Origin of the sequence: Collinsella sp. AM42-18AC, from assembly GCF_003467965.1 — a bacterium.
Classification (GTDB): Bacteria; Actinomycetota; Coriobacteriia; order Coriobacteriales; family Coriobacteriaceae; genus Collinsella.
The window spans coordinates 1-81,192 of the sequence record NZ_QSFY01000008.1 but is presented as its reverse complement, the minus strand read 5'-3'; the positions used below and the strand labels follow the sequence as shown (position 1 = coordinate 81,192).

Genomic DNA, 81,192 nt, shown 5'->3' with positions numbered 1-81,192 from the left:
CGTAGACCTCGTCGGTGGAGACGTGGTGGTAGCGGATACCGTACTTCCTCACGGCCTCCAGCAGGCGGAAGGTGCCCTCGACGTTGGTGCGCAGGAAGGGCTCCGGGTCGGCGATGGAGTTGTCGTTGTGGCTCTCGGCGACGTAGTGCACGATCGCGTCGTGGCCCGGCACGATCTTATCCAGCAGCTCGGAGTCGCAGATGTCGCCCACCACGAGCTCGACGCGGTCGGCGGGAAGGCCCGCGATGTTCTCGGGGTTGCCGGCGTAGGTCAGCTTGTCCAGGACGGTGACGTGCACGTCGGGGTGGTTGTTCACGACGTGGTGCACGAAGTTGCTGCCGATGAAGCCGCAGCCGCCCGTGACGATGATGTTCCTGGGCTCGAAGAGCTCTTCAGACATATCTGTATCTCCCATTGAATCATTTAGTACTCGCGCGGGCTGTTGACGATCTCGCCGGCGGCGACCTTCTTCAGGTGCTGGCCGTAGACCGACTTGCCGTAGGCCGCGGCCGCCTCCTCCAGCCGCGCCGTGTCGATCCAGCCGTTCTCCCAGGCGATCTCCTCGGGCACCGAGACCGGTAGGTCCTGGGAGTGCTCGACGGCGCGGACGAACTCCGCCGCCTCGTGGAGCGACTCCATGGTGCCGGTGTCCAGCCACGCGTAGCCGCGGCCGAGGGTCACCACGGAGAGCGTCCCCTCCTCCAGATACATCTGGTTGAGCGTGGTGATCTCCAGCTCGCCGCGTGCGGAGGGCTTCACCTCGGCGGCGCGGGAGGACACGTCGCCCGGGTAGAAGTACAGGCCGGTGACGGCGTAGGAGCTCTTGGGCTCGGCGGGCTTCTCCTCGATGGAGACGGCCCTACCCTCACCGTCGAACTCCACGACGCCGAAGCGCTCGGGGTCGTCCACGTGGTAGCCGAAGACCGTGGCGCGGCCCGACTCGGCGTTCTGGACGGCGCGCGTCAGGTGGCGCGACAGGCCGTTGCCGTAGAAGATGTTGTCGCCCAGCACGAGCGCGCAGGGCTCGCCGCCGATGAACTCCTCGCCGATGGTGAAGGCCTGCGCCAGGCCGTCCGGCGAGGGCTGCTCGGCGTAGGAGAGGTTCACGCCGAAGCGCGAGCCGTCGCCCAGCAGGCGCTGGAAGTTGGGCAGGTCGGTCGGCGTGGAGATGACCAGGATGTCCTTGATGCCCGCCAGCATGAGCGTGGACAGCGGGTAGTAGATCATGGGCTTGTCGTAGACCGGCAGCAGCTGCTTGGAGGTCACGAGAGTGAGCGGGTACAGTCGCGTGCCGGACCCGCCCGCGAGGATGATGCCTTTCATTTAATCTGTCCTCTACAATCGAAATGCGCTTTAGATCGAGTGATAAATAAGACTTGGGTATCCTATTTTGCTAAACCCCCTCATTCTTAACGAAATAGGCAAGGTAATGACTGCGGAATATGGCTACCTGAATTGCCCCTTCCATTTTTCAATGCTCGACCAAGGGAGATTGATTCCGGTTATTTCAGGTTGGTTAATCCAATCAGCCATTTTGAGTAAAAAGTCATCTTCTCGTTCGAAAACAGGAAGTCCGGTATCTTCACCGATGATCGCGTGCCAAATGTTGGTAATGGACTCACTTTGCTTCAACGCTATGAAAAGCGCCAGTATCGAAAATCAATTTATAATCCCACAATGATGTGAATTCGTTCGGGCAAATAACGACCGCAAAGTGATACAAGCGAATAAGATCCGGCAAGAGTTAGCGCCCAAACAGCAAATGTCGAAACACCAAGTGGAATGACGAATAATCCAAGCAGTTTCCAAACGGCCTTGAGAACAAGTATATGGCAGAGGTAGATTCCAAAAGAGGCGTTCCCAAGGTCAACAAGCAAAGTAGAAGATAATCGCGACTTGAATGATCCCGGAACCGCCATAAGAAGCGCGATCACAGCTAAAGAGGTCGCGGCAGAACCGAGCTTAAGCTGAGTTGTGGCCATATTGAAATCGCCAGTCAAATACCACCAGAAGCCTGCGACCTCCTGAATTATTAAAAATATAAAGAGCACTGCAACAAGCTGAGTGGTTCGTCCTTCAATGAGCGCAGCCCAACGCCTCCAGTCGAGACCGAAAACATAAAAGATGAGCCACATGGGGCAGAAAACCTGTATAAGAGGCAATGCGATACCGGCAACGGCAGCGAGCTCCCTTAGAAGCAAGCAAGCCGGTGTCACACAATAGACAAAGAACCTATACCGTGAAAGGAGCCTGAACAGTACCGGAGTAAGCAGCACAAGCTGTGAATGGACCAATAGATAGTACATCTGAGCCGATACGGAGCCCACGGCGAACGCCAGAAACCCAGACGCCCATGAAGGGCGGGAAACGCCGCAAGATAGATAACGCTCCAGAACGCATAAGGTCCGGCAACCTTGCTAATGCGGCGTCGAAGACCCCCCCCCCGCATTAAATTTGCGCTCGTCGGTAAGAACACCGGATAAAAACAAGAACAACGCAACAGAAAAGTTGAGGAATGGGCGAATGGCGACCGACGCGGCACATTGAGGAAGACAGTGGATAAGCACCACTGCGGAAATCGCAAGCCCACGAAGAGCTTGAAGGTAGCGATCCTTGGCCATCTAGGCTCTCCTTCCAACGAGTCTCTTTAGTCGTCGTTTAATACCACCAAGCTTGCCGCGGACACGCTGCCAGAGAGTGGGACGGAAATCCCACTTGTCCATGAGATCTGGGATGGAAAGCCCGGCAGACACGTCGTTCAAGAACTCGTCGCGCTTTTGATAAGGCGTGACAGAATGGACGAGGCTAGGGTTGCCCGCGATTACCCCATCAAGCGTCGCCGGACCGTTTGCAGTAAGCCCAGAAATAGCCTCGAATGCCCGCACGCCCTTCTCGGTATTGCATAGGACGGCAGATACGCCCTTGGAGTTGTCGACCTCGGGATGGGTATTCTGGAACCCCCAGAAATCACCGAGCGTGATATCGGCGCCGCTGGAGCGCTTTGCTGGACATGCCAGACAGGACGAACGAAGGCTCGCATTGGCCAGAAACGCTTTCATGTACCAGTCTTTGCCGAATATCTGGGACTCGGTGTCCCCGGTGTTGTCTTTCTCCGCTATGTGCTTGTACATAGCGGAGTAAGACAACCATCCGGTTGTCTTACTCCGCATATTGACGTCGCAGACGTCCGACCCGAAGGCCTCACCACGGTAGTCGACCCAGCGCGACCAGAGCTCTGGAGACGGAACACCGTGGCAGATGACGTCGACGCCGAGGAAGAGGTCAGAGTCGGCGAGTTTCCCCAGGTATGAGCGCATGCCAGCCACCTGGCATGCAGTACCGGCAAAGAGCGCCGGCCTGCCTTCACGCAGGGCAGCGCGGACGCCCTCGAAGACGCCGCGGCCAACCGCGCTCTGAACGTATTTCGAGCGCATAACGGCGCCGAGCGCCGGCCTGTCCTCCACGAGCACGTGACGAAGCTCGCGGCAACCGTCCGTCCACGCGGCGCCCGCCACAACACCGCCGCGCGAGAGAGCGTCACCGGCGAGTAGACCGAACACGCCGCCCGACGACGATCTATCGAGCAAGCCGACGTCATGAGCCTTCGCCCAGAGGGCGAACTCGCACCCGTCCTCCCCAGGGGCGTTGAGCGCCGGGCATACGGCGTCGCACGACCCGCAGCCTACGCACCCGGAGGCGTCGACGGTGGGGTGTAGGAAGCCACAATCATCGGGTTCCATGGAGATGCATGACTTGGGGCAGCGGGCAGCGCACGCGCCGCAGCCGCAGCAACGGTCGCCAAGCGAGACGACCCTCGGGGATTTCTCGGAATCATTCATGATGGACCCTATCTAAGGAACGGGAGACGAGAGACGACCGCGATACGTTCGTCCTTCGTTAGGACGGCGAGCCAAAGGGCTATGGCGAAAAGCGCGCTGTAAACGGCGCCCCACTCGAGGAACGCGGGCCATCCGTTGACGGGCAGGACCGCCGTGCCAGCGAGGCAGGCGACGGTGACGGCAGCCCAGGCGAGCAGCACCGGCAGGTTCCGCTTCCAGAAAAAGAGCATGTCGAGACCGACCCGCTTCTGGTAGTACCAGTTCATCCACAGTCCGTTGCCGAGCACGATGCTGACGACATAGGCGATCGCGGGGGCCCACGGCCCCCGCGCCGGGGCGGCCGCGGCGGTGAAGGCAACGTTCCCGACCGCCATCGCAAGGTAGACGAGACTCCTGGCGTGGTGCATGTTCTTGGCCCTCTGGATCTCGATGCCGACGTTCTGACAGAGGGGCACCATGACGGGTAGCGTCATGGCGAGCACGAGCCAGTAGGCCTCGGCGAAGCCCGGGCCCGCCCACCTCGTCACGAAAAACTTCCCGAGAATAGCGAAACCTCCGTACACCCAGCAAAACAGTACCATCTGGTAGCGGCCCACGCGCGTCATAAGGCGAGTGAGCTCGGCGTTGTCGTCCGAGGTGGCGACGATGCGGTTGACCTTCGGAATGAAGACGTTCGACATCGTGGTGGAGAGCGAGTAGAAGACCTGGCGGATGTTCACGGCCACCGCGAACAGAGATACCGCAGTCGCGCCCGAGATGGCCCCCAGCATGATGTTGGGCACGCTCTGATTGACCATCTCGCAGACCTGGTTACCGAAGATCCAGGCACTGAAGGCGGCGATGCCGCGCATGACGCCCCAGTCGGCACCCCTGAGCTCGAAGCGCATGCCCAGCACGACGATGGCGTAGCGCGCGTTGAGGGCGAGCAGGACGAGGTTCACCGCGAGCTGTGCTAGGGCAACGCCCACGGGCCCCATACCGGCGGCCAGCAGGGCCCAGGCGCACAGCGGCGTCGCAAGCGTGGTGACGAGCTGCCTGGTCTGCTGGTAGACGAAGCGCTCGTGCGCCGTGATGTAGGAATTGAACACGACGGTGAACAACGTCGAGGCGACGTTGAGCGTCATGATGGCGAGCAGCTCCCGGGCGAGCGAGACCTGCGCCTCGGTGAACCCGGCCGAGAACACCGCGCCGGCGTTTGCGGAGAAGCCCATGCCGAGGGCGACCGCCGCGGCTGTGACGGCGACGTAAAGCGTGAGGTACATGCCGTTCAGGTGCCGGATGTCGCGCTCGCCGCCGTGCGCCACCGTCTGCGTGTAGAAGCGCACGTAGGCCTCGGAGAAGCCGAAGGACAGGAGCGTCAGCGAGAAGACAAAGGAGTTCGAGCTCTGGAAGACGCCGTAGTCCGCCTGCCCCACGTAGGACAGTAGCATCGGCGTGTAGACGAGGTTGACGAGGTTCTTTGCGAGGATGTTGGCGTAGCCGAGGAGGGCGCCCGCCTTACGCTGGCTAGCCACGGGCGGCCTCCGAGGGAATGCTCAATCCACATCTATCGAGGAATTCAACAACGATCTTCCTCTGAGCTGCCAACCTGTCATACGCCTTTGAATAGTCACTCTCGAGCAGTTCCGAATTACATACGGAAAGAATTGACCGCTCAACGAAAGAAACACCCAGCTCGCTGGCTAGCGTGTCGAATCGGCTGCTCATGTCTGGACCAGTGGACTCACGAGGGCAATAAATCAGCGGCTTCCCGAACAAGATCGAGAAAATTGATCCGTGATATGAATCTGTCGCTACAAGCTTTGCGTGACGGACGGCATAGAGGAACTCTGAAGGCCCGAGGGCGTAGTAGCGCGCATCCCCTAGTAAATCGACCCTCTTGCAGCTAAGTGAATCACAGATTTCGGCAACCCTCTCTTCGTAAGCTGCACTCCCGAGGAAGTACGTCAATACATAATCATTTGGAAGCCCGCAGTGCGGCTCTTTTTCATACCTTTCCCACCAGGAGCCGTCAAACATCAGTGTTGGGTCAATCAACACCTCGGCCTTTAAGCCGTACAGACTGTTTATAAGCTCGGCGCTCTTCTGCTCACGAACGGACAGCCTATCAAACCCGTCGAAATAGCCGTGGAACAGCTCACGCTTCTCCTCGGGAATCGTCGGAGCTGCCAAGCTTGGCGAAAAAGCAACGCGCTTTTCTCTTGGCGAAAACGTGAGAAACATAGTGGAGTTAGCGTCAGGGGAATACGGAGACCAAACTTGGTCGCTCCCAGCAACGAAAAAGTCATAGGATTTAATGTCACGTGGAGGGTTGGAATCAGATATAACCTCCCGGCTAAAGGAAATGTTACGGGAATTGAAATCCTCAAACGAACGATGCCTCTGGATGTGGGCAACGGCAAGCCCCTTTGGAATGAGCGAAGCCAAAGACTTGAGCTTGTATTTGGCAGATCTCGAGTCCTTCTGTCTGAACGTAAGGACATCTGCACCCGAGAGTTTGAGAGTTTCTTGGACAGCAAGGTTCTGGAGCCTCTGCCCATAGTTGTCCCCATGCGTAAATGTGGAAATGCCTATTTTCATGTTCAAACCTGTTCTTCGTCTCTATCAATAATCAAATAGTCTGCAGCCGAGGAATTCCACGACCAAGCCAGCGCTCCACAGAGCAGCAGTAGGCACAAGCAGCAGTTCACCCTTGTAAAGCACTGCGTATACAGAAAGGTAATAAGAATTGTTAGCAAAAGGAGCAAACGAACAATCCGGCCATTAGATCCTTTTTCCTGCTCCATAAACTCACTAACCACGGAGTGGAAAAACGCTACATACGCTGCCGTCTCCCAAAACCCCATGAGAATCAAGAAAGACCCCATATCCGCTTGACCAAAGTGGTTAAACGACATGAACCCGGACGCGTAGAAGCTTGAGGCTCCAAGACCCTCTCCGAGACTCCATGTAGCCGGTCTCAAGAGAGCGAAGCCGATGATAGCAATCCTCTCGTTACTGCCGTCGGCAGCAGTACCGACGGAAGCTGAACTGCCAACCATATCGAACAGACCAAACACTTGCGTATCCACGAGGATCTGGAACGCAGGCACCAAGGCGTATGCAATTGTCAGGATAAAATACAAGGCGACAAGCCAAAAGAAGGGACCCGAAACATCCGCTTCTCCTCTCATGACTGAAATAAGCCAGAACATCACTAAAACGAGAGGAAGGATTATGAAGAGCGCCTTATTATCGTTGAGTGTCGCAAGATAGAAGGACAGGACGATAAGGCAGACGTTGTAAGCGATGGCAAGGGATGGCCAGAGAGGACCCCGAAGCCTCCTAATCCAGACGAAGTTGTAGAGCACGACGAATGAAGTGTAAAGGGCCACCGCATGGACGGACGCATAAGAGAACAGGCCGGAGATATTGTCCTCGAAGTAACTGATGTCGTTCGTTGTCGCAGCGATCATCCCATGGGTAGAGTACTGGATAAACATGATCGCCATATTGAGAAGCAATATGGCGTTGAAGACCGGAAAACCTGCATCAAAGAGTCCAAGAAGAAAATCCCTCTTGTTAGTGACCAAAAGAAAGAAGTAAAGCGTATAGACAAACGGGTAGAGGAGCAGCAAAATATTCGCCCTAAACGTTTCCATATTGCCACCCAAGAGGGCACCAGACAGCCACCCTGCAACGGTAATCAGCCCAAGTAGTAGCGCTCTACCGCTATATTTCCATCCGGAGAAGAGCGCCCTCACGCAAATCATGCCGGTAATTACCCAGTTGAGGTATCGCCCCAGACCATAGTACTCAAGGAAGAAAACCTGCGCCAAGATACCTATAACGATCGTCGCATCCGCCAGGTCACCCATGCAAACGGTTAGAACGCCTTGCTTATTAGGGAGATACCAACGACCTCTTCGACCAGCCCGCTCCTCCGCTTTATTTATAACGAGCCTCGCATGCCTATGATCTTGCATTGAGTACCTCCAGCAGCACACGTTCAATCAGCCTCGTGTGCATGTGAACTCCCGTGTTGAGACCTACCGAGGAGCATGGAAGCAGGTCTACGATCTCATCTGAATCGACAAGATCGAGCGGACCAGGCTTTCCGCTCCTGAAACGATTGACCTCCCTGATAAGCCGGCTCTTATCCCTAAACAGCCCGATTAGCTCCTCCTCGTTATTCAGCACCAAACCGGACCCATGCTCAACGACAAAGTCGGCGACATTGCCTGCACATGCACTCGAAATCGTATAAGCGTTTGCGGAGTAAGATTCCATACAGGTGTAGCTATAGGTCTCTGGACAAGATGGCCACATGACAACGATGGCAATCTCGCACTCCCTGAGAGAGTCGGTCATGGCATTTGGGTGCTTCTCATCAAATTCGACAAACCGCTTGTTCATCCCTGGATACATATCGTTCGAGCTGTTGAAGACGAAGAACTCGTACTCTTGTTCATCGACCGCAGATACGAGGCGAAGCCAGGTCTCCCAGCCCTTTGTCTTCCTCGGCATCCCCAGAAAGGCAACCCTGATGCGCTCCCCTGCGTTCAGAGGACGTCTGTTGCCCAGATACTCTCCAAGCAGCTTTTGGTGCGGTATTACATCAACAAGGCCCTCGTATTGGGGCCTGAATGAGAGAAACCGATTCTTCGTATAGGTCGAAGGTGCAACAAAACGGAGATTTTTGATGGAGTCAAACAGCCCTTGGATCTTCGACTCCACACGAAGGCTGTTACTGAAGTGGGGGCATTTCTCGCAGGGAGCGTCGCCGAGCCTTGAGCTGTCACAAAAGCCGCTCCTATTTTGGAGGTTATAGCTTGTACAACACAGGTAATAGTCGTGGAGAAAGGCCCTGACCGGTGTTTTGCCTGTAACTTTTAGCAGCTCGGAGACTTTCTCAAGGCTCACGTACAGAAGGTGGTGGATATGAAGCTCAAGAAGGCTGAAGCCGCTTTTTTGCCAGCTGCAAAGGGCCTCGCACACCTGGGCAATACTGAAAACACCAGCCTCCACCCCGTCGACCGTAACCCCGAATTCGCAAAATAGCATCTGGTCGTCCCTGAACAGGGTCTTCTTAACCGAGTGGAGATAGACGTAACTTATGCCGTGCGACGCCATGGCCTGCTGACTCGCCATAATAGCCTTTGGGGTGCCGGTCTTGTCCTTGAGATAGTCGCAAAAGGCAAGCGCTAGGACGTACCCACTATTGTGCGGTTTGGGGATGCTTTTACTCATATCATCGCTTCCCAAACAAGAGGAGAGATCTATTGAAAAGGCCCTCTTGTAGACTGCCGAAATTCAGCCTCGAAGAGAAAGAAACCCTGCACCTAGCCATGAAAGAAGCGTCCATTTTCGATACCAACTCTCCAAGAGCACGCTCTGGAGGAAGAATGCAGTCGGAATAAGTTGAAAGAAGTCCAGTAACTTGCTTTGCAAGAGTAATCTCTCGCGGATGACAAAAACTATTGATTTTCTCAATCACTTTAGATGGTAAATCAGTACTCACACCGACCACATTACGACCATGCTGGCGATATCCCATATGAGGAGAAGCATCGAAAACAATCCGATAACCCAGCAGCACGCATAGATTAGCTATCAGCTTATCATGCATGATGACGGGATGGGGCAGCTCATGCAAGCAAACAACTTCCCAAATACGCCTATCAAATACTTGCGTACATCCCATAGGTGACCCAATGCAAAGCTGGTTGAGAGGGTCGTTATCTCGATAAGATATGCACCTTTGTTGCCCATAGGTTAACCGGCCCATCTCCTTACCAGCTGAATCTACAAGTCTTGAATTGCAATGATAAAGAGCCAAATTCTCCTGCTTCTTAAGCTGTTTAATCGCAGTTATCAGTTTATCGCTATCCCAAATATCATCTTGGTCGGAAAACGCATAGTAATCAGCTTCGGGAGCATTCCGCAACAACGTCAAAAACCCTAAAGCAGGTCCTAGGTTTTCTCCTGTTAACAAAGTCAGACTGCCCTCATCTGCATAGCGCTGCAGAAGATCACGAGTACCATCAGATGACCCGTCATCACGGACAAAAAGACGTACGTCAACTTCAGCCTGCGAGAGAATGCTGTCAATTTGTTCTGAAATAAATGGGATGCCGTTGTATGACGCCATTAATACGACGCACTTTGGCACCTTGGAATTACTCAACATATGGATTACCTTATCATTAATGCCTAAAGCAAACGCTCTCGATGTGTTAACCCCTGAGCAAACCCAGTGCAAGCAGTATATCCTTGACCAAGTACTTGGCGCAGTCTTTTGGCCTCGCCCTGAGAACGAGTCGGTTAACCCGTACCCCGTTACGAAAGCCGTCCATAAAGGTATTTCTTTCTATAGGCTTCGTCGAAGGACGTTGAAGCTGTTCATTGTTGGCCACAGCTAGACCAGGATCAACCGGCAAAAGCTCAAGGTCCGTCATTTCTAACAGTTCTCGACCCTTGTCTGTCTGCACAAGTGCGAGGGATATCCCGTTCGCGACCTCATCAGAAAGCTCGCTACCCCATGAATCGCCAAGCGTAATATCGGAGACACGATCACCCTTGGCGTAGCGGCAGGAGTAGCAGCCTTCCGTATACGGTAAACCCGAGAGGAAAGCAATCGAGTAGCGATCGCGGACACCCGTCCTACCCACAGTTTCAGCTCCGCGATAGCGGAGCTGAAACTGGACTTTCTTTCGAAAGTCCAGTATCAGCTCATTAGACAGGTTGTTACCTGTCTCTTCCAAGAATCGGCTCAGGACCTTGGGGGACGGTGAACCATGACAGATAAGGTCGATGGTGTAAAGGGAATCGGCTAAACGGCTTCCAACGAAGTTACGCATCGCAGCAACCTGACAAGGAAGACCGATAAAGAGAACCCTTTGACCACCTTGCAGGGCCTCCCTAACCTCGCGGTACGCACCAAGCGGATTGCTTTTGACGTATTTGGAGCCTTGGGCCCTCCTCAAGTAATCCGCATCAGAAGTGAGGTGGAACCGGAACTCACCGCCCTCCTGTGCACATGAACACACTAATCCATTTGACGCCACAAACGCCTCCGAGATGGCCGTAGCCAGACCCCCGGACGAAGATGACATTCTGAGCGATGTATCTTTCGCCCACCCCTGTAGCCACTCGAGAGGACGCAACGAAGATGGGGATACCATCTGGGGACACGTTTTCTCGCACAGTCCACATCCCACGCACCTTGTAGGATCAATACGGGCGTTATACGCCTCAATCGTATCCTCAATGGCAATCGCTCCATGTCGACATGAATCGACGCAGGCCATACAGCCAGCGCACATATCCTTCTTGCATACCGTCCTAGTGCCAACGTTTGACAATGCCCTACTCCTCAATCATGCTCTTGAGCTGCGCTAGGGACTTCTCCCTCTCCGCACCCATCACATCGTTGACCCGACCAAAGTCAATCTGCTTGGATGCTAACTCGACATCATCTAGATTCTGAAGCACTCTGTCCGTGAGGTCCGTGAGTCGCAGAATACTCACGTTCCTGCTCGAGGTTCCGTTCTTGGGCAGCACTTCTACCAGCGGCGTATTGAGATTTATGGCAAAAGCCGTACCGTGGAACGAGTCCGTGACTAGGCATGCTGCGTTGTCGACATACGAGAGAAACTCAGCAAGCGTCGGCAGCCACTTGAACTTGCCCTCGCGTGAGGCCTGGTGCAGGCTTGCGGAGATCCGTATCAGGGGCAAGCCAAGCTTTTTGGCAACCTTCACGGCGTACTGCCCCACCGTCGGGTCGCTGTGAATCTGGTAGACGAGGATGTATTCGCCCTTCGGGGCAGGTGCCGCCATCCTTCTCCACGCCTCGCCATCAAGCAGCAGCGTGGGATCGACAACCTGTCCGGCCTCTATGCCCCACGAGGCAAGCTGCTCGCGCGCGGCATCCTCGCGTACGAACACGGCCTCATATGCTCGAAGGTCCTCGAGAAACCTGGGGCGCACGCTATCCGGGATATTCTTCTTACCAAAGCTTGCCGCATATGAGATGCGCCTTGCGCCCTCGGGAGCAAACTCAAGCGCGTATGACAGGTCGTATGCGCCCGAGCTGATGGGACCCCACACCTGATCGCTTCCAGTCATATAGACATCGGCCTTGGGCGGATTAGCCTTCAGCTCCTCCAGGGATGCATAGTGAGGGCTCATCTTAAGCAGCTGGGAACGCTCACGCGCAAACCGCTTGCCCGCCACCCTTGTCTCAGGCTCCATCAGAAGTCTGTAGACAGACTTCTTCAACGGGTTCCCGTTCCAGGACGGCTTTGTCGAAAGAAGCGTCCTCACCTGCTGGGATACGTCCTCACAAGCAGGTACATAGTCCATAATCTCGAACTCATGCCCCAAGCTCTCTACCGCTCGTTGTGTCGCATATGCCTGGAGCAGGGAGCCATAATTAGAGATTGCGTGCCTGGTTATGCAGGATACTTTCACGTGTTTCCTCCGATTGATATCGAGCAACCGTTATTTCTGAATTTTTGCATTCGATTTTTCCACCCGGCTGCACTACAGCGCCTCCTCAGTCTCGTACACGTGCGCGTCGGCTCGGCTTGCGTCGGAAAGGCCGTCGTTGATCGCGGCGTGCATGTCGCAGGTGGAAAGAGCGTCCAGCTCCTCCTTCGTCACCTTGCCCGACTCGTAGTCGCGCACGATGGGGAGCTCGTGCATGTCGAACTTCTTGCCGGGCTTGAGCTTGTGCGCCAGCACCCACGACGCGGGTTTCCAGATGTACTTGTGCATGGCAGGAGACACGGAGCCGATCATCCAGCAGTTGCGGTCGCAGTGGCGCACGCAGCCGCGCACTTTCTCGGCCTGGGCGCTCTCCCACAGCTCATCCCAAGACTCGTCGTTAAGGTTGCCCATAACGAGCTTCTCCTTGGTGCCGTTGCAGGGCATGACGTCGCCGTAGGGGTCGATGAAGAACGTGTCGAACGCCATATCGCACGGGAGCAGGCGCTTCTGCCCATAGATGTAGTTGATGAGGCCCATGTTGAAGTACGCGCGGAACCACTTCTTGGGCTCGTTGGACTTGAGGAGCTCGTTTACCAGGTCCTCGAAGTTCTGGGCCACCATGGGACGGTCCTTGATGATGTTCTTCGCCTCGACAAAGTAGAAGCTGTTGTGCAGGCTGGCGGTGGCGAACTCCATGCCGAGCTCGTCGGAAAGCTTGTACAGCGGCACCAAGTCCGCAGCGTTGCGATCCTGCACCGTCATGCCAAAGCCCACGTCCGGGTGCTTCATTTCCACGAGCTTCTTGAGCGTCTCGTAGCCGCGGTTGAAGCCGTTCTGGAGACCGCGGATCTCATCGTTGGTCTGCTGCAGACCCTCGATGGAGATGCGGATTCCCACCTGGGGGAATTCCTCGGCAAGGGCGATGATGCGGTCGGTGAAGAAGCCGTTGGTGGAGATGACGATGCGGTCGGACTTCTTGTACAGCTCGCGCACGATATCCGCAAGGTCGGTCCTGATGAAGGGCTCGCCACCGGTGATGTTGGTGAAGTACATGCGCGGGAGCTTCTTGATCACGTCGAGGGAGAGCTCCTCCTCCGGACGGCTGGGAGCCTTGTAGCGGTTGCACATGGTGCAGCGCGCGTTGCAGCGGTACGTTACGATTACGGTTCCGTTGAGTTTCTTCTCGGCCATGGGTTAGGCCACCACCTTCCGGTCAATTAGTTCTTGATACAGGGAGACGAGATTCCGGATGTATTTCTCTTGATTACAGTTCTCTGCCACGAATGAACGGCAATGCGCGCTCATCGCGGCGTAAGCCGCAGGATCGGCGGCCACCGCCGCACCCCTACGGATTGCATCTGCGAGTCCTGCCTCATCGTGGGCTTCAGCCAGGAAGCCCGTTTCACCCTCACGTACCAGCTCGGGTATTCCGCCCATGTTCGTACCGATAACGGGCTTGCCCGCGGCGAGTGCCTCGAGAACCGCATATGGCGCGTTCTCGAGCCACTCTGACGGCGCAGCCGCCAGAGTGGCTCGATTCACAAGTCCGCGCAGGGCGTCACCGGTTTTATATCCAACCAGCTCAATCCTCGAGCTTATTTCGTTTGGCATTGCGGAAACTTTGACCTTCACAGCATCACATTCAGGGCCATCGCCTGCAATAACAAGACGCCAATCAGGGATCACCGGTGCCGCCTTCTCAAAAGCATGCACGAGCGTTAACACGCCTTTCTCGCGAGAAAGGCGTCCCAGATACAGCATGTAGGGATCTTCATTATTTTGGTTGGCAACTTCCCGTGACATCGAATCGGGATTCAGGAAATTCCGCATGAGGACAAGCTGACGCTCGGGAAGCCCCGCTTCAATAAACTTGTTCCGCATGAACTCACTCGGGCAGATGATGCGATCGAGACGTGAATAGGTTTTGTGCCGTTTAAGCCACTCCGCCTCAGCCACCGCTAACGCGCTTTTTGCGATCGAACCCTTTACGCACTTCTTCTTAAGGCAATTGCCAAAATGACCCCCGAGACACGAATCGCAAACGTTGCCCTCGGAATCAAGCATAAGATAGCTCGGGCAAGCAAGAATCAAGTCGTGCGAGGTATACACAACCGGCGTTGGATGCTGCTTTAGCCAAGGAGCGTCCAAGATGGAAAACGTAATCTGCCTATGAGTGAGATTGAGATGGATTACATCGGGCTGGAATTCACGGCACAGCGCATCGAACTTCTCGCGCGCCTCTTTGGAATACACAAGTGCCTGCGCGGCCTTCGCCTTATCGACAATAGAGCTCGGTCCGTTATAGTCGCGATTCGTTACAAAGTAACGCGACCACTCAGTCGGCTCATTACGCTCATCCTCCATGCTGAAGAAGGCAACTTCATGCCCAAGAGCGCGAAGACCATCGGCAAGAGCAAAGTAGTACGTCTCGCTTCCACCCTTGCGCCAATGAAACTTATTTACAAGAAGGATCTTCATTACGCAACACCCTCATACAAAGCAAGCGTCCTTTGGACGACGCTGTTCCAGTCATAGCCATTAATCGCGCGGTCACGTGCCATGGCGCCCAGCCTCTCCGCTTGGGCAGAATCCGCTATCAGGCCTTCAAGCACGTCGCGCAGCGCCCCCGCGTCTCCGTGTGGGAACGTGAGCCCGCAACCCTGCAGAACATCCGCGCACTCGGGAATATCCGAGGTAACGCATGCCGCACCGTGAGACATGGCCTCCAGCAAGCTCATGGGCAGGCCCTCAACGTCGGAGGGGAGCGCGTAGCAATACGCGTTGGAGTACAGCTCGGAGAGCAGGTTGCCCTCAACGTGGCCGGTAAAGAGCGCGCGGGGGTCGGACGCGGCAGCCTCTTTGAGCGCCACGGCGTAGTCGTCCGTATCGGAGGAGTCGCCCGCGATAACCAGGCGCTTATCCGTCTTTACCTGCTTGTACGCCTCCACCAACAGTTCCGGTCGCTTCTCGGGCACAATGCGACCGAGGTAGAGGACATAGGAGCCCTGGGTGAGCCCCAAGCGCTCGGAGATCTCCTTCGCGGGAAGATCCGCCTCGGGAGTGATGCCGTTGGGAATGAGCGTAGCCTCGCGGCCGTAAGCCTCCTTGAAGTACTCCTGATTGTCCCGGGAAAGCACGATGAGCGCATCCGCGCACTTGGCCGCCGTCGCCTCGCCGAACTTGATGTACTTGGAAGCCAAGCCGCCCCATTTTGCACGCTGCCAGTCCAGGCCGTGGATCGTTGCCACGGTCCTGATGTCCGCGGAACGCGCAAAACGAAGGGGGACACACGGCCCCTCTGCGTGATAGTGAATTACGTCTGCCCCGTCTTTGATGGCGGCCCTTGTTGCGGCAAAGCTGCTCGTGAGCGCAGAGAGCCCCTTGATGTCCAGAGCCTTTACGGGAACGATGCGGTAGCCATCCTTCTCGTAGGGCTCGGAAGGAGCTCCTTCGCCCATACGGTCGTAGCAGGTTACTTGGTGACCAAGGTCTGCCATACGGCGAGCAAGCTCGCCTACCACCACTTCTACGCCGCCCTCGCGCGAACCCGTTCTCTTTTGGCCTATCATGGCGATGCGCATGCTACACGGCACCTTCCCCAGAGAACATCGTCTTCAGCGTGCCGAATATCAACCGCAGGTCCTGGCGCAGGCTGCGATTCTCTATATAGCGAAGATCCAGCTCAACCATTTCTTTGAAGCCCAGGTAGCTGCGGCCCATTACTTGCCAAGGACCGCTGCAGCCAGGCTTTACGGCAAGGCGCTTCATGTCGTGTTCGCTGTACAGGGCAACCTCGCGCGGCAGGCCGGGACGCGGGCCAATGAGGTTCATTTGGCCCAAAAACACGTTGATGAGCTGGGGCAGCTCGTCGATGCTGTGCTTGCGAATGAAGTTACCCACGCCGGGAATAATGCGCGGGTCGTGCTTCATTTTAAACATGGGGCCGGTGGCCTCGTTTTGAGCCTGCAAGTCCTTGAGCATTTGGTCTGCATTGGGCACCATGCTGCGGAACTTGTAGATCTTAAACAGGTAGAACGTGCCGTCTTTGTGCACGCGGCCCACGCGCCACTGCGAATATAGGGGGCTTGCGCCCGGGCTCTTTATGCAAATGACCACGCTCAGAATTAACCCGGGAATAAAGAGCAACACCAAGGCTCCGCCTGCGGCGACAATGTCCACCGTACGCTTAATAACGCGGTAGAACCTGTGCCCAAGCTCGGGCATAACCCCGGAGTTGGCACCGCGCAGCATTTCGGTGGCTTCTTCGTTTGTAAGGTAATCCCCCGTAGCACCCGCTGCGGCAGGGACGGAATTCGCCGTGGCGGCTGTGCACGCCTCTCGCGCACCCTGCTCCACGGTCATTATCGTAGGCTCCAAGAGCCCCCCCCCGATACTTTTTTGCCTTCGTTCGTCCGCTTGCGAGCTTGCAGCTAGGCGATCGATCTTCTGTGATTGCGCATGACGCGTTGCTCGTTTGAAAGCACCGCGAGGCCAACGCGGGTGGTTACGCGTCGGCCGCACAGGTCGAGCTCCAAATAAGCAGTGCTCTTGCGTCTGTTAATGGATTTGATAAGGCCTTCGTGGCCCAGCAGCGGGCCTGCCGTCACTACGACCTGGTCGCCGTCTTTTAAGGCCTCGCTCATGGGCACAACGCGGTCTCCCCTATGCGTAAAGCCGCCAATAAGCTGGACCTCTTCTTTTGCCAGCGGCACAAACTGGCCGTCCTGGGAAAGCACCCGGGCAAAGTCGTCCATGCGCAGAAGATACTGTTGCACGGTGCGGGGATCTGCCGTATCGCAGATCAGATAACCGGGAAAGAGCGGCTTGGTCGTGTTGACCCATTCGCCGTGTACTTTGATCTCGGTTTGAAATTGGGGATAAAAGAGCTCCTGCATGGCACCAGCCGGCACCACGTGCTCGATGCGCTCGCGCATTACGTCTTCGCGACCGTTAATGACCTGGATCACATACCACACGAGCACCACCCCCTTGCTGTCTTACGTGTGGCTCACGGGGTTTGGGTATGGCTTCGCCAGGGCGCTTGTGCGCGAAGGCGCTCCATATTCAAACCCTGAGCCCAATTAGACAAGCACGTGGCTCTGCCCCACCGTGAACGGTATGTATAAGTGCAGTGACTAGAGACGCGGACGTGTATCGCAAAAAGACCGCGTCCCCAGCTAGCTGCGTGCAATCCAGTCAAGCGGGAACAAAACTGGACCGCACGCAATCAGCTGTAGGACTGCTGCGATTTGTCATAAAATGTCGAATCGAATGATGAACCCGCACATAGATAAGAACAAAATCATTCGATGCGATACGCATGACGACGCTATTGGAGCTCGTGGTCTTTCTGGCACCGCCGTTACGGCCGGATGCTGATCGACCCTGTGCTTTGTGGCTTGCTGGAGCCGCGAGCACAGTTGAACCCATGTAAAGATAGGTATCCTAGCACAGCAGGTGGCCCATACGTTTTAGGGCGTGTTGAGCAACATATTGTTTATTTGCCGTGGTTATGGGGGATATTGAGCCGTCTTGCATACATTGCCGCAGGTTTATGGGGGTGCGTGGGTTTGCGAGCACTGCCTGAGTTGTATTGCTGGCGGCGTGAATTGCGCAAACTATTAAGTTTGGCTAACAAACTTTGTACAAAACCGGGAAGGTAATTGCGCAACTTTTTGCGGGGTGGTCGCGGGTGCACGCGTCACTTTCGTTTGTGGGGTTGATAAGTATGAAAAAAGTCCATCGGATAACCGATGGACTTTTGGATTCACGATGGTGGAGACGAGGGGGATCGAACCCCTGACCTCTTGACTGCCAGTCAAGCGCTCTCCCAGCTGAGCTACGCCCCCGTGACGAGGTAGTACTATAGGGGAAGATCTTCGGGGATGCAAGAGGGTTTTTGTTGAAACTTTTTCTTACGGGTTTTCCTGGGACGGTGGGTGAATTGACTGATTTTGACTTCGGCAAAATCAGTCAATTCACCCACCGTCCCGATAAAACCCTGATGCGGTAGACCTTACTTGTAGAGGTAAGCGATGGCGGTGCCGGTGTGGACTTGGATCTTGGTGGTTGATCTTACGACGTTACTGATGCCGGTGTCGGCTAGCAGGCCTAAGGGGCTATGGTCTAGCTCCCATTCTAGGCCGTGTTCGCTAATCTCTGTGTTGGGGGCTATGGAGATGATGGAGAAGGTTTTGCCCTCGGCGTTTTCGATGGTCCAGGTCTCGTCCTGGTGCAGGATTCTGGCCGTCATTTCGTCTTCTTCGATCCAGACGGGGGCGTCCGCATAGCCTGCCAGTAGCCCTAGCACAGACAGGGCCATGTCCGGGCGGCCGCCGGTGGCGCAGGTCGCAACCACTTCGGCACCCGGCCAGCGACGGCGGACGGAATCGAGTGCCAGAGCCAGGTCGGTGTAGTCCTTGTAGGGGTTGTGGCGTTCTACTTCAAAATCGGCAGCGGCATCGACCAGGGCACGTCCCTCGTCGCTTACGGTATCGGCGTCGCCCACGTAGACGTCGCAGCCAAGCCCCGCGCCCAGTAGCGCGTCGAGCCCGCGGTCCACGGCGACAACGTGGTCGCACTCCCCCGCCAGCTGGCGAAGCAGATCCGCGCTCGCCACCACCAGCGAGCCGCAAACCACTAACACTTTGCAAGCCACGGCCCTCGCCTAACCCTCAAACGAAAGCACGCGGGCCAGGTCCAGGTCCTCATAGCCATCGATAAAGATGTCGCAGTTGGCACGCACCTCGTCGCGCTCCATACGGCCGTGCGGGTCATAGACGCCCACGCGCTTAAAGCCTGCAGCGCCAGAGCTCTTAAGTCCAAAGACGGCATCCTCAAACACCCATGCGCGCTCAAACTTGTGCCCGTTGCGCTCTTCCAGGCGACGCAGTGCCAGCTCGTACACGTCGGGGAACTGCTTGGAGCGCCCCGCCTCGCCCGTTGTGGTAATAAACTCCATATAGCGATCAAGGCCAGCAGCCGCAAGGGCGGACTGAACCAGCTCGGCCGGCGTGGAAGTAGCCACGCACATGGCAATACCGGCCTCCTTCGCCTGCTCCAAAAATGCAAGCAGGCCCTCGCGCGGCGGCACCTTGGAATACCCATCAATCAAAATCTCGCTCAGCTCGCGATACAGCTCCTCGCCATTCGCGCCAATGCCCCACGTGTCGTGATAGGCCTGGCACTCATCCTCCAGCGAAAGATGTTCAAACTGGGCAAAATCGTCGACCGTCACATCAATGCCATGACGGCGCAATAACTCGGTCTGCGCATGGCCCCAGACGGGGGAGCTATTAACCAGTGTTCCGTCGCAATCGAAAATAAAAGCAACACTTGGAGCAGCGATATGGTTCATAAACGAGCCTTTCGATGTCAAATGGTAAACAACCTGCTAAAAACGTTTTACCAAACGTCAGCCTAACAGTTTTGAAACCCTAATTGGTAAAACTGTCAAGAGTTTTACCACGGCAATTCTGCCAGTGGTATAAACATGGCGCTTACCGATTAAACGCGCCCGCAAATCCACTTTCGTCCATAAAACTAACGTACAGGTGTTATCGTAGTTTCTGCCGAAAGTTCCACCGAGCACGCGAGGTGGAACGAATCATAGAACAATCGCCGTCCCTTCGATTCGTGTAGCCTTGGACCTTTCGCATCTAGTCACCAAGGCAACACGCTGCCGCGTCATGATGGGATCAAACGTGAGCGATACAAAGCTAAAGCCAGCAACCAAAAAGCCTGCTACCCGTAAAGCCGCCCCGCACGCACCGGAGCTCTCCAAGGACGATGTCTACCTGTTTGGCATTGGCATGTGGGAGCGCAGCTGGGAAAAGATGGGCGCTCACCCCGACACGCAGAATCGTACGCGCGGCTGGCGCTTTTGCGTTTGGGCGCCCGACGTAAAGAGCGTCCATGTCATTGGCGAATTTAACGGCTGGGATGAGCAAGCCAACCCGCTGGTGCCCATGCATACGAGCGCTATTTGGGAAGGCTTTATTCCTGGCGCCGAGCAGGGTCAGCTCTATAAGTACCTTATCGAGACCAACGAGGGCGAAAAACTCTACAAGGCCGATCCGTACGCCTTTAAGGCCGAGTGCCCTCCCGGTACCGCCAGCGTGCTGTGGACCCTCGATGGCTACCAGTGGAACGACGCCGCGTGGCTCAAGCGCCGCGCCAGCCACAACCACATGTCGCAGCCCCTTAACATCTACGAGGTGCATATTGGCTCGTGGAAACGTCACGGCGACGCGCCGCAGGGCGAGCCCGACGAGTACGGCAACTACCCCGGCCCCATGGATCCCTTCCCCGCGCAGCGCGGCGAGTTCTACACCTACGACGACCTGTCGGTGGAGCTCGTGGACTACGTGCGCGACATGGGTTATACGCATATCGAGGTCATGCCGCTTATGGAGCACCCCTTCGACGGCTCCTGGGGCTACCAGACGACCGGCTACTATGCCGCCACGTCGCGCTACGGCAACCCGCAGCAGCTTATGCACTTTATCGATGCGTGCCACGAGGCGGGCATCGGCGTGATCATGGACTGGGTACCGGGCGGTTTTTGCGCCGACGACCACGGCCTTGCCACCTTTAACGGCCACATGCTGTTTGAGCACGAGATTCACCCCAACTGGGGCACGCACAAGTTCGACTTCGCCCGCGGCGAGGTCCGCTCCTTCCTGGTCTCCAACGTGCTGTACTGGCTCGAGAACTTCCACGTGGACGGCATTCGCATGGACGGCGTGTCCAGCATGCTGTACCTCAACTTTGGCATCGACGATCCGGGCCAAAAGAAGTTCAACAAGTACGGCACCGAGGAGGACCTAGACGCCAGCGCGTTTATCCGTCAGGTCAACTGCGCTGTTGAGGCACACTACCCCGACGTGATGATGATGGCCGAGGAGTCCACCGCGTGGCCGCTCGTGACCTATCCGCCGCAGGACGGCGGCCTGGGGTTCCACTACAAGTGGGACATGGGCTGGATGAACGACACCCTGCACTACATGCAGACCGATTTTCCGTGGCGCCCCGGCAACCACGGGCTGCTCACGTTCTCCATCATGTATGCCTTTACCGAGAACTTTATCTGCCCGCTGAGCCACGACGAGGTCGTGCACGGCAAGTGCTCGCTGATCGGCCGCATGCCGGGCGACTGGTGGCGCCAGTTTGCCGGCCTGCGCACGCTGGCCTTCTACCAGATGACGCACCCCGGTGCCAAGCTCAACTTTATGGGCAACGAGATCGGCCAGTTTATTGAGTGGCGCTACTACGAGTCCATCCAGTGGTTCCTGACCGAGGAGTACGAGACTCACAAGCATCATCAGGCGTTTATCAAGGCACTCAACCACCTGTACACCGCCGAGCCGGCCCTGTACGAGCGCGGCTACACCGACGACGGCTTTACCTGGATCGACGCGGATAACTCCAAGCAGTCCATCGTGAGCTTTGTGCGCCAGGGCGAGGACATCGATGACGACCTGGTGATCCTGATCAACTTTGATCCGGCGAGCTACGAGAGCTTCCGCGTGGGCGTGCCGCGCGAGGGCGACTGGGAGGTCATCTTCGATTCTGACCGTCCCGAGTTTGGCGGCAGCGGATACGCCGGCGAAGAGCCCTACACCTGCTCGAGCGAGCCCTATCCCTGGAACGGGCAGATGGACTCTATCGAGATAAAGGTGCCCGGCCTGGCAGGCGTGGTGCTTAAGCGCCGTGGCCCCAGCAGCTATAAGCCGCCGGTGGTGGAGGCTCCCAAGGCTGCGCCCATGAAGCGCACGTCCTCGGTGAAGCCCAAGCCCGCGACAGCCAAGAAGGCTCCGGCCAAGACTAAGGCTACTGCCAAGCCCGCCGCCAAGACCACGGCCAAGAAGTCAGCCGCCAAAAAGGCTGCCTCCAAGGCCAAAACAGGCACTGTTAAGTCGTCTGGCAAGGATGCGTAACAAAGTCGTTACACGTGTAATTACCCGCCCCGCGGGGGCGTAGGATACAAGTCATAACCGTTCCGGGAGAAACATCCCCGGGGGAAAGGAACGCATGAATAAGATCTTCGACAACAAGCAGGAGTTTACCGAGCTCTATCGCGATGCCGTCATGAGCATCAGCGGCAAGAGCGTCGAGGCCGCCAGCGACCTCGACCGCTTTAACGCCCTGGCCAAGCTCGTGGCCGAGAAGGCACGCACCGTTGCCACCAAGAGTGACGCCCGTGTGACCGCCGAGGGCAAGAAGCGCGTGTACTACTTCTCGATCGAGTTTTTGATCGGCCGCCTGCTCGACAACTACCTGCTCAACTTTGGCGTGCGCGACATGGTCGCCGAGGCGCTCGACGACATGGGCTTCGACCTGTCCGTCATCGAGAACCAGGAGCCCGATCCGGCGCTGGGCAACGGTGGCCTGGGCCGTCTGGCCGCATGCTTCCTGGATTCCATGGCAGCCGAGGGCATTGCCGGCTACGGCAACGGCATGCGCTACCGCTACGGCCTGTTTAAGCAGGAGATCGTCAACGGCAGCCAGGTCGAGGCCACCGACGAGTGGCTCACCCACGGCTATCCTTGGGAGGTCCGCCGTCAGGACAAGGCCGTGACCATCAAGTTTGGTGGCCATGTTGAGGGCTTTGAGGAGAACGGCCGCACGTTCTACCGCACGGTGGACACGCAGGACATCCTGGCCGTCCCTTATGACATCCCCGTGGTGGGCTATGCCGGCGAGACCGTCAACAAGCTGCGCGTCTGGGCCGCCGAGCCGGTCGAGGAGCACTTTGACCTTGAGGCCTTCAACCGCGGTGACTACGCCCTGGCCGATGCCGAGCGTGCCGAGGCCGAGGCCATCAGCGCCATCCTCTACCCCAACGACGCCGGCGAGCACGGCCGTCTGCTGCGCCTGAAGCAGGAGTACCTGTTTGTCTCGGCCGGCATCTACAGCCTGCTCGATACCTTTGAGAAGGAGCACGGCGAGAACTGGGAGCTGCTGCCGCAGTTTGTGGCCATCCACACCAACGACACGCACCCAGCCATGTGCGGCCCCGAGCTCATGCGCATCCTCATCGACGAGAAGAAGCTCGAGTGGGATGACGCCTGGAACATCGTGACGCAGGTCGTGAGCTACACCAACCACACCATCCTGCCCGAGGCTCTGGAGAAGTGGCCCATCGGCACGTTCTCCAAGCTCCTCCCCCGCGTGTACCAGATCATCGACGAGATCAGCCGTCGTTGGCACGAGTCGTTCGACACCACGCAGGAGGGCTGGCAGGAGCGTCTGCGCCAGACCGCCATTCTGTGGGACGGCGAGATTCGCATGGCCAACCTGTCCGTGATCTGCAGCCACAGCGTCAACGGCGTGGCCAAGATCCACTCCGACATCATCAAGAACATCGTGCTCAAGGACTTCTATGCCCTGACGCCCGAGAAGTTCAACAACAAGACCAACGGTATCTCGCACCGTCGCTTCTTCGCCGAGGCCAACCCCACCTATGCCAAGCTCGTGACCGAGGCCATTGGCGATGGCTGGCTCAAGGACGCCTTTGAGCTGGAGAAGCTCAAGGAGTTTAAGGACGACACCGAATTCCTGAAGGCCGTGGGTGCCTCCAAACGCGCCAACAAGGAGCGCCTGGCCGCCTACGTTAAGGCCGAGACCGGTCTGGTCATTGACCCCAACACCGTCTTCGATGTTCAGGTTAAGCGCTTCCACGCCTACAAGCGCCAGCTCATGAACATCATGAAGGTGATGGACATCTACAACCGTCGCATCGCCGACCCCAACTTCCACGTGACGCCGACGACCTTCATCTTTAGCGGCAAGGCTGCCTCGAGCTATACCTTTGCCAAGGAGACCATCCGTCTCATTAACTCCGTGGCCGACGTCATCAACAACGACGCCCGCGTCAACGAGGTCATGAAGGTCTGCTTTATCCCCAACTTCCGCGTGAGCAACGCCCAGCTCATCTACCCCGCCGCCGAGATCTCGGAGCAGATCTCCACGGCCGGCAAGGAGGCCTCGGGCACGTCCAACATGAAGCTCATGATGAACGGAGCCATTACGCTGGGCACCCTCGACGGCGCCAACATCGAGATCGCCGACCTGGCCGGCCGCGAGAACGAGGCCATCTTTGGCCTGACCGCCCCCGAGGTCGAGCAGCTCTGGGCGTCGAACAGCTACTTTGCGTGGGATACGCTCAACAACGATCGCGAGCGTCTGGGCCGCGTGATGGACGAGCTCAAGGACAACACCTTTGCGGGTCTTTCGGGCAACTTCGAGAGCATCTACAACGAGCTCATGAACAACAACGACCCCGACCTGGTCATGGCCGACTTCCGCAGCTACGTGGATGCGTGGGAGGCGCTCACGGGCAGCTACGGCGACCAGGAGACCTGGAACCGCAAGGCCCTGCTCAACACCGCCTCCTCCGGCTGGTTCTCGAGCGACCGCACCATTCGCGAGTACCGCGACGAGATCTGGCACGCGTAAAGGCGCGCGAGCTCCCTTTGCCGCACGGCATTACTCGACGGGCGTGACGCTGCGCCGCGCCCGTCGCTAATGGGTTTAGGAACATCGATGACAGAAGGAGAAATCGATGAGTAAGAAAGAATGCATCGCGATGCTCCTCGCAGGAGGACAGGGCAGCCGATTGGGGGCACTCACCCAAAAGATCGCCAAGCCGGCGGTTAGCTTTGGTGGCAAGTTCCGCATTATCGACTTTTCGCTCTCCAACTGCTCCAACTCGGGCATCGACACGGTGGGCGTTCTGACGCAGTACCGTCCCTACCTGCTGCATGCCTACGTGGGCTCCGGCGAGGCGTGGGATCTGGACAGCCGTGACGGCGGCGTGTCGATCCTGCCGCCGTACGAGACGCAGACCGGTGGCGCCTGGTATGCGGGCACGGCCGACGCCATTACGCAGAACCTCGACTACATCAAGGCCAACGACCCCAAGTACGTCCTGATTCTTTCGGGCGATCACCTGTATCGCATGGACTACCGCAAGATGCTCAAGACGCATATTGAGAACAACGCCGACCTCACGGTGAGCGTTATGCCCGTGCCGTGGGAGGAGGCCAGCCGCTTTGGCATCCTGACCACCGACCCCGAGGACGGCCGCATCACCAAGTTCACCGAGAAGCCCGAGAAGCCCGATTCGAACCTCGCTTCCATGGGCATCTACATCTTCTCGGCCGACGTGCTGATTGAGGCGCTCGAGGAGGACGCTCTGGACCAGCGCTCGAGCCACGACTTTGGCAAGGACATCATCCCCAAGCTGCTCGGCGAGAACAAACGCCTGTACAGCTACGAGTTCCACGGCTTTTGGAAGGATGTCGGCACCATCGCCAGCTTCCATGAGACCTCGATGGACCTGCTGGGCAACAACCCCGAGTTCGATCTGTTCGACAAGAACTTCCCCATCATGTCCAACATCACCACGCGTCCGCCGCACTACATTGGACCGGACGGCCGCCTGGACGACTGCCTGGTCTCCAACGGCTGCAAGATCTACGGCACCGCTCGCCACTCGATTCTTTCGACCGATGTCATTATCGAGGAGCGCGCCGTGGTCGAGGACTCCGTGCTGCTGCCGGGTGCGCACGTTAAGAGCGGCGCACACATCTGCCGCGCTATTTTGGGCGAGAACTCCACGGTCGAAGAGGGCGTGAAGCTCGGCTCTGTCGATACCACCAAGGATACGGCCGTCGTTGGAAATGACGTCGTTATCGGGAAGGGGGAATGATCCGATGATCAATCGCAAGGCCATCGGTTACATCACCGCTAACTACTCTTCGACCTACGGCAGCGTCCTGCTCAAGGACCGCCCCATCGCGTCCGTTCCGTTTTTGGGCCGCTACCGCCTGATCGACTTTCCGCTGTCCAACATGATGAATGCCGGCATTAAGACCGTCGGTGTCGTCATGCCGGGTAACTACCGCTCGCTGATCGACCACGTGGGCTCGGGCAAGGACTGGGGCCTGGATCGCAAGAAGGGCGGTCTGTTCATGGTGCCCGGCAACGCGTATGGCACCACCAAGGGCGGCATGCGCTTCCTGCTGCGCGACATCATCTCCAACAAGACGCTGTTCCAGCGTTCGGACATGCCCTATGTTGTGATGATGGGCACCAACATCATCTTTAACATGGACCTCAACACCATCATCGACGCGCACGAGAACTCCGGCGCCCAGATGACCGTGGTGTACTGCAAGGCCACGCGTAACGTCGATGACGAGACCAAACTCGAGATTAACGAGAACGGCCGCCTGACGGGCGTGAGCGCCGGCGTCGTGTATGGCGATAACGCCTCCATGGACTGCTGCATCGTCAACCGTGAGACGCTGCTCGAGATTATCGACCACTACCAGGCCGCCGACTATCTGGACCTGCTCGAGGCACTCCAGGGCGACTTTGGCAACATCGACGTGTGCAGCTACGAGTACAAGGGCGAGGTCGTGGGCGTGTTTAGCGAAAAGTCGCTGTATCGCCGCAGCATGGACCTGCTCGACCAGACCGTGGCCGACCAGCTCTTCGTTCCCGAGCGCCCGATCCTGACCAAGGCTCACGACGTGCCGCCTTCGCGCTATGCGACCGGCAGCCACGCGTGCAACTCGATCATCTCGGCCGGCTGCATCATCAAGGGCACCGTGCGCAACTCGATCCTGTCGCGCGGCGTCGTGGTCGAGGAAGGTTCTTCGGTAACCAACTCGATCATCAACCAGAGCTGCATCATCAAGAGCGGCGCACGCGTCGAGAACGCCATTCTGGACAAGAACAACGTGGTCCCCACCAACACCGAGCTTCGCGGCACGCCCGAGAACATCCTGGTGCTGGGCAAGGCTCCGTTAACTTCTGATACCACCATCGTACGTTAACGTTGGCACCGCAACATCGCTCGTAACATGTAGAATAGCCGCCCGGTTTGTGCCAGGCGGCTATTCTCGAATTGCAACATGGGAGACAATATGGCAGATTCCAGCAAAAAGATGCAGATCGTGTTTGCCTCGGCCGAGTGCGCACCATTTGTAAAGACCGGTGGCCTGGGCGACGTGGCGGGCTCGCTGCCTGCGGCGCTTGTGCGCGCCGGCGCCGAGGTTATCGTGATGGTGCCCAAGTACGCAACCATCAAGGACGAGTACAAGGCGCAGATGGAGCACTTCTCCGACTTTTACGTGAGCCTGGGCTGGCGCAACGAGTACTGCGGGCTCGAGAAGCTCGAGCACGACGGCGTCACCTATATGTTCGTGGACAACGAGCGCTACTTTGCGCGCGACTATCCGTACGGCTTCTTTGACGACGGCGAGCGTTTTGCGTTCTTCTCCAAGGCCATCACCGAGAGCCTGCAGCACCTGCCCGAGGGCTTTGAGTGCGACATCCTGCACTGCAACGACTGGCAGACGGCACTGGCGCCCGTGTTCCTGCGCGAGTTCTACCAGGGCCTGCCGCTGTACGACCGCGTCAAGACCGTGTTCTCGATCCACAACGTGGCGTTCCAGGGCCAGTTTAGCGACACCGTGATGGAGGACATCCTGGGCGTGGCGCATATACCGGCGGCCGCCTCACAGCTGCGTTGCGATGCCTGCAGCATCAACTACATGCTGGGCGCGCTGCGCTATGCCGATGCCATCACCACGGTAAGCCCCACCTATGCCAACGAGATCCAGACGCCTGAGTTTGGCGAGGGCCTGGACGGTGTGCTGCGCGAGCGCTCCTATGCGCTGCAGGGCATTTTGAACGGCATTGACGTGGCCGGCTTTGACCCGGCGACCGACAAGCGCATTGCCGCCAACTACACGGTTGAAGACCGTTCTGGCAAGGCCGTGTGCAAGGCCAAGCTGCAGGAAGAGCTGGGGCTCGAGGTTCACGACGACCGTCCGCTCATGGTGATGGTCACGCGCCTGACGCGCCAGAAGGGCATGGACCTGGTCATGTACGCGCTCGACCGCATTCTTGCCGGCGGCGTTCAGGTGGCCGTGCTGGGCACCGGCGACCGCGACTACGAGGACGGCCTACGCTACTTCCAGGACAAGTACCCCGGCACCATGGCCGCGCGCATCGAATTTGATCCGGCGCTGTCGCAGCGCATGTACGCCGCCGCCGACATGTTCCTGATGCCTTCGAAGTTTGAGCCCTGCGGCCTGTCACAGATCATCGCCATGCGCTACGGCACCCTGCCGATTGTTCGCGAGACCGGTGGTCTGAAGGACACCGTGCAGCCGTACAACGAGTTTACCGGCGAGGGCACGGGCTTCTCGTTTACCAACTTTAACGGCGACGAGATGGGCGACGCGGTGTTCCGCGCGGCTCGCCTGTTCTGGGATAACCGCGATGCCTGGAACCAGCTGATCACGCAGGCCATGAGCCAGGACTTTAGCTGGACGCGCTCGGCCGACAAGTATCTGGACCTGTACTTCTTTATGCACCCGGAGATTGAGAGGCCGGCGGCTGTGGAGGCTGCTGCGGCTGTCGAGGAGCCCGCTGCTGCCGAGGAGCCCAAGGCCGAGGAGAAGCCGGTTGAAGCTGAGCCCGTTAAGGCCGATCCTAAGGTGAAGGCCGAGGCTACTCCCGAGCCCGAGCCTGCTGCGAAGCCTACGGCAAAGAAGACGACGGCCCGCAGGGCAACGGCTAAGAAGGCCACAGCGACCAAGACGGCGGCGACCAAGACCACCGCTGCCAAGACAACGACCACGCGCAAGCGCACCACCTCAGCCGCCAAGAAGGCCGCCGAGGCCGAGGCTGTTCCCGAGGTAAAGGCTGAGGCCACCGCCGAGGCTAAGCCCGCGGCAAAGGCTCCGGCCAAGACCGCTGCCAAGAAGACGACCGCGTCCACCAAGAAGGCAACGGCAGCCAAGAAGACCACGGCTACTAAGTCGACGACCACGAAGGCTGCTACGACGAAGGCCGCCGCGAAGACGACTCCGAAGGCCGCCGCAAAGCCGGCCGCCAAAGTCGAGGAGACGCCCGCTGAGACAAAGGCTGAGGAAGCTGTCGAGGTTAAGCCGGCCGCCAAGACCAGCACGCGCAAGCGCGCTACGACGACGGTCAAAAAGGCCACGACCAAGACAGCCGCTTCCAAGGCAGAGGCTAAAGCCGAGGACAAGCCCGCAGTAAAGGCCGAACCGGCGCCGAAGGCCGCTGAGGTCAAGACCGCTCCAAAGGCTTCGGCAAAGGCCGAGCCCGCCAAGGAGGCCCCGGCCTCCCCCGCCGCTCCCACTGAGAAAAAGGCTCCGACCAAGAAGACCTCCGTCCGTAAGGCGACGGCCACCCGCAAGCGTCGCTAATCCGGACGATTAAAACTTAATCCAACGCAAAAGAGGGCGCCCCAATCAGGCGCCCTCTTCTTGGTTGAACTTCTGTATTAAAAAGAGGGCCGGTTTACTACGACAAAATAGCTCTGGCCGACCACGGCGAGTAATCTTCGAAATTGACAACGCTTCTACCTGCGGTTTTAATATCACCAAATTGACAGTGCTTGAGATCATTCAAATCGTCGTAGTAAACCGAAGTACTTTTGTTTGACTACAAATAGTATCCGTCTGGGCGTTTTCGAATACCGCGATAATTTGGGTGGTAAAACGATTTTCTAGGACAACCGTTCGCCGATGGTAAACGGATGTTGTTTATACACCCTATGTACAACAGATATACTTACACCTTGTGCGTTAAGCCCATGGCCCGCTGGCCATGATTGTATAGAACTGGACCGTACTATGAGATTGATTCACAACAGCCGCCTGCCGCAGTTTCGCACTCCGTTTGGCGCTGTGACCACTGGAACTTCCGTTTCCCTCTCGGTGATATTGGAGGATGCCGATCCCAACCAGGCAACGCTTACGCTGCGCACCTGGGTAGATGAAATCGGTGAGTCTCGGTATCCCATGACGCACGAGGGCGACGGCATATTTACCGTAGAGCTTGAGTGCACCGAGCCCTGTCTTATCTGGTACAGCTTTATCTGCAATATCGAGGGCCAGCCCGACGTCCGCTTGGGCGCGCCGCAGGGTCGCACCGGTGGCGAGGGCGTAACCTACGACTACGCCGAGGTCCCGTCGTTCCAGATTACCGTCTACAAGCACCGCGAAGTTCGTCCCGAGTGGTACGAGCGTGGCATGGTTTACCAGATCTTCCCCGACCGCTACGCCCGCGACGAGAACTGGCGCGAGCGCACGCTGACCGAAGTCGAAAAGCCTCGCAACGGAATCCAGCGCCGCATGGTCGAGGACTGGAACGAACCGCCGGAGTACGAGCGTGCCGAAGACGGCTCCATCAAGACCTGGGATTTTTACGGCGGCTCGCTCAAGGGTATCCAAAATGACCTGCCCCGCATTGCCGAGCTAGGCTTTACGGCCATCTACCTCAACCCCATCTTTGAGGCCGCGAGCAACCACCGCTACGACACGGCCGACTACACCAAGATCGACCCGATCCTGGGCACCGAGCAGGATTTTACCGAGCTGTGCGAGGCGGCCGAGAAGCTCGGCATTTCCATTATTCTGGACGGCGTCTTCAACCATACGGGCGACGACTCGATCTACTTTAACCGCTACGGCAACTACCCCGGCGTGGGTGCCTGGCAGAGCGAGGACTCGCCGTGGCGCGATGCGTTTTACTTCCATGAGGACGGGTCGTATGACTGCTGGTGGGGCGTGGGCAACATGCCCGCCATCAATGAGAGCTCCGAGCTGGTACGCGAAAAGCTTCTGGGCAAAGACGGCGTGATTCGCAAATGGCTGCGCGCCGGTGCCCATGGTTGGCGCCTGGACGTAGCTGACGAGCTTTCCGACGACTTCCTGGCCGAAATCAAGAAGGCCGTACTCGCCGAGAAGCCCGACGCGCTGCTACTCGGCGAGGTCTGGGAAGACGCCTCCAACAAGATCAGCTACGGCCATCTGCGCCGCTACCTGCAGGGCTCCGAGCTGGACTCTGCTATGGATTACCCCTTCCGCGACATGGTCATCGGCTTTTTGATGGGCTACAAGAATGCCTATCAGGCTGCCGAGGACATCGAGACCCTACGCGAGAATTACCCGCGCGAGGCACTGTCCTGCGCGCTCAATCTGCTTTCGAGCCACGACCGCCCGCGCATCATCTCGGTGCTCGGCGGTGGCCCTGACGAGTCGCAGCTGCCCGAGAGCGAACGCAGCAAATGGCGCCTGGACGAGAACTCGATGGGCCTGGCCAAGAGCCGCTTTTGGCTGGCGACGCTCATGCAGATGACCTTCCCGGGCGTGCCCTCGATCTATTATGGCGACGAGTACGGCCTGGAGGGCCTCACCGATCCGGGCAACCGCCGCACGCTGCCGACCAAGGACCATCTGCACGACTTCGACACGCTGGCTATTGTCAAGAACGCCTCCGCCGTACGCCGCGCACTGCCATTTATGATCGACGGCGAGATCAAGGCCTTCGCGCTCAACGACGAGGTGCTGGCATACAACCGCACGGGCAAGGATGGCGAGTCCGCGACGGTTATCATCAACCGCAGCCTGCGCAATTCGCACCGCGTGACGATTCCGGCGCTCGGCGAATGCGCGAGTGACGTGATCAGCGGTCACGAGTGCGAGATCCACAACGGTACGGTCACGCTCGATCTGTATCCGCTGGGCTCGTCGATTATCTATCACCATGCCGAGCAGCGCCTGCAGGAGCCGCTTGATCACGGCGCGGGCGTCGTGTGCCACATCACCTCGGTGCCGACCGATGACGGCAAGCCTGGCACAATCGGTGCGCCCACGCGTCGCTTTATCGACCACCTGGCCGCCATGGGCATGCGCTACTGGCAGGTTCTGCCCGTCAATCCCACGGACTTCTTCCGCTCCCCCTATGCCGGTCCTTCGGCCTTTGCAGGCAATATCGACCTGCTGCCCGAGAGCCACGAGGAGCTGGCTGCCGACTTTGCCACCTGGAAGACCCGCGGCGGCGAGGATGCCGACCCGCTGTACACGGCGTTTAAACATCGCAACGCCGATTGGCTCGAGAAATACTGCGTCTACATGGCGGTCAAGAAGCACTTTGAGGGGCTGTCGCGCCACGATTGGCCGGCGGATGTCGCGCGCTACAACGAGCATCTGATCGATGACAAGCGCTTCCACGACGAGGCCGAGCTGCAGGCGTATATGCAGTATCGCTTTGACCTTGCCTGGTGCGAGCTCATGAACTATGCACACAAGAAAGGCATCGAGGTCATCGGCGATATCCCCATGTATGTCTCGGACGATTCGGCCGACGCGTGGAGCGAGCCCGAAAACTTCTGGCTGTCCGATACCGGCAAGGCAATTGAAATTTCGGGCGCGCCGCCCGACAACTTTGCGCCCGAGGGCCAGGTGTGGGGTAACCCCACCTTCCGCTGGGACCACATGAAGCAGAACGGCTATAGCTGGTGGATGGATCGCCTGCGTCGTGCGTTTTCGCTCTACGACCGCGTGCGCCTGGACCACTTCTTGGGCTTCCACAGCTACTTTAGCATCCCCGCCGGCAAGGCCTGTGCCGATGGCCGCTGGCTTGCGGGCCCGGGCAAAGACCTGTTCCAGACCGCCTACGACGAGCTGGGTCCGCTCAACTTTATCGCCGAGGACCTGGGCTATCTGACGCCTGGCGTTCGTGCGATGGCTTCGACCTGCGGCTTCCCCGGCATGGACGTGCTGGAGTTTAGCGACTACGACGTTCGCTGCGGAATTCATCCCACACCGGGCAAGATCCTGTACACCTCGACGCACGACACCTCGACGCTTGCCGGCTGGTGCACGCGCTCCTTTGCGGGCGGCGACGAGCCGAGCGGCATTGCATTGGCAAGCGAGCTCATGGGCAACGCCCTGGCAAGCGACGCTCCCCTGGTGATGATGCCGCTGCAGGATGTCCTGGGGCTTGGCGACGATGCGCGCATGAATGTACCGGGCGTGGCCACGGGCAACTGGACCTGGCAGGCTGACGAGGCCGACGTTGCGGCCGCCGAGGGCAAAACTGCGCAGCTCCTGCGCAACACCCATAGATTCTGGAGCGAACCGTGATAAAACGCCCGATATAGGGTACAGTTACAGACGTTTGAATTTTTGCGGGCAGAGTGATCTGCCCGCTTTGTACTGAAAAGGAAGTATTATGGCGCGCTACGATTACAAGTGCACGAGCTGCGGCAATGTGTTTGAGGTTGAGCATCCCATGTCCGAGACCCCCGAGGTCGTGTGCCCCAACTGCGGCGCTCCGGCCGCCAAGACGTTCTCGGCCAGCGGCATCAAGTTTGAGGGCAGCGGCTTCTACAACACCGACCAGCGAAGCGGCGGCTCCAGCACCAGCGCCACCAGCGGCTGCTGCGCTAACTGCCCGCATAGCCACTAGTGACAAGTGGCCCCGCGATCAAGCCCGATCGCGGGGTTGAATTTTTTCAGGAATGAACAACGCCCCGGCGACTGGTCTGGGGTTGCGCCACGAAAACGGCCTATCTACTACGTTTGACCCGTATAGTCCGAGCACACCTGCGTTTTTACAAAATCGACGAGCCGTCTACCTGCGGTTTTGAATTCGCTAAATTCGGCATGGTTGGGGGTAATGGGTTTAATGTAGTAGATAGGCCCATTTCATGGCAAGCGGGTCAACCCTCGGGTGCCGTATTAGTTGCGCACCAGCCTGGCGCAGAAGTGGCCGTCGTAGGAGTCGGCGTTAACGGGCACGCTTTGGAAGAGGCCTCGATCGTTCTGACGTACGGAGACAAGCTTCTTAGCCTGATCGAACTCGGGGAGCTGCAGGATCTGCGCCTCGGAGAGTGGCGCCACGGTAAAGCCGGTACCCTCGGGTGAGTTCAGGAAAGCGTCCACCACCTGCGTGTTCTCCTCGTCGAAGACCGAGCACGTCGCATAGATGAGCTCGCCACCGGCAGCCACGCGCGCGGCAGCCTCTTTGAGCATCGTCAGCTGCAGTTTGGGCAACTCGGTCGTAACGTCATTCTCAGTTAGGCGCCACGGGATCTCGGGATGACGGCGCATGGTGCCGGTGCCCGAGCACGGCGCATCGATAAAGACCGTGTCGAACTTAACCGGCTCGCCAAGCATGGCATCAAACGATGTGAGCACCTCATCAAGCTCGCAAGCATCACCCGAAACCGTACGAACGCCCTGAATACCGGCCTTATGCAGGCGAGCGAGATTCAGATCGCACTTGCGATCATGAAGATCGAGCGCCGTATGCTGACGCTCGTAGCCCGCACGCTTGGCCTGACACATCATCACATAGGTCTTGGTGCCACGACCGGCACCAATCTCAAGGCAGCTACCAGGGCGCGTGGCAGCTGTGGCGATAAGTTGCGCGTTGAGGTCAGATGCCACCGCGGCAGCACGCTCAAACACACCCGAAGCAACAGTAACCTGGGCATCAACCGGGGCATGACAGCCCGGGAAGACAGGCGCGACGAGCTGCGAGATATACGGATCGGGCTTAGTCGCAAAGGCGTTCTCATGCAGGGCCAGCGGTGCGGGGGCCAGATTGCCGGCAAAGTTAAGCGCACCCTCTGGCGTGTCAAACGACGCCATAATGCGAGCGCACAGCCAGCGCGGCAAGCCCATCAGGCGAGACAGACGAACCAAACGGCGCTCGGACTCATCCACGTCAGATGCCGTGGCAAAGTCCTCAACATTGTCCGCAACCTTGTGCAGCACCGCGTTAGCCAGGCCCGCGGCAGACTTAGCACCGCTGCGCACCAGCTCAACACCCTGGCTCACGGCAACGCGGCCCGGCGTATGCAGGTAGAGCATCTCGAAGGCCGAGATACGAAGCGCCATGCGAACGCGCGGCGCAACCTTTTTGGGTTTATCGAGAAACTGGTCGAGCAGCTCGTCCAAAATACCCTGCGTGGCGGCCACGCCCAGCGCCAAGCGGACGGCAAAAGCGGAATCGCGCTGGTCAATAGCCTTGGCCGATGCGCGAGAGGACAGCACGTCGCGCGCATACATGCCGCGGCGATCGGCCTCCATCAGTACATCGAGCGCAAGCTTGCGCGCGGGAGACAGCTTGCTCATGACAATACACCCCACGAAAGATCGGCACCCTGCAAGCCAGCAGCCCAAGCAGAAGCAGTCATAGCACGCTTGCCATCAGGCTTAACCTCGAGCAACTCGACCGAGCCATCGAAAAGGCCCAGGTAAACATGCTTGGCCTGAACGGCGACGAGCCCCTCACCAAGCGACACATCAGCCGGCGCAGCATCGAACACGCGCACGGTCTTGCCGGCAATCACGCAACGAGCAGGCGCGGTATCGGAAGAGGCCAGCACATGACGCGCGCAATCGAGCGCCGCCATGTGCGGATCCAAGCGCATCTCCTGCTTAGAAATCTTGGCAGCATGGGTAACAAGCGACTCATCCTGTTCGATCCACACGGCGGTGCCATCGGCAAGAGAAGGAAGCGTATCGGCAAGCAGTTTGCCGCCGAGCTCAGCGAGCTCCATAGTCAGCGCCTCGGCATGCTTACCGGCAACCGACGTGGAAGTCTGAGCACAATAAGCACCAGTATCCACGCCATGCCCAATGCGCATAATAGAAACGCCAGCAATCTCATCACCAGCAAGAATGGCACGCTGAATAGGAGCAGCCCCACGCCAACGAGGCAGCAAGGACGCATGAACATTCACAATACCAAGCGGCGCTATATGCAGCACCTCATCAGGCAAAATACAGCCATAAGCAGCCACACAGAAAATGTCAGCCTGGGCAGCCTGGAGCACCTCAACAACCTCAGGCGTCATACGATTAGCCTCAACAACAGGCAGACCAAGCTCGAGCGCCTTAGCCTTAACAGGAGACGGCTCCAGCTTCTTACCACGCCCACGAACAGCATCAGGACGAGTAACAACAAGCGCAATCTCGTTTCCAGCCTCGACAAGCGAAGCCAGCGAGGGCACAGCAAAATCAGGCGTACCCATAAACACAATACGCATAAAGAACGTCTCCTCTCAACCAAAGCCGAGACGGCTACAAAGAACAGCGGAAAGCCAAGTCACCAGCCCATCCGCAATAACATTTCAACAAGAACAAATATACCCAAAACCAAAGAAAGAGCCGCAATAAAAGCAGCTCTTTCAGCAAAGCACCTATCAGCGAAGACGCCCATCCCTGGCCCGACGGCACCCCGGGGACGGACAAACCTACTCCGTCTCGCCCGGTCGAGCGCCGCGGGCCAGGGCGTCCTGGTACTCCTTGACGGCCTTGAGCCTCTGCATGGGCTTCAGTCGCTCGAACATGGTGTTGCCGTGCAGGTGATCGATCTCGTGCTGCAGGCACACGCAGAACAGATCGCCCGAGGCCTCATAGCGAATCAGGTTGGCGTCCAGGTCATACGCCTCGACGACGACATGGTCGGGACGCTCGATCTCACAGCTAATGCCAGGAATGGATAGACAGCCCTCGCTATACGGAACGAGATGGTCGCTTTGCTCGACAATCACGGGATTGATGAGCACGTACGGGTCGTAGTCGTTCTTGTCGCTGTAGTCGCAGTCGATGGTAACGAGCTGAATGAGCTCGCCGATCTGCGGAGCAGCCAGGCCGCAACCGCCGTTATCGAACATCATTTTCTTCATCTTCTCGGCAAGCGCCTCGATCGCCGGGGTGATCTCCTCGATGACGGTGCACTCCTGGCGCAGACGAGGGTCGGGCGACAGTACGATTCCGTTGGCTTCCATGGCCATCCTTTCGGTTTGTTACATCAAATCATAGGCGTCGACGTCAACGCTCACGCTCACGCCGCGCACGGAGCCCACCTCTTTGAGGCAGGCGTCGATATCATCAGAGACATGGTACCCCACGGGCGACTTCACAAGCAGGTGGAAGCGATAACGGTCCTTGGCTCTCTCGATTACACACGAAGCCGGGCCCAGCACCTGCGGCACGGCACTCCCTGCCCGCAAAAAGTCGGGCGCGGCGGCATGCCAGCGGCGCTTAAGGAGTTTTGCAATGCGCCCGATGTAGTCCTGCGCGTCGTCTCGGTTCGCCGACCACACCAAGAGGTTGACAAGGCGAACAAACGGCGGGTACAGCGCGTCGCGGCGCTGGTCCAGGTCGTGGTCGGTAAAGATAGAGCGATCGTGCTCAGCGACGGCGCGGATGACCGGATCCTCGGGCAGGTAGGTCTGGATGATGACCTCGCCGGGACGATCGCCGCGACCGGCACGGCCCGCGACCTGCTCCAGCAGATCGTAGGCGCGCTCCCCTGCTCTAAAATCGGGCATCTTGAGGGCAAAGTCGGCATTGACCACGCCCACGAGCGTGACCTCGGGAAAGTCGAGACCCTTGGCGATCATCTGGGTACCCAACAGCACCGCGCAATCGGCGGCATCGAACTGCTCGAGCAGCTTTTTGTGCGCATCCTTGCCGCGCGTGGAATCGGCATCCATGCGAATGATGGCGACGTCCTCGGGCAGCATCTGGTGCAGCGCATCCTCGATCTGCTGCGTGCCAAGGCCCATTTTTGCCAGGTAGCGACTGCCACATTTGGGGCAACGGCTCGTGGACGCGGGATACGGCTGCACGCGCCAGGAGGATCCGCATGTGTGACATTGCAGCGTGTGCGTGCGCTCGTGATACGTAAGCGCGGTGGAGCAGTGGTTGCAGGTGGGAACGCAGCCGCACTCGCGGCACATCAAAAACGGCGCAAAACCGCGGCGGTTGTGCAGCAGCACGGCCTTTTCGCGGCGCTCGACCACACGCCCCAGGCCTTCCATCAGCGGTTTTGAGAACATGGAGCGGCTGCCGTGTGAAAACTCGCGGCGCAGATCGGCAATACGGACCGTAGGTAGCACGGCGTGTCCCGGGCGCTCGGGCATCTCGACGCGCGTCCAGGTGGCACCGTTATACGTTCCGCGTCGGCAGCGGTCGAGGGCCTCGGCAGAAGGCGTGGCCGAGCCCAACACGAGTGGGCAGCGGTAGCGCCGCGCCATCTCGGCCGCCACCTCGCGCGCGTGGTAACGCGGGCTGGAGCCTTGCTTGTAACTGGTCTCGTGCTCCTCATCAATGATAATGAGGCCCAGGTCGTTAAGCGGGCAAAAGAGCGCCGAGCGTGCACCGACGACCACGCGAGCGGCACCGCTGGCGACCATATCCCACTGGTCCAAGCGCTCACCGGCCGAAAGGCGTGAGTGGAACACGGCGACCGTCTCGCCAAAACGCGAGCGGAAGCGGCCGACGGTCTGGGCCGTCAGCGAGATCTCGGGCACCAGCACGCAGGCCGAACGGCCAGCTGAGAGCACGCGCTCGATAGCGGAGAGGTAAACCTCGGTTTTGCCGGAGCCGGTGACGCCGTCAACCAGCACCACGTCGCCATGGGCGTCCAGACAGGCGCGCTCAATCTGAGCGAGTGCCTGTTGCTGGCCGTTGGTAAGGGAGACCGGCGCCTTGCCGCTTGCCGAGGACAGCGTGGTCTGCTCGCTGCAGCCACGCCAGGCGCGGCGCTCTTCCACCACCACGACGCCGCGTTTTTCGAGCGACTTGATGGTCGCCGACATACTGTTATAGAGAAGGTTGAGGTCGCGCGTCGTGACAGGACCACACTGGAGCGCCTCGATGAGTTGGCGCTGGCGGACCGCGGTCTTGGGTGGCGTGTAGTCAAAGCCTTCGGGCGTAAGCATCACCCAGCGGTTTTGGATGGGTTTGACGGCTGGACGTTCAACCGTCCACACGCCGTCGTCGCCCTTGACCACACGCGGGCTGCCACCCGGAGGCAAGAACAGGCGCAGGCACTCGGAAAGCGTCGCGACATACTCGCGGCTCATCCAACGTGCGATGCGGGCGGCTTCGGCGGTAAAGAGCGGTTTGCTGAGAATGGCCTCGATGGGCTTGATGCGCACGGGGTCGAGGGCGTTGTTACCCGGCAGATCGCCCAGATCAGGCGCAATGTCGACGACATAGCCCGCGGCGGCACGGTTACCAAAGTGGACCAGGACCGTGGATCCGATCTGGACCTCGTTGGCAAGGGACTCGGGGATGCAGTAGGCGAATGGCTCGGACAGCGCTCGGGTAGGAATGTCGAGAACCACGCTCGCGTAGGCAGCGATGGGCTCAGGTGCAGGCTTAGGCTGAGCCGAGGCAGCGGCAGGCATGAGCTTCACCAGAGCCTCCTCCGGTTCCGGCGAACCAAACAGCGACAGTTGTTGAGCCATACACCACCTCTAACGAACGGACCTGAAAGGGGTGGGACAAAATAATCAGTAGAGTTTGTCCCATGGCCGATACGAGTGTCGAGCTCGTTGCGTCACTCGAACATGGGACAAACACTACTGATTATTTTGTCCCAGCAACCCACTCATTGGTACAGAAACAAGAGCCCCGCTCGGGGGAACGGGGCTCGGATACATGCGTTTACGCGTCTACTATAGCGCCATCGTGCGGGCGCGGTCGATACGCGCCAGACAGTCGTCACGGCCGACGAGCGCCATGGTCTCGCCCAGCGGAGGGCTCACCATATTGCCGCAGACGGCGACGCGCACGGCCTGGAACACCACGCGCTTCTTAAGGTCCATCTGCTCGGGCAGCGGCTCAAGCGCGGCGTCGATGTTGTCAGCCGTCCACTCGTCCACACCCTCGAGAGCAGCCTTGGCGGCGTCCAGAATGGCACCCATGCCCTCCTTGGCCAGGCCTTTGTTGACGGATTTCTCGTCATACTCGAGCGTCTCGGCCGTAGCAAAGATGGGAGCAGCGACGGTCACGGCGTCGGCAGGCATCTTGGTGCGCGGCTTAACGATGGCAGCAAGCGCATCGATCCAATCCTCGCCGTACTCGACATTACCCTCGATGAGACCCGCCTCGTGCAGCTCGGGGACCATGATCTCATCGGCAAACTGAGCATCGGACATGCCGTTGATGTACTCGGCATTAACCCAATCAAGCTTCTTGGGGTCGAAGGTCGCCGGGTTCTTGGAGATGCGGTCGAGCGAGAACTTGCTGGCTAGGACATCGCGCGGGATGATCGTGGTCTCGCCGTCGAGCGACCAGCCGAGCAGCGCCAGGTAGTTGACGAAGGCGTCGGAAAGGTAACCGGCGTCGCGGTACTCCTCCACCGAAGTTGCGCCGTGGCGCTTGGAGAGCTTCTTACCGTCGGCGCCCAGGATCATGGAGATGTGGGCGAACGTGGGCACGGGCGCGCCGAGGGCCTCGTAGACCATGACCTGGCGCGGGGTGTTGGACAGGTGGTCGTCGCCGCGGATGACATGGGTGATCTTCATCATGGCGTCGTCGACGACGGTCGCGAAGTTGTACGTGGGCGTGCCATCGGAGCGGAAGATGACGAAGTCGTCGAGCTCCTTGGCGTCGAAGGTCACCTCGCCGTGGACGGCGTCGTGGATAACGACGTCGCCGCGGTCCTCGGGCACCTTGATGCGCAGGACGTAAGACTCGCCGGCCTCGATGCGGCGGCGGGCCTCCTCAGGATCAAGATCGCGGCAGCGGCGCTGGTAGCCCTGGAAGGGGTCCTTGCGCTCCTGCGCGGCCTTGCGATCGGCGTCGAGCTGCTCCTTGGTGCAGAAGCAGGGATAGGCCTTGCCCTCGTCCCAGAGCTTCTGGGCGGCCTGCTTGTACAGGTCCAGGCGCTCGGTCTGTGCGTAAGGGCCATAGTCGCCGCCCACCTCGGGGCCCTCGTCCCAGTCCAAGCCCAGCCAACGCATGGCGCGCAGAATGATCTGCGTGTTCTCGTCGGTGGAACGGGTGGGGTCGGTGTCGTCGATGCGCAGGATGAACGTGCCGCCGTTTGCGCGGGCGAAAGCCCAGTTATAGATAGCGGTGCGGGCGCCGCCGATGTGCAGCTTGCCCGTCGGTGAGGGTGCAAAGCGGACGCGAACGTCTGATGCCATGGAAATCTCCTCGATTGCAGGATGGATGTCTAACCGCATCAGTATAAAGCAACAAAGCAACCTCCGCACAAAGGGCACCGACCCACTCATTGGGGACAGACTTAAATGATCAGTCTTTGGGCAACCTGTCGGCACTTAGGTAAGGCTGGTCATTTAAGTCTGTCCCCAATGAGTAGGTGCGGAAAGGGTGTGAATGTTTGATTTACGCGCTATGATGTGCCCTTGCATAGAGAGCCCGGCGGAATGGTAACGGTCGCCGGGACACGTTTTTGAAAGGACAATCATGTCAGAAGAACTTCGTTCCATTCCACCCCAACACGGGTCCTTTGTTTTTACGTCGGAGTCGGTGACCGAAGGTCATCCCGATAAGATCGCTGACCAGATCAGTGACGCCGTCCTCGACGCAATCCTCGCCAAAGAAATAGAGCTCCAGGAGCAGGGCTACATCGCCCCCAACGGCGTGCCTGCCAACGTGGAGAACGTCCGCTGCGCCTGCGAGACCCTCGTGACCACCGGCACCGTCATCGTCGCCGGCGAGATTCGCACCCAGGCCTACGTCGACGTACAGGAAATCGCCCGCGGCGTCATCCGCCGCATTGGCTACAACCGCGCCAAGTTCGGTTTTGACTGCGACACCTGCGGCGTTATGAGCCTCATCCACGAGCAGTCGCCCGATATCGCCCAGGGCGTTGACGAGTCCTTCGAGACCCAGACCGGCGCTACCACCGACCCGATCGACCTGATCGGCGCCGGCGACCAGGGCATGATGTTCGGTTATGCCTCCAACGAGACCAAGACCCTCATGCCCATGCCACACTACCTGGCAAGCCGCCTGGCCGAGCGCCTGGCCGCCGTGCGTCACGACGGTACCCTCGCCTATCTGCGTCCCGACGGCAAGACCCAGGTCACCGTGCGCTACGAGGAAGGCAAGCCCGTCGAGGTCACGACCATCGTCATCTCCACGCAGCACGCCGCCGAGATCGAGGACATGGGCAAGATCAAGGCCGACCTCATCGAGCACGTCATCACCCCGGTCATGGCCGCCGAGAACATGCCGTGGGACAACGCGGAGATCTACGTGAACCCCACCGGTCGCTTTGTCGTGGGCGGCCCCATGGGCGACACGGGCCTCACCGGCCGCAAGATCATCGTCGACACCTACGGCGGCTACGGCCGTCACGGCGGTGGCGCCTTTAGCGGCAAGGACTGCACCAAGGTCGACCGTTCCGCCGCGTATGCCGCGCGCTGGGTCGCTAAGAACGTGGTCGCCGCCGGTCTGGCCGACCGCTGTGAAGTCGAGCTCGCCTACGCCATCGGCGTTTCCAAGCCCCTCTCAATCATGGTCGACACCTTCGGTACCGCGCATGTTGCCGAGGACAAGATCGTCGAGGCCGTCGAGAAGACCTTCGACCTGCGCCCGGGCGCAATCATCCGCGACCTAGACCTGCGTCGCCCCATCTACGAAAAGACGGCAGCCTACGGTCACTTCGGCCGCGAAGACGCCGACTTCACCTGGGAGAAAACCGATCGAGTCGAAGAACTCAAAGCAGCCTGCGGCCTATAAATAGGTTCACAGAGCCCAGAAAGCAAAGCATTAGAACCAAAAGAAGTACCGGCCCCAACCGGTACTTCTTTTTATTTACACGGTGGTGTGAATATTTCGATGCGCAATGAACAGCACGTCCCCAGCTGATAAATTTTGACATCCAGCCACTCCAACCATGTATCCTAAGTTCCGAGGGCTTTGGTATTTGGTCGATCGCGAGTTCCGCACGAGCCGGAGGCCACTTAATGTGGCCTCCGTGCGAGCCAGGACTGTAGAGCAGGCGACCAAATACCAAAGCCCTCGGAACGACGGGATAGAACAGGAGCGCATATGGCAGGCAAGCCGCAAACACTAGCTACGACCTCGGCATTCGAGATCTTGGGGCCCGTCATGGTCGGCCCCAGCTCATCGCACACCGCCGGCGCCCTGCGGTGCGCCCAAGTTGCCGCCAGCCTGCTGGAAGGCCGCATCACTAAGGTCACCTTTGGCCTGTGGAACTCCTTTGCCCACACCTACCGCGGCCACGGCACCGATCGTGCGCTCGTCGCGGGCATCCTGGGCCTCGACACCGATGACGAGAACATCAAGCAGGCCTTCGACCTCGCACGCGAGCAGGGCCTCGAATATCACTTTGACATCAAGGGCGACGACGCCTCCATCCATCCCAACACCGTCGACATCGACATGGCCGACGATACGGGCGCCACGGCGCAGGTCCGCGGCGAGAGCCTCGGCGGCGGCAAAATGCGCATCAGCCGCATCAACGGCGTCGGCGTCGATATCTCGGGCATGTATTCCACGCTCTTCGTGGCACACCAGGACGTCCCCGGTGTGCTCGCCGCGCTCACGAACCTGCTCGCCTACGCACATGTAAACATCGCCTTCTGCCGCACCTACCGCACCGAAGTGGGCGGCCAGGCATACTCCGTCTTTGAAACCGATGGCGCCCCCGACGACACCGTCATCCCCATGCTGCGCAAGCTCGACAATGTAAACTACGCCACCTTTATCGAGCTCCCGGGCTCGGCCTCGTCGCTCTCCCCCGGCGTCTCGGCCAAGGAAATCTTCGACGACGGCGAGCAGCTGCTCGATGCGTGCGAGGAACTCGGCCTCAACATCGGCGCCGTAATGGCCATACGCGAGGCTCGCCTGACCGGCGAGGGCCACGCCGTCGCTGCCATGCGCCGCGTCCTCGAGGTCATGCGCGAGGAGACTACGGCCCCCATCGCCAATCCTCAGCGCTCGCTCGGCGGGCTTATCGGCGGCGAGGCCAAGCTCGTTGATGCCACCGGCCGCAACGACTTGAGCGTAAGCCTGATGGGCGCCGTCCAGACCGATGCCGTGGCCCGCGCCATGGCCGTCCTTGAGCGCTCCGCCACAATGGGAGTGATCGTCGCCGCCCCCACGGCCGGCTCCGCAGGCGTCGTGCCCGGCTGCGTGCTGGCGCTCGCCGACCATCTGCAACTGGACGATGAGCAAGTCATGGACGCCCTCTACTGCGCCGCCGCCATCGGCCTCAACCTCACCACGAGCGCCTGCGTCGCCGGCGCCGAGGGCGGATGCCAAGCCGAGGTGGGAAGCGCGGCCGCCATGGCCGCCGCCGCGCTGGTGCAGATGCTCGGAGGCACGCCCGAGCAGGCACTCGACGCCAGCTCCATCGCCCTGAGCAACCTGCTGGGCCTGGTCTGCGACCCGGTGGGCGGCCTCGTGGAGGTGCCGTGCCAAAACCGCAATGCCATCGGCGTGGCCGCGGCATTTAGCTCGGCGCAGCTTGCACTTGCCGGTATCAAGAGCCTGGTGCCGTTTGACCAGATGGCGCACGTCATGCTCTCCGTGGGCCACGCGTTGCCGGCCACGCTGCGCGAGACGGCAAAAGGTGGCATCGCGCAGGCTCCGGCCGCACTTTCGGCCTGTGCAAAATGCGGTGTGTGCGGATAGCGACAAAGATAGACTCGAAGGTGGGACAAATGTCCCACCTCTTTTGAATGCCACCGTTTCCATACCACAAACAACTGGGTAATCGCTATAATGCAAGCCCAGTAAAAACACGATGAGCCGCAAGGCGAAATTCGAAGGATATGCATACGATGTCGCAAAACGATCGAACTCAACTGATCCCCGATCCGCAGCAGCCGAGCAGGCACACCGGGGGCGTTCAGTCGCCGCGTCCTATCGCGCCGAGCCGCGGTCAGCAGCGAGGTGCGGCAAACGTTTCCCAACGTCCGAACAAGCAGCATCAGCAGCGCCAGGCAAATGGCAATGCGCCCAAGCAGCCCCCCACGCACGCTCGAGGCGATCGCGGCCCCGCACGCAAACCCGCCGAGAACAATAAGTCGGGCAAAAAGACGACGCTCTTTGTCGTTCTGGGTCTTATCGTCATTATCTATATCGTAGGCGTCGTAGCGTTTTCGCAGGTAGCCTACCCCAACACCACTATCGCCGGCGTCGATGTCTCGTTCTCCAACGCTTCGTCTGCCGCCACCAAGGTCAACTCGGCTTGGAAGCACTATAAGCTCACCGTGACAGGCGAAGACTTTAGCTGGACCTATCAGCCCGAGTCCGATGAGCCCATCGTCGACGGCGAAGCTGCCGCAAAAGAGATCATCAACCACAACGAAGCCTTTGTATGGCCGGTCCGCCTTGTAGAATCCTTAAGCGGCAAGACCAAAACAACCGCTACCTCCAACGAAGTAGATCTTGATCAAGACATCGACCTGTCCATGCTCTCCGATACCTTTGACCAAAAGCAGTTTGAGAAGGATCTGGGCACCGCCATCGATGAGTTTAACGGGAGCCGTTCGGGCACGTTCGAGGCCAATAGCTCCTATGACGAGCAGGCCGGCAAGTTTACCGTCGAGAAGGCGCGCTCCAACGAAAAACTCAACCGCGAGCATGTCATTAAGTATGCCGAGCTCGAGCTTGCCTCGCTGGCCGAGACCGTAGATCTTTCCAAGCTCGGCAACGATGCCTATGAGCCGCTCAATGGAACGCTGACCGATGATCAGATTCAGGCCGCATGCGATGCCGCCAACAACTTCTTGGGCGTCAACGTGACCCTCAAGCTCAACGGCGAGGATGCCGGCAAGGTTGATGGCAGCTCCGTGTTGCAGTGGATCAGCTTTGCCGATCCGGCCAACCCCACGCTCGATACGTCGCAGATCAGCAGCTGGGCAGCCGAGCTCGCCAACGGCTTTAATACCGTGGGCTCCACTCGCTGGTGGACGCGCGCCGATGGCAAGCAGTGCGCCGTCGAAGGCGGCGACTTTGGTTGGTCCATCGACAGTACCTCGCTCGCCAAGCAGGTCGAAGACGCCATTAACAACAAGCAGACCGGCGAAATCGATATCAAGTACTCCCAGAAGGCCGACACCTTTACCGCAAAGGGAGAGCCTGACTGGAAGGCATACGTCGATGTCGATCTGTCCGAGCAGCACGCGCGCTACTACGACGAGAGCGGCAATATTGTGTGGGAGGCCAACTTTATTTCCGGCAAACCGGGCGAAGACGCCACCCCCGAGGGCGTATGGCAGATCAACAGCAACGATGGCGCCAGCAAACTCATCGGTGCCAAGGACCCCGAGACCGGCAAGCCCAAATACGAGAGCCCGGTCAGCTATTGGATGCCGTTCGAGGGCAATATGGTCGGATTCCACGACGCCACCTGGCAAAACGACAAGAGCTTCGATAATGCCGAGTCGTACAAGTGGTGCGGCAGCCACGGTTGCATCAACCTGCGCCTGGCCGATGCAAAGGCACTTCACGACTGCATCAAAGTCGGCCTGTGCGTGGTTGTCCACTCGTAGTGCAAAGCGCGCATTCCCACAACGTGGAGCCGCTGCGACCAATCTAACAGTTCCGAAAGAATCCGCCATATGCGCCCGCCTTACGCGACGGACGCATATACTTATTGAGGAACTTTCTATAAAGGAGACGCTATGCCGAATGTCCCCACCATCACCCCAGGCCCGGATGATGCCGAGTACACGCCCGAAGGTGCCACCGAAACGATTCCTCTGATTAAAAACGTACATGCCGACAAGCAGAGCGAACGCACGAACGATACGGCCGAGATTTCCGATGAAGAGGCGTATGCCAAGCTCAAGGCAAAACGTGCCGAACGTCGACGCAAAAAGCTGATTCGACGCGGTATTGCCGCCGGCGTCGTAGGTGCCATCGCGCTCATTGCCATTGTCGCAACCCTAGTTATCAATGCGCAGCCGCAGGGCGCTAGCGGGCCTGTGACCGACATGGTGACCGAGGGCACGTTTACCACAACGGTCGAGGCGAAAGGCCAGCTCAAACCCATTTCGTCCTCAGTGGTCTCCCCTTCTGTCGACGGCACGGTCGATTCGATCAACGTGCAGGCAGGCCAATCCGTCAACGAGGGCGACGTGCTCATGACCATTAAAAACGACGAGCTCGATCGCAACGTTGCCGAGGCGCAGCGTGCAGTAGCAGCCGCTCAGGAAGACCTCGCCAACGCGCAGAAAGCCGCAGCTGCCGCGCAGGCCACCCCAACGACGGACGTCGATGGAGCTTCCGCAGCGGCTGGCATCTCCGCCGCATCAGCGGACACGAACGCTGTATCGGCCGCGCAGCGCAGCCTCGCATCGGCCCAGGCAAACCTCGATCAGGCGAACGCCAAGGCCGCCAGCCGTACGGTCACGGCCCCGAGCTCGGGCAGCATCGTGGAGCTCAACGCCAAGGTCGGCGCCACGGTAACAGGCGGAATGATCATGGGCGAAAGCGATACGAGCGGCGGCAAGCAGTGCATGCAGATCGCCGACCTGTCCAAGATGAAGGTGACGGTTCAGGTGGGCGAAAAGGATATCGCCAAAATTGCCGTGGGCCAAAGCGCCAACGTGACCTATCCCGCGTTTCCCGATATCGTGAGCCAGGGCACCGTCACGGCTATCGCCTCGGTGGCAAACTCTGACTCCGGCTCCGGTAGCGGCGGCAGCGTGACCTTTAACGTCGACATCCTCATCGAAGCACCCGACAGTCGCCTTAAGCCGGGTATGACTGCCGAGGTCTCGGTAGTGACCGAGAAGCTCGACGACGTGGTTATGGTGCCGACCATGGCGCTGATGACCGAAGATGGCGAGCACTATTACGTCAATCTGGCCACCGATTCGGAAGGCAAGAAGACGCGCCGCGTGAAGGTGACCGTCGTGACGCAAAACGACAACGAGGCTGTAGTCGGTAAGACGCAGGTCAAGCGCGACGACCAGGGCAACGAGATCAACCCAGACGTCCCGGTTACCAAGTTACGCGACGGCGACACCATCGTGACGGATACCGGCACAGGCATGACGGCAGACGGCGGCGACAATATGTCTGCCGACGAGGGCAAGTAATGCGTCCCGTCATCGACATCCGCAACGTGCACCGCATCTTTGAGAGCGAGGCCGGTTGCGCCCACATCCTGCACAACGTGAGCCTGGCGGTGAACCCCGGTGAGTTCGTCGCCATCACCGGCCCCTCGGGCTCGGGCAAGTCGACGCTCATGAACATCCTGGGCTGCCTGGACAAGCCGACGGCGGGTGATTATTTCCTGCAAGGGCTCAACGTCGCCGAGCTCGACGATGATGAGCTCACCGAGGTGCGCGCGCTGAGCATCGGCTTTGTCTTTCAGAGTTTTAACTTGCTGCCGCGTCTGACGGTGATCGAAAACGTCATGCTGCCGCTGTCCTACACCAATGTGCCGCGTAGCCAGCGCGAGATGCGCGCCGTGCACGCGCTGCAAGCCGTCACACTGCCGGTCGACCATTGGGACCACCGCATATCGGAACTCTCGGGCGGACAGATGCAGCGCGTCGCCATCGCGCGCGCCCTCGTCAACGACCCGCCCATCATTTTGGCCGACGAGCCAACGGGAAATCTAGACTCGACAACCGGGGCGCTCGTCATGGAAACCTTCCACAAGCTCCAGAAACGCGGCAAGACCATCGTACTCATCACGCATGACCCCGGCATCGCCGCCGAGGCCGATCGAGCCGTAACCATCCGTGACGGGCGAATCCATGACGGCGCATATGTCGCGCATACACCGAATACGTTACGCGGGGCCGTCAACAACCTGCCCGCGATTTCTGCAACCACCAATCAGCCGAAAGGAGCGAAGGCATGAGCACCCGCGATCTTGTCCAAGAAGCCCTTCACTCGCTCGAGGCCAACAAGGGACGCAGCCTGCTCACCATCCTTGGCATCGTCATTGGCATCGCCTCGGTCATCGCCATGACTTCGCTCATCGGCGGCATCCAAAACAGCCTGGTCAACAGCCTGGGCCTCAATGCAGCCCGCATGGTAGAGATCTATTCGTCCCAAGAACTCACCGATTCGGATGTGGAAAAGCTTCGCAAACTGGTGCCGCAGATTGAGCAGATCGGCATCGTCGATAGCGCCTATTCCGAGTACAAGGTCGGGGATAAAAGCTATACCGTCATGGCACACGGCGTCGATAGCGACATGCTCGATGCCGTGGGCGCCAGCAAGATCGTTGCGGGACGTGTCTATTCACAGGCAGAGTCTCAATCAGGCTCGCGCGTGGCGCTCCTCAGCCGCGGCGGCGCCGATCAGCTTTACGGCAACGAACAGGATGCGCTGGGGAAAACCATCAAGGTGTCCAACGGCGAGGTGCAGATTGTAGGCGTGATTGATGGCGGCAGCGACTCCATGGGCTCGCTCACGCTGTATATGCCACGCGAAACCATCTCCGGCCTGTTTGGCGACGAGAATCCTTCATTCCCCAGCGTGACGGCACTTGCCGCCGAGGGCACAGACATGGACGAGCTCTGCAAGACCATCGAGTCTAAGGTGCGCGCGATGAAGGGCATCTCGGAGGATGATGAGTACGACAGCGTATCGGCGACCTCCATGAAAAGCGCCATCGATGCACTCAACTCGTTTATGGGCGCCTTCTCGCTCATCATGGGCGCTGTCGCCAGTATCTCACTGCTTGTCGGCGGAATCGGCATTATGAATATGATGCTCACCAACGTGACTGAGCGCATCCGCGAGATCGGTATTCGCCGTGCCCTGGGCGCCAGTCGTCGCGATATCACCGCGCAGTTTTTGGCCGAGTCCTCGGCGCTGTGCGTCACCGGTGGCCTGCTGGGTGTCCTGATTGGCTATCTGCTGGCCTGGGGCCTCGCGGTGTTTGCCGCAGGATCAGGGGTTCTCAACGAGCTCGGTGCCAGTGGGCAGATCACACCGAGCTTTTCAATCGCCACGGTGCTGCTGGCCTTCGGCGTCTCCGTCGGCATCGGCGTAATCTTTGGCTTCTACCCCGCTCGCCGCGCGGCAAAGCTCAACCCGGTGGAGTGCCTACGCTACCAGTAAGCCACCACCAACAAGTTGCGGCGAATTAGGGACCGTTTGGGGGTGCGGACGCCGGAAACGTAGAGATCGGCCTCGCCGAAGTCGGCCTGGGCCCGGCAGGGCCTGCGTCAGCATTGCCAAAAACGCCTATCGAAAGGGCGAATCCCTCTTGTCAGAACTACAGGAACACCCCCACGCGGGCGGGAGGGCGCGCAGGCGCGGCAAGCGCCTAGCGCGCGAACTCCCGTAAGAGCGCGTCTTCCACTTCCCGAAGCGAAAGGGCCCCGCCTCCCTCGGCGGGACGGGTGACCACAATGCAGCGCGCACCCACGGCGCGCGCTGCGGCGAGCTTCTCAGCCGTGCCGCCTACGGTTCCCGAGTCCTTGGTCACAAGCCACTGGGCGCCCACCTGCCGAAGCATCGCCTCGTTGAGCTCGCGGGTGAAGGGCCCCTGCATGCCGATGACGTGCGACGGCGAAAACCCCGCGTCGATGCACTTCGTTATAGCACCGGGCAGCGGGAGCACACGCACGAAGAAGCGCTCCGCGAAATCGGCGACGCTCGTGTAGGGAGCAAGCTCCTTGCTCCCCGTCGTGAGAAGCGCGCGACCCGGGTTCTCGGAGAGAAAGCGCGCCGCGCAGGCGATCGACGCGACCGGCACGACGCCTTTGGGCAGCGCCTCGACCGGGCGCGCAAGGCGCAGGCATCGTGCACCCACGGCGAGCGAAGCGGCCCGGATGTTACCGCTTGCGAGCGTAGCGAAGGGGTGCGTGGCGTCGACGACGATGCGCGCGCCGGAAAGCTCGCGCTCCATGTCGGCCTCGTCGAGCCTGCCCGCATGCACCTCGATGCCCGGAAGCTCGCCCAAAAGTTCGCCTCCGTACTCTGTTGCCGCGTAGGCACGGGCGGGGATGCCCGCCCCGCTCGCCCATTCGCACAGAAGGCGGCCCTCGGTGGTGCCGGCGAAGATGCGCAGCGCCGGCGCGGATGCGGGAGCCGTCACTTTGGGCCGCCTGTGCGCGTGATCTGGTAGAGCAGCGCGTTCATAATGGCAGCCGCCACTGTCGAGCCGCCCTTGCGACCCCTCGCGACGATGGCCGGCACGCGTCGCGCGAGTAGCTCCTCTTTCGCCTCGACCACGTTCACAAACCCGACCGGCACCCCAACGACGAGCGCGGGCGCGATCTTCCCCACGTCCATGAGCTCGGCGAGGCGCAGAAGTGCTGTGGGAGCGTTGCCGACGGCCACGATGAGCGGACCCTCGATTCCGCAAGCTTTGTCCATGCTCGCAACGGCGCGAGTCGTGCCCGCGGCGCGCGCAGCCGCGGCGACATCAGGGTCGGCCATGTAGCACACGGCCTTGCAGCCGAGCTTCGCGAGCGCGGGCTTGCTTATGCCTGCGAGCGCCATGTTCGTGTCGGTGAGCACCGTGGCCCCTGCACGCAGTGCGTCGAGCGCACAGTGCGCGGCGTCATGGGTGAACACGAGGGAATCGGCGTACGAGAAGTCGGCAGTGGTGTGGATGACGCGCTTCACGACGGGCTCTTCGAGCGGCGGGAACGTGCGGCCGCCGAGCTCTTCGGTGATGATCTCGAAGCTGCGCCGCTCGATGTCGCCGGGCGCCATCTCCTTGGAATCCATCTAGTACTCCACTCCTTCCCTTGCACATATCCCCTGCTCGTAGGGATGTTTCTTGCACCGCATCTCGGTTATGTAGTCGGCCTTCTCCACGATCTTGCGGGAAGGCGCGCGCCCGGTGAGCGCCACTTCGACGCCGCGCGCGGACAAATCGAGCGCGCGGTTCACGAGCGCCTCGTCGACAAGCCCCTTCGAAAGCGCGTCGAGCGCCTCGTCGAGCACGAGCAGCCCCTCCTGATCGCCCTCGAGCTCGGCGAGCGCGGATGCGAGGTTCCCATCGTGCAGCTCGCACGTCGCGGCAAGTTCTTCCGACGTCATCGACCAGGTAAACTTGCCCGACACCTTCCCCGCGAACAAGGGCACGCCGAAATGCTCGGCGAGCAGGCGCGCCTCCCCGCTTTCGCCGTCTTTCAGGAACTGCACGACGACGACGCGGCGGCCTGCGGCGAGCATACGAAGGGCGAGGCCCATCGCCGCCGTAGTCTTGCCTTTGCCGTCGCCATGATACACGTGGATCATACACCCTCCTCGATAATGCGGTAGACATACTCCATGTCAAGCGCCCCGCGCACGACGTCGGCCAGGCGGTCGAACTCGCGCGCACGGTGATCGGCTGCGGACGCTGCGCCCGCAGCACCCACGACGCTCTCGGGCAGGCCGCGCATGCGCGCGAGCGAGCGCGCGAGAGCGAGCGCCACCCCCGGTTCGTCGAACAGGCCGTGGAGATAGGTTCCGAACACGTTTCCGCAGGCCGCGCCTTCCGGTTTGCCGCCAATCGTGCCCGCAGGGGCGCAGGAGACGGTCGTTTCGCCGTCGTGAATCTCGTACCCGCGCGCCGTCATGCCGTTCCACACCGAGAACGCGCCTTGGGCGCCCGTGATGCGCAGCTCCGACTGGGCGAGGCGCTTTTCCTCCTTGAACACCGTACTTGCAGGGATGAGCCCGAGCCCGCGCGCGGTGCCAGCGCCTTCCCTGCCGTGCGGGTCGGAAAGCTCGTCTCCCAAAAGCTGGTAGCCTCCGCATATGCCGAGCACCGGTGTGCCCGCGCCCGAAAGCGCGCGTACACAGGCTCCGATGCCGCTAGCCGCAAGCCAGCGCGCGTCGTCGAGCGTGGTCTTCGAGCCGGGAAGCACCACCAGGTCGGGTCGGCCCAGATCGGTCGTCGAGGAAACGTAGCGCACGCCCATGCCGGGCACGCGCGAAAGCGGGTCGAAGTCGGTGAAGTTCGACAGATGCGGAAGGCGCACGACGGCGACGTCGATGACGCCGCGCGCCTCGCGGGCAGATAGGCGCGGCGCGAGCGAGTCCTCGTCGTCCAGGTCGAGCGTAAGATACGGCACGACACCCACGACGGGAACTCCGCACATCATCTCGAGCGGGGCCAAACCCGGGCGCAGGATTTCCACATCGCCGCGGAACTTGTTCACCACAAGCCCCCGCAAAAGCGCGCGGTCCTCGGGCGCAAGGAGCGCGACCGTGCCGTAGAGCTGGGCAAATACCCCGCCCGGGTCGATGTCGCCCGCAAGCAGCACGGGGGAGGACACGGCGCGCGCGAGCCCCATGTTGACGATGTCGTTTTCGGCAAGGTTGATTTCGGCGGGGCTGCCGGCGCCCTCGATGACGATGACGTCGTTTTCCTCCGCGAGCGAATCGAACGCCTCCAAAATCTGCGGCATGAGCGCCTTCTTTCGCGCGAAGTAGTCCCTCGCAGCGAAGGCTCCCTGCGCCTTGCCGGCCACGATGAGCTGGCTTCGGTGGCCGCTTTCGGGCTTGAGCAGGATGGGGTTCATGCGCACGTCGGGCGCGATGCCGCACGCCTCGGCCTGCATGATCTGGGCGCGCCCCATCTCGAGCCCGTCGGCCGTGACACCGCTGTTGAGTGCCATGTTCTGGCTCTTGAAGGGAGTCACGCGCAGGCCGTCCTGCGAAAGTACGCGGCACAGCCCAGCCGCAAGCAGGCTCTTCCCCGCGTTCGACATGGTGCCCTGGATCATGATGGGCTTGGCCCTACCCACGGGTATCGACCTCCTTCGCCGAGCCTCGGCCATCCGCGCCCGCCATAGCGCCGCTGAAAGAAGCGCCGCCCCGTTCGTCGGGTTCGCCTTCGCCCGATGCGTCTTCCGCCCGAAGCGCACAGCCGAACGCCATCGCAAGCCGGGCATTCTCCTTGCGCGTGCGCACCGCGACGCGGCACCAGAAACGGGACAGCACCGAAAACGAGTCGCACGTGCGGACCAAAACCCCCTGTTTATACAGTCGCTCGGGGATGTCTTTCGCCGGCGTGCGGACTAAAAGGAAGTTCGCATCCGACGGCACGACGGAAAGCCCGAGCGAGGAGAGCTCGTGGGAAAGCCACGCTCGCTCGCCCGCCAATACATCGCGCGTGCGCGAGACGTATTCGACGTCTTCCAGGGCGGCGATGCCCGCGGCCTCGGCGACCGAGGAGATGGGCCACGCCTGCCCCGCCCGGCGAATCCCCTCGATGAGTTGAGCGTTTCCGCTGATCAGATATCCCAACCGCAACCCCGCCATTCCGTAGAGCTTGGTGAACGCGGAGAGCACGGCCACATGGCGCGAACACGCGGCGCGTGCGGCCACGCTCCTTTCGCGGGCGTCGGGCGCAAATCCGAGGAAGCACTCGTCCACGACGAGCAGCGCGCCCACCTGCTCGCAGCGGCAAGCCGCGGCATCGATCACGCTGGGGTCGACGAGGCGCCCCGTCGGGTTGTTCGGATTGCAGAGGTACGCCACGTCTCCCGGCCCCTCGATCGCGCGGGCGAAGGAGGCGGGCACGTCGAAGTCGTCCGCTTCAGAGAGCGGGAACTCCTGCACGCATGCGCCGTAGTACGATGCCGCCTCAGCATATTCAGAGAACGTCGGCGCGCACACGACGATGCGTTTCGGGCGCACCGCCGCGGCGAGCCGCCAGATGATGTCGGACGCGCCCGCGCCGCAGACGATAGTGTCTTCGGGAATGCCCTGGGCACGCGCCAGGGCGCGAACGAGGGCGAGGCTTTCCCTATCGGGGTAGGCGTCGATTCGAGAAAGCGCCTTGCAAGCTGCGGCGACGGCGCGCGGCGAGGGGCCTGCCGGATTCACGTTCACCGAGAAGTCAATGAGGTCGGAGGCGCCCCCTTCGCAAGCGATGCCGAGCGATTGCGCGCTGCCCCCATGCGTACGGGCGCGCAGGATTCCCCCGGCAGCCCGGGGCGCGGCGTGGTCTTTCCTCATGCCATCGCCCCCACAGCGAGCACGACCGCCGCGCGCACAGCGCCGAAGACGACGAGCGCGCATACGGACGCGGCGAGCATGAGCCTTGTCGCCCGAACGATGTCGCCCCACTCGATTTCGCGGGACGCATCGCCTATCGTCGGTTTCTCAACGAGCTTGCCGAAATACACCGCGGGTCCTGCCAGGCGCAGCCCGAGCGCGCCCGCGCACGCTGACTCGGTCTGCGCCGCGTTCGGGCTCGCATGGCGACGCCTGTCGCGGCGCCAGATGCGCGCCGCCCCGCGCGCGTCGAGCCCGACGATCGGGCACACGGCGATCATGAGCAGGGCCGATAAGCGCGAGGGGATCCGATTCACCGCATCGTCGAGGCGCGCCGAGGCGCAGCCGAAGTCGATGTAGCGCTCGTTTTTGTAGCCCACCATGCTGTCGAGCGTGTTCACCGCCTTGTACGCCATGCCCAAGGGCGCACCCCCGATCATAAGGTAGAAAAGCGGCGCGATGACACCGTCGCTCGCGTTCTCCGCCACCGTTTCCACGGCGGCGCGCGCGACGCCGTGCTCATCGAGAACAGACGTGTCGCGTCCCACGATGAGCCCGACGGCTTCGCGCGCCGCGACAAGGCCGCCCTTCGAGAACGCGCGGGCAACGGCCAGGCTCTGGCGGCGCAGCTCGCATGCCGCGAGAATCTGATAGCTCGCCCATGCCTCGGCCACGAAGCGCAAGCCGGAGTGAACCATGCCGCAAAGATGCAGGATTCCCCAGGTCAAAAGCCCACACGCAAGCGGAAGCGCCACGGCGAGCACAAGCCCTGCGGCGCGCGTGCCCGCGGACGTTTGCGGGAATGCGCGCCGCAGGCGGCCTTCGGCCCACGTGATCGCGCGCCCCATGGCGACGACGGGATGGGGAAGCCAGCGCGGGTCGCCGAAGGCAAGGTCGGCCGCGAACCCGGCGGCGACGGCAAGAATCGTCATCACCGGGCATCGCCCCCCCAAGCGGGGCGAACGTCGCGAAGGCAGCGCCCATCCCAAGTGGCGGCCCATGCGCCGCCCGGCTCGGTATGCACGTCGAAGTATCCCATTTTCGGGACAGCTAGCTCGGAGAGCAGCGCTTTCACGGTACCCGCGTGAACGACGAAGACGGCGCGCCCACATCCCTGGGCGCGCTCCGATTTGCACGCCTCCCGAAACGCCGCGATGACGCGGCGGGTGAAATCGCTCTTGCCCTCGCCATGCGGGCAGCGCGTCTCGCACCAGGAGTCTACCCAGGCGCGATAGCGCGCATCCTCTTTAAGCTCGGCGGCGCTTCGCCCCTCGAAGTCGCCGAAATCCATCTCGCGCAGACCGGGGCACGCCATAAGCTCCGCGTTCGGGAAGAGGATGCGCGCCGTCTGGTCGGTGCGGGCCATGCCGCTCGTGATAACACGGAACACGTCACGATCGCACGCGAGGTCGCGCAAAGCGCGCTCGCCCGCACTCGACAGGGGCTCGTCGGTGCCCGCCCCGCTGTAGCGATGGTCTTCCGTGCCCGCCGTGGCACCATGGCGCACGAAGACGACTTCCAAAGGCGCACCCGCGCCCTGCGTCCCTCGAGGTGCATCGGCAAGGTTTCCTTTGATGACCTGGGGAATCCCGCACGTCATGCGCACGACGACGTCGGCGCGCGCAGCGAGCGCGCATCCCAGGCGCCCCGCGCGCTCGCGCCATTGGGCGTCTTCCGCACTCATGGGGACGACCCCCGAGCCGACCAAGGGCAGAATCACTGCGTCGAAGCCGATCAGCCGCTCGAGCGCCCGGTCAGCGTCGAGCGCGCGTACGAGTTCCTCAGCACGGTATGCGACGCGGCCGGCAAAAGCCGCGGGCACGCCGCCCTCCGCAAGCTGCGCCGCGTCGACGAAATCGTCCGCCGCGAACCCGAGTTTTTCGCGCACGAAGGTCCTCTTCCCCGAATGCGCGCCACCTACCACGAGCATCATAGGAGCATGCCCCCCACCACCAGCATGGCAAGCATCGCGAGCTCGGCCCATTGCAGAAACCATCCGGCCAAATCCCCCGTCACCCCGCCGAAGCGGGACAGGGCAACATGGCGGTACCACGCGAGCACCAAAAGCCCCGCCACCGCCATAAAGGCGCCGACGGCCTGATCGCACGCGACCATCCCTGCAGCCGAAGCCGCAGCGAAAGCGCAAAGCGGCACGACGATCGCCGCGCGCTTCTTCGCAGGCGAGAGCCCCGCGGCCATGCCGTCCGCCCGCGCGGCAGGCCAGCATTCAACGGCGAGTCCCGAAAGCGCGCGGGAGAACACGAGCGAGCACAGAAGCGCGAGGAACGCCCCCGCCGTAAGCGGCAGCGCGGTGAACAGGGAAAACTGCAGAATAAGGTACACAACAACACCGATGACCCCGAAGGCGCCCGCCCGCGGATCGTGCATGATCTCGAGCTTTCGCTCGCGCGGGGCCCAACTTGCAAGCGCATCGGAGGTGTCGCAGAGCCCGTCTAGGTGGATGCCTCCCGTCACCGCCACAGGCAGCGCCGCGAGCACGGCCGCGACGATGGTCGCGGGCACGCCGAGCAGGTTCGCCACGTGCCCCCACGCCGTCATGAGGAAGCCTTCCGCAAGGCCCACCAGGGGAAACGCGGCAAGTGCATGGGTTGACCCGAAATCGGTCCAGGCCGATTTCGGGACGGGGATGCGCGAGAACGTTCCGAACGCCGCGCCGATTGCCTCTGCTATCTTCACCTTGTAGGTCCTTCGCCTTTCATCCACACGGGAATCCCGCATACCACTTCGACTACATGGTCGGCCAGCGCCGCCACGCCCGCGTTCACGCGCGCGAGCGCGCGCCTCCATGCCTCGGTCCCTTCATCGTAGCGCATCCCATCGGCGAACACGTCGACGGTGACCACCACCGTATACGCAGCGGCCTGAGCGAGCCGTTCGATGCCTCCGAGTACCTCGCGCGCCGCAGCGTCGGGGTCACGCGGGGACAAGCCGCCTTCCGCGAAGAGCTCGTTCGCAACCAGGTTGCCCACGTCCTCCAAAAGAAGTGTGCAGCCGCGCGGAAGCCCGGGCGCTGCGGCGCCCACGTCACGCGAGCACTCGAGGGTGGAAAACCCCTTGCCCTCGCGCAGCGCCCGATGGCGCGCGATGCGGCGGGCGCCCTCTTCCCCGAAGGGCTCCATCGTTGCCAGGTACACGCGGGGGCCGTCGTGCCCGAGGCACAGGGACTCGGCGTAGGCGCTCTTGCCGCTCGCGGCGGCGCCGATGACGAGCGTCACCGTCATTTCCCGGCCTCGAAATGCTCGTAAGCAGCCATGCCAGTCGCCGTGAACGTCTTCCCATCCCGGTACACGCGCAGCGCCGAATCCAGAAGGGGCAGATACGCCATGGCGCCCGCGCCCTCGCCCAAGTGCATGCCTGCGTCGAGGGGCGCCTTTATGCCGAGCTCGCGAAGGAGCTCCCGGCTTGCGGGTTCGCTTGATGCGTGGGTGCCCACGAGGTAGCCCAAGGCGTTGGGGCACAGGCGCGCCGCGCACAGGGCCGCCGTGCAGGATATGACCCCGTCGAGGAGCGCCGGCGCCTTCGAGACCGCGGCCCCCAGGTAGAAGCCGCACATCGCAGCGATGTCGAAGCCGCCCACCTTCGAGAGCACGTCGATCGGGTCGGCGGGATCGGGCGAGTTCGCGTCGATAGCGCGCTCGACCACGTCGCGCTTGCGCGCGAGCGAGGCGTCCGAGAGCCCCGCGCCGCGCCCGACAAGGCTCCGCGCGTCCGCCCGGATGAGCACTGCGGCCACCGCCGCCGAGGTGGTCGTGTTGCCGATGCCCATCTCGCCCGCGACGAGAAGGCGCACGCCGGCGCGGGCAAGCCCGCACGCGACGGCAATTCCGACCTCGATCGCGCGCACGGCCCCATCGCGAGACATAGCGGAGCCGAGAGCGATGTTGTCGCTCCCCCGCCGCACGTTCGCGCGCACCATGCGCGTGTCTTCTATACCCCGGGCCATACCCACGTCGACGGGCACGACCTCGGCACCCGCGAACGCCGCCATGCGGCAGGCGCTCGTGGCCCCCTCGCACATGTTGCGCGCGACGGCTCGCGTCACGTCTTGCCCGCTTTGCGACACGCCTTCGGCAACGACCCCGTTGTCGGAGAAGAATACCGCGAGCGCACGGGGAAACTCGGCCACCTCGGCGCTCCCCTGAGCTGCGGCGATACACGCGACGGCGTCTTCAAAGTCGCCCAATCCCCCCAAGGGGTGCGCGATGGAATCCCACGTGGCGTACGCGGCGGCGCGGGCGCACTCGTCTGCGGGCGCGATCCGGGAGAGCGCGGCTTCGAGCACGGCGCCCGGCGCCGACGAGAACGCGCGCTCGACTTCCTCGCGGATGCAGGCAAGCGCGGTTTCGGTTGCTTCAGCCATGCCGTCTCCTCTCTGCGAACGACGCTGCGGCAGACGCGAACGCGCGCGCAACGTCGGGGTTCGCAGGATAGTACACATGCGGGAAGCCCGCCACCAGGGACGGGGTGGTCGTCATGCACGGCCAGCCCTTGTCGCGCCGGGGCTTCTGCGCCCAGAAGTCGCCGCCCGGGCAGGTGGACTGCCAGTAGTGGAACTCGTGCGCGCGGATGCGTGTGCCGCGCGGACCGTAGAGCCCGTCGCGTTGGGAAGTAAGCTCCACGTACCCGAAATGGGACAGCCTTCCCCCGTTCTCGCTTGCGCCCTCAAGGGCGCCCGCAACAGGCCAGCGCCGCCCCTCGCTATCGGCGATTTCGCGCTGCAGGTACAGAAACCCACCGCATTCGGCGACCGTCGGCATGCCGGATTCCACCGCGCGCCGCACCGCCTCGCGCATCGGCGCGTTCTCGGAGAGCCGCCGCGCATGGAGCTCCGGGTAGCCGCCCCCCAGATAGAGGGCGCTTGTCCCCCGGGGCAACTCGCTATCACACAGGGGGCTGAAAAAGGCCAGCTCGCAACCCAGGTCCTCGAGCGCGCGCAGGTTCTCCTCGTAGTAGAACGAGAACGCCTCGTCACGCGCGACGGCGACGATGGGCCGCGCTCCCGCGATCGGCTCCAACCGGTAAGGTTCCTCGCGGATATCGGGTGCCGTCGCCGCTATTTCGAGCAAGCGGTCGACGTCGACGCTCTTTTCCACCAGCTCGGCCATCTTGTCGATGCGCGCGGAGAGCTGCTCGACCTCGCCGGCGGCCACAAGCCCCAGATGCCGGCTTTCGAGCGAGAACGTCTCGTCGGCGGGGATATTCCCCAAAACCGCGACGCCCGTGTGCTTCTCGATCGCAGGCGCAGCGTAGGCGCAGGCAGCGGCGCTCGTCTTGTTCAGCACGACGCCGCGCACGTTCGCACAAGGCAGGAACTCGGCGATGCCGCGGATTACGGCGGCGAGCGATAAAGACGCCCCGCGCCCGTTCACCACTAAAACGACCGGCGTTTCCGTGTCGCGCGCAACCTGGTAGCTGCTCGCTTCGGCCACGCCGGGCGCCATGCCGTCGTAGAAGCCCATGACCCCCTCGAGCACCGCGACATCCGCGCCCACGGCGCCGCGTGCGAGCAGGGCGCGCAGCGTCGGGGCGTCAGTGAAGAAGCCGTCTAAATTGCCCGAGCGCGCACCCACGACGCGGCGATGAAAGAGCGGGTCAATGTAGTCGGGGCCGCATTTGAAGGCCGCGCATGCAAGGCCGCGGCGCGCGAGCGCGCGCAGGAGCGCGCACGTGACGACCGTCTTGCCGCTCCCGCTCGAGGGCGCAGCGACCAAGAAGCGCGGGATGGACGTGCTCACCGGGCGCCGCCTTCCCCACCTGCGGCGTTGCAGTTAGCAAGCGAGACCACCTCAACGGATGGGTTCCCCTCGGCAGAGGGGTCCTCCCCGACAGGCGACTCAACAAGCGCCCCGACTTCGGTAAGCTCCTCGGCATCCGCGCCCGCACCACGCGCGCTGACGAGGAACACGGGGTTTTGCGCCTTCATAAGATGGTGCGAGCCTACAGCCTCGGCACGGGCGGCCGACACCTGGCACGCCTCGAACCCCTTAAAGCGCGAACCCGAGAGGAGCGCGCACGCCTCGGTGAGCGTCTCAACGGTGACGCATGGCACGCACAGGCGAACCCGCGAGTTCTTCTCGAGCGCCGCCTCCACGATGGAGGAAAGCTCGCCCGCGCTCCCGCCGACGAACACGGCGTCGGGGACGGGCAGATTCGCGAGCGCTTCGGGGGCGACACCGGGGACCGCATGCACGTTGCCGCACCCGAATGTATCCGCGTTCTCTCGGATGAGCCGCACGCCGGCCGCGTTGCGCTCGACCGCCCATACCGACCCCGCTCGCGCGACGAGCGCCGCCTCGATCGACACGCTCCCCGTGCCGGCGCCGACGTCCCACACGGTGTCGGTCGCGGTAAGGCGCAGCTTCGCGAGCGCGACGGCGCGCACCTCCTGCTTGGTCATGGGAACGTCGCCGCGGATGAAGAGCTCGTCGGGAATGCCCGAGGAAGCGTACGGCCATCGGGGGCTCGCGGCGCGGGATGCGCCCGCAGAGTCCGCCGCGGAAGAAGTCGCCGCGGGCGCAGACGCGCCGGCCGGCGCCTCGGAGGCTGCGCTAGAGCCCGCAGGCGACCCGGCGCCGCCTGCGGGCTCGATAAGCATCACGTTCAAGTCGTCGAACTTCTGACCTGCGATTTCACTTGCGGTCGCGCAGGTGATGCGCTCGTCGGGGTACGACAGGCGCTCGGCCACCGTCACGCGCGCGTCCCCGAAGCCCGCCTGCACAAGCTCGCCCGAAAGCCGCGAGGGGTCTTCCCCGCCCGACGTGGCGAGGAAGAGCTCGCCTGCGCGCACGGCCTCGGCCACGATGTCGCACGCCACGCCGTGAGCGCTCGCGAAGCGCCAATCCTGCCATGGACGCGCGAGGCGCGCGGCGAGATACGACGCTGAGCTTATGCCGGGAATGACACGCACGTCCACCCGCGCGTCGCCGGAGAGCGCCTCCACCAGGCGGCGCGCGCCGCTGAACAGCCCCACATCGCCCGTCATCACGACCACGGCGCGCTGCCACGACGCCGCATCGGTGAGCGCGGCGACGATGTCCGCCGTCTTCACGAGCTCGCATCTCACCACGTCGGGCGGCACGTCGATGCCGACAAGCGCGCGATGAGCGCCGATGACCACGTCGGCGATGTCGATCGCGTCGAGCGCCGCGCGCGAGAGCAAGTCGGGGTTTCCGGGCCCCGCCCCGATGATCGTTACCTTTCGCATGGAATCTCCCGATACCCGCGCGGCGTGACCATACGGCCGCCTACGCGCTTCGTGTCCGCGTTGCCGACGAACACGGTGGTGAACATGTCGGCATCGAACTCCCCCAGCTCGGAGAGCCTGCACATACCCGACTGCTGCCCCTCGCGCCCGATGTTGCGCACCCAGCCGCAGAGCGTGTCGGGGGCCTTCCATTCGAGCATAATCTTCGCCGCGCGCGAGAGCCTGTCGGCGCGCTTTCTGCTGCGCGGGTTGTACAAACAGATGCAGAAGTCGGCGCTCGCCACGGCGGCGAGTCTGCGCTCGATGACCTCCCACGGCGTGAGCAGGTCGGAGAGCGACACGACCGCGAAGTCGTGGGCAAGCGGGGCGCCGAGCACCGCCGACCCGCTCTGAGCCGCGGTGGCCCCGGCGATAACTTCCACGTCTACATCGGGGTAGTCCTCAGCAAGCTCCAGCACGGGGCTCGCCATGCCGTACACACCCGCGTCACCGCTGCACACGAGCGCCACGGCTTCTCCGCTCTGCGCGCGCGAAAGCGCCAGGCGGCACCGTTCGACCTCGTGCATCATCGGCGTCGCGAGATGCGCCGCGTCGGGCACGGCGGCGAGCGCGAGCTCCACGTATTTCGTGTACCCCACAACGATGTCGGCCGCCTCGAGCGCGCGCCGAGCCGCAATCGTCATGCCGTCGGGGCCGCCCGGGCCGATCCCCACCACGAAGAGCTTTCCCATCACCGCTCCTTAAACGAAAGTTCAATAGTTACCTTGGAAAACGCGACGGTCACGCCGCCGTGAGCGAGCTTCGGGAAGATAAGTTTACCCCCGTCCGCGAGCGCCGCGCGCTCGCACACGTTGTCGACCCCCACCGTCGCGCGCACGAAATCAGATGGCGAAACGCTGCCTTCGACCTGCGACAACTCCTCTGCGGAATACGTCGCGAGTGGGATATTGCGCGCGCGGCAGAAGGCGAGCAGACCCTCCTCGCGCGCCTTCACGTCGATCGTCGCCGCCTCGCGCACGGCCGAAGGCGAGATGCCCGCCTGCCCGCACGCGAGAAGAAACGCCTCCCCGATCGCTTCGGCGCACGCACCGCGACGGCACCCTATGCCCGCAACGATGCAGGGCAAGACAAGGTGAAGCGGCTCGGGCGCAGGCGCCTGCGCCCGCACGCCCGCCGGCTTCCCCGTCTCACCGGCGGGCACGACCTCGTCCGTTGTCTCCGCCGTGCGAACGGACGCACCCGCATTCGCGCCAGCGAACGGCGACACGACGATATCGGCCCGAGCGCGGTCGGACGCAATGTCAACCCCCTCAGGCGGCTGTCCCGAAATCGGAATGTCGGAATAGAGCGCCACGCGCCCGCCCGAAAGCAGCCGCGCCGACACTCGCTTGATAGCCTCGGGATTCGAAACGGCGAGCCCCGCACAGCGCGCCCACGTATCCACCGCCCACACGCCGCGGACGTCGGTCGCCGTGGTGATGACGGGGATGGCCCCTGCCGCGCGTGCCACAGTTTGCGCAAGCTCGTTCGCACCGCCCAAATGCCCCGACAAAAGCGGGACGGCAAAGCGCCCCGCCTCGTCGATCGCCACAACCGCAGAATCGCTTGCCTTCGAGGCGACATGCGGCGCGATCGCCCGCACGGCGATGCCCGCCGCGCCCACGAACAGAAGCGCGTCCGACGCTTCCCACGCGAGCGCCGTCCATGCGCGCAGGTCGGCCTTCCACTCGCCGAACCCGCGCGAAACGGAAACGTCCCAGCCAGGGTCATCTTCACCTGTCTGCGCGCAATCGGAAAGCGCGTGTGCGATGCGCTCCGCCAACGCATACCCCCTCTCAGTGAACGCTATGCAGGAAACCCTCATCTAGCGCACCACCATCGTCGAGAAGTAGCTGCCCCGATCGGGCACATCGTCGAGCGAGCGGTACACGCGCTCGCCCGGAAGCCCACAGTCCTCTACGAGCTCGGCACCGTCGAAGGCGCCCTCCTCGCGAAGGATGCGCTTCGTGTCCGCAAGCGAGCGGCGCGCCTTCATGACCACCTTCGTCCCCGGCCAGCCGATTGCGCGGCGCACGTCGTCGTAGCCGCCGGGCACGATGTGCAGAGGCGACGACATCTCGGGCGTGAGGTCGTGCTCGAGCGCTGCGGCGACCGCGCAGAAGCTCGGAACGCCGGGAATGGCGCGCGCCTCGAACCCGCAGGCGCGCACGTCGGGCGCTATGCGCTGGAAGGTGGCGTAGATGCTCGGGTCCCCCAGGTTCAGCAGCGCGACGTCGCGGACCGCATCCAGGTGCGCGACAAGCTCGCGAACAAGCGAGGCATGCTCGGCCGCGCGGCACTCGGCGTCGCGCGTCATCGAGAATCGCACGGGGATCACCGTCTTGCCTGTAAGGTCGACGGCGCCGCGCACGATGTCGAGCGCGACCATGGCCCCGTCCGCCGTCTGCGGTGCGGCGATGACCGGACACGATTCGATTGTGCGGACGGCCTTGATCGTGAGCAGCTCGGGGTCGCCAGGTCCCGTGCCCACCCCGTACAGCACGCCTTTACTCATACGTAGCCCCCAATTCCCCGATAACTGCATCGGCGCCCGACGTGCGGAAAAGCTCGCGGCGCTCGGCGTCGAACACGACCGCGGCGATGTCGCATGCGCCCGCCGCGCGGCGGCGCAACCTGTCATCGATTGCCGCAGCGAGCGAGGCGCGCGCAGCGTCCCCCACGCCGGCGGCCTCGATTACCTCGAGCGCCGCCGTGGTCGTGACCGACGACATGATCTCGCACACGGTCTTCGTTCCCGCGCCGGCCAAGGCCGCGTGGGCGGCCAGAATCTCCGCGCGGCAGTCGGCGGTACGCGAATGGGTGTCCATGATGCCGCCCGCGACCTTCACCAGCTTGCCGATGTGTCCCACAAGAAGGACATTGGTAAATCCCTCGCGAACGCAGCAATCAATCGCATCGCCCACAAAGTTGGAGATGAAGACCACCGGCGCACCGTTTAGGTGAAAATGCCCCGAGATGAACTGCGCGCCGTAGTTGCCGGGCGTGAGCACAACTCCGCGCCGCCCCATAGCCGCATGCTGCCGGATCTCGAGCTCGATACTGTCGCGCAAGGCAGCGAGGCTGCGCGGCTCGACGATGCCCGTCGTGCCCAGGATGGAAATGCCGTCCTCTATCCCCAGGTGTGGGTTGAAGGTCTTTTCGGCAAGGGCAACACCCTCGGGTACCGAAATCGTCACAGCAATATTTCCAGAAAAGCCGTGCGCGGCGCACACCTCGCGCACCGCCGAAGTGATCATCGCGCGCGGCGTCGCGTTGATAGCGGCCGACCCCACCGGCTGCTCGAGCCCGGGCAACGTCACGCGCCCCACGCCCACGCCGCCATCGACGGAAACTTCCGATTCGCGCGCGGGCACGCCCTTGCTGCCCGCAGCGCCCGTGCCCGACCCCGCATGTTCCACGCGCGCGTACACGAGCACGCCGTCGGTCACATCGGCATCGTCGCCTGCGTCCTTTCGCACGGCGCACTGGGCGCACCCCTCGCCGATACATGCGTCAACCACGTCCGTCTCGACAGGCAGCCCGCCGGGGGTGACGATCGACACGCGGCCGACGGGCTTTCGTGACAAGAGCATCTCGCAGGCCGCCTTCGCCGCGAGCGCGGCGCAGCTCCCCGTGGTGTAGCCGCAGCGCAGGCGGGTCGTCCCGGTATATATGTAGTGCTCGAAGGCCACGCTAGCTGCTCGCCTTTCGATACCCCGTGGCAAACGAAGGGTCGTAAAGCTTGCTGCGCTCGTACGACTCCGCTTGCGCGCCGTTGTGCGCAAGCCCGCCACGAGCTCCGAGCACGCGGCCCACCACCACGAGTGCCGTGCGGTCGATGCCCTCTCGCGCGCCCGCATCGGCGAGCGTGCCCACCGTACATCGCACCACGCGCTCCTCAGGCCAGGTCGCCTTGTACACGAGCGCCGCCGGCTCGTCGGAGCTGCGGCCCGCGCCCAAAAGCTCGGCGGAAAGCTCGGCGAGCATACCCGAGCTCAGGAAGATGACCATAGTCGAGCCGCTTTCCGCCATGGTGCGCATGCCCTCGCCCGCGGGCATGGGGGTACGTCCGGAAAGCCGCGTGATCACGACCGACTGGCTGATTCCCGGCAGCGTGTATTCCTGGCGAAGCGCCGCCGCGGCACCGCAAAAGCTCGACACGCCGGGCACCACCTCGTAGTCCACGCCGCGCGCGTCGAGCGCGTCCATCTGCTCCTGGATGGCGCCGTACAGGCACGGGTCGCCCGTGTGCAGGCGCACCACTTCCTCGCCCCGCGCATCTGCCGCGCACATCACGTCGAGCACTTCCTCCAAGGTCATGTGCGCGCTGTCGTAGACGACGCAGGATTCCTTGCACTCGGCGAGCAGCTCGGGATTCACAAGGCTTCCCGCCCAAACGACTACGTCGGCCGCGCGCAGAAGGCGCGCCCCGCGCAGCGTGATAAGGTCGGCGGCGCCCGAGCCTGCGCCAACGATATGAATCATCCGAGCCTTCCCTTCCCGTTTCTCATCGCAACCGTTTACGCCGCCATTCGCGCAGCGGGCAAAACACGGCGCCTGCGGCAGCAATCGGCGCAAATACGCAGGCAGGAGGCGCAATGCCGCCCGCGCTGGCTTTGACACGTTCACAAGTGCCCACTATCATAGTAAAAGTTTCGGCAACGAGCATATGACAATCGGATAAAAGGAAATGACCGGCGCGGCGCCTGCACAGCCCGCGCTGGCTTGCGGAGGGAACCAGGTGGGAATCCTGGGCAAGGGACATTACTGTATAGGACGCGCGGGCGAACCGCCTCGCGCCCCAAGCCAGACTGCTTCGCCTTTTCCTCACGGCATCGCCGTGGCGTTAGCTCCTTGTGAACCCCGAGGGGTGCGCTTTTCTTTCGCTTGTGCCGACAAGCAACTGTCGCCGGGGGACCGGCAAACCGAGGAAAGGAAAAACCATGTCCGACCAGATGTCACGCCGCGGCTTCATGGGCGCCGCAGCAACCGGAGCCGTCGCGCTCGCCGGAGTCGCGCTCGCGGGCTGCTCCAACACCTCCGCGAGTTCCGAGAAATCTAGTGAAAAGGAGAAGGCCGCGAAGCCGGTCATCCTCGTCACGAGCTTCGGCACGAGCTACAACGACTCGCGCCACATCACCATCGGCGCCATCGAAGACGCTATCCGCGAGAAGTACTGGCAGGACTACGACATCCGCCGCGCCTTCACCGCGCAGATCATCATCGACAAGCTGAAGAAGCGCGACGGCATCACGATCGACAACATGACCGAGGCGCTTGACCGCTGCGTGGAAGACGGCGTGAAGGAAATCGTCGTGCAGCCGACGCATCTCATGGCTGGCCTGGAATACGCCGACGTGAAAGACGAGCTCGACAAGTACGCCGACAAGTTCGACAAGATCTCGCTCGGCGACCCGCTGCTCACCTCCGACGACGACTACAAAAAGGTGGCCGCAGCCATTAAGGAGAACATGGCGTCCTTCGACGACGGCGAGACGGCGCTGTGCCTCATGGGCCACGGCACCGAAGCCGATTCCAACGCCGACTATGCCAAGATGCAGGAAGTGTTCAAGAACGAGGGTTTGACGCAGTTCTTCGTCGGCACCGTCGAGGCTGAACCGACCTGCGAGGATGTTATCGCCGCCGCGAGCGCCGCAGGCTACAAGAAGGCCGTGCTCGCGCCGTTCATGGTGGTCGCGGGCGACCACGCGAACAACGACATGGCAGACGAGACCGACCCCGACAGCTGGGCTGCGAAGTTCGTGGCCGCCGGCTTCGAAGTGACGTGCCTGCTCCAGGGTCTGGGACAGAACGTCGCGGTCGACGACATCTACGTCTCGCACGTGGACGACGCCATCGCCAAGCTGTAAACTCGCCGCGCACGGGAGCGCCGGTCGCGTCCCCGTGCAACGGGCATGCGCCTTCCCCGACCGACGGCGCATGCCCGTTGCATTCGCATCCCGCCCGCCCACCGCACGGCGCGGGCGGTAGAAGCGATTGAAAGGAATCCCTCCATGTTGAAGAAAACCCTCGTCTTCGCCCTGTCGGCGGCGCTTCTCGCGTTCTCGCTCGCCGGCTGCGCCGGAAATTCAATCGACAGCGCAAAGGCAAGCGATGCCGATTCCCAAGAAAAGACAGAACAGGCGGCCGATGCGCCCGAGGGCGAAAGCGCTGCCCCCATCACCGCCGACAAGGTGGCCGACGGCACCTATCCGATCACCGTAGATTCCAGCTCGAACATGTTCAGGATCGTGGACGCCCAGCTCATCGTGGAAAACGGCTCCATGCACTGCGTGATGACGCTTTCCGGCACGGGCTACGGCAAGCTCTTCATGGGCACGGGCGACGAGGCTGCCGCCGCAAGCGAGGCCGACTTCATCCCCTATGTGGAAAACGCGGAAGGCAAGTACACCTACGACGTGCCCGTTGATGCGCTCGACGAGGACACCGCCTGTGCCGCGTGGAGTATTAGAAAAGAGCAGTGGTACGACCGCACACTTGTGTTCGAATCCGCCGGCGTCGATCTGCGCGCCGACGCACTGAAGTAACGCCATGCGGTCGATTCTTCCCAAGGGGGAAAACAGGAAACTCCACAGCATCGCGGCGCGCGCGATCGCCTGCGTTCTCGTCGCCCTGCTCGCGCTTCCCTTCGCGGGGTGCAGTGCGAGCCCGAACGCGACCGGTGGCACGGCGGGCTCTCAGGAATACACGGTGAGCGTCTCGCTTTCCGGCGGGTCAGGGCGCGCAAGAATCGCCTCACCCACCACAATTGTGAAGGATGGCGACACCTACACCGCGACCATCACCTGGTCGAGTTCGAACTACGACAAGATGACCGTCGACGGCGTGGACTACGCGCCCGTAAACGACGGCGGCAACTCCACGTTCGAGATACCCGTCACGCTCGACGAGGACATCGCCGTGTCGGCCGAGACCGTCGCCATGTCGACGCCGCACACCATCGACTACACGCTCCACTTCGACTCATCCACCATGAAGGAGAAATCGGGCGACGATGCAAGCGGCGGCTCCCCTGCGGGAACGGCTTCAAGCGCCGCGGCCGACTTCCACAACGCCGATTTGGGCTGCGGCTGGGAGCCGACGGGAGCGCTTCAGCTTGAATACGCCGAGCACTTCACTGTCGACGAGTTCGAAGGCGGCCTGCGGCTTATCTGCGTTTCGAACGGGGAGCGCTTCCTCGTGGTGACGCAAGATGCGAAGGTACCTGATGGGTTGAGCTCCGACATCGCGGTCATAAGGCGCCCCGCCGACAAGGTGTACCTCGTGTCGTCGGCGACGATGTGCCTGGTCGACGCGCTCGATGCGAACGACAATATCATCATGTCGGGCACGAAGGCCGACGATTGCTCGGTCGCGGGCTTCAAAAGCGCGCTCGAAAGTGGGGCGATCGCCTACGGCGGCAAGTACAGCGCGCCCGACTACGAGCGAATATCGGCCTCGGGCTGCACGCTCGCCATCGAGAACACCATGATCAACCACACGCCCGATGTGAAGGAAAAGCTGCAGAAGCTCGGGCTCGTCGTGCTCACCGAACAGTCGTCGAGCGAGCCCGAAGCACTCGGGCGCGTCGAGTGGATTAAGCTTTTCGGCGTCCTGTTCGACAAGGAAGACGAGGCCGCGCACCTGTTCAACGAGCAGAAGGCCCGCGTCGAGCAAACGTCGGGGCTCGCGTCGTCAGGTAAAACCGTGGCGTATTTCTACATTAACTCGAACGGGGCCGCCGTCACGCGGCGGGCGGGCGACTACGTGGCGCAGATGATCGAGCTTGCAGGCGGCAGCTATGCGCTCGATGACACGCAGACGGCGTCGACGTCAGGTTCGTCAGTAACGCTCGAAATGGAGCGCTTCTACGCGATGGCGAAGGATGCCGACATCATCGTCTACAACGGCACCATCGACGAATCGGTTGCCACCTTGAACGACTTCGTAGGCAAAAACGCGCTATTGTCGCAGTTCAAAGCCGTGAAGAACGGCAACGTCTGGGTCACAAGCGCCGACATGTACCAGCAGATGACTTCTACCGCCGACATTATCGACGAGCTGCACGGGGCGTTCACCGGCGATGACGCGAGCGACTTCCATTATCTGAGGAAGCTCGGTTAGCGCCATGAGAAGCCGGCTTTCCATGGCATACGACGAATCGGGGCGCGCCGCGCGGTGTCGCGTCGTGACGGCGCTGCTCGCTGTTGCCCTCATCGTGCTCGTCGGGGCCAACCTGTGCATCGGGAGCGTGCTCGTGCCCGCAGACCACATCCCCGGCATCCTTTCGAGCGGCGCGGCTAATTCCATGGAAAGCCAGGTCATCTGGGAGATTCGCCTGCCGCGCGTGCTTTCAGCCGTGCTTCTCGGCGGGGCACTTTCGCTCTCGGGGTTCCTGCTGCAGACGTTTTTCAACAACCCCATCGCCGACCCTTTCATCTTGGGCGTCTCCTCGGGCGCAAAGTTCGTCGTCGCGCTTACGATGATCGTTCTTCTGGGCGCGAACCAGGCCATGTCCTCGCCGGCCATGGTGGCCGCAGCGTTTCTGGGCTCGCTTATCACCATCGGCTTCGTGCTCCTCATCGCACGGCGCATAAGTTCCATGGCCATGCTCATCGTGGCGGGCGTCATGGTGGGATACATCTGCTCGGCGGCGACGAACTTCCTCATCGCCTTCGCCGACGACCAGTCCATCGTGAACCTGCACAACTGGTCTTTGGGTAGCTTCTCGGGTTCGAGCTGGGACGACATCGCGGTCATCGCGGTCGTGGTGATTACCGTGAGCGCATGCGTATTCGCGATATCGAAGCCCCTTTCCGCCTTCCAGCTGGGAGAAGCCTACGCGAAAAGCGTCGGCGTGAACGTCGAACGCTTCCGCGTGGTGCTCGTCCTTCTAGCGAGCATGCTCTCCGCCTGCGTGACCGCGTTCGCTGGTCCGGTGTCGTTCGTAGGCATCGCGGTTCCGCATCTCGTGAAGTCGGCGCTAAAGTCGTCGAAGCCCATCCGCGTGATTCCTGCGTGCTTCTTGGGAGGCGCCATCTTCTGCGCGGGCTGCGATTTGATCGCGCGCACGCTGTTCTCTCCCGTCGAGCTTTCCATCAGCGCCGTCACCGCCATCTTCGGCGCTCCGGTGGTTATCGCGCTCATGTTGAAGAAGCGGGTGAGGTAGATGGGGGAATTCGTGCCGCGGCCCAAAACGCTCGGAGGGGACATTCCGTGCTTAGACAGTCCTGAGCTCGCACGAAAGCGCCAGAAGGCACTTTCGGCTCGTGCGGAACTCCGCGCGGAACGCCTCCTCCGAGCGGAGCCGAACCTCGAAACTCCGGTCGAAACGCAGGCTGACGGAGCGCCGCTTTTCCGCATAAGCGACCTGTCGGCGGGCTACGACAAGAAGGTCGTAGTCGAAGGCGTCGATCTGGAGGTTCGCGCGGGCGACGTCGTGGCGCTCATCGGGCCGAACGGCTCGGGCAAGTCGACCATCTTGAAAACCATCACACGCCATCTGGCACCGCTTGCCGGCGCGGTCGAGCTCGACGGGCGGGAGATTTCCCGATGGAAGACGGCGGAGTTCGCAAGGAACCTTGCCGTTATGCTGACAGATCGCCCCCGGACCGAGCTCCTCACCTGCCGCGATATCGTAGAGGCGGGAAGGCATCCCTACACCGGACGAATGGGCACACTCTCGCCCGACGACCATAGTCGGGTCGACGAGGCCATGAAAACCGCACATGTGGAAGAGCTCGCCGAGCTCGACTTCATGCAGATAAGCGACGGGCAACGCCAGCGCGTCATACTCGCACGCGCCATCGCGCAGGATCCGCGTGTGCTCGTGCTCGACGAGCCCACGTCGTATCTCGATATCCGCTACCAGATCGACCTGCTGCGAATACTTCGCCACCTTGCGAAATCGCGGAATGTGGCTGTCATCATGTCCATCCACGAACTCGAGCTCGCGCAGAAAAGCGCCGACAAGGTGATTTGCGTGAAGGACGGCCGGGTCTTCCGCGCCGGCGTACCCGAGGACATATTCACGCGCGAGACGATTGGCGAGCTCTACGGCCTTCAACATGGCACCTTCAACGAGCGCTTCGGCAGCGTGGAAATTGGACGCCCGCACGGCGATGCGCACACGTTCGTCATCGCCGGCGCAGGTACGGGGTCGGCTGTGTTTCGCCAGCTCATCCGGCAGGGCAAGGCGTTCTACACGGGCGTTCTGCACGAAGGGGACATCGACTGCGAGCTCGCGCGCGACCTGGCGGCGGAATGCGTGACCGAGCGCGCCTTCGAGCCGATCGGGGATAGAACCATAGCCCGCGCCAAAGAGCTCCTCGTCCACTGCGCGCGCCTTATCGTGTGCCCCGCCGCCTTCGGCACCATTAACGCCCGCAACGCAGAGCTCGTCGAGTTCGCACGCTCGCACGGTATCGAGGTCATGCGAGCGTGCGAAGGCGCATCGGAGGATTCCCAATTGGGGTGGAAAGGATAAACTGGACTTTCTTTTAAGGATCCTCAGGCTACAGCTCCTACGCCGGCGAGGTCTACAAGGCGCCGGAGAACCTCGTAAACAGGAATTTCCACGCGGACGAGCCCAATTAGGCCTAATCCAAGCGAGATTCCAGACTCGACAGGCCATTGAGAGTCAGGTCGTTGGCGACCTCAGAGACGCGCTCAATAGGAACCGAGCCGTCAGACAGCGCCCACGTGCGATAGATACCGATAATGCCTGACAGCAAAAACGCCAGATAGTAGTCGAACATCTCATCCTTAAGGCCTTGGGGCAGCAGATTGCGCTCGGCAATCTCGTGCTCGAGAGGTGCACGAAGACGAGCCATAAAATCATCGAGCGGAATGTTCTCGATCAGCTGACGATTGAGCACCAGGTTGTTGCATAACGCCTCGTTAACGGTTTTAAAGAAGGTCGCCGCCGCTCCCAGGGCGCGCTCGTTGGTGTCACCGTCCATTGAAGCAAGCGTTTTCTCGACCGAGTCGACAATCATCTCCACCACATCGACGGCAATGGCATCGAGCAGGCCGTCGACCGTACCAAAGTGAACGTAAAAGGTCTTGCGGTCGACATTGGCCTCGCGCGCGATGGCACTCACCGTAATGTCTGCCAGCGGCTTTTCCATGAGCAGGCGCTCGAAAGCGGAAAGGATGGCATTGCGGCTGCGAACGATGCGGCGATCAATACGCGGTTTGCTGGTGGCCATGGGCGTGTCCCTTCGATATGCGGGCATTCATCAACAGATGAGAGATAATCTACGTAAGAGGATTATCCCCCATCCGGCACAAAAAAGCCCGGCAATATGAAGAACGCACGACTGCCCTACTGCGACTTAGGGTGCTTCTTCTTATTGAGTGCCGACGGAGATACGCGAATACCGTCGCCTGTCTGGCGCACATAGGCTTTATGAGCCGGCTTAGCGGTCCCAGAAGCCTTCTGAGCGTGCTTCTTGGGATCAACGGTAACAGCATTCGTGGGGTGCGGCTTAGTGGGCGCAGAGGGCGTCTGAGGCGTGCGGCCGAGTTTGCGCATCACGCGATCCCAGCGCGCATGGATGCTCTCGTTGTGGGCGCTCTTAAGGCCCAACAGGGGCGCAGCCAAAATGGTCGGCGCAATAAACGTAATGAGGCGCCACAGCAGATAGCCGGCGGTCGAAGCCGACCCAAAGAAATGACCCAAGAACAATGCAAAGCCGCCCTCAGCGCCACCAGTTCCACCGGGCAAGGGGACCGCAGAGCTCAACAGCTGGACAAAGGCGCTCGCGGCCATGACCGAGAAAAAGTCGACCTCGTGGTGGCCAAAGGCAAGCATCAGGAAATACGGCACGAGGTAGAAAAACGCGAGCTGCATCATGGTGATGACCACCGTGAGCAGCATGGACGAAAAGTGGCCGGCTGAAAGCTTGAACTTCTCGGAGAAAGAGTAGATTTCGCCGTCGACAAACGTACGCCAGCCCTCAATCTTGGTGGCCGAGACGCCCATTCGCTCGAGCCAATTGATAATGCAGTGCGCGACGCGCGTGACGGTCTTAGGCATGAGCGCGACGGCAAAGATGCCAAGCAGAATGCAGCAGTGACCGCCAAAGCTAAAGACGCACAGCAGCGTCATGTCGCCATAGCGCTCGGCGAAAAACGGCATTCGGGCAAGCAGCAGAATGGCGCCCCAGGCAACGAGGCCAAACTGATACACGATAAAGCGCGTGAACTGCGTGGCACCGGCCTCGCCGACATTTTGGCCTGCCTTGGTCAGGCGGTAAATCTGGGCGGGCGTAGAGCCCATCATCATGGGCGTCAGGTTGCCAAAGAAGATACCGCTCGCCTCGACCGAGATCAGGTCGCGAATGCCGACGGGCGAATAAGGGTCGAGCCAAACGGCGATCGCATAGGCCACAATGCCAAAGAACAGATACATGAACATGCAAAGACACGCGATAACGAGCCATGGCGCCTGGACGCTCGACATAGCGGCCCAGAACTGCCCCATCTGCCCGGTTACCACCAGATAGACGATATAACCCACCAGCACGACGCCGATAAAGATGGCGCCGCGGCGTGCGCTCTTATTGTCATCTCCGCCCGAGGCCTCAACCTCGACCTGGGGCTTAGACGTATGCTGAGAGGACTCCGTCATGAGACTCCTTCTAACAGTCAAAATATCTTGGTTATTGTACCCGTAAGGGCCATAGGCAGAACGCAAAGCTCTGGTTCAAACGGGAATTGCAGACGGTTGTTTGAAAATAAAAAACCCGGCCTTCCATGGGAAGACCGGGTATCAGATGCGTGGTAGCCCGTACCAGATTCGAACTGGTGATCTCCGCCTTGAGAGGGCGGCGTCCTAAACCGCTAGACGAACGGGCCATAGGCCTCAGCAGAAAAGAAGTGGTAGCCCGTACCAGATTCGAACTGGTGATCTCCGCCTTGAGAGGGCGGCGTCCTAAACCGCTAGACGAACGGGCCACATGACATCTGCACTGCCGTGCTGCGAGGACATATATTACGGGACAAAAAACATCAGCGCAAGAAGAAATTCCAAATTGCCGAAAAAATTGTCGGCAGGTTATGGAACGCGCAGGTAAACTGGGTAGCTAATTCAAGTTGAGATGGACCAAAAGAGCTTCGCGCTCGTTGGAAATGTTGTCTTCGATCACGGCGTCGAGGGCGGAGTTGAGTAGCTGGCCTAGCTCGGGCCCCGGCTTCACACCGGCGCGGATCAGGTCGCCGCCGTTAATGGCGAGCATCTTGAGCGTATAGGGCTCCCCCGCCTTCAGCAGCTCGTGCGCCATCGCGCGCATCTCCTCAATCGTCTCGACGTAATAGAAGCACGACGGGGCCTTACCAAGTGTGTCAGCACGCTTGAGATCCATGAGCTCGTCCATCAGACGCGGCGTGTCGACGCCCTCGCCCGAAAGCGCGCGCATCATATTGAGCAGGCAGGAGCGCTCGGGGCGCAGCGGCTTGTCATGGTATTTGATGAGCAGGCACACATCGCGCACCAAATCGTGCGAGAGCGCCAGGCGATCCATAATGACGCGCGCCTTCTTGGCGCCGAGCTCGGGATGACCGTAGAAGTGGCCGCTGCCGGCGTGATCGACCGTAAAGCAATCGGGCTTGGAGACGTCATGCAAAAACGCTGCCCACATTAAGCTCGGCGAAGGCGCCACGCCATCGCACAGCGCCAGCTCCCCTGCCACCGTCAGCACGCGGGCGATATGTTCGTAGACGTTAAACGCATGATAGACACTGCGCTGGTCAAACCCACGAGCCGGCGCAAGCTCGGGCACGGCGGCGCAGATGAGCTCGGGGTAGCGCAGCATCGCGTCTCCCCCGTGGCCGGTCGATAGAATGCCCTCGAGCTCAATACCCACGCGCTCGCGCGCCACGGCATCGAGCAGCGGCGCGCACTCGGCAAGGGCACACTTGGTCTCGGGCTCAATCACAAAGTCCAGGCGGCAGGCAAAACGCACCGCACGCAACATGCGCAGGGCATCCTCGTTAAAGCGGCGCTTGGGATCTCCGACGGCACGAATCAGCTTGCGGTCTAGGTCGCCCTGGCCATCGTAGCGGTCGACAAGGCCGCGCTCGGGATGCCACGCCATGGCATTGACGGTAAAGTCGCGGCGCGCCAGATCGTCCTCAAGCGAAGCGGCGCGCTCCACACTCTGAGGATGACGACCGTCGGTATAGAAGCCGTCCAGGCGATAGGTGGTGACCTCAATGCGCTCGCCATCGCAAATAGCCGTAATGCCGCCAAATTTAATGCCCGACTCAACTACCGCAATGCCGGCGGCCTCGAGTGCCGCCTTGGACTCCAGCCACAGGCCGCTGCAGCACATGTCGACATCGTGGCTGGGGCATCCCATCAGCGCATCACGTACCCAACCACCCACGTACCAAGCCTCAAGACCTGCTGCCTCAAGCGCACGCAGGACACGGATAGAGGCATCGGTCGGCTGCGTACCGTTGAGCGAAACATTGCACATGCCTATGGCCTCCTGCGACTATCAAATTGGCTATCGATTGCGTCTGCAAGAAGTCTAGCAAGAAACAGCCTCCACTGCACACGCAAGTCCGATAAACAAAAACGCATCCGTCCTGGTCTAAGACGGATGCGAAATAATTGAACTATTCAGGCAAGGTGCCGGAACTAGCAAACCTGACGGATTGCAATACCCTTCTGATACTCATCGACCTTGGCGAAGTCGCCCAGACCGGGGCACTCGACCACGTTAGCGCCGGTGGCCATCGAGAGACGCAGGGCGTCCTCGACGCGCTCCGGGGCGTCGTGCCACACGGACAGGAAGGCGGCCAGCGAAGAATCGCCGGCGCACACCGTCGACAGCAGCTTAACCTCAAAAGTACGGTTGGCAAACCAGATGTGCTCGCCGTTGGAGAAGTACGCACCGGCGCCGCCGAGCGTCAGCAGCACGTTCTTAGCGCCCTTGGCGTGCAGCTCGGCCATGGCACCCTTGACGGACTCATCGTCGCCGCCGCTTACCTTAATGCCAAAGATATCGAGCAGCTCGTCGTCATTGGGCTTAATCAGCAGCGGCTCCATGGCAATGAGGTCTGCCAGCTGATGGCTCGAGATATCGAGCACGAACTCGGCCCCCTTGGCCTTGACGCGGCGCAGGACCTCGGCCAGGAAGCCCTCGGAAGTGTTGGGAGGCAGCGAGCCGCTGATGACCAGGCAGGTCATGTCATCGAGCGAATCGATGAGCTCAAACATCTCCCGCTCGTTGGCCTCGTTGATGGCGGCACCGGCGTTGACCATGTTGTACTCGGTGTCGGGGCCGGCGTTGAGGAACACATTGACGCGCGTGATGCCGTCGGTCCACACGGGCTTGACGGGCACGCCCAGGGCCTCGGCGCCCTTAACGATAAACTCGCCCGAGAAACCGGCGAAAAAGCCCAGGATCGTGGTGTCGACGCCGTAGTGGTCGAGCGTAAACGAGACGTTGAGGCCCTTGCCGTTGGGCGTGTAGACGGCGTTGCGGGTACGCGTGACGGTGTTGGCAGCAAGACCGTCGCAGGTGATGTTGTAGTCAATGGCGGGATTTGCAGTGAGCGTGTAAATCATGAATGTTCCTTTCACAAGGCAACGTGTTAATGAAAGTATATTCCACGCATCGGTAAAAGGCTAGGACAACTCGGTGAACGGTGTGGAAGCGATGAAGTACGGAAGGACTCCTCTCCCCCGTGGCGGAACAAAAAGGCGCCCCAGCCGAAACCGGGGCGCCGCATGCGCACGAATATGTCGCGTTTCGATTACTGACGATCGAGCTTGCGGACAGCAACGCGCTTGCTGTACTCGTCAACGTGACCGAAGTCGCCGATGCCGACGGACTCAGCGACGTTGGCGCCGGTGGCCATAGCGAGCTTCATGGCCTCCTCGACGTTGTCGCGATCCCTGTACCACTTGTGCAGGAACGCAGCGAGGGTGCAGTCGCCGGCGCAGACGGAAGAGACCAGCTTGATGTTGAACTCACGCTTGGCGTACCAAATGTCCTCGCCGTTGGAGAAGTAGGCGTCGCCACGGCTACCACGGGTGAGCAGCACGTTCTGAACGCCCGCGTCGTGAGCCATCTTCATGGCAACGCGGACCTCGTCATCAGTGTCGACCGGCACGCCGAAGATAGCCTTCATCTCGTGATGGTTCGGCTTGATGAGCAGCGGCTTCTTGTGAGCGAGCTCCTTGAGCTTGTCGGAGGACAGGTCCAGGACGACGTCGGCGCCACGAGCCTGAGCGTGCTCCATGACCTGAGCCAGGAAGTCGGGCGTAGCTTTGGGAGGCACGGAGCCGGAGACGATCAGGCACTCAAGATCACCCGCGGTGTCCAGGATGTTGTAGAGCTCCTCCTGGTGCTGCGGCGTAATAGGAGCGCCAGGGTTCAGGATGCCGTACTCGTGCTGGCCATCGTTGACGTAGGTGTTAATGCGCGTGATACCGTCGGTCCAGACCGGGCGGCAGAGGCAACCCAGGTTCATGACCTCCTCGACGATGAACTTGCCCGTGAAGCCAGCGAAGAAGCCGAGCGCGACAGTGTCGACACCCATCTTCTTAAAGGCGAAGGACACGTCGAGGCCCTTGCCGTTAGCCGTGTAGCTGGCCGAGCCGGTGCGGACGTTCTCGTCGGGCTCGAGCGGAGAGCTCGAAACCGTCATGTCGACAGCCGGGTTAGCGGTTAGCGTGTAGAACATTTACAGTACCCCCTGTATATGTGAGGGCCGCGTGGCCGGCCCATTCCAACCACGCGGTTACCTCTGATACCAAATTAGCGAGCTGCGGACTCGAGCAGCGCCTTGACCTCGGCGGCGGTGTTGCAGGCGAGCGCCTTCTCGGCGAGCTCGTCGCACTCGGCCTTGGTCCACTGGCTGATGGTCTTGCGAGCGCGCAGTATGGACGGAGCGCTCATCGAGAACTCCTCCAGGCCCCAGCTGATCAGCAGCGGCTCGAGCAGCGGATCGGCAGCGGCCTCGCCGCACATACCGACCATGATGCCGGCCTTAACGCCGCTCTCGATGATGTTCTTGAGCGAGCGGAGCACGGCGGGATAGTACACCTGGTACAGGTTGGAGATGGTGTCGTTACCACGGTCGGCACACATGGTGTAGCCGATCAGGTCGTTGGTGCCAATGGAGAAGAAGTCGGCGACCTCGGCCAGACGGTCTGCGAGCAGCGAAGCGGCGGGCGTCTCGACCATAATGCCGACCTCGATGTTCTCGTTGAACTTGCGACCCTCTTCGGTCAGCTCGGCCTTGCACTGCTCAACGAGCTCCTTGACAGCCAAGACCTCCTCGACGCAGGTGACGAGCGGGATCATGATCTTGACGTCACCGAAGGCGCTGGCGCGCAGTAGAGCGCGGAGCTGGACCTTGTACTGGTCGGGATTGGCCAGGCAGTAACGCACGGCGCGGAAGCCCATAAAGGGGTTATCTTCCTTGACCATGTGCAGATACGGAATCTCCTTGTCGCCGCCCACATCGAGCGTGCGGATGATGACCGGAGCACCCTTGAGCGCGCTGGCGACCTTACGATAGGCGTTGAACTGCTCCTCCTCGGAAGGAAGCTCAGCAGAGTCCATGAACAGGAACTCGGAGCGGAACAGACCGATAGCCTCGGCGTCGTGATCGAGCGCGTTGGGCACGTCATCGGGGTTACCGATGTTGCAGGCGATGATCTTCTTGATGCCATCGGCAGTCACGGACGGCTTGCCACGGAAGGCCTCGAGGGCTGCCTTCTCGGCAGCGAAGGCCTCGGCCTTGGCGGTGTAGGCAGCGAGCGTCTCCTCGTCGGGATCGGCCTCGACGATACCCTTGCCACCGTCGACGACAACGGTCATACCGTTGCGCAACGCGGTGCAGCTGTTGGAAACCGAAAGGACAGCCGGGATCTCGAGGGCGCGCGCAATGATCGCGGAGTGCGACGTGCGGCCACCGGTCTCGGTGACGATACCGGCAACGTGGGCCTTATCGATCGTGGCGGTCATGGACGGCGTGAGGTCGTGCACGACAACGACGGTATTCTCGGGCAGGACGGAGAGGTCGACGACCTCCTTGCCCAGCAGCTCGGCCAGAATACCGGTGCGGATGTCGGCGATGTCGGCCGCGCGCAGACGGAACATCTCGTCGTCCATGGACAGGAACATGTTCTCGAACATGGTCGAGGTGTCCATGAGCGCCTGCTCGGCGCAGGTGCCGCCGTCAATGGCGGCGTTGATGGCGTCGGTCATGCCCGGGTCCTGAGCCAGGACAATGTGTCCGCTCATGATCTCGGCCTCGGCCTCGCCCACCGTCTCCTTCATGTGGTCGGCCTGAGCCTGGGTCTTCTCGCAGAAGACCGAAAGAGCGGACTGATAGCGCTCCTTCTCTGCTGCCGAATCAGCAACCTCGTGCGGCTCAAACGTCAAGTCGGGATCGACGGCGACCATGACGGTGCCGATACCGATGCCCTCGGAAGCGTTGACTCCCTGATACATTCCCATTCCTCTCTCCGTGTCATGTGATAAAGCGTTTTGCCATATCCATGACAAAAGAGCGCAGCTACCTTACAACAGGTCACTGCGCCCCCAAATATGAACTTAGTTGTTCAACATGCGACCCGTTTGAGTTCTACTCGCCAAGACCGCTCTTGATGAGCTCGATGGCAGCAGCCAGAGCCTCGGCCTCGTCGGCGCCGTCGCACTTGACCTCGACCTCGGTACCGCAGGGGATACCAGCAGCCATGAGGGCCATCGGGGACTTGCCGTTGACCTCCTTCTCGGGGGTGACGACCGTCACGTCACAGGCGTACTTGCCCATGGTGGAGGCGAACAGACCAGCCGGACGCATGTGCAGACCCTGAGGATTAACGAGGGTAGCCTTCTCAGAAACCATAGTTGACTCCTTTTTTGTGTTTAACCCCTGTCATGCATGTGGCAGGAGTCAGATTCACGACGTTGTTTATATTAACTCACATCAAACGGTTTTTCATTGTGTTTCGCACGAATTGTTGGACAGTTGTCTGTTCTGTCCGCTTGCTCGCCCCGGACCCCGCGCGCGGGGGCCATGA

The 81,192-nt window shown here is 61.2% G+C and carries 66 protein-coding genes and 3 tRNA genes; 18 read left to right on the top strand and 51 right to left on the bottom strand.

The window, feature by feature from the left end; translation table 11 throughout:
- From DW913_RS06065 to DW913_RS05970, 20 genes are all read right to left on the bottom strand, one after another.
- Positions 1-400 (bottom strand): GDP-mannose 4,6-dehydratase (locus tag DW913_RS06065; RefSeq protein WP_117797969.1); only part of this gene is annotated, 400 nt, incomplete at its 3' end.
- Positions 401-423: 23 nt separating this feature from the next.
- Positions 424-1,323, bottom strand: coding sequence for a glucose-1-phosphate thymidylyltransferase RfbA (rfbA, locus tag DW913_RS06060; RefSeq protein ID WP_117797933.1), 900 nt, complete (start codon positions 1,321-1,323; stop codon positions 424-426).
- A gap of 341 nt (positions 1,324-1,664) precedes the next feature.
- Positions 1,665-2,393, bottom strand: a complete 729-nt coding sequence (locus DW913_RS10285) for an acyltransferase family protein (RefSeq protein ID WP_334203753.1) — start codon at positions 2,391-2,393, stop codon at positions 1,665-1,667.
- Between the two features lie 24 nt (positions 2,394-2,417).
- Positions 2,418-2,621, bottom strand: coding sequence for a hypothetical protein (locus DW913_RS06050; protein ID WP_117797931.1), 204 nt, complete (start codon positions 2,619-2,621; stop codon positions 2,418-2,420).
- A complete protein-coding gene (locus DW913_RS06045; protein ID WP_117797930.1) occupies positions 2,622-3,839 on the bottom strand; it encodes a Coenzyme F420 hydrogenase/dehydrogenase, beta subunit C-terminal domain in 1,218 nt (405 codons plus the stop codon).
- A gap of 8 nt (positions 3,840-3,847) precedes the next feature.
- Positions 3,848-5,353, bottom strand: a complete 1,506-nt coding sequence (locus tag DW913_RS06040) for a lipopolysaccharide biosynthesis protein (protein WP_117797929.1) — start codon at positions 5,351-5,353, stop codon at positions 3,848-3,850.
- Positions 5,346-6,419, bottom strand: coding sequence for a polysaccharide pyruvyl transferase family protein (locus DW913_RS06035; protein ID WP_117797928.1), 1,074 nt, complete (start codon positions 6,417-6,419; stop codon positions 5,346-5,348). The genes DW913_RS06040 and DW913_RS06035 overlap by 8 nt, the downstream gene beginning before the upstream one ends.
- A gap of 2 nt (positions 6,420-6,421) precedes the next feature.
- Positions 6,422-7,696, bottom strand: a complete 1,275-nt coding sequence (locus DW913_RS06030) for a hypothetical protein (RefSeq protein WP_117797927.1) — start codon at positions 7,694-7,696, stop codon at positions 6,422-6,424.
- A gap of 94 nt (positions 7,697-7,790) precedes the next feature.
- The gene (locus DW913_RS06025) at positions 7,791-9,068 is read right to left on the bottom strand and encodes a hypothetical protein (protein ID WP_055287332.1); all 1,278 of its coding nucleotides are present in this window, start codon (positions 9,066-9,068) and stop codon (positions 7,791-7,793) included.
- A gap of 1 nt (position 9,069) precedes the next feature.
- Complete coding sequence (locus DW913_RS06020; RefSeq protein ID WP_117797926.1) at positions 9,070-10,008, bottom strand: glycosyltransferase; 939 nt, start codon at positions 10,006-10,008, stop codon at positions 9,070-9,072.
- 46 nt (positions 10,009-10,054) lie between these two features.
- A complete protein-coding gene (locus tag DW913_RS06015; RefSeq protein ID WP_070100765.1) occupies positions 10,055-11,128 on the bottom strand; it encodes a Coenzyme F420 hydrogenase/dehydrogenase, beta subunit C-terminal domain in 1,074 nt (357 codons plus the stop codon).
- 58 nt (positions 11,129-11,186) lie between these two features.
- Entirely contained in the window at positions 11,187-12,290 is a 1,104-nt protein-coding gene (locus DW913_RS06010) for a polysaccharide pyruvyl transferase family protein (protein WP_035138275.1), read from the bottom strand.
- 72 nt (positions 12,291-12,362) lie between these two features.
- Positions 12,363-13,499 carry a radical SAM protein gene (locus tag DW913_RS06005; protein WP_035138273.1) on the bottom strand — a complete coding sequence of 379 codons (1,137 nt, stop codon included), beginning with the start codon at positions 13,497-13,499 and terminating at the stop codon, positions 12,363-12,365.
- 3 nt (positions 13,500-13,502) lie between these two features.
- Complete coding sequence (locus tag DW913_RS06000) at positions 13,503-14,786, bottom strand: glycosyltransferase family 4 protein (protein ID WP_117797925.1); 1,284 nt, start codon at positions 14,784-14,786, stop codon at positions 13,503-13,505.
- Positions 14,786-15,889: a glycosyltransferase family 4 protein gene (locus DW913_RS05995; RefSeq protein ID WP_117797924.1), complete on the bottom strand. Its 1,104-nt coding sequence runs from the start codon at positions 15,887-15,889 to the stop codon at positions 14,786-14,788. The genes DW913_RS06000 and DW913_RS05995 overlap by 1 nt, the downstream gene beginning before the upstream one ends.
- Position 15,890: 1 nt before the next feature.
- Positions 15,891-16,670 (bottom strand): sugar transferase, encoded by a 780-nt coding sequence (locus DW913_RS05990; RefSeq protein ID WP_199580783.1) that lies wholly within the window; start codon positions 16,668-16,670, stop codon positions 15,891-15,893.
- 68 nt (positions 16,671-16,738) lie between these two features.
- A complete protein-coding gene (gene loaP / locus DW913_RS05985) occupies positions 16,739-17,284 on the bottom strand; it encodes an antiterminator LoaP (protein WP_233542015.1) in 546 nt (181 codons plus the stop codon).
- 797 nt (positions 17,285-18,081) lie between these two features.
- Positions 18,082-18,157: transfer RNA gene (locus tag DW913_RS05980), tRNA-Ala, on the bottom strand.
- Positions 18,158-18,324: 167 nt separating this feature from the next.
- Positions 18,325-18,966, bottom strand: coding sequence for a thiamine diphosphokinase (locus DW913_RS05975; protein ID WP_117797922.1), 642 nt, complete (start codon positions 18,964-18,966; stop codon positions 18,325-18,327).
- A 9-nt stretch (positions 18,967-18,975) separates the two neighbouring features.
- Entirely contained in the window at positions 18,976-19,665 is a 690-nt protein-coding gene (locus DW913_RS05970; RefSeq protein WP_117797921.1) for an HAD family phosphatase, read from the bottom strand.
- Positions 19,666-19,996: 331 nt separating this feature from the next.
- Here DW913_RS05970 and glgB point away from each other — a divergent pair, with 331 nt between their 5' ends.
- The 7 genes from glgB (at position 19,997) to DW913_RS05935 (ending at position 33,611) form a co-directional block, all read left to right on the top strand.
- Positions 19,997-22,246: a 1,4-alpha-glucan branching protein GlgB gene (gene glgB / locus DW913_RS05965; RefSeq protein ID WP_117797920.1), complete on the top strand. Its 2,250-nt coding sequence runs from the start codon at positions 19,997-19,999 to the stop codon at positions 22,244-22,246.
- Positions 22,247-22,340: 94 nt separating this feature from the next.
- Positions 22,341-24,767 (top strand): glycogen/starch/alpha-glucan phosphorylase, encoded by a 2,427-nt coding sequence (locus tag DW913_RS05960; RefSeq protein WP_117797919.1) that lies wholly within the window; start codon positions 22,341-22,343, stop codon positions 24,765-24,767.
- A gap of 106 nt (positions 24,768-24,873) precedes the next feature.
- Positions 24,874-26,022 carry a glucose-1-phosphate adenylyltransferase gene (locus tag DW913_RS05955; RefSeq protein WP_035138263.1) on the top strand — a complete coding sequence of 383 codons (1,149 nt, stop codon included), beginning with the start codon at positions 24,874-24,876 and terminating at the stop codon, positions 26,020-26,022.
- Positions 26,023-26,026: 4 nt separating this feature from the next.
- Entirely contained in the window at positions 26,027-27,154 is a 1,128-nt protein-coding gene (glgD, locus tag DW913_RS05950) for a glucose-1-phosphate adenylyltransferase subunit GlgD (RefSeq protein WP_117797918.1), read from the top strand.
- Positions 27,155-27,244: 90 nt separating this feature from the next.
- Positions 27,245-29,560: a glycogen synthase GlgA gene (gene glgA / locus DW913_RS05945; RefSeq protein WP_199580781.1), complete on the top strand. Its 2,316-nt coding sequence runs from the start codon at positions 27,245-27,247 to the stop codon at positions 29,558-29,560.
- A gap of 429 nt (positions 29,561-29,989) precedes the next feature.
- Entirely contained in the window at positions 29,990-33,286 is a 3,297-nt protein-coding gene (locus DW913_RS05940; RefSeq protein WP_117797917.1) for a 4-alpha-glucanotransferase, read from the top strand.
- 88 nt (positions 33,287-33,374) lie between these two features.
- Entirely contained in the window at positions 33,375-33,611 is a 237-nt protein-coding gene (locus DW913_RS05935; RefSeq protein ID WP_117797916.1) for an FmdB family zinc ribbon protein, read from the top strand.
- Positions 33,612-33,883: 272 nt separating this feature from the next.
- On the opposite strand, the gene DW913_RS05930 is transcribed toward DW913_RS05935, so the two are convergent.
- The 5 genes from DW913_RS05930 to gltX all read right to left on the bottom strand — a co-directional run bounded on the left by DW913_RS05930 (position 33,884) and on the right by gltX (position 41,103).
- On the bottom strand, positions 33,884-35,284 hold the full coding sequence (locus DW913_RS05930; RefSeq protein ID WP_117797915.1) for an RsmB/NOP family class I SAM-dependent RNA methyltransferase: 1,401 nt from the start codon (positions 35,282-35,284) through the stop codon (positions 33,884-33,886).
- Positions 35,281-36,201, bottom strand: a complete 921-nt coding sequence (gene fmt / locus DW913_RS05925; RefSeq protein WP_117797914.1) for a methionyl-tRNA formyltransferase — start codon at positions 36,199-36,201, stop codon at positions 35,281-35,283. The genes DW913_RS05930 and fmt overlap by 4 nt, the downstream gene beginning before the upstream one ends.
- 207 nt (positions 36,202-36,408) lie before the next feature.
- Positions 36,409-36,945 carry a peptide deformylase gene (gene def / locus DW913_RS05920; protein WP_117797913.1) on the bottom strand — a complete coding sequence of 179 codons (537 nt, stop codon included), beginning with the start codon at positions 36,943-36,945 and terminating at the stop codon, positions 36,409-36,411.
- A gap of 18 nt (positions 36,946-36,963) precedes the next feature.
- Positions 36,964-39,417, bottom strand: a complete 2,454-nt coding sequence (gene priA / locus DW913_RS05915; protein WP_117797912.1) for a primosomal protein N' — start codon at positions 39,415-39,417, stop codon at positions 36,964-36,966.
- Positions 39,418-39,627: 210 nt separating this feature from the next.
- Positions 39,628-41,103: a glutamate--tRNA ligase gene (gene gltX / locus DW913_RS05910; RefSeq protein ID WP_117797911.1), complete on the bottom strand. Its 1,476-nt coding sequence runs from the start codon at positions 41,101-41,103 to the stop codon at positions 39,628-39,630.
- A 283-nt stretch (positions 41,104-41,386) separates the two neighbouring features.
- On the opposite strand from gltX, the gene metK reads away from it, so the two are divergent.
- The 6 genes from metK (at position 41,387) to DW913_RS05880 (ending at position 49,990) form a co-directional block, all read left to right on the top strand.
- Complete coding sequence (gene metK, locus DW913_RS05905) at positions 41,387-42,667, top strand: methionine adenosyltransferase (RefSeq protein ID WP_117797910.1); 1,281 nt, start codon at positions 41,387-41,389, stop codon at positions 42,665-42,667.
- Positions 42,668-42,979: 312 nt separating this feature from the next.
- Positions 42,980-44,587, top strand: a complete 1,608-nt coding sequence (sdaAA, locus tag DW913_RS05900) for an L-serine ammonia-lyase, iron-sulfur-dependent, subunit alpha (protein WP_117797909.1) — start codon at positions 42,980-42,982, stop codon at positions 44,585-44,587.
- 149 nt (positions 44,588-44,736) lie between these two features.
- Entirely contained in the window at positions 44,737-46,452 is a 1,716-nt protein-coding gene (locus DW913_RS05895; RefSeq protein WP_158566202.1) for a L,D-transpeptidase, read from the top strand.
- A gap of 132 nt (positions 46,453-46,584) precedes the next feature.
- Entirely contained in the window at positions 46,585-48,006 is a 1,422-nt protein-coding gene (locus tag DW913_RS05890) for an efflux RND transporter periplasmic adaptor subunit (RefSeq protein WP_117797907.1), read from the top strand.
- A complete protein-coding gene (locus DW913_RS05885; RefSeq protein WP_117654704.1) occupies positions 48,006-48,779 on the top strand; it encodes an ABC transporter ATP-binding protein in 774 nt (257 codons plus the stop codon). The genes DW913_RS05890 and DW913_RS05885 overlap by 1 nt, the downstream gene beginning before the upstream one ends.
- Entirely contained in the window at positions 48,776-49,990 is a 1,215-nt protein-coding gene (locus DW913_RS05880; protein ID WP_117797906.1) for an ABC transporter permease, read from the top strand. The genes DW913_RS05885 and DW913_RS05880 overlap by 4 nt, the downstream gene beginning before the upstream one ends.
- 208 nt (positions 49,991-50,198) lie before the next feature.
- Here DW913_RS05880 and cobK read toward each other — a convergent pair whose 3' ends face one another.
- Genes cobK through cobM form a run of 17 tightly spaced genes read right to left on the bottom strand, consistent with a single transcriptional unit; the run spans position 50,199 to position 66,626 of the window.
- Positions 50,199-50,972, bottom strand: a complete 774-nt coding sequence (cobK, locus tag DW913_RS05875; protein WP_117797905.1) for a precorrin-6A reductase — start codon at positions 50,970-50,972, stop codon at positions 50,199-50,201.
- The gene (locus tag DW913_RS05870; protein ID WP_117797904.1) at positions 50,969-51,610 is read right to left on the bottom strand and encodes a precorrin-8X methylmutase; all 642 of its coding nucleotides are present in this window, start codon (positions 51,608-51,610) and stop codon (positions 50,969-50,971) included. The genes cobK and DW913_RS05870 overlap by 4 nt, the downstream gene beginning before the upstream one ends.
- Entirely contained in the window at positions 51,611-52,126 is a 516-nt protein-coding gene (locus DW913_RS05865) for a cob(I)yrinic acid a,c-diamide adenosyltransferase (protein ID WP_117797903.1), read from the bottom strand.
- Entirely contained in the window at positions 52,123-53,622 is a 1,500-nt protein-coding gene (locus tag DW913_RS05860) for a cobyric acid synthase (RefSeq protein WP_233542014.1), read from the bottom strand. The genes DW913_RS05865 and DW913_RS05860 overlap by 4 nt, the downstream gene beginning before the upstream one ends.
- Positions 53,615-54,838 carry a histidinol-phosphate transaminase gene (locus tag DW913_RS05855; RefSeq protein WP_158566201.1) on the bottom strand — a complete coding sequence of 408 codons (1,224 nt, stop codon included), beginning with the start codon at positions 54,836-54,838 and terminating at the stop codon, positions 53,615-53,617. The genes DW913_RS05860 and DW913_RS05855 overlap by 8 nt, the downstream gene beginning before the upstream one ends.
- Positions 54,835-55,809, bottom strand: coding sequence for an adenosylcobinamide-phosphate synthase CbiB (cbiB, locus tag DW913_RS05850; protein ID WP_117797900.1), 975 nt, complete (start codon positions 55,807-55,809; stop codon positions 54,835-54,837). The genes DW913_RS05855 and cbiB overlap by 4 nt, the downstream gene beginning before the upstream one ends.
- Positions 55,809-56,765, bottom strand: coding sequence for a histidine phosphatase family protein (locus tag DW913_RS05845; RefSeq protein ID WP_233542013.1), 957 nt, complete (start codon positions 56,763-56,765; stop codon positions 55,809-55,811). The genes cbiB and DW913_RS05845 overlap by 1 nt, the downstream gene beginning before the upstream one ends.
- Before the next feature lie 41 nt (positions 56,766-56,806).
- Positions 56,807-57,574 (bottom strand): adenosylcobinamide-GDP ribazoletransferase, encoded by a 768-nt coding sequence (locus DW913_RS05840; RefSeq protein WP_158566200.1) that lies wholly within the window; start codon positions 57,572-57,574, stop codon positions 56,807-56,809.
- The gene (locus DW913_RS05835; RefSeq protein ID WP_117797966.1) at positions 57,571-58,119 is read right to left on the bottom strand and encodes a bifunctional adenosylcobinamide kinase/adenosylcobinamide-phosphate guanylyltransferase; all 549 of its coding nucleotides are present in this window, start codon (positions 58,117-58,119) and stop codon (positions 57,571-57,573) included. The genes DW913_RS05840 and DW913_RS05835 overlap by 4 nt, the downstream gene beginning before the upstream one ends.
- On the bottom strand, positions 58,116-59,258 hold the full coding sequence (locus DW913_RS05830; protein WP_117797896.1) for a nicotinate-nucleotide--dimethylbenzimidazole phosphoribosyltransferase: 1,143 nt from the start codon (positions 59,256-59,258) through the stop codon (positions 58,116-58,118). Before DW913_RS05830 ends, DW913_RS05835 begins: the two co-directional genes overlap by 4 nt.
- The gene (locus tag DW913_RS05825) at positions 59,251-60,633 is read right to left on the bottom strand and encodes a cobyrinate a,c-diamide synthase (protein ID WP_233542012.1); all 1,383 of its coding nucleotides are present in this window, start codon (positions 60,631-60,633) and stop codon (positions 59,251-59,253) included. The genes DW913_RS05830 and DW913_RS05825 overlap by 8 nt, the downstream gene beginning before the upstream one ends.
- The gene (gene cbiE / locus DW913_RS05820) at positions 60,630-62,102 is read right to left on the bottom strand and encodes a precorrin-6y C5,15-methyltransferase (decarboxylating) subunit CbiE (protein ID WP_117797895.1); all 1,473 of its coding nucleotides are present in this window, start codon (positions 62,100-62,102) and stop codon (positions 60,630-60,632) included. Before cbiE ends, DW913_RS05825 begins: the two co-directional genes overlap by 4 nt.
- Positions 62,090-62,833 (bottom strand): precorrin-3B C(17)-methyltransferase, encoded by a 744-nt coding sequence (cobJ, locus tag DW913_RS05815; RefSeq protein WP_042435525.1) that lies wholly within the window; start codon positions 62,831-62,833, stop codon positions 62,090-62,092. The genes cbiE and cobJ overlap by 13 nt, the downstream gene beginning before the upstream one ends.
- Complete coding sequence (locus DW913_RS05810; RefSeq protein ID WP_233542011.1) at positions 62,833-63,924, bottom strand: cobalt-precorrin 5A hydrolase; 1,092 nt, start codon at positions 63,922-63,924, stop codon at positions 62,833-62,835. Before DW913_RS05810 ends, cobJ begins: the two co-directional genes overlap by 1 nt.
- Positions 63,925-63,966: 42 nt before the next feature.
- Positions 63,967-64,656, bottom strand: coding sequence for a precorrin-2 C(20)-methyltransferase (gene cobI / locus DW913_RS05805; protein WP_117797891.1), 690 nt, complete (start codon positions 64,654-64,656; stop codon positions 63,967-63,969).
- Positions 64,649-65,833 (bottom strand): cobalt-precorrin-5B (C(1))-methyltransferase CbiD, encoded by a 1,185-nt coding sequence (gene cbiD, locus DW913_RS05800; RefSeq protein ID WP_233542010.1) that lies wholly within the window; start codon positions 65,831-65,833, stop codon positions 64,649-64,651. The genes cobI and cbiD overlap by 8 nt, the downstream gene beginning before the upstream one ends.
- 1 nt (position 65,834) lies before the next feature.
- Complete coding sequence (gene cobM, locus DW913_RS05795) at positions 65,835-66,626, bottom strand: precorrin-4 C(11)-methyltransferase (protein WP_117765632.1); 792 nt, start codon at positions 66,624-66,626, stop codon at positions 65,835-65,837.
- 458 nt (positions 66,627-67,084) lie between these two features.
- Here cobM and DW913_RS05790 point away from each other — a divergent pair, with 458 nt between their 5' ends.
- From DW913_RS05790 to DW913_RS05770, 5 genes are all read left to right on the top strand, one after another.
- Entirely contained in the window at positions 67,085-68,011 is a 927-nt protein-coding gene (locus DW913_RS05790) for a sirohydrochlorin cobaltochelatase (RefSeq protein WP_117583469.1), read from the top strand.
- A gap of 144 nt (positions 68,012-68,155) precedes the next feature.
- Positions 68,156-68,689: a hypothetical protein gene (locus tag DW913_RS05785; RefSeq protein WP_117797889.1), complete on the top strand. Its 534-nt coding sequence runs from the start codon at positions 68,156-68,158 to the stop codon at positions 68,687-68,689.
- Positions 68,690-68,693: 4 nt separating this feature from the next.
- Positions 68,694-70,265: an ABC transporter substrate-binding protein gene (locus DW913_RS05780; RefSeq protein ID WP_147349633.1), complete on the top strand. Its 1,572-nt coding sequence runs from the start codon at positions 68,694-68,696 to the stop codon at positions 70,263-70,265.
- A gap of 22 nt (positions 70,266-70,287) precedes the next feature.
- On the top strand, positions 70,288-71,310 hold the full coding sequence (locus DW913_RS05775; protein WP_117797885.1) for an iron ABC transporter permease: 1,023 nt from the start codon (positions 70,288-70,290) through the stop codon (positions 71,308-71,310).
- Positions 71,311-72,627 carry an ABC transporter ATP-binding protein gene (locus DW913_RS05770; protein ID WP_117797883.1) on the top strand — a complete coding sequence of 439 codons (1,317 nt, stop codon included), beginning with the start codon at positions 71,311-71,313 and terminating at the stop codon, positions 72,625-72,627.
- 112 nt (positions 72,628-72,739) lie between these two features.
- On the opposite strand, the gene DW913_RS05765 is transcribed toward DW913_RS05770, so the two are convergent.
- The 9 genes from DW913_RS05765 to DW913_RS05725 form a co-directional block, all read right to left on the bottom strand.
- Complete coding sequence (locus DW913_RS05765) at positions 72,740-73,351, bottom strand: TetR/AcrR family transcriptional regulator (protein ID WP_158551920.1); 612 nt, start codon at positions 73,349-73,351, stop codon at positions 72,740-72,742.
- Positions 73,352-73,467: 116 nt separating this feature from the next.
- Entirely contained in the window at positions 73,468-74,775 is a 1,308-nt protein-coding gene (locus DW913_RS05760) for a lysylphosphatidylglycerol synthase transmembrane domain-containing protein (RefSeq protein WP_117757230.1), read from the bottom strand.
- 150 nt (positions 74,776-74,925) lie between these two features.
- Positions 74,926-75,002 (bottom strand) — tRNA-Glu (locus tag DW913_RS05755).
- Positions 75,003-75,024: 22 nt separating this feature from the next.
- Positions 75,025-75,101 (bottom strand) — tRNA-Glu (locus DW913_RS05750).
- Positions 75,102-75,229: 128 nt separating this feature from the next.
- On the bottom strand, positions 75,230-76,624 hold the full coding sequence (locus DW913_RS05745; RefSeq protein WP_117635163.1) for a CCA tRNA nucleotidyltransferase: 1,395 nt from the start codon (positions 76,622-76,624) through the stop codon (positions 75,230-75,232).
- Between the two features lie 164 nt (positions 76,625-76,788).
- Positions 76,789-77,721: a 1-phosphofructokinase family hexose kinase gene (locus DW913_RS05740; RefSeq protein WP_117635162.1), complete on the bottom strand. Its 933-nt coding sequence runs from the start codon at positions 77,719-77,721 to the stop codon at positions 76,789-76,791.
- A 188-nt stretch (positions 77,722-77,909) separates the two neighbouring features.
- Entirely contained in the window at positions 77,910-78,842 is a 933-nt protein-coding gene (locus DW913_RS05735; RefSeq protein WP_006233969.1) for a 1-phosphofructokinase family hexose kinase, read from the bottom strand.
- A 74-nt stretch (positions 78,843-78,916) separates the two neighbouring features.
- Positions 78,917-80,620, bottom strand: coding sequence for a phosphoenolpyruvate--protein phosphotransferase (ptsP, locus tag DW913_RS05730; protein WP_035138206.1), 1,704 nt, complete (start codon positions 80,618-80,620; stop codon positions 78,917-78,919).
- A 133-nt stretch (positions 80,621-80,753) separates the two neighbouring features.
- Positions 80,754-81,017 (bottom strand): HPr family phosphocarrier protein, encoded by a 264-nt coding sequence (locus DW913_RS05725; protein ID WP_022094575.1) that lies wholly within the window; start codon positions 81,015-81,017, stop codon positions 80,754-80,756.
- Positions 81,018-81,192: the final 175 nt, after the last annotated feature.

Excerpts from the sequence above, each read along its gene's own strand:
- DW913_RS05935 (WP_117797916.1), top strand. The coding sequence starts at position 33,375 with ATGGCGCGCTACGATTACAAGTGCACGAGCTGCGGCAATGTGTTTGAG.
- cobM (WP_117765632.1), bottom strand. The coding sequence starts at position 66,626 with ATGATTCATATCGTTGGCGCAGGCTCGGGCGCCGCCGACCTTATCACG.
- DW913_RS05835 (WP_117797966.1), bottom strand. The coding sequence starts at position 58,119 with ATGACGGTGACGCTCGTCATCGGCGCCGCCGCGAGCGGCAAGAGCGCC.
- DW913_RS06050 (WP_117797931.1), bottom strand. The coding sequence starts at position 2,621 with ATGGCCAAGGATCGCTACCTTCAAGCTCTTCGTGGGCTTGCGATTTCC.
- DW913_RS05735 (WP_006233969.1), bottom strand. The coding sequence starts at position 78,842 with ATGTTCTACACGCTAACCGCTAACCCGGCTGTCGACATGACGGTTTCG.
- cbiB (WP_117797900.1), bottom strand. The coding sequence starts at position 55,809 with ATGACGATTCTTGCCGTCGCCGCCGGGTTCGCGGCCGACCTTGCCTTC.
- DW913_RS05960 (WP_117797919.1), top strand. The coding sequence starts at position 22,341 with ATGAATAAGATCTTCGACAACAAGCAGGAGTTTACCGAGCTCTATCGC.
- DW913_RS05725 (WP_022094575.1), bottom strand. The coding sequence starts at position 81,017 with ATGGTTTCTGAGAAGGCTACCCTCGTTAATCCTCAGGGTCTGCACATG.
- DW913_RS05760 (WP_117757230.1), bottom strand. The coding sequence starts at position 74,775 with ATGACGGAGTCCTCTCAGCATACGTCTAAGCCCCAGGTCGAGGTTGAG.
- DW913_RS06015 (WP_070100765.1), bottom strand. The coding sequence starts at position 11,128 with ATGGCCTGCGTCGATTCATGTCGACATGGAGCGATTGCCATTGAGGAT.
- DW913_RS05955 (WP_035138263.1), top strand. The coding sequence starts at position 24,874 with ATGAGTAAGAAAGAATGCATCGCGATGCTCCTCGCAGGAGGACAGGGC.
- DW913_RS05785 (WP_117797889.1), top strand. The coding sequence starts at position 68,156 with ATGTTGAAGAAAACCCTCGTCTTCGCCCTGTCGGCGGCGCTTCTCGCG.
- DW913_RS06025 (WP_055287332.1), bottom strand. The coding sequence starts at position 9,068 with ATGAGTAAAAGCATCCCCAAACCGCACAATAGTGGGTACGTCCTAGCG.
- DW913_RS05865 (WP_117797903.1), bottom strand. The coding sequence starts at position 52,126 with ATGATCCACGTGTATCATGGCGACGGCAAAGGCAAGACTACGGCGGCG.
- glgD (WP_117797918.1), top strand. The coding sequence starts at position 26,027 with ATGATCAATCGCAAGGCCATCGGTTACATCACCGCTAACTACTCTTCG.
- DW913_RS05855 (WP_158566201.1), bottom strand. The coding sequence starts at position 54,838 with ATGAGGAAAGACCACGCCGCGCCCCGGGCTGCCGGGGGAATCCTGCGC.
- cobI (WP_117797891.1), bottom strand. The coding sequence starts at position 64,656 with ATGAGTAAAGGCGTGCTGTACGGGGTGGGCACGGGACCTGGCGACCCC.
- DW913_RS05790 (WP_117583469.1), top strand. The coding sequence starts at position 67,085 with ATGTCCGACCAGATGTCACGCCGCGGCTTCATGGGCGCCGCAGCAACC.
- DW913_RS05830 (WP_117797896.1), bottom strand. The coding sequence starts at position 59,258 with ATGGCTGAAGCAACCGAAACCGCGCTTGCCTGCATCCGCGAGGAAGTC.
- DW913_RS05880 (WP_117797906.1), top strand. The coding sequence starts at position 48,776 with ATGAGCACCCGCGATCTTGTCCAAGAAGCCCTTCACTCGCTCGAGGCC.
- DW913_RS05990 (WP_199580783.1), bottom strand. The coding sequence starts at position 16,670 with ATGACCGTGGAGCAGGGTGCGCGAGAGGCGTGCACAGCCGCCACGGCG.
- DW913_RS05745 (WP_117635163.1), bottom strand. The coding sequence starts at position 76,624 with ATGTGCAATGTTTCGCTCAACGGTACGCAGCCGACCGATGCCTCTATC.
- gltX (WP_117797911.1), bottom strand. The coding sequence starts at position 41,103 with ATGGCATCAGACGTTCGCGTCCGCTTTGCACCCTCACCGACGGGCAAG.
- rfbA (WP_117797933.1), bottom strand. The coding sequence starts at position 1,323 with ATGAAAGGCATCATCCTCGCGGGCGGGTCCGGCACGCGACTGTACCCG.
- DW913_RS05970 (WP_117797921.1), bottom strand. The coding sequence starts at position 19,665 with ATGAACCATATCGCTGCTCCAAGTGTTGCTTTTATTTTCGATTGCGAC.
- DW913_RS05995 (WP_117797924.1), bottom strand. The coding sequence starts at position 15,889 with ATGCGCATCGCCATGATAGGCCAAAAGAGAACGGGTTCGCGCGAGGGC.
- DW913_RS06000 (WP_117797925.1), bottom strand. The coding sequence starts at position 14,786 with ATGAAGATCCTTCTTGTAAATAAGTTTCATTGGCGCAAGGGTGGAAGC.
- DW913_RS06030 (WP_117797927.1), bottom strand. The coding sequence starts at position 7,696 with ATGGGTGACCTGGCGGATGCGACGATCGTTATAGGTATCTTGGCGCAG.
- cbiE (WP_117797895.1), bottom strand. The coding sequence starts at position 62,102 with ATGCGAAAGGTAACGATCATCGGGGCGGGGCCCGGAAACCCCGACTTG.
- DW913_RS05780 (WP_147349633.1), top strand. The coding sequence starts at position 68,694 with ATGCGGTCGATTCTTCCCAAGGGGGAAAACAGGAAACTCCACAGCATC.
- DW913_RS05870 (WP_117797904.1), bottom strand. The coding sequence starts at position 51,610 with ATGGATTCCAAGGAGATGGCGCCCGGCGACATCGAGCGGCGCAGCTTC.
- DW913_RS05740 (WP_117635162.1), bottom strand. The coding sequence starts at position 77,721 with ATGATTTACACGCTCACTGCAAATCCCGCCATTGACTACAACATCACC.
- priA (WP_117797912.1), bottom strand. The coding sequence starts at position 39,417 with ATGGCTCAACAACTGTCGCTGTTTGGTTCGCCGGAACCGGAGGAGGCT.
- DW913_RS06005 (WP_035138273.1), bottom strand. The coding sequence starts at position 13,499 with ATGGCCGAGAAGAAACTCAACGGAACCGTAATCGTAACGTACCGCTGC.
- ptsP (WP_035138206.1), bottom strand. The coding sequence starts at position 80,620 with ATGTATCAGGGAGTCAACGCTTCCGAGGGCATCGGTATCGGCACCGTC.
- glgA (WP_199580781.1), top strand. The coding sequence starts at position 27,245 with ATGGCAGATTCCAGCAAAAAGATGCAGATCGTGTTTGCCTCGGCCGAG.
- DW913_RS06020 (WP_117797926.1), bottom strand. The coding sequence starts at position 10,008 with ATGTTGAGTAATTCCAAGGTGCCAAAGTGCGTCGTATTAATGGCGTCA.
- DW913_RS05890 (WP_117797907.1), top strand. The coding sequence starts at position 46,585 with ATGCCGAATGTCCCCACCATCACCCCAGGCCCGGATGATGCCGAGTAC.
- DW913_RS05770 (WP_117797883.1), top strand. The coding sequence starts at position 71,311 with ATGGGGGAATTCGTGCCGCGGCCCAAAACGCTCGGAGGGGACATTCCG.
- DW913_RS06035 (WP_117797928.1), bottom strand. The coding sequence starts at position 6,419 with ATGAAAATAGGCATTTCCACATTTACGCATGGGGACAACTATGGGCAG.
- def (WP_117797913.1), bottom strand. The coding sequence starts at position 36,945 with ATGGAAGCCAACGGAATCGTACTGTCGCCCGACCCTCGTCTGCGCCAG.
- glgB (WP_117797920.1), top strand. The coding sequence starts at position 19,997 with ATGATGGGATCAAACGTGAGCGATACAAAGCTAAAGCCAGCAACCAAA.
- cobJ (WP_042435525.1), bottom strand. The coding sequence starts at position 62,833 with ATGGGAAAGCTCTTCGTGGTGGGGATCGGCCCGGGCGGCCCCGACGGC.
- DW913_RS05765 (WP_158551920.1), bottom strand. The coding sequence starts at position 73,351 with ATGGCCACCAGCAAACCGCGTATTGATCGCCGCATCGTTCGCAGCCGC.
- DW913_RS06045 (WP_117797930.1), bottom strand. The coding sequence starts at position 3,839 with ATGAATGATTCCGAGAAATCCCCGAGGGTCGTCTCGCTTGGCGACCGT.
- DW913_RS05940 (WP_117797917.1), top strand. The coding sequence starts at position 29,990 with ATGAGATTGATTCACAACAGCCGCCTGCCGCAGTTTCGCACTCCGTTT.
- DW913_RS05930 (WP_117797915.1), bottom strand. The coding sequence starts at position 35,284 with ATGAGCAAGCTGTCTCCCGCGCGCAAGCTTGCGCTCGATGTACTGATG.
- DW913_RS05775 (WP_117797885.1), top strand. The coding sequence starts at position 70,288 with ATGGCATACGACGAATCGGGGCGCGCCGCGCGGTGTCGCGTCGTGACG.
- DW913_RS05895 (WP_158566202.1), top strand. The coding sequence starts at position 44,737 with ATGTCGCAAAACGATCGAACTCAACTGATCCCCGATCCGCAGCAGCCG.
- DW913_RS05885 (WP_117654704.1), top strand. The coding sequence starts at position 48,006 with ATGCGTCCCGTCATCGACATCCGCAACGTGCACCGCATCTTTGAGAGC.
- sdaAA (WP_117797909.1), top strand. The coding sequence starts at position 42,980 with ATGGCAGGCAAGCCGCAAACACTAGCTACGACCTCGGCATTCGAGATC.
- metK (WP_117797910.1), top strand. The coding sequence starts at position 41,387 with ATGTCAGAAGAACTTCGTTCCATTCCACCCCAACACGGGTCCTTTGTT.
- fmt (WP_117797914.1), bottom strand. The coding sequence starts at position 36,201 with ATGCGTATTGTGTTTATGGGTACGCCTGATTTTGCTGTGCCCTCGCTG.